This window comes from Pseudomonas sp. PD9R (assembly GCF_019200975.1).
Classification (GTDB): Bacteria; Pseudomonadota; Gammaproteobacteria; order Pseudomonadales; family Pseudomonadaceae; genus Aquipseudomonas.
In genome coordinates this window covers 748,674-863,429 of record NZ_JAHTMR010000001.1, presented here as the reverse complement: position 1 = coordinate 863,429, position 114,756 = coordinate 748,674, and the positions used below count along the sequence as shown (strand labels likewise).

102 protein-coding genes and 4 pseudogenes (2 of these 106 running past the window's edge) are annotated in these 114,756 nt (G+C 59.3%); 44 read left to right on the top strand and 62 right to left on the bottom strand.

Annotated elements, in window-relative coordinates; all coding sequences use genetic code 11:
• From KUF73_RS03940 to KUF73_RS03890, 11 genes and pseudogenes are all read right to left on the bottom strand, one after another.
• Positions 1-1,166, bottom strand: partial view of a DUF1302 domain-containing protein gene (locus tag KUF73_RS03940; protein ID WP_218436721.1) — the 5' portion only. The gene continues 667 nt to the left of window position 1, outside the view; 1,166 of the gene's 1,833 nt are visible here — the first part of the coding sequence; the start codon lies at positions 1,164-1,166; its stop codon lies off the left edge, out of view.
• 167 nt (positions 1,167-1,333) lie between these two features.
• Entirely contained in the window at positions 1,334-2,122 is a 789-nt protein-coding gene (locus KUF73_RS03935) for a crotonase/enoyl-CoA hydratase family protein (protein WP_218436720.1), read from the bottom strand.
• Positions 2,123-2,133: 11 nt separating this feature from the next.
• A pseudogene (locus KUF73_RS03930) lies at positions 2,134-2,850 on the bottom strand (acyl-CoA dehydrogenase family protein).
• A 310-nt stretch (positions 2,851-3,160) separates the two neighbouring features.
• Positions 3,161-4,318, bottom strand: coding sequence for an acyl-CoA dehydrogenase family protein (locus KUF73_RS03925; RefSeq protein ID WP_218436719.1), 1,158 nt, complete (start codon positions 4,316-4,318; stop codon positions 3,161-3,163).
• Complete coding sequence (locus KUF73_RS03920) at positions 4,315-5,523, bottom strand: lipid-transfer protein (protein ID WP_218436718.1); 1,209 nt, start codon at positions 5,521-5,523, stop codon at positions 4,315-4,317. Before KUF73_RS03920 ends, KUF73_RS03925 begins: the two co-directional genes overlap by 4 nt.
• A gap of 28 nt (positions 5,524-5,551) precedes the next feature.
• Entirely contained in the window at positions 5,552-6,691 is a 1,140-nt protein-coding gene (locus KUF73_RS03915; protein WP_218436717.1) for an acyl-CoA dehydrogenase family protein, read from the bottom strand.
• Positions 6,692-6,898: 207 nt separating this feature from the next.
• Entirely contained in the window at positions 6,899-8,422 is a 1,524-nt protein-coding gene (locus KUF73_RS03910) for a long-chain-fatty-acid--CoA ligase (protein WP_218436716.1), read from the bottom strand.
• Positions 8,413-8,856 carry a PaaI family thioesterase gene (locus tag KUF73_RS03905; RefSeq protein WP_218436715.1) on the bottom strand — a complete coding sequence of 148 codons (444 nt, stop codon included), beginning with the start codon at positions 8,854-8,856 and terminating at the stop codon, positions 8,413-8,415. Before KUF73_RS03905 ends, KUF73_RS03910 begins: the two co-directional genes overlap by 10 nt.
• Positions 8,856-10,445 (bottom strand): long-chain fatty acid--CoA ligase, encoded by a 1,590-nt coding sequence (locus KUF73_RS03900; RefSeq protein WP_256345382.1) that lies wholly within the window; start codon positions 10,443-10,445, stop codon positions 8,856-8,858. Before KUF73_RS03900 ends, KUF73_RS03905 begins: the two co-directional genes overlap by 1 nt.
• 21 nt (positions 10,446-10,466) lie before the next feature.
• On the bottom strand, positions 10,467-11,270 hold the full coding sequence (locus KUF73_RS03895) for an enoyl-CoA hydratase/isomerase family protein (protein ID WP_218436713.1): 804 nt from the start codon (positions 11,268-11,270) through the stop codon (positions 10,467-10,469).
• A 51-nt stretch (positions 11,271-11,321) separates the two neighbouring features.
• Complete coding sequence (locus tag KUF73_RS03890; protein ID WP_218436712.1) at positions 11,322-12,476, bottom strand: CaiB/BaiF CoA-transferase family protein; 1,155 nt, start codon at positions 12,474-12,476, stop codon at positions 11,322-11,324.
• 197 nt (positions 12,477-12,673) lie between these two features.
• Between KUF73_RS03890 and KUF73_RS03885 the strand changes: the two genes are divergently transcribed.
• The 10 genes from KUF73_RS03885 to KUF73_RS03840 all read left to right on the top strand — a co-directional run bounded on the left by KUF73_RS03885 (position 12,674) and on the right by KUF73_RS03840 (position 23,618).
• On the top strand, positions 12,674-15,502 hold the full coding sequence (locus KUF73_RS03885) for a LuxR C-terminal-related transcriptional regulator (protein WP_218436711.1): 2,829 nt from the start codon (positions 12,674-12,676) through the stop codon (positions 15,500-15,502).
• Positions 15,503-15,929: 427 nt separating this feature from the next.
• Positions 15,930-17,030, top strand: coding sequence for an acyl-CoA dehydrogenase family protein (locus tag KUF73_RS03880; protein WP_256345381.1), 1,101 nt, complete (start codon positions 15,930-15,932; stop codon positions 17,028-17,030).
• Between the two features lie 28 nt (positions 17,031-17,058).
• Positions 17,059-18,243, top strand: a complete 1,185-nt coding sequence (locus KUF73_RS03875) for a lipid-transfer protein (protein WP_218436709.1) — start codon at positions 17,059-17,061, stop codon at positions 18,241-18,243.
• A gap of 29 nt (positions 18,244-18,272) precedes the next feature.
• Entirely contained in the window at positions 18,273-18,713 is a 441-nt protein-coding gene (locus KUF73_RS03870) for a MaoC family dehydratase N-terminal domain-containing protein (protein WP_218436708.1), read from the top strand.
• Between the two features lie 14 nt (positions 18,714-18,727).
• Positions 18,728-19,144 (top strand): MaoC family dehydratase, encoded by a 417-nt coding sequence (locus KUF73_RS03865; RefSeq protein ID WP_218436707.1) that lies wholly within the window; start codon positions 18,728-18,730, stop codon positions 19,142-19,144.
• 30 nt (positions 19,145-19,174) lie between these two features.
• Positions 19,175-19,999, top strand: a complete 825-nt coding sequence (locus KUF73_RS03860) for an SDR family NAD(P)-dependent oxidoreductase (RefSeq protein WP_218436706.1) — start codon at positions 19,175-19,177, stop codon at positions 19,997-19,999.
• 138 nt (positions 20,000-20,137) lie between these two features.
• Complete coding sequence (locus KUF73_RS03855) at positions 20,138-20,785, top strand: TetR/AcrR family transcriptional regulator (protein WP_218436705.1); 648 nt, start codon at positions 20,138-20,140, stop codon at positions 20,783-20,785.
• Positions 20,782-21,414, top strand: a complete 633-nt coding sequence (locus KUF73_RS03850; RefSeq protein ID WP_218436704.1) for an SDR family NAD(P)-dependent oxidoreductase — start codon at positions 20,782-20,784, stop codon at positions 21,412-21,414. The genes KUF73_RS03855 and KUF73_RS03850 overlap by 4 nt, the downstream gene beginning before the upstream one ends.
• A gap of 228 nt (positions 21,415-21,642) precedes the next feature.
• Positions 21,643-23,229 (top strand): arylsulfatase, encoded by a 1,587-nt coding sequence (locus KUF73_RS03845; protein ID WP_218436703.1) that lies wholly within the window; start codon positions 21,643-21,645, stop codon positions 23,227-23,229.
• Positions 23,230-23,420: 191 nt separating this feature from the next.
• On the top strand, positions 23,421-23,618 hold the full coding sequence (locus tag KUF73_RS03840; RefSeq protein ID WP_218436702.1) for a type III polyketide synthase: 198 nt from the start codon (positions 23,421-23,423) through the stop codon (positions 23,616-23,618).
• Positions 23,619-23,769: 151 nt separating this feature from the next.
• On the opposite strand, the gene KUF73_RS03835 is transcribed toward KUF73_RS03840, so the two are convergent.
• The 4 genes from KUF73_RS03835 to KUF73_RS03820 form a co-directional block, all read right to left on the bottom strand.
• On the bottom strand, positions 23,770-24,633 hold the full coding sequence (locus KUF73_RS03835; protein WP_218436701.1) for an NmrA family NAD(P)-binding protein: 864 nt from the start codon (positions 24,631-24,633) through the stop codon (positions 23,770-23,772).
• Between the two features lie 35 nt (positions 24,634-24,668).
• Positions 24,669-25,208 (bottom strand): carbonic anhydrase, encoded by a 540-nt coding sequence (locus KUF73_RS03830; protein WP_218436700.1) that lies wholly within the window; start codon positions 25,206-25,208, stop codon positions 24,669-24,671.
• A gap of 32 nt (positions 25,209-25,240) precedes the next feature.
• Complete coding sequence (locus tag KUF73_RS03825; RefSeq protein WP_218436699.1) at positions 25,241-25,984, bottom strand: SDR family NAD(P)-dependent oxidoreductase; 744 nt, start codon at positions 25,982-25,984, stop codon at positions 25,241-25,243.
• A gap of 73 nt (positions 25,985-26,057) precedes the next feature.
• Entirely contained in the window at positions 26,058-26,936 is an 879-nt protein-coding gene (locus tag KUF73_RS03820) for an NmrA family NAD(P)-binding protein (RefSeq protein ID WP_218436698.1), read from the bottom strand.
• 214 nt (positions 26,937-27,150) lie between these two features.
• Between KUF73_RS03820 and KUF73_RS03815 the strand changes: the two genes are divergently transcribed.
• The gene (locus KUF73_RS03815) at positions 27,151-28,077 is read left to right on the top strand and encodes a LysR family transcriptional regulator (protein WP_218436697.1); all 927 of its coding nucleotides are present in this window, start codon (positions 27,151-27,153) and stop codon (positions 28,075-28,077) included.
• Between the two features lie 28 nt (positions 28,078-28,105).
• Here the strand turns inward: KUF73_RS03815 and KUF73_RS03810 are convergent, their stop codons facing one another.
• Together KUF73_RS03810 and KUF73_RS03805 are read right to left on the bottom strand one after the other, a co-directional pair.
• On the bottom strand, positions 28,106-29,155 hold the full coding sequence (locus KUF73_RS03810) for a nitronate monooxygenase family protein (protein WP_218436696.1): 1,050 nt from the start codon (positions 29,153-29,155) through the stop codon (positions 28,106-28,108).
• 66 nt (positions 29,156-29,221) lie between these two features.
• Complete coding sequence (locus tag KUF73_RS03805; protein ID WP_218436695.1) at positions 29,222-29,893, bottom strand: MOSC domain-containing protein; 672 nt, start codon at positions 29,891-29,893, stop codon at positions 29,222-29,224.
• A 113-nt stretch (positions 29,894-30,006) separates the two neighbouring features.
• Between KUF73_RS03805 and KUF73_RS03800 the strand changes: the two genes are divergently transcribed.
• Entirely contained in the window at positions 30,007-30,924 is a 918-nt protein-coding gene (locus tag KUF73_RS03800; protein WP_218436694.1) for a LysR family transcriptional regulator, read from the top strand.
• A 79-nt stretch (positions 30,925-31,003) separates the two neighbouring features.
• Here the strand turns inward: KUF73_RS03800 and KUF73_RS03795 are convergent, their stop codons facing one another.
• From KUF73_RS03795 to KUF73_RS03775, 5 genes are all read right to left on the bottom strand, one after another.
• Complete coding sequence (locus KUF73_RS03795) at positions 31,004-31,969, bottom strand: nitronate monooxygenase family protein (protein WP_218436693.1); 966 nt, start codon at positions 31,967-31,969, stop codon at positions 31,004-31,006.
• 3 nt (positions 31,970-31,972) lie between these two features.
• Positions 31,973-32,527 (bottom strand): cytochrome b, encoded by a 555-nt coding sequence (locus KUF73_RS03790; RefSeq protein WP_218436692.1) that lies wholly within the window; start codon positions 32,525-32,527, stop codon positions 31,973-31,975.
• A 60-nt stretch (positions 32,528-32,587) separates the two neighbouring features.
• Positions 32,588-34,261: a cation/acetate symporter ActP gene (gene actP, locus KUF73_RS03785; protein WP_218436691.1), complete on the bottom strand. Its 1,674-nt coding sequence runs from the start codon at positions 34,259-34,261 to the stop codon at positions 32,588-32,590.
• Positions 34,258-34,572: a DUF485 domain-containing protein gene (locus KUF73_RS03780; protein WP_218436690.1), complete on the bottom strand. Its 315-nt coding sequence runs from the start codon at positions 34,570-34,572 to the stop codon at positions 34,258-34,260. Before KUF73_RS03780 ends, actP begins: the two co-directional genes overlap by 4 nt.
• Before the next feature lie 139 nt (positions 34,573-34,711).
• Positions 34,712-35,944, bottom strand: coding sequence for an MFS transporter (locus tag KUF73_RS03775; protein WP_218436689.1), 1,233 nt, complete (start codon positions 35,942-35,944; stop codon positions 34,712-34,714).
• A 251-nt stretch (positions 35,945-36,195) separates the two neighbouring features.
• Here KUF73_RS03775 and KUF73_RS03770 point away from each other — a divergent pair, with 251 nt between their 5' ends.
• Entirely contained in the window at positions 36,196-37,224 is a 1,029-nt protein-coding gene (locus KUF73_RS03770) for a D-cysteine desulfhydrase family protein (protein WP_218436688.1), read from the top strand.
• A 150-nt stretch (positions 37,225-37,374) separates the two neighbouring features.
• On the opposite strand, the gene KUF73_RS03765 is transcribed toward KUF73_RS03770, so the two are convergent.
• From KUF73_RS03765 to KUF73_RS03755, 3 genes are all read right to left on the bottom strand, one after another.
• Positions 37,375-37,836 (bottom strand): hypothetical protein, encoded by a 462-nt coding sequence (locus KUF73_RS03765; RefSeq protein ID WP_218436687.1) that lies wholly within the window; start codon positions 37,834-37,836, stop codon positions 37,375-37,377.
• Positions 37,837-38,210: 374 nt separating this feature from the next.
• Positions 38,211-39,140, bottom strand: coding sequence for a LysR family transcriptional regulator (locus tag KUF73_RS03760; RefSeq protein WP_218436686.1), 930 nt, complete (start codon positions 39,138-39,140; stop codon positions 38,211-38,213).
• A 12-nt stretch (positions 39,141-39,152) separates the two neighbouring features.
• On the bottom strand, positions 39,153-40,490 hold the full coding sequence (locus KUF73_RS03755; protein ID WP_218436685.1) for an NAD(P)/FAD-dependent oxidoreductase: 1,338 nt from the start codon (positions 40,488-40,490) through the stop codon (positions 39,153-39,155).
• Between the two features lie 383 nt (positions 40,491-40,873).
• Here KUF73_RS03755 and KUF73_RS03750 point away from each other — a divergent pair, with 383 nt between their 5' ends.
• Positions 40,874-41,800, top strand: a complete 927-nt coding sequence (locus KUF73_RS03750) for a LysR family transcriptional regulator (RefSeq protein WP_218436684.1) — start codon at positions 40,874-40,876, stop codon at positions 41,798-41,800.
• 90 nt (positions 41,801-41,890) lie between these two features.
• Here KUF73_RS03750 and KUF73_RS03745 read toward each other — a convergent pair whose 3' ends face one another.
• From KUF73_RS03745 to KUF73_RS03725, 5 genes are all read right to left on the bottom strand, one after another.
• Positions 41,891-44,281 carry an RND family transporter gene (locus tag KUF73_RS03745; RefSeq protein WP_218436683.1) on the bottom strand — a complete coding sequence of 797 codons (2,391 nt, stop codon included), beginning with the start codon at positions 44,279-44,281 and terminating at the stop codon, positions 41,891-41,893.
• Complete coding sequence (locus tag KUF73_RS03740) at positions 44,278-45,396, bottom strand: YCF48-related protein (RefSeq protein ID WP_218436682.1); 1,119 nt, start codon at positions 45,394-45,396, stop codon at positions 44,278-44,280. Before KUF73_RS03740 ends, KUF73_RS03745 begins: the two co-directional genes overlap by 4 nt.
• Positions 45,397-45,449: 53 nt before the next feature.
• Complete coding sequence (locus KUF73_RS03735; protein ID WP_218436681.1) at positions 45,450-46,799, bottom strand: DUF1329 domain-containing protein; 1,350 nt, start codon at positions 46,797-46,799, stop codon at positions 45,450-45,452.
• 18 nt (positions 46,800-46,817) lie between these two features.
• Positions 46,818-48,455, bottom strand: a complete 1,638-nt coding sequence (locus KUF73_RS03730; RefSeq protein WP_218436680.1) for a DUF1302 domain-containing protein — start codon at positions 48,453-48,455, stop codon at positions 46,818-46,820.
• Positions 48,456-48,649: 194 nt separating this feature from the next.
• Positions 48,650-49,861, bottom strand: a complete 1,212-nt coding sequence (locus KUF73_RS03725) for an NAD(P)/FAD-dependent oxidoreductase (protein ID WP_218436679.1) — start codon at positions 49,859-49,861, stop codon at positions 48,650-48,652.
• Positions 49,862-50,220: 359 nt separating this feature from the next.
• Here KUF73_RS03725 and wrbA point away from each other — a divergent pair, with 359 nt between their 5' ends.
• The gene (gene wrbA / locus KUF73_RS03720) at positions 50,221-50,844 is read left to right on the top strand and encodes an NAD(P)H:quinone oxidoreductase (protein WP_218436678.1); all 624 of its coding nucleotides are present in this window, start codon (positions 50,221-50,223) and stop codon (positions 50,842-50,844) included.
• A 165-nt stretch (positions 50,845-51,009) separates the two neighbouring features.
• Here the strand turns inward: wrbA and KUF73_RS03715 are convergent, their stop codons facing one another.
• The 7 genes from KUF73_RS03715 to KUF73_RS03685 all read right to left on the bottom strand — a co-directional run bounded on the left by KUF73_RS03715 (position 51,010) and on the right by KUF73_RS03685 (position 61,283).
• A complete protein-coding gene (locus KUF73_RS03715) occupies positions 51,010-53,211 on the bottom strand; it encodes an OsmC domain/YcaO domain-containing protein (protein ID WP_218436677.1) in 2,202 nt (733 codons plus the stop codon).
• A 155-nt stretch (positions 53,212-53,366) separates the two neighbouring features.
• Complete coding sequence (locus KUF73_RS03710) at positions 53,367-53,750, bottom strand: VOC family protein (protein ID WP_218436676.1); 384 nt, start codon at positions 53,748-53,750, stop codon at positions 53,367-53,369.
• A gap of 182 nt (positions 53,751-53,932) precedes the next feature.
• A complete protein-coding gene (locus tag KUF73_RS03705; RefSeq protein ID WP_218436675.1) occupies positions 53,933-54,859 on the bottom strand; it encodes a Gfo/Idh/MocA family protein in 927 nt (308 codons plus the stop codon).
• A gap of 152 nt (positions 54,860-55,011) precedes the next feature.
• On the bottom strand, positions 55,012-56,430 hold the full coding sequence (locus tag KUF73_RS03700) for an efflux transporter outer membrane subunit (protein ID WP_218436674.1): 1,419 nt from the start codon (positions 56,428-56,430) through the stop codon (positions 55,012-55,014).
• Entirely contained in the window at positions 56,427-59,606 is a 3,180-nt protein-coding gene (locus KUF73_RS03695; RefSeq protein ID WP_218436673.1) for an efflux RND transporter permease subunit, read from the bottom strand. Before KUF73_RS03695 ends, KUF73_RS03700 begins: the two co-directional genes overlap by 4 nt.
• 12 nt (positions 59,607-59,618) lie before the next feature.
• Positions 59,619-60,863 carry a multidrug efflux RND transporter periplasmic adaptor subunit MexE gene (gene mexE / locus KUF73_RS03690; RefSeq protein ID WP_218436672.1) on the bottom strand — a complete coding sequence of 415 codons (1,245 nt, stop codon included), beginning with the start codon at positions 60,861-60,863 and terminating at the stop codon, positions 59,619-59,621.
• A gap of 141 nt (positions 60,864-61,004) precedes the next feature.
• Entirely contained in the window at positions 61,005-61,283 is a 279-nt protein-coding gene (locus KUF73_RS03685) for a LysR family transcriptional regulator (RefSeq protein ID WP_218436671.1), read from the bottom strand.
• 114 nt (positions 61,284-61,397) lie between these two features.
• Between KUF73_RS03685 and KUF73_RS03680 the strand changes: the two genes are divergently transcribed.
• A complete protein-coding gene (locus KUF73_RS03680) occupies positions 61,398-61,949 on the top strand; it encodes a TetR/AcrR family transcriptional regulator (protein ID WP_218436670.1) in 552 nt (183 codons plus the stop codon).
• A gap of 75 nt (positions 61,950-62,024) precedes the next feature.
• Here KUF73_RS03680 and KUF73_RS31605 read toward each other — a convergent pair.
• The 4 genes and pseudogenes from KUF73_RS31605 to KUF73_RS03665 all read right to left on the bottom strand — a co-directional run.
• Positions 62,025-62,561, bottom strand: a pseudogene (locus KUF73_RS31605) (methyl-accepting chemotaxis protein); the annotation flags it as partial.
• A gap of 324 nt (positions 62,562-62,885) precedes the next feature.
• Positions 62,886-63,779: pseudogene (locus KUF73_RS31600) on the bottom strand (cache domain-containing protein); the annotation flags it as partial.
• A 610-nt stretch (positions 63,780-64,389) separates the two neighbouring features.
• A complete protein-coding gene (locus KUF73_RS03670) occupies positions 64,390-64,728 on the bottom strand; it encodes a hypothetical protein (protein WP_218436668.1) in 339 nt (112 codons plus the stop codon).
• 226 nt (positions 64,729-64,954) lie between these two features.
• The gene (locus KUF73_RS03665; RefSeq protein ID WP_218436667.1) at positions 64,955-65,494 is read right to left on the bottom strand and encodes a helix-turn-helix domain-containing protein; all 540 of its coding nucleotides are present in this window, start codon (positions 65,492-65,494) and stop codon (positions 64,955-64,957) included.
• A gap of 99 nt (positions 65,495-65,593) precedes the next feature.
• Between KUF73_RS03665 and KUF73_RS03660 the strand changes: the two genes are divergently transcribed.
• Both KUF73_RS03660 and KUF73_RS03655 read left to right on the top strand, forming a co-directional pair.
• Positions 65,594-66,217: an isochorismatase family cysteine hydrolase gene (locus tag KUF73_RS03660; RefSeq protein WP_218436666.1), complete on the top strand. Its 624-nt coding sequence runs from the start codon at positions 65,594-65,596 to the stop codon at positions 66,215-66,217.
• Between the two features lie 10 nt (positions 66,218-66,227).
• Positions 66,228-67,793 carry an aldehyde dehydrogenase (NADP(+)) gene (locus KUF73_RS03655; protein WP_218436665.1) on the top strand — a complete coding sequence of 522 codons (1,566 nt, stop codon included), beginning with the start codon at positions 66,228-66,230 and terminating at the stop codon, positions 67,791-67,793.
• A 30-nt stretch (positions 67,794-67,823) separates the two neighbouring features.
• On the opposite strand, the gene KUF73_RS03650 is transcribed toward KUF73_RS03655, so the two are convergent.
• The 4 genes from KUF73_RS03650 to KUF73_RS03635 form a co-directional block, all read right to left on the bottom strand.
• On the bottom strand, positions 67,824-68,891 hold the full coding sequence (locus KUF73_RS03650) for a GGDEF domain-containing protein (protein WP_218436664.1): 1,068 nt from the start codon (positions 68,889-68,891) through the stop codon (positions 67,824-67,826).
• Between the two features lie 81 nt (positions 68,892-68,972).
• Complete coding sequence (locus tag KUF73_RS03645; protein ID WP_218436663.1) at positions 68,973-69,878, bottom strand: hypothetical protein; 906 nt, start codon at positions 69,876-69,878, stop codon at positions 68,973-68,975.
• A 142-nt stretch (positions 69,879-70,020) separates the two neighbouring features.
• Positions 70,021-70,218 (bottom strand): YbdD/YjiX family protein, encoded by a 198-nt coding sequence (locus tag KUF73_RS03640; protein ID WP_034150399.1) that lies wholly within the window; start codon positions 70,216-70,218, stop codon positions 70,021-70,023.
• Between the two features lie 2 nt (positions 70,219-70,220).
• On the bottom strand, positions 70,221-72,278 hold the full coding sequence (locus KUF73_RS03635) for a carbon starvation CstA family protein (protein ID WP_218436662.1): 2,058 nt from the start codon (positions 72,276-72,278) through the stop codon (positions 70,221-70,223).
• A gap of 319 nt (positions 72,279-72,597) precedes the next feature.
• On the opposite strand from KUF73_RS03635, the gene KUF73_RS03630 reads away from it, so the two are divergent.
• The 3 genes from KUF73_RS03630 (at position 72,598) to KUF73_RS03620 (ending at position 75,262) form a co-directional block, all read left to right on the top strand.
• A complete protein-coding gene (locus KUF73_RS03630; RefSeq protein ID WP_218436661.1) occupies positions 72,598-73,959 on the top strand; it encodes a cache domain-containing protein in 1,362 nt (453 codons plus the stop codon).
• A 31-nt stretch (positions 73,960-73,990) separates the two neighbouring features.
• A complete protein-coding gene (locus KUF73_RS03625; RefSeq protein WP_218436660.1) occupies positions 73,991-74,623 on the top strand; it encodes a response regulator transcription factor in 633 nt (210 codons plus the stop codon).
• Positions 74,624-74,860: 237 nt separating this feature from the next.
• Positions 74,861-75,262 carry a hypothetical protein gene (locus KUF73_RS03620; protein ID WP_218436659.1) on the top strand — a complete coding sequence of 134 codons (402 nt, stop codon included), beginning with the start codon at positions 74,861-74,863 and terminating at the stop codon, positions 75,260-75,262.
• Between the two features lie 178 nt (positions 75,263-75,440).
• Here KUF73_RS03620 and KUF73_RS03615 read toward each other — a convergent pair whose 3' ends face one another.
• From KUF73_RS03615 to KUF73_RS03595, 5 genes are all read right to left on the bottom strand, one after another.
• Complete coding sequence (locus tag KUF73_RS03615) at positions 75,441-76,460, bottom strand: ABC transporter substrate-binding protein (RefSeq protein ID WP_218436658.1); 1,020 nt, start codon at positions 76,458-76,460, stop codon at positions 75,441-75,443.
• Between the two features lie 100 nt (positions 76,461-76,560).
• Positions 76,561-76,776 carry a molybdopterin-binding protein gene (locus KUF73_RS03610; protein ID WP_007904463.1) on the bottom strand — a complete coding sequence of 72 codons (216 nt, stop codon included), beginning with the start codon at positions 76,774-76,776 and terminating at the stop codon, positions 76,561-76,563.
• A 360-nt stretch (positions 76,777-77,136) separates the two neighbouring features.
• A complete protein-coding gene (locus KUF73_RS03605; protein WP_218436657.1) occupies positions 77,137-78,483 on the bottom strand; it encodes a glutamine synthetase family protein in 1,347 nt (448 codons plus the stop codon).
• 22 nt (positions 78,484-78,505) lie between these two features.
• Positions 78,506-79,060, bottom strand: coding sequence for an XRE family transcriptional regulator (locus KUF73_RS03600; RefSeq protein ID WP_218436656.1), 555 nt, complete (start codon positions 79,058-79,060; stop codon positions 78,506-78,508).
• A 15-nt stretch (positions 79,061-79,075) separates the two neighbouring features.
• The gene (locus KUF73_RS03595) at positions 79,076-80,365 is read right to left on the bottom strand and encodes an FAD-binding oxidoreductase (RefSeq protein WP_218436655.1); all 1,290 of its coding nucleotides are present in this window, start codon (positions 80,363-80,365) and stop codon (positions 79,076-79,078) included.
• 308 nt (positions 80,366-80,673) lie between these two features.
• On the opposite strand from KUF73_RS03595, the gene KUF73_RS03590 reads away from it, so the two are divergent.
• The 3 genes from KUF73_RS03590 (at position 80,674) to KUF73_RS03580 (ending at position 83,859) form a co-directional block, all read left to right on the top strand.
• On the top strand, positions 80,674-82,050 hold the full coding sequence (locus tag KUF73_RS03590; RefSeq protein WP_218436654.1) for a pyridoxal-phosphate dependent enzyme: 1,377 nt from the start codon (positions 80,674-80,676) through the stop codon (positions 82,048-82,050).
• A complete protein-coding gene (locus KUF73_RS03585; protein WP_218436653.1) occupies positions 82,047-83,225 on the top strand; it encodes a PLP-dependent aspartate aminotransferase family protein in 1,179 nt (392 codons plus the stop codon). The genes KUF73_RS03590 and KUF73_RS03585 overlap by 4 nt, the downstream gene beginning before the upstream one ends.
• Positions 83,226-83,364: 139 nt before the next feature.
• Positions 83,365-83,859 (top strand): PaaI family thioesterase, encoded by a 495-nt coding sequence (locus tag KUF73_RS03580; RefSeq protein ID WP_218436652.1) that lies wholly within the window; start codon positions 83,365-83,367, stop codon positions 83,857-83,859.
• Positions 83,860-84,358: 499 nt separating this feature from the next.
• On the opposite strand, the gene mqo is transcribed toward KUF73_RS03580, so the two are convergent.
• Entirely contained in the window at positions 84,359-86,005 is a 1,647-nt protein-coding gene (gene mqo, locus KUF73_RS03575) for a malate dehydrogenase (quinone) (RefSeq protein WP_218436651.1), read from the bottom strand.
• Positions 86,006-86,481: 476 nt separating this feature from the next.
• Here mqo and ilvD point away from each other — a divergent pair, with 476 nt between their 5' ends.
• Complete coding sequence (gene ilvD / locus KUF73_RS03570) at positions 86,482-88,164, top strand: dihydroxy-acid dehydratase (RefSeq protein ID WP_218436650.1); 1,683 nt, start codon at positions 86,482-86,484, stop codon at positions 88,162-88,164.
• Between the two features lie 80 nt (positions 88,165-88,244).
• Here ilvD and KUF73_RS31595 read toward each other — a convergent pair whose 3' ends face one another.
• On the bottom strand, positions 88,245-88,970 hold the full coding sequence (locus KUF73_RS31595; protein WP_371135402.1) for a methyl-accepting chemotaxis protein: 726 nt from the start codon (positions 88,968-88,970) through the stop codon (positions 88,245-88,247).
• Positions 88,971-89,102: 132 nt separating this feature from the next.
• A pseudogene (locus tag KUF73_RS31590) lies at positions 89,103-89,858 on the bottom strand (MCP four helix bundle domain-containing protein); the annotation flags it as partial.
• Positions 89,859-90,075: 217 nt separating this feature from the next.
• On the opposite strand from KUF73_RS31590, the gene KUF73_RS03560 reads away from it, so the two are divergent.
• Positions 90,076-90,507, top strand: a complete 432-nt coding sequence (locus KUF73_RS03560; RefSeq protein WP_218436648.1) for a nuclear transport factor 2 family protein — start codon at positions 90,076-90,078, stop codon at positions 90,505-90,507.
• Between the two features lie 110 nt (positions 90,508-90,617).
• On the opposite strand, the gene nirD is transcribed toward KUF73_RS03560, so the two are convergent.
• Positions 90,618-90,995, bottom strand: coding sequence for a nitrite reductase small subunit NirD (gene nirD / locus KUF73_RS03555; RefSeq protein WP_218436647.1), 378 nt, complete (start codon positions 90,993-90,995; stop codon positions 90,618-90,620).
• Positions 90,995-93,556, bottom strand: coding sequence for a nitrite reductase large subunit NirB (nirB, locus tag KUF73_RS03550; protein WP_218436646.1), 2,562 nt, complete (start codon positions 93,554-93,556; stop codon positions 90,995-90,997). The genes nirD and nirB overlap by 1 nt, the downstream gene beginning before the upstream one ends.
• A 784-nt stretch (positions 93,557-94,340) precedes the next feature.
• On the opposite strand from nirB, the gene KUF73_RS03545 reads away from it, so the two are divergent.
• From KUF73_RS03545 to msrA, 4 genes are all read left to right on the top strand, one after another.
• Positions 94,341-94,700, top strand: coding sequence for a DUF6124 family protein (locus KUF73_RS03545; protein WP_218436645.1), 360 nt, complete (start codon positions 94,341-94,343; stop codon positions 94,698-94,700).
• A gap of 293 nt (positions 94,701-94,993) precedes the next feature.
• On the top strand, positions 94,994-95,599 hold the full coding sequence (locus KUF73_RS03540) for an SCO family protein (RefSeq protein ID WP_218436644.1): 606 nt from the start codon (positions 94,994-94,996) through the stop codon (positions 95,597-95,599).
• Complete coding sequence (locus KUF73_RS03535) at positions 95,599-96,102, top strand: copper chaperone PCu(A)C (RefSeq protein WP_218436643.1); 504 nt, start codon at positions 95,599-95,601, stop codon at positions 96,100-96,102. The genes KUF73_RS03540 and KUF73_RS03535 overlap by 1 nt, the downstream gene beginning before the upstream one ends.
• 51 nt (positions 96,103-96,153) lie before the next feature.
• Entirely contained in the window at positions 96,154-96,663 is a 510-nt protein-coding gene (msrA, locus tag KUF73_RS03530; protein WP_218436642.1) for a peptide-methionine (S)-S-oxide reductase MsrA, read from the top strand.
• 117 nt (positions 96,664-96,780) lie between these two features.
• On the opposite strand, the gene KUF73_RS03525 is transcribed toward msrA, so the two are convergent.
• Complete coding sequence (locus KUF73_RS03525) at positions 96,781-97,191, bottom strand: DUF1801 domain-containing protein (protein ID WP_218436641.1); 411 nt, start codon at positions 97,189-97,191, stop codon at positions 96,781-96,783.
• Positions 97,192-97,398: 207 nt separating this feature from the next.
• On the opposite strand from KUF73_RS03525, the gene KUF73_RS03520 reads away from it, so the two are divergent.
• Both KUF73_RS03520 and KUF73_RS03515 read left to right on the top strand, forming a co-directional pair.
• Positions 97,399-98,079, top strand: a complete 681-nt coding sequence (locus KUF73_RS03520; RefSeq protein WP_218436640.1) for a DUF2238 domain-containing protein — start codon at positions 97,399-97,401, stop codon at positions 98,077-98,079.
• Positions 98,080-98,097: 18 nt separating this feature from the next.
• On the top strand, positions 98,098-98,265 hold the full coding sequence (locus KUF73_RS03515) for a hypothetical protein (RefSeq protein ID WP_218436639.1): 168 nt from the start codon (positions 98,098-98,100) through the stop codon (positions 98,263-98,265).
• A gap of 12 nt (positions 98,266-98,277) precedes the next feature.
• On the opposite strand, the gene KUF73_RS03510 is transcribed toward KUF73_RS03515, so the two are convergent.
• From KUF73_RS03510 to KUF73_RS03500, 3 genes are read right to left on the bottom strand one after another with little or no spacing between them, the layout of a single operon-like run.
• The gene (locus tag KUF73_RS03510; protein ID WP_218436638.1) at positions 98,278-99,399 is read right to left on the bottom strand and encodes a carboxylate-amine ligase; all 1,122 of its coding nucleotides are present in this window, start codon (positions 99,397-99,399) and stop codon (positions 98,278-98,280) included.
• A gap of 13 nt (positions 99,400-99,412) precedes the next feature.
• Positions 99,413-100,357, bottom strand: a complete 945-nt coding sequence (locus KUF73_RS03505; RefSeq protein ID WP_218436637.1) for a class I SAM-dependent methyltransferase — start codon at positions 100,355-100,357, stop codon at positions 99,413-99,415.
• A 15-nt stretch (positions 100,358-100,372) separates the two neighbouring features.
• Positions 100,373-101,752: an iron-containing redox enzyme family protein gene (locus tag KUF73_RS03500; protein WP_218436636.1), complete on the bottom strand. Its 1,380-nt coding sequence runs from the start codon at positions 101,750-101,752 to the stop codon at positions 100,373-100,375.
• A 238-nt stretch (positions 101,753-101,990) separates the two neighbouring features.
• Between KUF73_RS03500 and KUF73_RS03495 the strand changes: the two genes are divergently transcribed.
• The 10 genes from KUF73_RS03495 to KUF73_RS03450 all read left to right on the top strand — a co-directional run bounded on the left by KUF73_RS03495 (position 101,991) and on the right by KUF73_RS03450 (position 111,268).
• Positions 101,991-102,299: a hypothetical protein gene (locus KUF73_RS03495; RefSeq protein ID WP_218436635.1), complete on the top strand. Its 309-nt coding sequence runs from the start codon at positions 101,991-101,993 to the stop codon at positions 102,297-102,299.
• An 88-nt stretch (positions 102,300-102,387) separates the two neighbouring features.
• Entirely contained in the window at positions 102,388-102,864 is a 477-nt protein-coding gene (locus KUF73_RS03490) for a hemerythrin domain-containing protein (protein WP_218436634.1), read from the top strand.
• 135 nt (positions 102,865-102,999) lie between these two features.
• Positions 103,000-103,452, top strand: a complete 453-nt coding sequence (locus tag KUF73_RS03485; protein ID WP_218436633.1) for a hypothetical protein — start codon at positions 103,000-103,002, stop codon at positions 103,450-103,452.
• Between the two features lie 255 nt (positions 103,453-103,707).
• The gene (locus KUF73_RS03480) at positions 103,708-104,535 is read left to right on the top strand and encodes a response regulator transcription factor (protein ID WP_218436632.1); all 828 of its coding nucleotides are present in this window, start codon (positions 103,708-103,710) and stop codon (positions 104,533-104,535) included.
• 252 nt (positions 104,536-104,787) lie between these two features.
• On the top strand, positions 104,788-105,903 hold the full coding sequence (locus KUF73_RS03475; RefSeq protein WP_218436631.1) for an ABC transporter ATP-binding protein: 1,116 nt from the start codon (positions 104,788-104,790) through the stop codon (positions 105,901-105,903).
• Between the two features lie 39 nt (positions 105,904-105,942).
• Positions 105,943-107,085, top strand: a complete 1,143-nt coding sequence (locus tag KUF73_RS03470) for a PotD/PotF family extracellular solute-binding protein (RefSeq protein ID WP_218436630.1) — start codon at positions 105,943-105,945, stop codon at positions 107,083-107,085.
• Between the two features lie 31 nt (positions 107,086-107,116).
• Positions 107,117-108,034 carry an ABC transporter permease gene (locus tag KUF73_RS03465; protein WP_218436629.1) on the top strand — a complete coding sequence of 306 codons (918 nt, stop codon included), beginning with the start codon at positions 107,117-107,119 and terminating at the stop codon, positions 108,032-108,034.
• Between the two features lies 1 nt (position 108,035).
• Positions 108,036-108,863, top strand: a complete 828-nt coding sequence (locus KUF73_RS03460) for an ABC transporter permease (protein WP_218436628.1) — start codon at positions 108,036-108,038, stop codon at positions 108,861-108,863.
• A complete protein-coding gene (locus KUF73_RS03455; protein ID WP_218436627.1) occupies positions 108,856-110,328 on the top strand; it encodes an aldehyde dehydrogenase family protein in 1,473 nt (490 codons plus the stop codon). The genes KUF73_RS03460 and KUF73_RS03455 overlap by 8 nt, the downstream gene beginning before the upstream one ends.
• 172 nt (positions 110,329-110,500) lie before the next feature.
• Entirely contained in the window at positions 110,501-111,268 is a 768-nt protein-coding gene (locus tag KUF73_RS03450) for a metallophosphoesterase (protein WP_218436626.1), read from the top strand.
• 132 nt (positions 111,269-111,400) lie between these two features.
• Here KUF73_RS03450 and KUF73_RS03445 read toward each other — a convergent pair whose 3' ends face one another.
• The 3 genes from KUF73_RS03445 to KUF73_RS03435 are packed head-to-tail and all read right to left on the bottom strand — an operon-like array spanning position 111,401 to position 113,500.
• Positions 111,401-111,880, bottom strand: a complete 480-nt coding sequence (locus KUF73_RS03445) for a VOC family protein (RefSeq protein ID WP_218436625.1) — start codon at positions 111,878-111,880, stop codon at positions 111,401-111,403.
• Positions 111,881-111,939: 59 nt separating this feature from the next.
• Positions 111,940-112,563, bottom strand: coding sequence for a dihydrofolate reductase family protein (locus tag KUF73_RS03440; protein ID WP_218436624.1), 624 nt, complete (start codon positions 112,561-112,563; stop codon positions 111,940-111,942).
• Positions 112,564-112,591: 28 nt separating this feature from the next.
• Entirely contained in the window at positions 112,592-113,500 is a 909-nt protein-coding gene (locus KUF73_RS03435; RefSeq protein ID WP_218436623.1) for a LysR substrate-binding domain-containing protein, read from the bottom strand.
• Positions 113,501-113,786: 286 nt separating this feature from the next.
• Between KUF73_RS03435 and KUF73_RS03430 the strand changes: the two genes are divergently transcribed.
• Positions 113,787-114,455: a type 1 glutamine amidotransferase domain-containing protein gene (locus KUF73_RS03430; RefSeq protein WP_218436622.1), complete on the top strand. Its 669-nt coding sequence runs from the start codon at positions 113,787-113,789 to the stop codon at positions 114,453-114,455.
• 115 nt (positions 114,456-114,570) lie between these two features.
• Positions 114,571-114,756, top strand: the 5' portion of a protein-coding gene (locus KUF73_RS03425) for a DUF1330 domain-containing protein (RefSeq protein WP_218436621.1). The gene runs 114 nt beyond the window's last position; 186 of the gene's 300 nt are visible here — the first part of the coding sequence; its start codon is at positions 114,571-114,573; the stop codon falls past the right edge of the window.

Here is a 114,756-nt window from a genome sequence, read left to right as displayed (position 1 = left end):
ATGTTCGGCCGGTAGCTGACTTCGCCACCCAGCGATACGCCCTCGACGTTGGTCTGGAAGCTCAGGCCGTACAGGCGAATATCTTCCGGATAGTCGATGAAGTAACGGGTGCTGCGCGCCGAGGTCACACCGCCTGCCGCACTGGTCATCTGATTGATGCTCAAGTACGGATTGCGGCTGTGGTAGTTCATTGCGTAGGCGCCGAACTCGGTGTCGTTGGCTTCCGGGACATACCAGCGCAACGCCAGGCCGTATTGCCCGCTGTTGCGCGCATCGTTGTCCTTCAAGCGCGGAATGTAGGCATCGTCGGTGCCCGCCGCGATGGCAGCCAAACCACCGGTGTTCTTGGCCACACCCGGCGGCAAGTCGAGACCGGCGATTACCAGGCGGTCATTACAGCCTTGGGGTACGCCGTCACTGCCGAAGAACGTACCGCAGTTATCGACCACCGATTTATCCCACTGCAACTGATAGAACGCTTCAGCGGTAACGTTGTCGGCCAGCCCCTGCGACACGTAAAGCAGGTTGACCGGAATCAGCCCTTCCTTCACTTCCGCACCGGGCCGGCGCAATGCCGCTACGTCAATCGGGTTGATGCTGTTGATCGAGTTGCCGATAAACGTACTCTCGCCCCAGCTCACTACTTGTTTGCCGACCCGTACGTTGCCGACCTGATCGCCGAGGGTGTAGTTGTGGTAGACGAAGCTGTCGAGGAACATTGCCCCGGACGACTTGGCGGCGCGGTCACGCCCCGAGTCATCGATGTCGTAGAACGGACGGCTCTCGTCCATCAACTCGAAGTCATACCAATACTTTCCGCGCACAAACGCGCCGCTGTCGCCGTACTTCAGCTCCAGGTCATGCACGCCCTTGAAGATCTTCGAGAAGGTTTCACCCTTCTTGAAATTCAGGCGGTTGTCGTCGGTGGTCCGGGAGGCAGATTCACCACCGGCTACACCCTGACTATTGAAGTTGGAAATGAACTGCTTGTCCGGGTTGGCCGCCGACCAACTGGCACCGATCGACAGCGATGAATCGAACGAGCCTTGAATCTCCCCGATATTGAAATCAACAGCGTGAGCCTGATTGCTCGCGCAGGTGGCAATCATTACAGCTACGGCCAGCAGACTTGGCTGGAAGACTCCGCGCATTGTTGTTTTTGTCATGCGGTTTCTCCGGTTAAGGATGACGTGGTGAGCGCCCATGCTAGCGAGGCGCCCGTGTTGTCCTCACACCCGATCGGGTGATTTGGATGAAGTGTTTCCGTGTGATTTTCCAGCGGCGTAACGGCCCGGTTTGAGATGCGCTCAGCGGGCGTTACGCTCGGTGACACTTACCCGGTAAACGTGGCTGGGCGTTTCTCGATAAACGCCGAAACGGCTTCGCGGTGATCGGCGGTCTGGTGCGCCATCACCTGGAAACTGGCGGACATTTCCAGCAGCGTGTCGAGTCGTGTGTGCAAGGCTTCACGCAATAACCGTTTGGCCAGCCGCACCGCGTGTGGCGGGTTGGCCGCAATCGCGGTCGCGAGTTCGCGGGCGCTGTCCAGCAGTTGTTCGGCCGGTACTACACGGGACACCAGGTTCCATTCCGCCGCCTGGCGGGCATCGATCATTTGCCCGGTCAGCGTCAGTTCAGTGGCGCGTGACAGGCCAATAATGCGAGGCAACAACCACGCACCACCGTCGCCGGGAATAATCCCCAGCTTGACGAAGCTCTCGGCGAACTTCGCCTGCTCGGACGCCACGCGGATGTCACACATGCAGGCCAAATCCAGACCTGCGCCAATGGCTGCGCCATTCACCGCTGCAATCACCGGCACTTCCAGATTGAACAGCGCCAGCGGTAAACGCTGAATACCGGTGCGGTATTCCTGACGCAATTCCATCCCCGACATCTGCGCGTAGCGGTCCATATCGCGAACGTTGCCGCCAGAGCAAAATGCGCTGCCGGCACCGGTGATGATCACCGCGCGAACACTGCTGTCGCGTTCGATCCGTTCGATGGCTTCGAGGAACTCGGGAACGGCGCTATTGCCGGTCAGCGGATTACGGCGTTCGGGATCGTTCATCGTCAGGGTGACGACATGACCTTCTTGTTCGTATTTCAGAAAGTTGCTCATGGGTCTAGTCCTTAAGCGGTTTGCGACGAGATAACGTGGCGCACGAATTCACAAGCGGTCGCATTCGGCTGCGCCAGAAATGCCTGGCCGACGATGCCGTTCCACCAGGTTTCCGAGCCTTCGCTGACGCGCCACTCGTGCAGACGTCGGGTGAGCAGTTGCAAGTCCAGCTCTTCAGTCACGCCGATGGCACCGAACAGCGCATGGGCGATGGCCGTCACCTGCGGCACCGCCATGCTGGTGCGCGCCTTGGCGATGGCCGCCTGGATCAACGAAGGGACCGGCTGATCGCCGGAAAAAGCCACTTCAGCGGCCATTCGCGAAGCGGCTACCTGCTCCGCCATGACGCTGAGCTGGTGCTAAACCGCCTGGAATTTGCCGATGGCCTTGCCGAACTGGACCCGGTCATTGCAGTACTCAAGCGTTGTGTCGAGAACCTGCTCCATGGCCCCGGCAATGGCCGCCGCGTGGATTGCGGCGCTGAACAGTCGAACTTCTTCGCCGTTGTCGCCCAATACGGTGCCGACGGTTTCCCGCGACCAATACAACGTGGCGCACTGACTGGCGTGAACACCACTGGGCTCACGCCGTGCCTGACTGCAATCGAGCAACAGCAACTCGCCATCCAGGTTCACCAGTGCGAAGTCCGCCAACAGGCCGTAAGCCATGCGCGGCGTGCACAACACACCATCGGCCTCTCGAAAAGCTGTGCCGGCCAGAGTCAGCATGCCGGCCGGTGGCAATTGCGGGCAGTCGCGCATCAACGCGCGGGCGGCGATGCTCTGGGCTGCCGGAACTGGCAATGCATGACGCCCGAACGCAAGAAAAATCGGGAACAGCGCCGACAGCATCAACCCCGCGCCATCGGCCACTTCCGGCGTCAACAACTCCAGAAACCCGCCCTCCTCCAGCGCATTCCACAGCGCCGTTGCGCCGTCGCCGCTTTCAACCGCGCGAACCAGCGTCGGCGTGCACAAGTCAGTCAGTATTTTTTCAATCGCTTCAGTGAACATGTCGATGTGTCCTATTCGATGTGCATCAACGCAGGCCGAGGCCGCGGGCGATCATGCCGCGCAGGATTTCCCGGGTGCCGCCGCGCAACGAGAAGGTTGGTGCGACCTGGTTCAGGTAAGCGACGGTGCGGTACAACGCCTCATCGACCGGAGCATTCGGGTCAGCGCTGATCACCGCCGCAATCGCCGCCGGGATCGACTGTTCGAATTCGGTGCCGATGTCCTTGACCAATGCTGCCTCCACCACCGGGCTTTCGCCCCGTGCAAGCAACGCCGTCAGCGCCAGCGAAAGGTTGCGCAGGCTGGTCAGTTGCGTAAGGAAACTGCCGAGCAACGAAGTCTCGGCGGCGCTGGCACCCGTGCGGCGCAAGGTGTTGGCCCATAGATCAAGCAGCACCACGCTGGAGTAGAAACGCTCCGGCCCGCTGCGCTCGAAGGCCAGTTCGGCATTGACCTGTTTCCAGCCGCTGCCCTCCTCGCCCACCAATGCGTCTTCGTCGAGCAATACATCGTCGAACGCCACTTCAGAGAAGTGCGCGTCGCCGGCGAGGTCGACGATGGGACGCACGCTGATACCCGGTTGCTTGAGGTCGATGATGAATTGCGACAGACCGTTGTGGCGGTCCTCGGGCGAACCGCTGGTGCGCACCAGGGCAATCATGTAGTCGGCGTGATGCGCGTTGGTGGTCCAGATTTTGCGCCCGCTCAAGCGCCAGCCACCTTCGCAGCGGGTGGCGCGACTGCGCACGCTGGCCAGGTCGGAGCCGGAGTTCGGTTCGCTCATGCCGATACAGAAAAACGCTTTGCCAGCGCAGATACGCGGGAGGTAGAAATCTTTCTGCGCATCGCTGCCGAACTTCAGGATCAACGGCCCGCTCTGGCGATCGGCGATCCAGTGCGCCGCCACCGGGGCACCAGCAGACAGCAGCTCTTCGACCAGGACAAAGCGACTGAACGCATCCAGCCCGGCACCACCGTAGGCGGCGGGCAAGGTCAAGCCGACCCAGCCACGACCGGCCAGCTTGCGGCTGAATTCAGCATCGAAGCCGGTCCAGCTGCGCGCCCGCACATCGGCCGAGACGGCTGGCAGGTGCGCTGCCAGAAAGCCTTTGACCTCTGCGCGAAACGCCTCCGCGTGTGCGGGTAACGCGGTCAAACGGAAGGCGTCGAGCAAGCTGCTCACTGGCCACCCCCGCTGACTTTTCCGTACAGCGTCACCACACAGGCACCGCCCAGACCGAGGTTATGCGCCATCGCCAGGCGTGCCCCTGCAACCTGACGCTGCTCGGCTTTGCCACGCAGTTGCTGGGTCAGCTCGTAGCACTGCGCCAGACCGGTGGCACCCAGCGGATGCCCCTTGGACAGCAGGCCGCCAGACGGGTTAACCACGATTTGGCCGCCGTAGGTGTTGTCGCCGTCCATCACGAATTTTTCCGCGCCACCCTCGGGGCAGAAACCCAGCGATTCGTAGCAGATCACTTCGTTCTGAGCGAAGCAGTCGTGCAGCTCGCACACGTCGATATCTTTCGGGCCAACACCGGCCTTCTCGTAGACCTGACTCACGGCCGCGTGGGTCATGTGCGTGCCGACCCAATCGAGCAGCGACGGCTTTTCGAAATTGAATGACTCAGGGGTGTCGGTGGTCATCGCTTGGGCGACGATTTCCACGTCGCGGCGCAGGCCATGTTTCCTGGCAAAACGCTCGGACACCAGGATTGCCGCCGCGCCGCCGCAGGTCGGCGGGCAGGCCATCAGACGGGTCAACACACCTGGCAGAATCACCGGGTCGTTCATCACGTCTTCGACACTGAGCACCTTGCGAAACAGTGCCAGCGGGTTGTTGGCAGCATGACGGCTGGCCTTCGCGCGCACAGCGGCGAAGGTTTCCATTTTTGTGCCGTATTTGTGCATGTACTCACGCCCGGCACCGCCAAAGGTCCGGATGGCTTGCGGCATGCCATCCAGATCGGCGGTCAGGCCACGCAGGATCGGCAGGAAGCGTTCACGGGTGGGCGGCCGGTCGTCCCAATGGGATTTCAGCGCCCCGGCCTGCATCTGTTCGAAGCCGACCGCCAGCACGCAATCGGCGGAACCAGACTCGATGGCCTTGCGCGCCAGGTACAGCGCGGTGGAACCGGTGGAGCAATTGTTGTTGACGTTGACCACTGGAATCCCGGTCATGCCGACTTCGTACAACACGGTCTGGCCGCAGGTGGAGTCGCCGTAGACGTACCCGGCGTAAGCCTCCTGAACCAGGTTGTAATCGATGCCTGCATCGGCCAGGGCGCGGCGCACCGCTTCGGCGCCCATCTGCACGTAGGTCGGGCTGTCGCTGGGCTTGCGGAACGGGATCATGCCGACGCCGGCAACCAATACTTTTTCGCTCATGGTGTCACCTGAAAATGAGAGGGAAGGATCACAACTGGCGCGCGATCAGTTCGCGCAGTACTTCGCTGGTGCCGCCGAAAACGCGGGTTACGCGCATGTCGACGAATGCGCGGGCAATCGGGTACTCGAGCATGTAGCCGTAGCCGCCGTGCAACTGCACCATGTCGTCGATGCACTTCCACAGCGTTTCGGTGGCGAACAATTTGGCGATCGCCGACTCCTGCACCGTCAGGCGACGACGCATGTGCTCGGCGATGTAGTGGTCGATTGTCAGGCGCACGGCGGTGGCCTGGGCCTTGATGTCGGCAAGTTTGAATTTGGTGTTCTGGAAGTCCCAAACGGTCTGGTTGAAGGCCTTGCGGTCCTTCACGTACTCGACGGTCTGCTCCAGCAGGCGCTCAAGTTTGGCGGCGCAGTACAGTGCGATGACCAGGCGCTCTTGCGGCAGCTCTTCCATCAAATGCATGAAGCCTTTGTTTTCTTCGCCCAGCAGGTTGCCCACCGGCACGCGCACGTCGTCGAAGAACAGCTCTGCGGTATCGGCAGCGGCCTGGCCAACCTTGTCGAGCTTCTTGCCGCGACGGAAACCTTCGCGGTTGCATTCGACCATGATCAGACTGCAACCCTTGGCCCCGGCGCTTGGGTCGGTCTTGCACACCACCACGACCATGTCGCAGGTCAGGCCGTTGCTGATGAAGGTCTTGCTGCCGTTGATCACCCACTCGTCACCGTCACGCACGGCGGTGGTGCGGATCGCCTTCAGGTCGGAGCCGGTGCCGGGCTCGGTCATCGCCACGGCCAATACGGTTTCACCGGTGCAGATTTTCGGCAGCCATTGTTGCTTTTGCTCTTCGGTGCCCAGTCGCACGATGTACGGCGCGACGATGTCCGAATGCACGCCCAGGCTCCAGCCCGAAACACCTGCCCGGTACAGCTCTTCGATCAACACAGCCGAGTGACCGAAGTCACCGCCGCCACCGCCGTACTCGGTGGGCACGGTGAGGCACAGCAGGTTGTGACGACCAGCCTTGAGCCAGGTTTCCCGGTCAACCTGCCCGGCCTCGTCCCACTGCGCCTGCTTGGGCAGGCATTCACGCTCGAAGAAACGCCGCGCGGTTTCGCGCAGCATTTCGTGGTCTTCACGGTAGACGGTACGGTTGATGTGCATCGGGATCTCCAGTGGATTGCCAGGCAGGCGTGCGCCTGGTTCGTGGGATCAATGTATTGAGGTGGGGGGGGTATTGAAGCCACCCGGATCGGGTAGCGTTTGAAGCGCAGGTCGAATCGAATCGCTTCCCTGCAGGAGCTGCCGCAGGCTGCGATCTTTTGATGTTGTTTTTACGATCAAGATCAAAAGATCGCAGCTCCTAAAGGTTTACTTTCGGAGTTCGCGCTTGAGGACTTTGCCGGCAGCGGAAAGCGGTAAAGCGTCACGGAATTCGATGCTTTTCGGGCACTTGTAGCCGGCAATGAATTCGCGGCAGTACAGGCGCAATTGCTCTGCATCGACCTCGGCGCCGGGCTTGCACACCACCACGGCATGCACCGCTTCGCCCCATCGCTCATGGGGGATGCCGATCACCGCCGCCAGTGCTACTGCCGGGTGTCGCGCAAGGGCGTTTTCGACTTCGGCCGAGTAAACATTTTCCCCACCGGTGACGATCATGTCCTTCAGACGATCGACGATGAACAGGTAACCCTGCTCGTCCATGTACGCTCCATCACCGGTGTACAACCAGCCATCGCGCAGCGCTTTGGCGGTTTCCTCGGGTTTGTTCCAGTAACCCTGCATGATGTTCGGCCCACGCACGATGATCTCGCCCACCGTACCGCGCGGCACTTCCTGGCCTTGCGGGTCGACAATCTTCACGTTGACCCCCAGCCCGCCACGACCTACAGAGCGCGACAAACCGCTTTTGCGTGCTTCTGGCGTGTGGTTCCACGGTAGATTGCTCGACACCACAGGGCAGGCTTCGGTCAGCCCGTAGGAATGAGAAAGCTCCAGGTCGGGAAGCCGCGCCAGCACTTGTTCGACCATCTCACCAGCGCTGGGCGATGCGCCGTAGGTCAGGCGTTTCAGGCTGCGCAGGTCATGCCTTTCAAAGTCCGGATCGGCCAACAGCGCGAGAATCATGGTCGGCACCAACAGCGTTTCGGTGATCCGCTCACGCTCGATCACCTGCAACACGGCTTGCGCGTCGAAACCGGAGACCACCACATGGCTTTCACCGGCCATGAACTGGATCAGCGCGCGGGCCATGCCAGCCACGTGGAACAGCGGTGCAACGTGCAGCAGCCGGCCGTCACGGATCGGCGGCATATCGACCATGCGCGGCATGCACGCCGACCACAGGTTCAAATGCGATTGCATGACACCCTTGGGAAAACCGGTGGTGCCGCCGGTGTACATGACGCAGGCCAGATCATCACCGCCACGACCCGCATCCTCGACCGGTACAGCCTGGGCGATCAGCTGTTCGTAATCGAGCATGCCCACCGGTGTTTGGTCCTCGCCGGCATAGATAAATCGTGGCGCATGGCGGGCCGTCTCGCGGATACCTTCGGCGAGCGAGGCGAAGTGTTCATCGACAATCAGAATATCGGTCGTGCAGTCGTCCAGCGAATAGACGATCTCCGGCACACTCCAGCGAATGTTGACTGGATTGAGCACGCCACCGCCCCACCAGACACCCATGATGTATTCCAGGTAACGGTCGGAGTTGAGGGCCAACATGCCGACCCGGTCACCGACTTCCATGCCCATGTTTTGTAGGGCACCCGCCAGACGAGCGACGCGTTCGCCGAACTGACGATAACTCTGGCGGCGCTCACCGAAGATCGTCGCCAGGTGATCCGGGTTCTGTTGCAGCGTGCGTTGCAGGCATTGAGTCATGTACATGGCGTCGCTCCTTTCCACCAGGTGAAGACACCGTTGGCCCGCAATACCAGGCGCTCGCCGACCTTCAACAGGCAGCTGGCGTTGATGAAAGATCCGCCGGTCTTGAGCACTTCCACATGCGCTTCGAGCCAGTCGCCTTCACGCACGGGGCCGAGGTAATCGACGTTCAAATTGATGGTGATCGCCGGTACCTGGGACACTGAAAGACGTCGCAGCACTACACCGAACGCACTATCGGCCACCGTGGCGAGAAACCCGCCATGGGCGATGCGTACATAGTTGAGATGATGCGGTTGGAGACGTACCGCAAGGATCGGCAGTTCTTCATGGACATAAAAATCACCGCAATTACGCAGGAAACCCGAGCGTTTCTCCAGGGCCAAAAAACCCTCGGGAATCGCCGCCTGCACCGCGTCGCTGTTCACTGCCGCCATCAGCTGACACCCCGATCCTTGCCCACCCAGTACGGCTCGCGCAGATCACGCTTGAGCACCTTGCCGGCGCCAGACAGCGGCAACGCGGCGCGGAACTCGACGCTTTTCGGGGTTTTGTAGCCAGCGATCTGGCGCCGGCAGTGCTCGATAATCTCTGCGCCAACGGCTTGGCTTTCAGGTTTGAGCACAATCACCGCGTGCACCGCTTCGCCCCATTGCTGGCAGGGAATGCCGATCACCGCGCAGGCCGCCACCGCCGGGTGACTGGCGATGGCGCTTTCGACTTCGCCGGAGTAAACGTTCTCGCCACCACTGACGATCATGTCCTTGAAACGGTCGACGATGTACAGGTAGCCGTCGTCGTCCATGTAGGCGCCATCGCCAGTGTGCATCCAGCCACCGCGAAGGGCCTGGGCGGTTTCTTCAGGTTTGTTCCAGTAACCAAGCATGATGTTTGGACCACGGACCAGCACTTCACCGACCGTACCGCGGGGTACTTCGTTGTCATGTTCGTCGACGATACGCAAGGTCACGCCCAGACCCGGGCGCCCTGCCGAACGCAGGCGGCCATTGGTGATGCCCTCGGCGCTGTGGTTTTGCGGGCCGTTGGCGGTAAGCGGCGGCGCGGCTTCGGTCATGCCGTAACCCTGGGTGAACTCGACGTTCGGCAAGGCTTTCAGGGCGAGATCCAGCAACGGCACGGCAATTGGCGAAGCCCCGTAGGTCAGGCTGCGCAAGCTGCCGAGATCATGGCTGGCGAAACCCGGATGCATGATCAGCGCTTGCAGCATGGTCGGTACGATCAGGATGTCGGTGATGCGCTCGCGTTCAATCGTTTGCATCACGTCCAGCACATCGAAGGCCGGAACGAAAATACTTGGCAAGCCGAGCAGCGAGATCAGGATCACCCGCGACAACGCCGCGAGATGGAACATCGGCGCGATGTGCAGGGTCAGCGCATCCGCCGGCACCGGCACATCGGCCGCACGGGCGACGGCCGCCGACCACAGGTTCATGTGCGACTGCATCACCCCCTTGGGCCGGCCCGTAGTGCCGCCGGTGTACATGATGCTGGCAAGGTCGTCACCACCACGGAAGGCATCGTCGACCGGCTCGGCGTCACGGATCAACTGCTCATAAGACAACATGCCCTCGGGAGCCGGGCCGTCGCCGACGTGGATCAGCAGTGGTCGTACTTTCGCCGAACTGGCGATGCCTTCGGCCATCGGCAAGAACGTGTCGTCGATCATCAGGATGCGGGTCTCGCAGTCATCCAGCGAGTAGACGATTTCCGGCACGCTCCAGCGAATGTTGACCGGATTGACCACACCACCGCCCCACCAGGTCGCCAGGTAATATTCGAGAAACCTGTCCGAGTTCAAACCCAGCAACCCAACGCGGTCACCGGTCTGCATGCCCAGGCGCTGCAAGGCGCCGGCGAGACGCGCTACCCGGTCGGCCAACTGCGTATAGGTGTGGCGCCGTTCGCGAAAGACCGTCGCCAGGGCGTGAGGTCGTTGCTGCAATACACGGTGCAGTCCTTGGGTCAGATACATGGGGCTTTCCTGTGAATTATTGTTGTCAGGCAGAGGCGAAGGTGTGGCGCGACGTCAGGCGCCGGTGTATTTGGGCAGGCGCTTCTCGGCAATCGCCATGCGCCCTTCGGCGTGATCCTTGCTGTCGCGCAGCAATCCCCATAGAAGATGGGCCTGGGTAACGAAATCCCGGGGTGTCAGGTGGGCGGTCTGCACCGCCAGGCGCTTGATCGACTGCACTGCCAGCGGGCCGTTGGCAGCAATACGCTCCGCGAGATTCAGGGCTGCCGACAGGAGCCGGTCCTGCGGCAAGAGGTCGATGATCAGGCCGATATGCAAGGCTTCCTGCGCGCTGATCGGTTCTCCCGTCAGGGCTATTTTCATGGCGTGGGCTGCTGGAACGGCGCGCAGCAGGTATTGCACGCCACCGGCGGCCGGGATGCTCGCATCGCGCACTTCAGGCAAACCGAATGTGGCGCTGACCGAAGCGATACGCAGGTCGCATTGCAACGCCAGTTCCAGGCCACCCCCCAGGCAAGCGCCATTGACGGCGGCGATGACGGGCTTCCAGATCTCCAGATCGCTTAGGTCGAACAGCCGTGTATAGCCGCCCTCCTCGGCTTCGGTTTCGCGGCTTTTCATGGACCCGGCGACGAAGCCGCAGGCTGGCAGCAACGACTCCTTGGGGCTTGCGCCACAGCAAAACGCCCGTTCACCGGCGCCGGTGAGCACAATAACCCGCACCTGCTCGTCATCCTGGCAAGCCACCAGCGTCTTGCGCAGGTGCATCAGGTCGCTGACGTTCAGCGCATTGTTCGACGGTTGCGCATCGAGCGTGATGAGTGCCACGTGATCGATGATCTTGAACTGAATGGCCATGGGCTAACTCCTGCGCTGCGCAATTTTTATGTTGTTTTTAGGGGGTAGCGATCAGGCGTTGAAACCCAGGCCCAATTCACGCAGGCGCTCGATGGCCAGGCTGTCAAAGCCCCAGTCGTGCAGTGCGTCGTGGCCATGTTCGCCGCGCTGAGGCGCCGGTCGCGGTTGCGCGGAAGGTGTGCCGAGGAAACGCGGGGCCGGAACCGGCTGAACGACGCCGTCGACCTCGATGAAACTGCCACGCGCACGGCTGTGGGGATGCTCGGCGGCTTCGGCGAAACCCAAAACCGGCACGACACAGGCGTCGCTGCTGGCGAAGGCGTCAGCCCATTGCTCACGGGTACGGCTGAGAAAGGCCGCCGTAAAGGCTTCACGCAGGCGCGGCCAGCCGGATCGATCGTGTTGAAGGGGAAGATCCGAATTGACCAGTCCGAGGATTTCCAGCATTTCGCCGTAAAAACGCGATTCAATCGGCCCGATCGACATGTGCTGCCCATCGAGGGTTTCATAGGTGTCGTACCACGGTGCGCCGCCATCCAGCAGGTTGCTGCCGCGCTGTTCATTCCAGTGGCCACCGGCCAACAGCCCCCAGATCACCGAACCCAACTGCGCCGCGCCCTCGGCCATGGCGGCGTCAACCACTTGACCGGCTCCGCCACGCTGTACGTTCACCAGCGCCGCCAGCACGCCCATCGCCAGCAACATGCCGCCACCGCCGTAATCGCCCACCAGATTCAGCGGTGGCACTGGCCGACCACCCGCCGGGCCGATACCGGACAGCACGCCCGACAAGGCGATGTAATTGAGGTCATGGCCAGCGCGTTCGGCCATCGGCCCGGTCTGGCCCCAGCCGGTCATTCGGGCGTAGACCAAACGCGGATTGCGCGCCAGGGCCACGTCAGGCCCAAGGCCCAGGCGCTCCATGGTGCCGGGGCGAAAGCCTTCGATCAGGATGTCGGCACGCTCGATCAGTTCCAGCGCGGCGGCAACACTTTCCGGGCGTTTCAGATCGAGAGTGACCGAGCGCCGATTGCGCCCGGTGATGTCGGCACGCTTGCCCTCGAACTTCGGGCCGAGGTCGCTCGCTGCCACCGGGCGGTCGATCCGCACCACGTCGGCGCCCATGTCCGCCAGCAGCATCGTGCCAAAAGGCGCCGGGCCGATTGCCTCAAACTCCACCACTCGAATGCCGCTCAGTACACCCATTACCGCCGCTCCATTGTTCTGACGGAGCGCCAGGCAGCACCCCTATTTTGTGCGGTCCAGTTAATCAAGCCCTTAACCTGCGACCACCACCCACATCGGGTGGCGGATGCCAAACACCCAGCCATGACTTGCCGTCCGTGCGTTACACTCGATTGGATTCAATGCACTCCCATAACAAAAAAGATTCGGACAGCCCCATGGACAAACCCCGCAAGTCCAAAACACCGGACACGCCCGCCAGTCAGGCCCTAAATCCGACTCAGTCGCCGATTGTCAGTACCAAACTGATCCCGCCACGCAGTGCCGGGCGCCTGATTTCCCGCGAACGGTTGCAGGACCAGATGCTCAAGGCACGCCGCCAGCGCTGCATTGTGCTCAAGGGCCCGGCAGGCTGCGGCAAGACCTCGACGCTGATCGCCTGGCGACAGGCGCTTTTACCACTGGGTTTCGATGTGGCCTGGTTGACACTGTCTGCCGACGACAACGAACTGACGCGATTTCTCGACTACTTGCTGGCCAGCCTCGGCCAGATCGACCCGAACATCGTCCACGAAGCGACCCAGCTGGAAGGTCGGGGTATCGACAGTGAAGCGGTGGAACGCGCGGTCATCACCCTGGTGCGCAGCATTGCCAGCCGTTCCCGCGAACTGGTGCTGGTACTCGACGACTTGCACCACCTGACCGACGTGGGCATTCATCAGGCCCTGCAATGGCTGATCGATTACGCACCGCCCAACCTGCACCTGGCGCTGGTATCACGCAGTGCCGTGCCATTGTCCCTGGCGCGCTTGCGCAGTCAGGACCTGGTGCTGGAGCTGAACTTGCGCGATCTGCGCTTTACGCCGGTTGAGTCCGAAGCGTTTCTCAAGGCGCAGTTGGGCGATATCGATGCCCTCGATGCCAGGCAGATGCATGAACTGACGGACGGCTGGGTGGCCGGGCTGCAGTTGCTGGCGGTCAGCCGCAAAAAAAATCGTCCGGCCCCGGCCGCAGGTACCGCGTCGGTGCAGACGCAGGTACGGGACGATCAGGCTTTCGCCCGTTTTTTCGAGGTCGAGGTGCTGTCCCATCTGTCGCCGACGGATCTGGATCTGATGCTGCTCATGGCCGTCTGCAACCGCTTTTGCGCTTCGTTATGCGCCGCGCTGACCGGCAATCCGGATGCGGTCGGCAGGGCCAACGCGCTGTTGACGCGTCTGGAACGGGACAACCTGTTCCTGATCCCGGTGGACAACGCCGAACGTGAAACCTGGTATCGCCTGCACCCGCTGTTACGCGAAACGCTGCTCAAGTATTTCGATTCGCGCAGCACGGCCGAACAACAGGTGGTGCACGCACGGGCGTGGGCCTGGTTCCGCGACCACAACCATCTGGATGAGGCGGTTCATCACGCCGTGATGGCCGGCGATCCTGATTCGGCCGCCGACCTGGTTGAGCAGCACGCCGAAGCGCTGTATGCCCATGGCGACCTGCGCATGTTGATCGAATTGGTTCGACTGCTGCCGGTCGAGCAAGTACAGGCACGGGTCAAACTGCGCATCCTCAAGGCCCGGATGCAACTCTATGCGCGGGACTTCACGGCCTGCGCCACCAGTCTCGATCAACTGTTCGACGACGTCCCCGAGAGTGACGTCCATGATCGTTTCATGATCGCACTGCTGCGTGCGTCTCTGGCGCTGCAACGCGATGACACTGATGCGGCGATGAGCGTTCTGCCACAACTGCTCAACCCGCCGCCAGGCAGCAACAGCGTTGCCATAGGCTCATGCGCCAATATCCTGTCCTGGCTGTACATGCACCGTGGCGAATATGAAAAGGCCCGTCAGGTGCAACTCGATCGTCCTGCGCTGCTGATCAATGGCGAACCTCTCCTGGGAACAACGGCCGGCAGTCTTCAAGGGCGCTGCATGATCGGCTTGAGCCACGCCCTCGAAGGCCAGATGAAACAGGCCGAAAGGGTGTACCGCGACGTGCTGCACGAAGCCACTCACTGCGGCAAGGCCGGGACCGACGCGACGTACCTTTCCGCGGCCCTGTTGGGTGAGGTGCTGTACGAAACCAACGAGGTCGACGCGGCGTTCAAATTGCTGTCGGACTGGATCGATATTCTGGAGAGGATCTCGATCCCGGATTCAGTGCTGCGCGTTCTGCAGGTGCTGTGGAATGTGCAATGGCTGGCGGGCAACCACCAGGAGGCACTGGCGTTTGTCGAACGGCTTGACGAGTACGCGATCAAACTTGGCCTTGATCGCCTGCAAGCCTATTGCCTGACCTGGCAGGTCTGGTGGCTATTGATGCTCGGTGAGACGACAAAGGCGCAAGCCAAACTGGCGCGTCTGGAAACCATCGACGCTCGCCACCCGGATGCCGGGCAAAGTGCGCTCAAGGAAATCTACATCCTGACCGAGAATGCGCGAGCGCGTTTACAACTGTTCCAGGGTGATCTGGACGGCGCTTTGAAGCGCATTGAACAACTGATCGAAACCTGTGAACGGCACCGCCGCCAACTCGGCACCGTGCGGCTGCTGGTAGTGAGTGCGGTGATCGAAACTCAGCGCGGCAATACGGACGCTGCGCGTGAACATGTCATGGAAGCGCTGCGACGCGGGCAACGCTTCGGCTTGTTACGCACGTTGCTCGACGCCCACCCCGACGCGATGGCGCTGATCGCAGACATCGCCAGCAAAACAGACCTGGACCCGGTTCTGGCGTTCTACGTCGAGCGCCTGCAGGCAGCCCGCATCACAGCACCCGTCGTGCAAAAGGACAAACCTTCCCCGGCCTCGACGGGCAAACCGCTCGCCGCCGGCATGGAGCCGTTGAGCGAACGTGAAATCGAAGTCGTGCGCTTGCTCGCCCAAGCCCTGCCCAACAAGAAAATCGCCCGAGCCCTGGGACTTTCCCCGGAAACCGTAAAATGGCACCTGAGCCATATCTACAGCAAACTCGGCGTCAGCAGCCGCGATGAAGCGGTGGCGCGAGTGCGTGATCTTGAATCCCGGGATGATGCCGACACCCGCCCATAAAACCCCAGGTTCGCTCCCACAATTCGATCAGGGTTCATCCGCCAGATCGCGTCAGTCGGTAATGGCAAGATCAACAGATCGCAGCCTGCGGCAGCTCCTACATAGACCCGCATTGTCCATGTAGGAGCTGCCGCAGGCTGCGATCTGTTGATCTTGATCGTGCTATTGATCTTCTTGTCCCTTCGAGGGCGTGCCGAGCCCTCGCGAGCAGGCTCGCCCCTACAGGGATTGCATCACTTCAATCAGCGATTTTTGCCCGTGCCACCCGCCTCGGGTGGCGTTCCGGCCATGCCCACAGGCCTATCGTAACCCTCAGTTCAAAGGCGCAACTCGCGCCTTGTGTCAGCGCCGTGTCCCCGCCGGCCCTGCGATCATTGAGGAGACTTGCGTGCATATCGCCCGAACCGTTTTTCGCGACGACCATGAAATGTTTCGCACCACCGTGCGCCGTTTTTTCGAACGTGAATGTCTGCCGCGCCAGGCTGCCTGGGATAAAGCTGGCCAGGTCGACCGCGAAACCTGGCTCAAGGCCGGCCGCGAAGGCTTGCTCGGCATCACCCTGCCCACCGAATACGGCGGTGGCGGTGGCGATTTCGGTCACTGCGCGGTGTTCAACGAAGAGTTCGCCCGGGCTGGCGTAAGCGGTGCCTATTTCGGCATGCACTCTGACGTCATTGCCCCTTACATCAACCGTTGCGGCAATGACGAACAGAAGCAAAAGTGGCTGCCAGGCATCTGCTCCGGCGAGATCATCCTGGCCATCGCCATGACCGAACCCGGCACCGGCAGCGACCTCAAGGCCGTACGCACCAGCGCTGTACGCGATGGTGACGAGTATGTGATCAACGGCAGCAAGACCTTCATCAGCAACGGCCTGACCGCCGACCTGGTGATCGTCGTCTGCAAGACCGACCCGGCCGCCGGCGCCAAAGGCATCAGCCTGATCGCCGTGGAAGCCAACCGCGCCGGCTTCAAGCACGGGCGCAAACTGGACAAGGTCGGCCAGCATGCGCAGGACACCGCCGAGCTGTTCTTCGACAACGTCCGTGTGCCGGTCGGCAACCGACTCGGCGAGGAAGGCCTGGGCTTCACCTACCTGATGGGTGAACTGCCGCAGGAACGCTTTTCCATCGCGGTGTCCGCCGCCGCCAAACTGGAACGCCTGCTGGAACAAACCATCGAGTACGTGAAGGACCGCAAAGCCTTCAACCAGACCGTGTGGGATTTCCAGAACAGCAAATTCAAGCTCGCCGACATCAAGGCCCAGGCCAGCGCCATGCGCGTGATGGTCGATTACTACCTGGGCGAGCACATGCGCCGACGCCTGACCCTCGAAGAAGCGGCAATCGCCAAGCTCTACACCACCGAAACCCTGTGGAAATGCATCGACGACATGGTCCAGCTGCACGGCGGCTACGGCTACATGATGGAGTACCCGATCGCCCGCGCCTTCGTCGACATGCGCGTCAATCGCATCTACGGCGGTACCAGTGAAGTCATGCGCGAAATGATCGCGCGCAAGCTCTGACCCTCAAAAACAAAAAAGGAAAAATACGATGAGCAATAAAGTGTTCGTTGCTGGCGTCGGCATGATCCAGTTCAAAAAACCGGGGACCAACGAGCCCTACGACGTCATGGGTGAACAGGCGATTCGCCAGGCCCTGGCCGATAGCGGGCTGCGCTTCAGCGACATTCAGCAGGCCTACGCCGGTTACGTTTATGGCGATTCAACCTGCGGCCAGAAAGCCCTGTACCGCGTGGGCATGACCGGCATTCCGTTGATCAACGTCAACAACAACTGCGCGACCGGTTCCAGCGCGCTGTTCCTCGCGCGTCAGGCCGTACAAAGCGGCGTGGTTGATTGCGCCCTGGCCTTTGGCTTCGAACAGATGAACCCCGGCGCACTGAAATCCGCCTGGAGCGACCGCGCACCGGCCACCGAGCGCGCCCTGGAGCTGGCCAACGAACTGATCGGCATGCCTGATTTGCCTAATGCCATCCGCCAGTTCGGCGGCGCTGGCTACGCGCACATGCAAAAGTACGGCACCCAACTGGAAACCTTCGCCAAGATCCGCGCCAAGGCCAGTCGTCATGCGGCCAACAACCCGTTGGCGGTGTTCCGCAACGTGGTCAACGTCGAAGAAGTCATGGCCGCGCCGATGTTGTGGGAAGGCGTGATGACCCGCCTGATGGCCTGCCCGCCGACCTGCGGCGCCGCCGCCACCATCGTGGTCTCTGAAGCCTTCGCGAAAAAACATGGCCTGCGCACGGATGTGCTGATCGCCGGCCAGGCGCTGACCACTGACCTGCCAAGTACCTACGACGCCAAGGACATGATCCGCGTAGTCGGTTTCGACATGACGCGCATGGCGGCAGATATCGCTTACAACCAGGCTGGCATTGGCCCGAAAGACATCGACGTGATCGAGCTACACGACTGCTTCGCGCAGAACGAACTGCTGACCTACGAAGGTCTGGGCTTGTGCGCCGAGGGCGCCGCTGAGCAACTGGTCAACGATGGCGACAACACCTACGGCGGCAAATGGGTGACCAACCCGTCCGGTGGCCTGCTCTCCAAAGGCCACCCGTTGGGTGCTACCGGTCTGGCCCAGTGCTACGAGCTGACCCACCAATTGCGCGGCACCGCCGAACAGCGCCAAGTGCAGAACGCGCGAATCGCAGTGCAGCACAACCTCGGCCTGGGCGGCGCCTGCGTGGTGACCGTGTTCCAGAAAAACTGACACGGCCGGCAATCACAGGAGCCATTCAGATGATCGACAAGAAGCATATTGGCAAACAGTTGCCCACCTTCCTCGCCACCGCCGAAGCCGGGCAACTGCGCTTCTTTGCCAAGGCCATCGGGGAAACCAATCCGGTTTATTTCAACGAGCAAGCGGCGCGTGACGCCGGTTATCCGGGCCTGCCGCTGCCGCTGACCTTTCTGTTCTCGCTGGAATTCCAGATCCCGTCGAACGCCTGGCGAGACGAGTTGGGCATCGTCCCTGCGCGCGTCCTGCACGGTGAAGAGTCGTTCCGTTACCACCGCATGGCTTATGCCGGTGACACCTTGCGCTTCGATGTGCGCATCGCCGACATCTACGACAAAAAAGGCGGTGCACTGGAATTTGTGGTGCGCGAAACCCGAGTCACCAATCAGCACGGTGAGCACGTCGCGGACCTGCGCAGCGTGCTTGTACAGCGCAATAGCTGAAGCGGAGAACACTGATGAACGCCATAAGCCTGGAAAAAATCAACGTCGGCGACACCTTGCCAACCCTGGCCCTGCCGCCGATCAACCGCACCACCCTGGCGCTGTTCGCCGGCGCGTCGGGTGATCACAACGCCATTCACATCGACACCGATTACGCACGCAAGGCCGGTATGACCGATGTGTTTGCCCACGGCATGTTGTCGATGGCCTATCTCGGCCGCCTGCTGACCCAGTGGGTCGATCAGCGTCAGTTGCGCGAGTTCGGTGTGCGCTTTCTGGGCATCACGCACCTGGGCCATCAGATCACCTGCAGCGGCACCGTCGTCGACCGTTTCGAGTTCGAGGGCGAACAACGCATCAAGGTCGAAGTGCGCACCACCAACCAATACGGCGAGACCAAGATTGTTGGTGACGCCGTGATCGCTCTGTAAACAAACCCAATAATTGAGGAGCAACACTCCATGGCAAAACTCGAAGGCAAAGTCGCACTGGTCACCGGTTCCGGTCGCGGCATCGGCCAGCAGATCGCCCTGAAACTGGCAAGCGAAGGCGCGCGCATCGTGATCAACGACCTTGACGCCGACCCGGCCCACGAGACCGCAGAACTGATTCGCAAGATGGGTGGCGAAGCCGCCGTGTGCCACGGCAACGTCAGCGCCCCGGACTTCGGTGACCGCTACATCAAGACCGCGATGGACAACTTTGGCGGCATCGACATCATCGTCAACAATGCTGGTTACACCTGGGATGACGTGATCCAGAAGATGACTGATGAGCAGTGGTACGCGATTCTCGACTGCCACATGACCGCACCGTTCCGCATCCTGCGTGCGGCTTACCCGATCATCAAGGCACAGGCCCAGGCCGATGCCGCAGCAGAGCGCGAAGTGTTCCGCAAAGTGGTCAACATCTCGTCGGTTTCGGCCCTGAAGGGCAACGCCGGGCAGATGAACTACTCGTCGGCCAAGGCCGGTGTGCTCGGCATGACCCGTGCGTTGGCGCGTGAATGGGGCCGGTTCAAGGTCAACGTCAACGCCGTGGCGTTCGGTTTCATCGAAACCCGCATGACCAGCGCCGACGCCCATGCTGGCGCCACCGTACAAATCGAAGGCCGTGACATCCGTGTCGGCATCAGCCCGGAAGCGGCCAAGTCGTTTGCCCAGCGCAACCCATTGGGTCGCCCGGGCACCGTGAAAGAAGCAGCGGACGCCGTGTACCTGTTCTGCTCGCCGGAATCGAACTACATCACCGCGCAAACCATCGCTGTCGCCGGCGACCTGCAATAAGCGAATTGTAGGAGCGAGCTTGCTCCGGGCGGCGTTCCGACGAGTAACTTGAGGACGTCGCGTTAAACCAGAAAGCACGCGTCATCGTTGACGTCCAACGCGAGCGAGCTCGCTCCTACAGGACCGCAGGATCACACCATGAACATGACTGAAATCAACATCCGCCTGGCCGCCATCAAACTGATCTCGCGGAACGGCTATGGAGCAATGAGCCTTCGCCAACTCGCGGCTGAAGCAGGTATCAACGCTTCGACGCTGTACATCTATTACAAAAGCAAAAACGAACTGCTGCTGGAACTGATTCTGGAATACTTTCAGGGCTTGTCTCGGGAATGGGCACGTTGCCGGCCAAAGAAAAATTCCACTGCCGATGTGAAACTGCTCGCCTTCATTGCTTGCCACGTGCGCTATCACCTGGAGCATCAGGACGAATCGCGGCTTGGCAATCTGGAATTCAGAAGTCTGGATAACGACGACCTGGAGTTGGTTCGTCAGGCTCGTCGCCTCTATCTGAAAGCCTTGCAGGAACTGCTCGAGCAAGGCGTCAAGGAGGGTTCGCTCAGTTGCGCCGAACCCAAACTGATGGCGCGCACACTGTTCAATATGCTCACCCACGCCTGTGTCTGGTACAGGGCCGACGGTCGCTGGGGTGTCGATGACCTCATCCGGCACTACTCGGATCTGGTGCTGAAAATGCTCGGTGCCGTGCCCATTCCAGCGACTCGGGTGCCCGTCCCGCGAACCGTCATAACCCGCCGCAGTGCACCGATGGAGATTCGTCCATGAGCGACCTCATGCAGCCCTTTTCCATGGCCGGCAAGACGGTTCTGGTGGCCGATGCCGCCACGCGGCTAGGCGCGCATTTTGCCCGCCTGATCAGCGGGGCGGGCGCGCGCGTAGCCCTCGGCGCGCAGCATCCATCGCAATTGGAGCAATTGGCCGCTGACCTGCGCTGGGACGGTGGCGAAGTCATGATTGTCAGCCTCGACAGCGCCCGGCGACCGAGCATCGAAGCCGCGCTGGAAGCCGTGCAGACGCACTTCGGCAGCGTCGACGTGTTGATCAACAACAGCGCCGAGCGTGAGCACATCGCCCTCAACAATCACATTGTCCATTGCACCAGCCTGCACATGATCAGGGCCGAGCGCGGTGGCAGCATCGTCAACATCGATCCGCCCCCGCGCCCCATTGTCGAGGCAAACCCTTGCCTGCGGCCCAACAGCAGCCTGATCCGGATGAGCCGTGCCATGGCCCAGTCACTGACGCCGCATCGTATTCGCGTCAACGTCATCGCCGCCGGCCGAGGCAAAGGTGCAGGCCTGCAAGAGCTCAACGGGCCTTTGTTGTTGCTGGCCAGCGGCGCGGGCGCCAGCGTGACCGGCGCGGTGTTGCATATCGACAGCCCTGGAATCTGAACTTTCGACATCACTGTAGTAGCTGCCGAAGGCTGCGATCTTTTGATCTTGCTCTTGATCTTTTGCGGCCGTGAAGAAAGAACAAGATCAAAAGATCGCAGCCTTCGGCAGTTCCTACAGGTAATGCGTGATTCTGCCACCTGATACGGGTGGTGGTTTGTCGTTGACGAGGCTTGAACATCGGCGCTGGTCGCTCTTCGCGACGCCCGTCAACAAGGAGCCAGTCAGATGACTCGCATTATAAAGTGGCTGCCGAAACTCGCCCTGGCGGCGACTACGGTCATGGCGCTTTCGGCAACCGCCGGGGCCGCCGAAAAACCCAACATTCTGGTGATCTTCGGCGATGACATCGGCCAAACCAACATCAGCGCCTATTCCATGGGCGTGGTCGGCTACAAGACGCCAAACATCGACCGCATTGCCCATGAGGGCATGCTTTTCACCGACTACTACGCGGAGAACAGTTGCACCGCCGGGCGTTCCTCGTTCATCACCGGTCAGTCGCCACTGCGCACCGGCCTGACCAAGGTCGGCGTACCAGGCGCCCCCATCGGCATTCAGAAGCGTGACATCACCATCGCCCAGGCACTCAAGTCCCAGGGTTACGCCACCGGCCAATTCGGCAAGAACCACTTGGGCGACAAGGATGAATACCTGCCAACCAACCATGGTTTCGACGAGTTCTTTGGCAACCTGTACCACCTCAATGCCGAAGAAGAACCCGAGCGCCCATACTGGCCCAAGGATGACCCGGACTTTGTCAAATCCAGGACGCCGCGCGGGGTGATCCATAGCTACGCCGATGGCAAGATCGAAGACACCGGCGCGCTGACCACCAAGCGCATGGAAACCATCGACGATGAAACCACGGCGGCCGCCCAATCCTTTATCGAGAAACAGGCCAAGGCCGACAAACCGTTCTTCGTCTGGATGAACACCACGCGCATGCACGTGTTCACCCACGTGCGCGATTCGATGAAGGGTCAGAGCGGTATGCCCGGCAACGAATATGCGGACGGCATGCTCGAACACGACGCCGACGTCGGCAAACTGCTGCAAACCCTCGACGACCTGAAAGTTGCCGACAACACCATCGTTGTCTACACCACCGACAACGGCCCGAACCAGTTCTCCTGGCCGGACGCGGCAACCACGCCGTTCCGTAACGAGAAAAATTCCAACTGGGAAGGCGCCTACCGTGTGCCGGCGATTGTTCGCTGGCCGGGCAAGATCAAGGCAGGTGAAGTGTCCAACGAGATGTTCTCGGGCATGGATTGGTTCCCGACGTTGCTGGCTGCCGCAGGTGACACCGGAGTCAAGGACAAACTTCTTAAAGGCTGGGCACCGACGTCGGGCGGCACTAACTTCAAGGTGCACCTGGACGGCTACAACCAGCTGCCGTACCTGACCGGGCATCAACCTAAAGGTGAACGTCGCGAGTTCTACTACTTCAACGACGACGGCGTGCTGGTTTCCATGCGTTTCGATAACTGGAAAGTGGTGTTCGCCGAGCAACGCGAGCCCGGTGGTTTTGCGGTGTGGAGCAGCCCATTCGTGCCGCTGCGAGTGCCGAAACTGTTCAACTTGCGAATGGACCCGTATGAGCGGGCAGACATCGTGTCTGACCAATATAACGACTGGCTCGTGAAAAACTCTTACCTGCTGGCAGCAGGCGTGGCCAAGGCTGCGAGATTCCTGCAGACCTTCATCGAATATCCACCTAGCCAGAAACCGGCCAGCTTCAGCATCGACCAGATCCGCGCGGCGGTAGATGCGAAAATCGAAGAGAAAAACAAAGCCCAGGCCAAACCGTAACAGGTGGTCGTCGCCTGCTTTGCAGTGGGCGACGGCTTTCGTTTGCGGCCCTACGGCTCCAGTTTCGCGGACTGTTTCCATGGCGAATGCTTGTCTGTCATAAATTGTCTCAGTTCCCTTAAATGAAAGGATTGAATTAGTCACTGCCTGGCGTTATTGATGACTTCTAATCAAATACAAGGAAGTCCGCCATGTCAGGCACAAATCACAACGCCCAAAGCGTTCATCAACCCCTCAACTCCAATGCCGGTAAACGCCTTGTCGCGGTTTCCTCGGAAATTGAATTGATTGCAGCGCGAGGCCCTAGCCCGTCAGATTTGTATCATCAGGAAGAATTCAACAATTATTCGAAATATGCCGAGCCGGCCCGAGCGGCAAATCGTAAGTGATCCACCCGCAACACACATGCGTTCCGTGTCCGAACGCAGGCCCATTGCAAGGACCGTACTGGCCTCTCGTTCCTCACCCGCGCCACGAAAAAAAGCCCTGATTATTCAGGGCTTTTTTGTGTCCGGCTGTTGACCGCGCCGCGTATGACGGTTACGCCAACAGCTGCCGATGCTGCTCGATGAACTGCGCTGGCGTCAGCAGCGCCTGACCGATGATGGCGGTGCCGGTGCTGTCGAGACCTTCCAGGCGTTTCTCGCGCTGGTCGATTTTCACTGCATTGAAGTGCACGGCGAACGCAGGATCGGAGTCCACGCCGAGCTGTTTGACGAAATCTTCGACGGACACTTGCTCATAACGCACTTCCTTGCCGAGGGTCTCGCTCAACAGGCCGGCCAGTTCCAGGTGGCTGTATTCGATCGGACCGTGCAACGGGTAAGCCTGGCCGCCATGGCCTTCCGGCTTGATCAGGATGTTGGCGACGATCAGCGCAATGTCACTGGCGGCAAGCGGCGCAAAGCGGCTATCGGCGTCAAACGGCGTAAGGTAACGACCCTCACGAATAAACGGCGCGATATAGAGCATCCACTGCGCGAAGAACGTCACCCGCAGGTGCGTAGCGGGAATGCCGGCCCAAGTGAAAATTTGCTCGGACATCCAGTGATTTAGCGTCGCCCGGCTACGAGCGTCGGGTCGCGACTGTTTGTGCGACATGTTGACGATGTGCTTCACGCCCTGCTCTCTGGCCGCCTGAGCGAACAGTGCCGCCGCTTCCACCAGGCCATCGCTCAGCGGATAGCAGAAGTAAGCACCGTCGACGCCTTCCATGGCCGGACGCAGCGATTTCAAATCCAGCAGGTTACCCACGCAGATCTCGGCCCCCAGGTCCTTCAGTTGCTGCGAACGCGCGTCTTCGCGACGAACCAACGCCTTCACCCGATGACCCTGTTCGAGCAAATATTTCACTGTGGGGGTGCCTGTATCGCCGGTCGAACCTGTAATTAAAAAGGTTTTCATTGCTTATCTCCAGTATCAAAAAACGAAGGTTGGAATTACTCGGTTCTCAGCAGGCCCGCAGGCACTACCGTATCGATTCGGCCGGTGGCCACGTCGTAGACCAGGCCTGTCACCGTGAAACCGCCGGGCAGGTTCGGATTGGCTTTCAACGCAGCTACATCAATCGCCACCGCTTTGTAGGGGTCATCGATTTCAAGCCGCGCCAGTTCTTCGGTGGCCACGCCCATGTGTTTTGCCAGCAAGTCAGGGGCGTGATGGAAGCAACCGGAAATGCCGCAATCGGTGTGGTGCAGGAGGATCAGGTTCCAGCCCTCGCCGACCTCCGAGCCGCCGACACGCGAAACCGTACGCAGGATGGCCATGGTTTCCAGCAGCGCCGGGTTGACCCGGCCACCGACGTTGCGGATGACCGCCGCTTCACCTGGAGCGAGCTGGAGCACATCCATGGGATCGACGCGGGGGTCGACGCAGCCAATAATCATGGTTTTTTGCGATGGAATGATCTTCAGGTCAGCAGAGAAGCCGTTGTCTGCGAACTGCGAATTACGTTGGGTCAGGGTCTGGAGAAAGTCCATAAATCACCTCAATCGTGTAAGGAGTCTGGAGGTCAACCGCGCTGCGGCAACCGGGTCGACATCATTGCCTGGAGCTTCTGCGGGTCAGCGGTGTAGGCCTGGTGAATGCTGCGTGTCTGGGCGCCGGCGATGACTTCATCGTTGGTCCCGACTTCGATTGCATCCAGTGCGTCGGTGACAACTTCAACCGGGCTGAGGCGGGGTTCCGGCAGCTTGGCGCCCATGTCTGTTTCGGTTTGCACCGCGAGAACGCCGACGACTTGTGTGCCCTGCCCACCCAACTCGGCGCGCAGACTGCGGGTCAGCGACAAGCCGGCCGCTTTGGACGCCGAGTAGGTCGCGGCCATCGGCAGACTGACCAGCGACAACATCGACAGCATGTTCAGGACCGCACCTCCGGACTTCGCCAATACCGGGGCAAAGGCGCGGGTCAGCGCTAGCGGGCCGAAGTAGTTCACCTCCATTTCCAGGCGCGCGTCTTCCATGTCCGGGGCCGAGATGGCGCCGTCGAACGCGGCATAACCGGCGTTGTTGATCAGCAGCGTGACATCGCTGGCAACGCTGGCCGCAGCGGCCACCTGATCGAGGTCAGTCACGTCGAGCGGCAGTGGCACCAGGCGACGGTCGCCGGACTTGAGCAGCTCAGACAACGATGCGGTATCGCGGGCGGCAACGTAGATCTTGGCGACGCCGCGCTTGAGCAGTTCTTCGACGAACGTGCGGCCGATACCGCGATTGGCACCGGTTACGAGGGCGATGGAGTTTTCGATTTTCATGCTGTGTTCCTCAATAAATAGAAAATTCAGGTGCGGACGCCGACTCGCTGTACACGAGCCGACGCCATCAAGGTCATTTGCCGTTGAGCGTGTCGGCATGCAGGCGGGCAAATTCGCCAACCGTCATCGAGCGGCGACCGGTGAGTGTTTCCACGTTGTTGTCAGCGCCAGACATGCGGCCGTTGTGGTAGTCCAGCATCGCGCCGCCAAGGTGTTGGACGACGTATTCCGGGACGCCCATTTCAGCGATGGACTGGGTGTACTCCTCAATCGGCAAGTCCTGGAAAACGATCTTGCGGCCCAACGCTTCGGAGAGTTCCGCAGCCATTTGTTCGTGATCCATTTCAACCGGCCCGGAGAGCGCAATGGTGGTGCCGATGTGGCCTTGCGGATCTTTCAGCAATGCCGCGATGGCCCGGCCCTGGTCGTCAGCAGCAATCGGCGAGTGACGACCCTTGCCCACCGGCATGCGCAACACACCGTTCTGCAGGAAAGGCAGCTGCCACGGATAGAGCAGCCATTCCAGGAAGTAAGTAGGACGCAGATGGATCACCGGCAGACCGGACCAGTTGAGAATCTCTTCAGCGATGTAAGTGTCGCGGCAAGAATCACTGCTGGATTCACGATTGGCCGAACGTTGCGAGAGGTTGATCACCGTCTTTACACCGGTCTCCCTGGCAGCCTGGGCGAAATTCACGGTGGCGTTGATCAGCCCCGGTTTCACCGGCCAGACCAGGTAGGCTGCCTCGACACCTTGCATGGCGTCACGCACGCTGTTGACGTCGAGCAAGTCGCCGACAACCACTTCGGCGCCCAGCGCTTTCAGTGCATCCGAGCGAGCATCCAGTTGATGGACCATGGCGCGGACGTCGAGGCCCAGTGCGATGGATTCACGAACTGCGGCGCGACCTGTGTCACCCGTGGCACCCGTAATCAAAATTTTCTTGGACATGAGATAGATCCTGAAGATTGGTAGTTGAGTTTCACGGCGTGAACCCTGCCGCTTATCCGTTCGGGGAAGCGCTGTGCTTCGTCGCCGATGGACCCACTATCCCTTCCTGCCGAAACGTCCGGTAGCGGTCGATTTCGGCTAACATCTATCTCAATCCAGCATCAATTGACGCTCAAGCGGCGCGCAGCAATGGCGTGTCCGCACAGGAAACAACATGCCTTTGAAAGACATCCTCAGCCTGAGGCTGTACACCCGCGTGGCGCACCTGGGCAGTTTTTCGGCAGCGGCACGTGAAAGCGGGCTGACGCAGTCCCAGGTATCGCGGATGATCGCCGAGCTTGAAGCAGGCCTGGGTGCGCGGCTGCTGTCACGTACCACCCGCGCAGTAGTCCCGACCGAGGCAGGGCTGGAGTTTCTGGCGCGCATGGAGCCAATTCTCGCGGCCATCGACGATGCCGAGAACAGCGTGCGTGAAACCGGGGAGTTGCGCGGGTTGCTGCGTATTGGCATGCCTTCGACCATGGGCATTCGCGTGGTCATCCCCAGGCTGGCCGCGTTTACCGAGCGTCACCCGCTGCTGCACCTCGAACTGATGCTCGAAGACAAGTGGCAAGACATGGTCAAGGAAGCGGTGGATGTCGGTATCCGCGTGGGCAATCTGCCGGATCTGTCCGGTACTGCCAGGCTGATTGGCACGATGCAGCGGGTGATTGTGGCGTCACCGGATTACCTTGCGCGCCACGGAAAGCCCGGCCTTCCAGCCGACCTGGAAAAGCATCGCATCGTGGGTGGCCCGGCAGGCGCGCATACCTCTTCCTGGCAATTCGAACATGCCGGAAAAACGCTGTCCGTCGACCTTAATCCACAGTTCTCGACCAACGACACCGCAGGTGCGCTGGCCGCCGCGTCAGGAGGCTTGGGCATCGTCTCAACGACGTCCTGGGCGTGTCGACTGGAGTTGGAGAGCGGGTCTTTGGTGCAACTGCTCCCCGATTGGAAAATGGCCGACCTGCCCGTGCATGCCTACTTCCCCATGGGCCGCACGACGCGTATGGCGGCGCGCGCGTTTGCCGACTTCCTTGCCACAGTACTGGGCAGCGATCCCGAGCATTTTGAACCGCCCGAAAAAAACGCCCGGTGAACTGAGCTGCGTTTCGTCGCGCATTGACTCAGGACTTCATCTCCAAAGCCAACACATTCACCAATGCCGCCGCTGGCAACTCGCGGGCCAGTGGCGCGCCCTGCCCGGCCCACTGCACGGCGAAATCGGTGTTGGCCTTGGCTCCCGCCGCCATGTTCAGGGCTTTGTTGGCGTCGTAGGCAATGGGATAGTCCGGCAACGCCGGGGCATTCGCTGCAAGGCTCGTGAAGTTGCGATTGACCATGCCCCGGGCAGGACGGCCGGAAATGGCGCTGGTGACTTTGGTCTGGTGTGCACGCGGACCTTTCAGGGCCTCTCGATAAGCGGCGCTGGCAGAAGACTCGGGGCAAAGAATGAACGCCGTGCCCAACTGCGCGGCACTGGCGCCCAGTTGCATCACGGCCTTGATGCCCGCGCCATCCATGATGCCGCCCGCTGCAATCACCGGAAGTCGGCATGCATCGGCCAACACTCGCACCAAGGCAAAAGTACCCATCTCGCTGTCCTGACTCGGATCGAACACCCCGCGATGCCCCCCGGCTTCGTAACCTTGCGCCACCAGCGCATGCACACCGGCGTGTTCCGCCATTTTCGCCTCCGCGAGGCTGGTAACGGAGCACAGCAGGACGACGCCGGCGTCCTTGAGTGCGTCGATAGCCGATTGCGCCGGCAAACCGAAATGGAAGCTGACCACTGCCGGTTTTTCTTCAAGCAGCATCTGCAGCATGTCCGCGTCTTCGACGAACGAGGTGTAGATCTCTCGCAGCGAAGTGGGAGCAGCGGCGTTGAATTCGGCAAAAAACGGTGCCAGGAAATTCAACCACTGCGATTCGCGCACGCTGTCTTGTACCGCCGGCTGGTGGCTGAAAACATTCACATTAAATGGTTTGTCGGTCAGCGCAGCGGTCTCGAGCAGCATGGCCCGCGCCTGCTCGACGTTACTTGCACCGATCCCGATGGAACCTAACCCGCCGGCATTGGACACCGCTGCCGCGAGCTTGGGCGTGGAGACGCCCACCATCGGTGATTGAATGATCGGCACTTCGATGTTCAAAAGAGACAGCAGACGATTGGACATGGCAACACCTTAATGTCAGAAGTGAAAGGAACCGCGAACTGTGGGAGCAAGCTCGCTCCCACAGGTTTAAGTCTTGATAGCCCCGTTCAGCCACTTCGCCCGCTCGGACAAACGCCGCTTCCAGTCTTCAGCCAAGCCACGAGTTGCCGCCAGCACTAGCAGGTCCTCGATCAACGGCCGATGCGACAGCTGCACCCGCCAGAACTGGTCAATGGAAAAGCGCTCGGTGTGCCGTTCCAGCAGTTCGATCCGGTCCCCTGCTTCGATAGAACCCGGCCGAAGGACACGGTAATACCAACCGGTGATGCGCTCTCTGGCGACAAACATCGACAGGTGCTCGGCGTCAAAACGGTGATTGATCTTCCAGCACGGGCTGCGCGGCTGGGAAACCTGCAACACACTGCTGCCGATCTGGAACTCGTCACCGATGTGCACATTGCATTCGCAGAGCCCGACCGCGGAAATATTCTCCCCAAGGCTGCCCGCCACCAGTTCCGGGGCGCAATGGGCAAAGGCTTGAACCAGGCGCTCGTAATTTTGCGCCGCGTATTGATGGACGGCTTTCTCCGGTCCGCCATGCACCCGCGTATCGCCGTGCTGGTCACCGACAATCCCGTACAGCTCCACGCGCGCCGGGCCGCTAAGCCGCTGCTTGAAGATGCCCGTACGCTGCCCTTCGGGCTTTAACACCCCCAGGCCGCCTGCAAAGACATGGTCGATTTTCGAAGTCAGCGTCATCGTAAAACTGCGCTCATCATCCCGTTTTGATTACTTTACTAATCGTCCAAGAAGGCCGTAAAGTGATCATTAATCATGTCAACAATCACTTTTTATGATGGATGGGGACGATCATGGAAATGCGCCAATTGAAGATTTTCTGCGCCGTGGCCGAGTTGGGCAGTTTCACCGCCGCGGCGTTGCAGGTGAATACGGTGCAGTCCAACGTCACCATGCGCGTGAAAGAGCTGGAAGCTGAACTCAATCGAGAGCTGTTCATCCGCAAGAAATCCGGCGTTGTGCTCACTTCGGCAGGCGAAACTTTTCTCGGTTACGCGCGGCGCATCCTGCAACTGACCGACGAAAGCCGTAGCGCGTTGATGGACACCGGCAGTCCGACCGGGTTGCTGCGGCTGGGCTCGATGGAAACCACCGCCGCCATCCGTTTGCCGCAGGTGCTGACCAAGTACCGCGAGCAATTTCCCGAGGTGCAGTTGTCACTGCTGACCGGGACCACGGTCGAGCTGATCAAGGCCATTGAAACGCACCGACTCGACGGCGCCTTCGTCGGTGGCTTCCACCAGAATTCGGCGTTGAGCCAGGAAGAAGTGTTTTCAGAAGAACTGGTGCTGGTTAGCAGCAACCAGTTCGATTCGCTGCCAGCGCTGATGGAAAAAATGCCCCAGCAAACCGTGCTGGTATTTCGCACTGGCTGCTTCTATCGCTCGACCCTGGAAAACTGGTTTTATCAGGTCGGACTGGTCCCCAACCAGATCATGGAACTGGGCACTCTCGACGGCATCCTGTCGTGTGTCGCCGCCGGCATGGGTGTGACCCTGCTGCCCAAGGCGATTGCAGAGAATTGCAGCGTGCGCCATGCGATCCGCTGGCACACGTTACCGCCGCAGTTCGCCAACGTCTCCACGGTGTTCATCCGACGCACCGACTCGATGATCACCTCGGCCATGAGCGCGTTCATAGGCTTGGCACAACAGCAGATTGCCCGGCCCGTGAGCCCCATACAGGATTTGCATCCAACGCGGCCAATGTAGGAGCTGGCGAAGCCTGCGATCTTTTGACTTTAAGCAATCAAGATCAAAAGATCGCAGCCTGCGGCAGCTGCTACAGGGATTATGCGGGCAGCGCAGACTGTGATTTTCTGGTCGCACTGAAGCCGCGTGCGAGTTCCTCCACCCGATGTGCAGCCGGAACCACGCTGTGGATCTTGCCCACACCCTGCCCCGCATACAGCGACAGCTTTTCCGCCATGCGCGGTTTGTCGATCGCTCGAGCACCACCGCCGATCAAACGCAGCAGGTTCCACTTGTCCCGATTGGGAATCACCCGATGCGGTGTGCCATAGGTCCAGCCGAACGAGTAGCCGGTGCGGTATTCGGTATCGTCCGTCGTCGCGTCGACAATCTTTTGCTTGTACAGCGGATGGGCATTCGATTCATCAGTGGCAATGAATGCCGTGCCCACCACCACTCCCGACGCACCGAGCGACATCAGCGCCCGCACATCATCACCGTTGACCACGCCGCCAGCCGCAAGCACCGGTCGGCCTTCGCAGACAGCCAAAATCGACGTCAGCAATGGCATGATGCCGATGGTGCCGCGATTCAGGTGCCCTCCACTTTCACTGCCTTGCGCGATGATGATGTCGGCGCCCTGGGCGATGGCGATGTGAGCCAGCTCCACCGATCCCGCTTGCACCATGACCAGCATCCCGGCGTCCTTCGCCCGGGGAATCATGTCGGCAGCATATTTCTCTGCGTAGAACAGCGACAGCAGTTTGGGCTTTTCCTTGAGGATCACCTGGAACTGCGCTTCGAAGACATCCGGGCCGCCAAACTGCGGCACCAGGTTCACACCAAACGGTTGGTCGGTGAGCGCCCGCGTTTCGTGTATCCATCGGCGCAAGGTCAAGGGCGGCAAACGCAGGCCGCCGATCACGCCCATCCCCCCGGCGTTGGCCACCGCGCCGACCAATTGTGGCCCGGAAATGGCCGCCATGCCGCCGAGAAAAATCGGGTACTTCACGCCGCAAAGCCGAGTAATGGTGTTACCGGGACAATCGAATTTGGCTTCGTTCATGACTCACAGCTCCACATGTTTTCCAAGCATTCGCTTGAGCGTGTTGTTCTTCAGGAGAAAGTGATTTTTGACCGCGCCGAAAATATGCAGCGCGAGCCCGGCGAGGAACGCCGAGGCACCGATGTTGAACAGCACATCGACGACATGCTTCAAGGTGTCGTTGACGGGCAGCAACGTTGGAATCGACAACCCGCCGGGTAGCCCGACCTCAATACCGGCAGCCGATCGTGAAGCCCACACCGCGATGGGCAGCAACACCATCGCCAGGGCCAGTGATACCGCCACCGAACGGCTGATGATCACTTCGATGGGGTTGGGTGTGCCCACCGGCAGAGGATGGTAGGACGTGATCCTCGCCCAAAACCGGTAGATGGAAACCAGGAACAGCATCAGGCCCAACAGGTTTTGCACCTGGCCGAAATCCATTTGCTGTGCTTCGCTGGACGCGTGGCCGATCATCACCTGCGAGGCGAAAATCGCCAGCAGCAAGAACGCCACGATCCAGTGCAGAGCGACAGTGATGGGTGAAAACCCCAGGCCATTGTCTCGTAGTTGCATGGCTGACTCCTTTTGCGAAATGCGCAAATCAGGAAAGAGAAGTGAGGGCAGCGCACTGCCTCAGTGGCTGACTGCCTGCGAAGCGCCGAGTCCGGTCCGGGCGCGGATCACCTGATCGTCGAAACGCTCGCGCTCAAGCCTTGCCGAGTTGCTGCGGTCGGTGACGGAGCCCAGCCAGGTGAAGAAGAACGCCACGTTCATCGAGAGGATAGCCGGGTAGTCGTACGGGAAAATCGCATCGGCATTGCCCAGCACCTTGACCCACACGGCGGGCGACAGAATCACCAGGCCGACCGCACTGATCAGACCAGCAACACCGCCCATCAAAGCGCCGCGGGTCGTCAGGCCTTTCCAGTACATCGACAGCACCAGGATCGGGAAATTGACCGAGGCGGCCACGCCGAACGTCAGCGCCACCAGAAACGCGATGTTCTGATCCTTGAACAAGATCCCCAGCACCACCGCGACGATACCGATACCCACCGAAGCGATCCGCGATACGCGGCGTTCATCTTTGGCATCCGCGCGCCCCTTTCTCACCACCATCACATACAGGTCATGGGAGATTGCTGACGTGCCGGCCATGGTCAACCCGGACACCACCGCCAGAATCGTCGCGAAGGCGACGGCCGAAATGAAGCCGAGCAGCAGATCCCCACCAACGGCTTTGGCCAGGTGCATCACCGGCATGTTGCCGCCGCCGATCAGCTTTCCGCCGAGAATTCCGGATTCGTAGAAAGCCGGGTCTTGGCCGACGATTACGATGGCGGCCAGGCCCAACACCGCCACGATCAGGTAGAAAAAGCCGATGAAACCGGTGGCGACGAACACCGATTTGCGTGCCTGCTTCGCATCCGGAACAGTGAAAAAGCGCATCAGGATGTGCGGCAATCCGGCGGTGCCGAACACCAGCCCCAGCGACAGCGAGATGAGCGACAGCGGATCGGCCACCAGTTTGCTCGGCAGCAAAATCCGCTCGCCATCGTGATGCGCGGCCACGGCTTTCTCGAACAGCAAATCGAAGGAAAAACCGAACTTGCTCAATGCCAGAAACGCCAGCAAGGTGCCGCCCAACAACAGCAGCCCGGCCTTGATGATCTGCACCCAAGTGGTGGCGACCATGCCGCCAAAGGTGACGTAGACCGCCATCAACAAGCCGACCGCAATCACCGCATAGTTATAAGGCAGGCCGAACAGCAGCTGAATCAACTGCCCTGCCCCCACCATCTGCACCACCAGATAAAAGCACACCACCGTCAACGAGCCGAAGGCTGTCATCGTGCGGATGCGGTCTTGATCGAGGCGGAAAGAGGCGATATCGGAAATGGTGATGCGCCCCAGATTGCGGATACGCTCGGCAAACAGGAACAGCAACAACGGCCACGCCACAAAGAAGCTGATTGAGTACAGCACCCCGTCGAAGCCGTTGAAGAAAATCATGCTGGTGACGCCCAACAGCGCCGCCGCTGACATGTAGTCCCCCGCCAGTGCCAGACCGTTCTGAAAACCGGTGATACCGCCGCCAGCGTTATAGAAATCGTCCATGGATTTGGTTTTGGAAGCGGCCCAGTAGGTGATCCCCAGGGTCGTCACGACGAAAACCAGAAACATGCCGATGGCGGTGATGTTGATCGGTTGTTTTTCGACGTTCTGCAACACGTCGGCGGCCATGGCGCGAGCAGCGAATACACAGAGCAGCACAGGCAGGATGAGGTTTCGCAAAAGGCGTTTCATACGATGGCTCCTGCGCGGATTTGCGCGGTGAGTTCATCGAACTCGCCGTTGGCACGCAGGATGTAGAGCCCGGTAAACAACCAGGCGCCGACGATAAACACCGCGCCCAGTGGCCAACCGATATTGATGATGCTGGTCGCGGAAAAGTTCGTCGCTAAAAGATGGGGTGCGAATGCGGCGACGAGGATGAACGAGAAGTACGGGACAAGGGTTGCGGCGGTCAGGCAGGCAACGAATTTTCGCTGCCGTGAGACCAAATCCTTGTAACGCGGGTGATTGCGAATTCTGGCTGATTCGGATGCATGGTTCACGATGACTCCGTGGAGCAGTGGGTGCGTTATTGTTGTTCCACAGCCTCAGATTCGAAGATTCGATCTGCCACCGGCGGTGGTGTATTTGCACCCTCAACCTATGCCCGGCACATCATCATGTAAAATGATCAATAGTGATTCAATTGATCGCTTTTGATGAACCAACAAAATAGCGATTTCTGGCCCAGCCGTTAATCCCGGCACACAGCACCAATAGCGCACCCGTCACCAGAAATACATGCTGTAAGCCAAAATGCGCGCCGATCTGACCACCGATCAATGGCCCGATGACCTGCCCGGAAAACTGCGCCGATTGCAGGTAGCCCAGGATTTTGCCGGTGTTGTGCTCCTCCACCGAATGCCGGATCAGCTTGGCAATCGCCGGCAACAATCCGGCGATGGTCATGCCCATCACGCCGCGTAAAACTGCCAGTTGCCACCAGTGCGTGACAAACGCCTGCGGCACCATGACCAGGCCCGTTAACACCAGGCAGCCGATGATGACGTTCCAACTGCCGATTCGGTCGGCAAGTGCCCCGAGTTTGGCAGCGGTCAATATGCTGCCCAGTGCCGAACAGGCCATCACCACACCGGCGATCCGCGCCTGCCCATCCAGTGCAACGCCAAGGTGTCCGATATAAACGGTAATGATCGGCTCGATGGACATGTTCGCCAGCAGCACCATCATCGCGGTCAACAGCAGCGCGGCAATGATCGGCCAGCGGGAAGAGTCGCCGTGGGCCGGTGTGTTTTTGTGCCGCCGTGCCCCGTCCACCGCACGGTCGAAATCCTCACGAATGAGCACGATGGTGGTGATCGCTGCCACCGCGATCATCGCGCCACCGACGAAAAAAGTGCCGCGGATACCGACCAGCTCAGGCAGGAATCCGCCCACCAGCGGCCCGATCAGGTTGCCGGACAATGCGCCCGTAGACAGCACACCCAAGGCCCATCCGGCTTTCTCCTTCGGCACCTGGGAACCGATCATGACGATGGAAGCCGAGGCGTAGCCACCGATCAGGCCGGCGATCAGTCGCAGGACCACCAGATCGGTCACGTCTCGCGCCAGGCCGATCATCGACATCACAATGGCCATGCCGATGGCGGCTCGGACCAGCATCGGCTTGCGGCCAAACCGATCGGCCAGTCGCCCCCAGAGAGGCGCCGTAATCGCTGTCCCGAAAAACGTCGCGCCGAATGCCACCGCCGACCATTGCACCACTGCGGCCTGCGAAGTCACGCCCAGTTGCTGGACATAGAGCGGAAGGAACGGCAACAACATGCTCAGGCTGACTAGCGTGGTGAATGAACCAAAAACACAAACGGCCAAGTTGCGGCGCCAATATAAATGATTGCGGTCGGCGTAATTCACGAAGGGCTGCTCCGGTGTCGTACTGGATTGAAAGGACTCAGTCAGGCGGACACTACGCGCGCGTTAGCATCTTAAAAAGCGAATTAAAATGATCTGATCTATCTGCATGAGTGATAGCCAGTGCAGGCTTGGGCTGTAGCGCTAATTACATGGTGTATCAACTGAAATGCCTGGTGATGCCTATATCTTCATACCGAGCCTTTCTACAGTGACAGACCAACTCCCTTCTTCAACCTCACGAGCGAACCTGCATGCCACATGACCTGAGCCTCCTCGATACCGCGCTCGCGGCCTACCCCCGGGCGGCGCTGCTGGAAGGCCCTACACCGATTCAGAAACTGTCGCGTTTGAGTCAACTGCCCGAAATGAATGGCTGCAACCTCTACGTCAAGCGCGATGACCTGACTGGTCTCGGCGGCGGTGGAAACAAGCTGCGCAAGCTGGAGCTTCTGCTGGGCGAGGCACTCGCCGAAGGTGCCGACACGCTGGTGACTTGGGGCGGCTTTCAATCCAATCACGCTCGACTGACCGCCGCCGTCGCGGCACGCCACGGCCTGGCTTGCGAACTGATACTGACCCCGTCGGCCGTGCGTACCGATGATGATTTCTGCCATAACGGCAACGTCTTGCTGGATGCACTTTTTGGCGCGACGATCCATCGCCTCCAGCGCGGGGTCACGCCTGATAGCTACGCCGCCGAATTGGTCGAGAGGCTCAAGCATCAGGGCAAAACCCCCTTTGTCATGCCATTGGGCGGTTCAAGCCCTCGGGGCAGTCTGGGCTACGCCGCTTGCGCGGCCGAGGTTTTGCGCCAGGCAGATGATCTCAAGGTGCATTTTGACCGGATCATCGTTCCCAATGGCAGTGCCGGGACCCATTCCGGACTGCTTGCGGGCGTGACCCTGGCCCGGTCATCGACGAAAATCGTCGGCTACTCGGTACTGGCTACCGAAGAACAGGCAACGGCCACGACGCTGGAAAAAACCCGGCAGACGTTGCAGCTGCTCGCCCCCTCTTCTTCGCTGGCCGAAAGCGCGGTCCAGGTGGATGGCAGTCAGCGCGGCGAGGCTTACGGCGCGCCGACCGATGCCATGCTGGAGGCGGTGCGGCTGCTGGCTTCCCGTGAAGGACTGCTCACCGATCCCGTCTATGGGGGCAAGGCATTCGCCGGATTGCTGGCTGCCGTTCGCGCAGGCAAATACCCGTCGGGAAGCAATCTGTTGTTTGTGATGACCGGTGGCATCCCCGGGATTTTCGCTTACCGTAACGCCTTCGACTGATCGGTTTTTTCGCGGTAAAAATCAAAAGATCGCAGCCTTCGGCAGCTCCTACATCGCAATATGCAGGAGCTGCCGAAGGCTGCGATCTTTTGGTCTTCATAAAAAAATCCCCGGGTGCGACCCCGGGGAAGTGGGTACAGCGCAGAACGATCAACCTTGGGCTTTGCTCATTTTGGTGAACAGCTCGGTCGGTACTTTTTTGCCGTTGGAGGTGTACTGGTTGGTGCGGAACTTGTAGACCTCGCCTTCGGAAAGGAAACCGTCGTTGTTGGTGTCCATCGCCTTGAATTCTTCGCCGCCCTGTGGAGCAACGGTCAGCAGTTCTTTCAGCGAAACACGGCCGTCGTGATCGGTGTCGGTACGTGCGAACGAGGCATCGCCGCACTTGCCTTCACCGCATTTGCCTTCACCGGCCTTGGTCGCTTTGGCGCTGGCTTCGCTGGCACCACACTTGCCTTCGCCACATTTGCCTTCGCCGGTTTTTTCAGCGGAAGCGAGTTGGTAGCCCTGAGGCAGTGCTTCAGCGGCGAACGCGGACGAAGCGAGGTTCATGCTGCCGGCCAGTGCAACAACGATCAGGCCAATGCGGGATTTGTTCGACATACGGGACATGGTTATTACTCCGGATACAGTGTGCGGCCAGGCCGCTAGGGTCATGCCACAAGGGCGATAAGCCGTGGTGCGAGTGCGTTTGCTTTCTCGCTAAGGCAGGGCTATTTGACTGCAACCGTGTATCCCGGATGTATCCGTATCGAGGGGCATTTGTAAGCCAGTCTGCGTATCACGGGTTCGGATACACAGCGATACACATGGCCCGATACCTGTAGGAGCTGGCGATCTTTTAACCGCTTCGAATACGCCAACGGATCAAGATCAAAAGATCGCAGCCTGCGGCAGCTCCTACCGGGAAGTTGGATCCGGTCAATGTAGGAGCTGGCGCAGCCTGCGATCTTTTGATCTTCGCGGCGCGCTCAAACACACGCGAATCACACTACCCAGCCACGTTCCAGCAACGGCCTGTCCCAATCGGGCTCGTCGCTGAATTTTTCAACCAGGAACTCAATCAACGTGCGGACTTTCAGTGCTCGTCGCTGCGTCGCCGGGAACACCGCCGATAAGTTGAAGGAGGAAACGCCGTACTGCGGAAGCACCGGGATTAATCGCCCTGCCAGCAGATCATCGCTGGCCACCAGCGTCGGCAGGCAGACAATACATACACCGGTGGAGGCGTAATCGCGCAACAGATGCACCGAGTTAGAACGCACATGGCCCGGAAGGCTCAACTCAATCTGCTCGCCAGCGTGGGTGAAGACCCAGCGATTACGCGATGGATAACCCGCGTACAAGGCAATTTTGTGCTGCTGAAGTTCGTTTGGATGCTTCGGCACACCGAATCTGGAAGCGTATTCCGGTGACATGCAGAATATTCGGCGCACTGGAAACAACTTGCGCTCGATCATGGTCTCGGCCATGGGCGGAAACATCTGAAACGCCACGTCGAAACCTTCTTCGATGAGATCCACGACGCGATCGTTGACCACCACATCTATTTCAATGTCCGGGTAGAGCTGGTTGAACTCGGCCAGGATTCTGCCGAAGTGACCGATGGCAAACCCGGGCAGCATCTGGATCCGCAGCTTACCCGTGGGTTTGGAGCGCAGTTCGCGCATGTGATCGGTCAGCGAGTTGAAATTCGCGACCATGTCCGAGCACTCCTTGTAGTAAGTCTCGCCTACCTCGGACAGCCGGACATGCCGGGTACTGCGGTGGAACAGTGGCGCATTGATGAGCTGCTCCAGCTGTTGAATACGATGGGTAATCACTGAGCGCGTGACCCCTAATTGCAAAGCGGCCTTCGCAAAATTGCAGGTTTCGGCAACCCTCACGAAAGCTTCGACACTCAGTAAACGATCCATAGCCAATCCCGTTCATTCGATCGAGGTGTCTCGATGAAGCCTCTTGTGGGCAGACTTGATGGTCTGCAATGCAGCCGAGGCGCAATCTGACATTGATTTGGCAGCGACATTCACAAGCCGTTTTGCCATGCCCGTGACCAGACGGATGCGCGACGTCAGTGAGCGGGAACGTCGGCCATTAAGTTTGTCGAACTGAAGTAGAAACTCACGCATGACGTCACGATCCGAGCCAACCCGTTTAAACATTGCAAGGTCGCGGGTCCGTTGAATCCAGCCGCTTTCTTTCATCCAGGTGAAATAAGCGGTGGATCTTGTGGAGGTGAAGGCCTGGAAGGTTTGTCTGCGGCTGACGGCGTATTCATCAAGGACGCTCAGCGCTCCGTTTTCCTTGATCACGTTGATCAGTGCTCCGCCGAGATGCACCGCTTCCAGTACGCCGCCAGACATTGCGAGACCGCCCATTGGGTTGGTCACGTGAGCGGCATCGCCTGCCAGCAAAACTCGCCCGCGACGAAACTCTGTGACACAACGCTGGCTCACTTGATACGGGGCGAAATGCTCGACTCGATATTGGTCAGGCGTTGGTGCGCCGGGAAGCAGTCGCGTCAGCCGTTCGGGCATCCGCTGACGAATCTGCGCATCCGATAACGACGAACTTTCCTCATAACAGACACGCCACAAGCCGCTCTGATCGAGCTGCACGACGAAAGCCCAATCCACCGGATCGTGAATGAAATTGGCGCGAGAGTACCCATGCAAGATGAAGTCATAGAACACATCCAAAGCGACCATTCGCTCCGGCCAATGGCTTCCGCCCAGCTCAAGGCCGATCTGCTCACGCACCGTACTCTGTGCCCCATCGGCCGCCGCAACCCACGGCGACCGTAGCCACGTTTGTCCACCAGGACTGCTTGTCCGCAGAGTCACGTAGCAATCGTCCTGCTCGACTGCTTCGACCCGATGGTTCCATCGAATCTCGACATTGGGCAATGCGCGCAGATGCTCCACCAGGATGCTCGACACATGGTTTTGCCCAAGCAACAGCGCGTACGGGTATTGGGTGTCTTCGGCCAGCACGTCCCAGTGCATCTTCGCAATGAGTGAACCGTCGCCACGACGATAGGCGACGTCGGGACACATGACTGCGCGTTTGCGAATATCGTCGAGCAGGCCCAACTGATCCAGCCCGGCAAGGGTCGTCGGCAAAAAAGCGACTGCACGCGACGACGGTGAGACACCTGAACCCGCTTCGAGCACCACTACGCGTACACCTGCCTGGCCCAGCTTCAATGCAGTGAGAAGCCCCACACTTCCGCCCCCGACGACAACCACCCCATCTACCGTTTCCATGTGTGCCCTTCTATCGAAATCCGCATGCAGGGCCTGCCACTTGAGTGTTAGATGAGTAGTCAGGCGACTGATCCCAGCCTAACCAGACTGATTTAACGAGGCAATGCGGCGGCGGTTTGCCAATCGCGAACACACCGATTGCATTTTCAGCGCGTAGCGGCCAGGGAAAATAGACACCGCATCGTTCGGTTTCGGCGATCGGTGCGTTTGCGATTCGGCAACCATGACCACGTTGTTTTATGCAATTGTGCTGCTCATGCTGGAGCGGGCAGACGATACACTGCGACGCCCAAGCGGCAAGATCGCGGCTCGCGCAGGTACAGGCACCGAGCACATGCTGGATAGCCAAACCGCTAGAAAAATAAAAAGACAGAGGTGCCGGGATGGATATTTATCTGAGTATTGAAGCATTCGTACGCGCCGCAGAAGCGGGCAACTTTGCCAACGCCGCGAGACAGATCGGTGTGGCCAAATCCGTGATCACAACGCGCGTACAGCAACTGGAAGAACACTTGGGCGTGTCACTCTTCCATCGCTCCAGCCGGGCCGTAAAGCTGTCCGAGGTCGGCGCCTCTTATTACTCGGACTGCCACAGTCTGATCGATCAAATGCAAGCCCTCTCTCAAAGGTCGCGCGATTCGTCCACGGCTGTAACGGGCGTCCTGCGCATTGCCGCTTTAAACGGCTTCGCCCTGCAACATCTGCCCGGTGTCATCGAAACCTTCAGGAAGAGCCACCCCAGCGTCGACTTTGATATTTTCGCCAACGACCAGGTCGTGGATCCCGTGCAGGAAGGCTACGACATCGTGTTGCAGATCTTTCCACCGGCTTCTGAATCACTGATCGAGCGAAAGCTGTTTTTGATGCGCGGTGTGTTTGTCGCCACACCTGAATACCTTGCAGGCAGGCCGCCGATTTTGAGCCCGGATGACCTTTGTCTCCATGACTTCGCGTGCTACCGCTATTACCCGTGGCGTCGCTGGTCGTTGAACAATGACTCGCAGCACAATGAGGTCACGCTGGTGCCCGCGCTTCGCTCCAACAGCGTGCATCTGGTCCAGGAATTTGCACGCAGGGGGATGGGCATTGCCTATCTGCCAACGATGGTCGCCTGTGATGATCTGCTGGAGGGGCGGCTTGTTCGAATTCTTCCCAGCTTCGAAACGGATACGCCGCATTTTTCTGCTGTGTACCCGACGTCTCATCGAGGCACGGCCAAAGTCAAACTGTTCCTGGACTTGCTGTCGGCCACGTTTGACATGGAGCCGGAATGGGATCGGCGGCTCGGTCTGACGCAAGAAAACAGCTGACCCGAACGGGCAGGTCAACTGCAATCCCCCTTCCCCGCACGTCACAGCCGCCAACCGGTCGGTGACGCTCATCGCAAGCGCAGGCCCTCACTAGACAACCGCTGCCGCCATCTTGCCCGGCCGAAACAGGAAGTACGCCAATGCCGGCAGAAGAATCAATGCGCCAAGCATGTTCCACACAAACATGAACGCCAGCAGGATGCCCATGTCAGCTTGAAACTTGATCGGCGAGAAGTACCAGGTCGCCACGGCGATCCCCAGTGTCGCCCCTGTCAACACGACGATTTTCCCAGTGAAAACCAGTGCCCGGTAATACGCCTCGGACAGGCTTGCGCCCTCGCGCAGATAACGCAGCATCACAGTCATGATGTATAACGCGTAGTCCACGCCGATGCCGACCCCTAAGGCAATGACCGGCAATGTCGCGACTTTGACGCCGATGTTCAGCCAGACCATCAAGGCTTCGCACAACACCGACGTCAGCATCAACGGAACGACTGCGCAAACCACTGCCCGCCATGAGCGGAATGTCACGAGGCTGATGATAATCACCGCTGCGTAAACCAGAAACAGCATCTTGCGATTGGCTTCCTTGACCACGATGTTGGTGGCCGCTTCGATGCCTGCGTTACCGGCTGCATTGAGGAAACGATAGTCTGCGGAATTGTTGCGTCTGGCGAAGTCTTCAACGGCATTGACGACACCACTCAAGGTATCGGCCTTGTGGTCACGCAGGTAGACGTAAACGCTCAAAAGATCGCAGTTCTGGTTGAACATCTCACGGGGCGCGCGAGTGATGATGGCGTTGAGCATGTCCTGGTTGCGCGGGATTTCGTACCACTTCAGGCTGCCTTCGTTCATGCCGGTCGCAGCCGTTTTCGCCAAACCTGCCAGGGACTTGGTGCCCTCTACACCCGGCACCCGGGATAATTCGAACGCCAGACGATCAACGGTGCGCACCGTGTCATACAAAGCGCAGGCAAACTGCGGGGTCTTGACCATCACCACGTACACGTCACTGCTCGCCGAATAGTGGCCGACCATGAAGGCGTTATCGCGGTTGTACTGCGAATCGGCGCGCAACTCCGGCGCACCGGGATTAGTGTCACCGATCTTCAATTGCGTGCTGTAGCCCACGCCGACCAAGGCGAGGACGGCGGCCCCCAACAGTGCAAAACCAGCCCAGCGTCGCTGGGTGAAATGGTCAAGAAAGGCCCAGGCAGGATGCTTGACGTGATTGACATCGATGACCTCTGCCACCGCAGCAGCCGCCGCTCTTCGGGCAGCACTTTCGCTCACACCGATAAACGACAACAGCACCGGAAGCAGCATCAGGTTGGTGACGATCAGAATCATCACGCCGATGCTGGCACAAATCGCCAGGTCCTTGATGACCGGGATGTCGATCACCATCAACACTGCAAAGCCGACGACATCACACACCAGTGCCGACAGACCGACCAGAAACAAACGACGGAATGTCAGTTGCGCGGCCGTCAGGCGGTCCACGCCTCGACCGATGTCCTGGGTAATGCCATTCATTTTTTGCGCGCCATGGCTCAAGCCAACGGCGAACACCAGAAAAGGCACCAGCACCAGATAAGGATCAAGGACGAACCCCAGACTGGCCAGGGCACCCAGCAGCCATACCACCGCGACCAACGAACAGCTCAGCACCACCAGCGCACTGCGTATACAGCGGGTGTACCAGAAAAGAACCGCCAGACAAATGGCTGCCGCCACCAGGAAGAACACCATCACCTGGCGCATACCGGCAATCAGGTCGCCCACCAACTTGGCAAACCCGGTGATGTGAATGTCGATCCCCGCCGAACTGTAAGTCGCGCGCAGCGTTTCCAGACGCTGCGACAAGGCTTGATAGTCGATGGGTGGCGCCCCGCTCGCCCGTTGTTCCTGCAGCGGAACGAGGATGATGCTGGACTTGTAATCATCGGCCACCAACTGACCTATTTCACCCGATCGCTCGACGTTTTGCCGCACCTGCGCCAGGCTCTGCGCCGAGCCGTCGTAGTTATCCGGGATCACCGGGCCACCGTCCAGTCCGTCTTCGGTCACGGCGGTCCAGCGCATGGCGGGCGTCCACAACGACTTCATGTAAGGCCGATCCACTGCCGGCAGCAAGAACAGCTCATCGGTGATTTTCTTCACCGCTTCGAGATATTCAGCGTCGAATATAGTGCCCTTCCGTGCTTCCACGGCAATACGCAAGGTGTTGCCGGCACCGGCCAGTTGCGAGCGATTTTCCAGGTAATTGAGGATATAGGGATGCCCGCTGGGGAGCATTTTTTCAAACGCGGCATTGAGCTCCAGACCGGTGGCCTTGTAGCCGAACCAGCAGGTCGCCAACAGGCACAACAGCACGAATAGCGAACGCTGGCCAAACAGCAGACGTTCCACCCATGATCCGCGCTGCGCGATGAGCTCGGCGTCATCGGTGGCAAAAACATGATGTGCGTTCATTGGGCATTCTCTTCGGTGAGGACCATCGGATTCAGGCGTTTGATACCGCGTGCGCCAGTCAATACCAGTGCACCGTCAGCCGCTTGCGTCACATCGGTGATGGCCGAGCCATCCAGTCCGGCAGCCTGCAAGGCCTGAAAATGTCGCCCCTGATCGCGACTGTGCAGTACCCGCCCGCCCTCGCTGACTACCACCAGGCTGCCATCGGCGAGCCGTTTTCCCGCCGTCAGATTGCTGTGTTCACTGGTCTCGATCGACTGCCATTGGCTGCCTTCTTCCAGGCGATACGCATTGCCCTTGAGGCCGAAAACAAGCGCTTGCCCGGACGCCACCGGTACCGCGCCAAACCAGGTGCCGTGATAAGGACTTTGCACCCGAGAAAATGGCTGCCCCAACGCGGAGCCTCGCAGGAGCGTTCCCTGCTCACCCGCAATCATCACGCCCCGCGAATCGCCAAGGACCGAGTACAGATGCAAGCCGCCGGGGTTATCCAGTTCATTCCCCACCGAGCGCCAATGGACGCCTGCATCATCGGTCAACATTGCCAGTCCGTACGCGCCCACCACCAAACCGTGTTGCGGGTCGGCGAAATACACCCCGAGAAAAGGTTTATCCGCGCCGTCAGCCACTAACTGCTGAGCCGCGTTCAAGCGTCTTTGCCCGGCCTGAGGATCGCTGGCCGACTGCGCTTGCGCACCTTGCAGTTCAAGCTGGGCGGCTAACTTGCCATCCAGTTGTTTGCGCCAGGTTTCGCCACCATCGGAGCTGTGCACGATCACGCCGCCATGCCCCACCGCCCATCCATCGGCGGCATCAATAAAGCTCACCGCCGTCAGGGCCACGCTGCTGGGAACCGCATGCGACTGGCGCCAACTCACGGCGTTGTCGTCGGACAAAAGCACGATGCCCTGCTCACCCACCGCCACCAGTCGATCGCCGGCCCGAGTAACCGCCAGCAGCACCGCGTGTTCCGCGCGTTGATTCAGAGTCGCCGGGGTGTCCAGCAGATCCAGCGAAGCGCTCTGCGCGACAGCCGGAACGGTGACCCCAAGCACACCACCCAGCCAGATCGCGCGCAGCAGCCGGCGCCCGTCATGAAAATTCAGATAGGTCATTGCACGATTCCTGTTAATGATCGGCCCGAACGGCGGGCCGACTCCAGCGTTTGTCAGCGCACGCCTTCGGCGGCGACTGCGTCACCGGTGAAATAGGACTCGGGTTTGAGTGGCACGACCCTGAAGTTCTCGCCATTGAAGGCTTGAACATTGCTCACGGTTCCCGCTTGCAAGTTGAACACCGCCACAGGCTTGACCAGTACCGCAGGCACCGATGGCACCACGAACGGCAGCACCTGCGAAGTCCGCCAGAGCTTGCCTTCGGCGTCATAGCCGTCGAGCAAGGTCAGCAGCCAGGTGTCTTCGTCAAAATAGAAAGTGCGCTTGGGCACCGCATGACGCTTGCCGCTGGCCACGGTTGCCTCTACTACCCAAGTGCGATGCAGCTCCCAGCGCAGCGTGTCGGGGTTCAGATGGTGCGGCGCAAAAGCTTTGTCCAGCGGGGCCGTGACTTGTCCGTTGGTGTTGTAGGGAATGTAGGTTTCCTTCTTGCCGACGATTTTCCAGTCATAGCGATCCGGCATGCCGAAGAAGCCTTGCACTTCATCGAAGTAATTGGCGCCGGAAGCGACGAAATCCGGGGTGTCATAAGCCACTGTCGGCGCGCGTCTTACCCGCCGCTGTCCAACCAGATATTGCCAGGCCTGCCGGGACTGCTGCGGGTCGACGCTGTCGCGTATCACCAGTGTTTCCCCGGCCTTGAAGGGTGGCGCCGTGGTGCTGAAACGCTGCAGGAAATACTCCTTGGACCAGGTCAGTACCGAACCTTTCTGGTAGTAGTACGGGTATTGAAACGTGTTGTCGTTTCGGGTCGCCAGGGTCTGACCACCGTCACTGGTCAGCACCACGTTCTTGAAGCCGAATTCCACCGATTCCGGCTCGACCCGCAACAGGAAATTCCAGATCACTTCCTGCCCGCTCTTGGGAACCGGGAACGGAATGCCACCAAAACAGCCCTCCACCGATTGGCCGTTTTGCGTGAGTTTGCAATTCACCGCGTTGAGCGCAGTGTTCTTGTAGACGTAGTCCGGGGCGGACGCCGTGCGCCGCGTCGGGTACACGTCCATACGGAAACTGTCAGGGTATTTCTGCAGCAGTGTGCGGGTGCCTTCCGACAGCTTGTCGGAGTACTTGGCCATGTTGGCCGCAGTGATTTTCAGCAGCGGTTTGTCCGCGCTGAACAGATCGCCAGGAATACTGCTGCTGCCAGTGGCGGCCACTTGTTTGGTGCCACCGTTCCAGGCCGGGATGCTGGCATCGGCATTGGCGGCTTTGTCACCGCCCAAAGGGGTGAGCGTTGTGCCCAGGGTGGCCGCTTCCTGCGGGCTGACGGCAGCCGACACCGGTAGCGCACCGATCAGGCTGGTGAGGAAAGTGAAGCCAAGGAGTGTCTTGTTTATCATTGTTGTATTCCTTTCGGGCTAGAACGTGCGCTGGAGGGAAATGGCAACGAAATCGCGGTCGGCATAGACCTGATCGCCCGAGAGCGCGCCGTTCGAATCGACGACGCCACCGGCACTGCCGTAGTAGTGGGTGACGGTGATGCCGCCGCGCCAGGTTTTGCGGTAGTCGAATTGCAGGCCCAGGCTCATGTCTCCGCCGCCCTCGGGCGAGAAGCCGGTGCCCAGCACGGCGGTGTTGCCGCTGATGCCATAGCCGATGCCGAGCGGCACGGTCATGTCCACGCCAGGGAACACCTGGAAATACTCCGGGGTGAACAACATGCGCAGGGAGCTGGCGTTGCGGGTGACGTTGGGGTCCAGTTGATCGCGGTTTTTGTCGACGCTGGTGATTCGGTTGTAAGCCACCTCGCCGAGCAGGGTCGCGCCGTCCCACAAACCACTGTTGGCCAGCACCGAGATGGCCGACACCTGGGCATGGAAAGTATTGCCCACCGGGTAGAGCGGATTGTGGTCACCGTCGCCTGTTCCGGTGAAATCGACCACAACGTTGCCGGTGGCAGCCAGCGGGGTATTGCGCCGAATCGAGGTTTCGGCAGCGACGTTGGTTTCGCCGATCAACGTGCTGACACTGGCGCCGAAGGTCCTGATGTCTTCGCCATAGACCAACGCGTAATCACCCTCCCCGGGCCTCAGGTAGAACTGTGGAAACTTGTCGTGATATCGCGCGGCGTACAGGCCGTATTCGAACTCGCCGGACTTGATCTTGACCTGCATACCGAACTGCCCGGAGTTGCGCGCATCGATGTCCTTGCCTCGCCTCAAGAACACGCCAGGCCCCAGAATGAACGACTCACCGCCCTCGTCGAGAAAGTCGGCGTAGCTGAAATAGCTACCCGCCGCTGGCAGCCGGGCCTGTTCCCATCGGTACTGATAATACGCACCCAGGGTCACGTTCTGATTGACCAGCAACGTGCCGCCTATCTGGCCAATCGGGCGAATGATTTCCTTGAACGTGGAACTCGGCACCGAGAGCAATTTGTTGATATCAACGGGGGATTGCGCCACCGCGATGCCATTGCCACCGAAGAACAGGCTCTCACCGTAAACCTGGCTATAGCGCCCGCCCCGCAGCGACAGCGACATGGCTCCCAGGTCGAATTTGCCGTAGCCGAAGGCGTCCAGCAGTTCGCCATCACGGCCCTGAAAGTCGCGCGTGTCGGTGGTGAATTGATCATTGCGCACGGACAAGCTGTTAACGGTATCGGTGTGGTTGTCGTTGCCCCGGTTATAGACATCGTCATACCAGGCCGCACCACTGACCCGAACCCCGTATCGACGCTGATAACTCATGTCCAGTTCCGACAGCAGGTCCAGCCGATCGGAAATAAGCCCCCGGTTGAAGTTATTGTCGCCGTCATCAAGGTTGGGGTTATAGGTCGGGCGAACGGCGTCATCTTGATTGTTGAGCCGCCAGGCCGCGCTGTATTTAACGGTATTGTCAAAGGCAATCGCGTAATCGGGGTTACCCGTATCAAGCGCAAACGCCTCCACGTCGGGTACACCTTGTAATCCCAGCAATGCAGCTGCCATGGCTAACTGCAAGTGGTGCACCGACGGCCTTATCGGTGCAAGGCTAAAGCTCGTTTTCGCTTTCATATGATGAACCCTATTTATTTTTATTATTTCGGGACACATGACGCGCTTTCATTTAGTTGAAAGTCGCGCGCAGGACTACGTCTTTTGTTCGAACGATCATTAAGTCCTTTTAAAGAGTTGCGTATGACAGGTTATAAACACGAGGATGCAGCCCAAGAGCGTTTCAGCTCTCAGGCTTCTTGCATTCGGTTAGTTCAAGCGGCGAGCAGTTTTCTTTCTATTACTCTTCGACCATTGAGCTTTTCGAAATCAAGTAGAAACTGGCGCATGACCGAGCGATCAGTACCCGCATGTTCAAACATGGCAACGTCACGAGCACGCTGGCCTGGATCACTTTCCTTCATCCAGGTGAAGTTGGCCGTTGCGGTTGGCGAGGTGAACTCCAGGAATACTTTGCGGCGGTCGATCGAGTATTCATCCAGGGTCTTGGTCGACGCACCATTCTTGATCACGGCGATCAATGCTTCGGCCAAATGCTCGGCATCCAGCACACCACCGGACAGTCCGAGGCCACCCATCGGGTTGGTGGCGTGGGCGGCATCGCCGGCCAGAATTACCCGCCCACGGCGAAACTCGGCGGCACAGCGCTGGTGAACGCGGTACGGGTTGAGGTGATCGACACGGTACTGGTCTGGTGTCGGTGCGCCCGGCAGCAACCGTTTGAATCGTTCGGGCAGGCGCTGACGGACCTCGGCATCCGACAACGACGCGTCTTCGCCATAACAAACACGCCACAGGCCGGTTTTGTCGAGTTGCACAACCACCGCCCAATCGACCGGGTCGTGAACGAAGTTGGCGCGTGAATAGCCATGCAGCGAGAAGTCATAGAAGACGTTGGTGGCGACCAGTCGCTCAGCCCAGGTATTGCCGTCGAACGTCAGACCGACCTTCTGGCGAACCGTGCTCCGTGCGCCATCGGTGGCCGCGAGCCAACGGGCTCGCAGGCGCGACGTACCGCCGGGGCTGCTGGTCTGGATGGTCACGTAGGCGTCATCCTGGTCAACTTCCTCGACCCGATGATTCCAGCGAATCTCGACATTGGGCAACTCCCGCAGGTGCTGGGCAATGATGTTGGACACGTGGTTTTGCCCTAGCAACAGCATGTACGGGTATTGCGTATCCTGGGCCAGGACGCTCCAGTCCATCTTTGCGATCAGCTCGCCGTTGCCATGCCGATAGGCGAAGTCCGGGCACCACACCGCGCGCTTGCGAATGTCGTCGAGCAAACCAAAACGATCCAGAGCAGCGGCGGTCGGGGGCATATACGCGACGGCGCGCGGCGATGGGGAAACGCCTGATTCAGCTTCAAGCACCACGACTCGAATACCGGCCTTGCCGAGTTTCAATGCGGTCAGAAGTCCCACCGGACCTCCGCCAACTACAACCACTCCATCTAGCGTTTCCATTTTATTTTTCCTATCGAAAACCGCTTGCAGGGAAGACCCGCCACTCGGAAGTTGAACCAAGATTGGCCAGGCGACTAAATCCAGCGTAACCACCCCGACTTAGCCAGGCAATTGCAAAGCTGTTTGCCAATGGCGAACTTGACGATCGCAATTTTTAACGTTTGGTTTTACCAATCAGGTCGTTTGCAAATCCGGAACCTTAATCCCGTTGTGTTGTTTTGCGCCGCTGCTCATGCTGCAACAAGCAAACGCTATTGACGGTTGTTATTCATTCATCCAACCGATATGTGTAAGCGTTTGAAACAGGCTTAACTCGGACAGTTATATAAGCCGCAAAGAAATCAAATCAGGAAACCGACATGCCAACAAAAATTCAGATCGTTTTCTACAGCTCTTATGGCCACATCTACAAGATGGCCGAAGCCATAGCTGCCGGCGCGCGCGAAGTCGGTGATGTAGAAGTCACCCTATTGCAAGTTCCGGAACTCATGCCTGAGGAAGTCCTGGTCAAAAGCGGCATCAAGGGTTACCGCGCCGCCTTCGGCAGTATTCCGTACGCAACCCCGGAAGTTCTGGCTGAAGCCGATGCGATCATCTTTGGTACGCCGACACGCTTTGGCAACATGTGTTCGCAGATGCGCAACTTCCTCGATCAAACCGGCGGCCTGTGGATGTCAGGTGGGTTGATCGGCAAAGTCGGCAGCGTGTTCACCAGCACCGCCTCGCAACATGGCGGCCAGGAAACCACCATCACCAGTTTCCACACCACCCTCCTTCACCACGGCATGGTCATCGTCGGCGTTCCCTACTCCGAGCAAGGCCTGGTCAACATGACCGAAATCTCGGGCGGTTCACCGTACGGCGCCTCGACGCTGGCCGGCGCCGATGGCTCGCGCCAGCCAAGCGAAAATGAACTGCAAATCGCCAGGTTCCAGGGCAAGCATGTGGCGACTATCGCCAAGCGTCTGGCCAACAATAAGTAAAACCCACAAAGCATCTTTCGCCCCCACGCGGTTGCATGCGTTGAAAAAAATACCCCCCTCGAAGAGCGATCTTTCAGGGGGGTATTTTTTCTGTCAGTGCTTCGCAATTACGGAGCATGCCGACCCCATGTGGGAGCGGGTCTGCTCGGGAAAGCGGCAGAGCTATTAGCTGGATGCCGTCACATTGGCCCGCGCCGTGTGCAACTTTTTGTAGCTGTCGATCAGCCGCAGGTGTCGATCGAGCCCTTCCAGTTTCATGCTCGTAGGCGTCAGGCCGAAGAAGCGCACGCTGCCGTCAACCGACCCAATCGCCGCGTCCATCCGCTCGTTGCCGAACATCCGGCGGAAATTGACTTCGTAGTCTTCCAGCTCCAGGTCCTCGTCCAACTGCATTTCCAGCACCACATTCACGGCCTGGTAAAACAACCCGCGTTCCACCGTGTTGTCGTTGTACTGCAAGAACATTTCTACCCGTTCCTTCGCCTCATCAAACTTCTGCAAGGCGAGGTAGATCAACAGCTTCAACTCCAGAATCGTCAACTGACCCCACGCGGTGTTGTCGTCGAACTCGATGCCGATCAGGCTGGTGATGTCGGTGTAGTCGTCCAGTTCGCTTTCTTCCAGACGTTTGACCAGCGCCTTGAGGCCGGCCTTGTCCAGGCTGTGCAGGTTCAGAATGTCTTCACGGAAAAACAGCGCTTTGTTGGTGTTGTCCCAGATCAAATCGTCTACCGGATAAATTTCCGAATAATCCGGCACCAAAATGCGGCAGGCCGGTGCACCTAAATGCTCGTACACAGCCATGTACGCTTCTTTGCCCATATTTTCGAGAATGCCGAACAGGGTCGCAGCTTCCTCGGTGTTGGAGTTTTCACCCTGGCCGGAGAAATCCCACTCGACAAACTCGTAGTCGGATTTGGCGCAGAAAAAGCGCCACGACACCACGCCGCTGGAATCGATGAAGTGCTCAACGAAGTTGTTCGGCTCCGTCACCGCGTGGCCTTCGAAGGTCGGTTGCGGCAAGTCGTTCAAGCCTTCAAAACTGCGGCCCTGCAGCAATTCCGTCAGGCTGCGCTCCAGCGCCACCTCAAGGCTTGGGTGCGCGCCGAACGAGGCGAACACACCGCCGGTACGCGGGTTCATCAAGGTCACGCACATCACCGGGAACTCGCCGCCCAGCGACGCATCCTTGACCAGCACCGGGAAGCCCTGCTCTTCCAGCGCCTGGATACCGGCCAGGATGCCGGGATACTTAGCCAGCACGTCTTGAGGTACATCTGGCAGGGCCATTTCGCCTTCGATGATTTCGCGTTTTACCGCACGTTCGAAGATCTCCGACAGGCATTGCACCTGCGCTTCGGCCAGCGTATTGCCGGCACTCATGCCGTTGCTGAGGTACAGGTTTTCGATCAGGTTGGACGGGAAGTACACCACTTCGCCGTCCGACTGGCGCACATAGGGCAGCGAACAGATGCCGCGCTCTTCATTGCCGGAATTGGTATCGAACAGATGCGAGCCACGCAACTCGCCATCGCGGTTGTAAATCCGCAGGCAGTACTCATCGAGAATCTCGGCTGGAAGTTCGTCTTTACGCCCAGGCTGGAACCAGCGCTCGTTGGGGTAATGCACAAACGCCGCGTTGGCGATTTCTTCGCCCCAGAACTGATCGTTGTAGAAGAAATTGCAGTTCAGTCGCTCGATAAACTCGCCCAATGCCGACGCCAACGCGCCTTCTTTGGTCGCGCCTTTACCGTTGGTAAAACACATCGGCGAGTGCGCATCGCGAATATGCAGCGACCACACGTTGGGCACGATATTGCGCCACGACGCAATTTCAATCTTCATGCCCAGCCCGGCCATGATGCCGGACATGTTGGCGATGGTTTGCTCCAGTGGCAGATCCTTGCCCGCAATATAGGTGCCCGCTCCTGACCCCGAGGCCGGCATCAATAACGCCTGCGCATCGGCATCCAGGTTCTCCACTTCCTCGATCACAAACTCAGGGCCGGCCTGCACCACCTTCTTCACCGTGCAGCGGTCGATGGAACGCAGAATGCCCTGGCGATCCTTGTCGGAGATATCCGCCGGCAACTCGACCTGAATCTTGAAAATCTGGTTGTAGCGGTTTTCCGGGTCAACAATGTTGTTCTGAGAGAGCCGGATATTTTCGGTAGGGATACTGCGGGTATCACAGTACAACTTTACAAAGTAAGCCGCGCACAAGGCCGACGAAGCCAGAAAGTAATCGAACGGACCCGGTGCAGAGCCATCGCCCTTATAGCGAATAGGCTGATCGGCCACCACCGTGAAGTCATCGAACTTGGCTTCAAGTCGAAGGTTGTCGAGAAAATTGACCTTGATTTCCATGCGGGAGTACCAGAATAACGAGCCGAATAATTGGCCGCTATTATCCGGCTTTTCAGCCGGAAGTCTTGTACCACGCGCCAGGCTGTAGATTTTTGCGCTTTGAGGCGCATGCGCTGCCCTCGATGCCTTGCCACCAAGGGCCGCGCGAGCGCAATTTAATCCGCTTTGAAGCAATAGGCCGCCAGTTTGTTACCGTCCAGATCCCGGGCATAGGCCGCGTAAGCGTTCGGTGCCCAGCCTCTTGGCCCTGGAAGGCCTTCACACGTACCGCCAGCGGCCAATGCGGCGGCATGAAAAGCGTCGATTGCGGCACGTGTCGGCGCTTCGAAACTGACCGTTACGCCATTGCCGACACTGGCAGGTGCACCGTCAGCCGGTTTCAGAACAAAGAAGGACGGTGAGTCTTCGCCCCATATAGAGCCGTTGTCCGCGAGATCGGCGATACGTTTATGGCCAAGTTCGCCCAGTACGTCGTCGTAGAAACGGCGGGCGTTATCCAAGTCGTTGGTGCCGACTGTTACGTGGGTAAATGCACTCATTTTTATCGCTCTCTTTGGTAGAAACGGGAACCATCAGGCCGAGAATGACGCGCAATGCTGCGTCGGTGTTTCGGCCAAGAATGTGCCCCGTCCCTGCGAAAGAACAGTGATGTATCTGCATTAATCCCATGTGACGCACGCATAGAAAACAGCAGCGATCGCTGCCGTTTATCGAGCGGCTGTTAATCGTAGAACGGCTCAACCGACGCCCGGCTGCCGACGAAAAAGCTGTCGGCAACCAACCGTAGCGGCTGGAGGTCCAGGTCACTGGTTTTGGCGCTAATGAGCTGTTGAAAATGTCGGTACACCGCCGCGTACTCGCCCTCCTTCGATACCGCTTGGCGTACGCCATCAATGCTCAACAGCGCGCCACCGTTATCCAGGCGCAGGGTGCCTTCGGTGCAGCGAATTTCGATGCTCCAGAGTTCATCATGACCGTGGTCGAAATCGAATTCCGCGCGAACATCGAGGTGGCGCGCGTCAGACATTTTGATCGAAGCGGCAATCGGCGACTGGCAGTTGCTGGGGACTCGCAGTTCGGCAGACTCGACAAACAGCGGCAGCGCCAGCAGATGGGTTGCAATCGACAAGGCATTGATGCCGGGATCGAAGACGCCCAGGCCACCCGGCTGCCAGATCCATGCCTGGCCTGGGTGCCACTTGCGCACGTCTTCCTTCCAGTCAATCTGTACGCTTTGCAGGGTGCGGGTAGCGAGCCAGTCCCGGGCGGCTTCGATACCTGGCGCGTAACGTGAATGCCAGGCGAACAAACCGCTGACGCCTTGCTTAGCGGCCTGATCCACCAACGCCATTGCTTCACCCAAGGTGGCGCACGGCGGCTTTTCGACCAGCACGTGTTTGCCAGCGGCCAGCGCTTGTTGCACCAGCGCAAACCGTCCTTGCGGCGGTGTACAAAACGCAATCGCATCGACGTGAGGGCCCTTTTCGAGCAATTCGCTCAGGGACCGAAAGTTCTCTACCCCGGCGCAGGGCTGCCCTTGCGTTGCGACAGACACCAACTCAAACGCGGGGTTGGCGTTGATAGCTGGAACGTGTTGATCCTGGGCAATCTTGCCGTAGCCCACCAGACCGAGACGGATCGGTTGCATCAATGACTCCTGTTTTTTTTCTTGTCTTGGGAAGCGAGTCGGCAAGATTACGTTTGTATCGCGTGGAAGTCATCGGGTTGCTTCAAACCTCGGCTGACCGACCGAAATACCAACGACCCTTTCCACACCGGGCACCAGATTTAACCCTGGCGTCAGTTCTTTGCCACAACCTTGTTGCCGCCGCTGTCCCACCCGCCTCCCAGCGCTTTATAGATCGCGACGATGCCCCGGTATTGATCAGTTTCACCCTGGGCCTGAGCATCCTCGGCATTCAAGCGCTCACGCTCCGCATCGAGCAACACCAGATAATCGACCGACCCTTCCTTGTACTGGATAGCTGCAAGACTTGCCGCCGCACGGCTGGATTCACTTTGCTTGATCAACGACAGCAGTCGCTGTTGGCGTTTGCCGTAGTCACTGAAGGCGTTTTCCGATTCTTCCAGCGCCAGCAACACCTGCTGTTCATAGGTGGCCAAGGCGCCTTCGGCTTCGGCGTTCGCGCCACGGATGCGTGCGCGCACGCTGCCCAAATCAAAAGCGGCCCAGGTGATGCTCGGGCCCAGACTCCAGGCCCTGGCAGCGCTGGAACCGATCTGCGAACCGCGCCCGGCGGTAAAGCCAAGGAACCCGCTGAGGCTGACCCGAGGAAACAGGTCTGCGGTGGCGACGCCAACATCTGCCGTGGCCGATGCCAAGCGGCGTTCGGCAGCGAGAATGTCGGGCCGACGATGCAACAGCTCGCCCGGATCACCGACCGGCAACGCCTTGGCGATAGCCGGCAGGTCCGCCGGGTTCAACGCCACGCTCAATTGCTCGGGACGTTCACCCAGCAAGGTCGCGATGCGGTTTTTCTCCCGGACCTGCTCAGCTTGCAGTTGCGGCACGCTCGCCTCGACAGCGGCCAGGCGCGCGTCAGCCCGCATGACGTCGAGTTCATTACCAACACCGGCATCACGCAAACTAACCGTCACGCTGCGCGAATCGTTTTGATTCTTCAGGTTGGCCAGGGCGATTTTTTCCCGCAACTGCGCACCGCGCAACTGGCCATAGGCGTCCACCAGTTCGGCGATCATGGTCACGCGCAACTGAAAGAGATCCGCCGCTGCCGCGTCTTCCCGGGCGTCGCTCGATTCGAGCTCACGCTGAATACGCCCGAACATGTCGATTTCCCAGGCCATGTCCAGCCCCAGATCGTAGCGCTCGGTGTTGACCCGACTCTCGGTCAGCCCCGGAACCTGAGAACGACCTTGCTGGCTGCTGACACGACTGGTGACCACCGGCAGATTGTCATTGCTGATGTCATCGCGAATCGCCCGGGCTGCCTTCCAGCGAGCAAACGCGACGCGCAGATTGCGGTTGCCTTCCAGGGATTTGCTCACCAACTGGTTGAGCGTAGGATCGTCGAATTGTTGCCACCACACCGTTTCAAAGCGCGACTGATCGTAGTTGGCCGCCTTCGCATAGACGATGTCAGCCGGCGCCGTATCGGGGGTTTTGTAATCCGGTCCGACCGTGCATGCGGCCAGCGCGCTGACAAGAAGACTGGGTAAAAAGAACTTCAGAGCATTCACGGTTGCACCTCCAGGTTCAGAGCGTTGGCTTGCTTACGCGCATGCTTGCGCTCGATGTAGCGGCGAATCAGAACGAAGAACACCGGCGTCAACAGCAGGCCGAAAAAGGTCACGCCGAGCATCCCGGAAAACACCGCAACGCCCATGGCGCGACGCATTTCCGAACCGGCGCCGGTGGACGTCACCAGTGGAATCACGCCCATGATGAAAGCGAATGAGGTCATCAGGATCGGCCGCAGACGCATGCGGCACGCGTCCAGTACGGCGTCCAGCGGTGACAGGCCCTGGTCCTGTTTGTCCTTGGCGAACTCGACAATAAGGATCGCGTTTTTACAGGCCAGGCCCACCAGCACGATCAGACCGATCTGGGTGAAGATGTTGTTGTCGCCCTTGGAAATGATCACCCCGGCAATGGCCGACAGCAGGGTCATCGGTACGATCAGGATCACCGCCAGCGGCAGGCTCCAGCTCTCGTACAACGCCGCTAATACCAGGAAGGCCAGCAGCACGCAGAGCGGGAACACCAGCAGCGCCGTGTTACCCGACAGGATCTGTTGGTAGGTCAGGTCGGTCCATTCGTAGGTCATGCCGTTGGGCAGTTCTTCTTTCAGCAGTTTTGCAATTGCTGCCTCGGCCTGGCCCGAGCTGTAGCCGGGGGCCGCGCTGCCGTTGATTTCTGCGGTGATGAAGCCGTTGTAGTGCGAGACCCGGTCCGGGCCGGAGGTCGGGCTGACCTTGACGAAAGTGGCCAGCGGGATCATCTCGCCGTGGTCATTGCGCACCTTCAACTGACCGATCTGCTCCGGCTCCTGGCGGAACTGTTGCTCGGCCTGCACATTGACCTGATAGGTCCGGCCAAAACGGTTGAAGTCGTTGGCGTAGAGCGAGCCCAGATAAACCTGCAAGGTGTCGAAGATGTCGTTGATCGCTACGCCGTGGGTCTTGGCCTTTTCCCGGTCAATGGCGGCTTCGACCTGCGGCACGTTGACGGTGTAGCTGGTGAACAGATTGGCCAGTTCCGGAACACTACGACTCTTGGTGATGATGTTCATCGTCTCTTTGTACAGCTCGTCATACCCCAGGTTGCTGCGGTCTTCAATCTGCAGGCGGAAGCCGCCAATGGTGCCCAAACCTTGCACCGGCGGTGGCGGGAACACGGCGATGTAGGCGTCCTGAATGCCACCGAACTTGGCATTCAACGAAGCGGAAATTGCCTTGGCGGACAGGCTCGGATCTGTGCGCTCATCAAAGGGACGCAAGCCGATAAACGCGATGCCGGCGTTGGGGCTGTTGGTGAAGCCGTTGATCGACAGACCGGGAAACGCCACGGCGCTGTCAAAGCCCGGTTCATTCATCGCAATGGTGCTCATGCGGCGAATCACCGATTCGGTGCGATCCAGGCTGGCCGCGTCCGGCAGTTGCGCGAAGGTCACCAGGTACTTCTTGTCCTGGGTCGGCACAAAACCGGTCGGCGTGGTGCTGAAGCCCATGTAGGTCATCGCGATCAAACCGGCGTAAATCAGTAACGCCACGCTGCTGCCACGGATGATTTTGGCCACGGCAACCACATAGCCATGGCTGGCCTTTTCGAACAGCCGGTTGAAGGGTTTGAATAGCCAACCGCCGAGCAAGCGGTCCAGCACTTTGGAGAAACGGTCCTTCGGCACGCCATGGGCCTTGAGCAACACCGCCGCCAAGGCAGGTGACAGGGTCAGGGAGTTGAAGGCCGAGATCACCGTCGAGATGGCGATGGTCAGGGCGAACTGCTTATAGAACTGCCCGGTGAGACCGGAAATAAAGGCTGCCGGCACGAACACCGCACACAGCACCAACGCCGTGGCGATGATCGGCCCGGTCACTTCGCCCATGGCTTTCTTGGTGGCCTCGACCGGTTCAAGCCCGGATTCGATGTTGCGTTCGACGTTCTCCACCACCACGATTGCATCGTCGACCACGATGCCGATGGCCAGCACCAAGCCGAACAACGACAGCGCGTTGAGTGAGAACCCGAGCAGGTGCATCACGGCAAACGTACCGATCAGCGACACCGGCACTGCAACCAAAGGAATGATCGACGCACGCCAGGTTTGCAGAAACAGGATCACCACCAAAACCACCAGCACCAGCGCTTCAAACAGCGTGTGAACCACCGCTTCAATCGAGCTGCGCACGAAAATGGTCGGGTCGTAGACGATCTCGTAGTCCATACCTTCCGGGAAGCTTTTCTTCAGCTCAGCCATCTTCGCCCGCACCTGGTCGGAGATGTCGATCGCGTTGGAACCGGGCCGCTGGAAGATCGGCATGGCCACCGCTTCCTGGTTGTTGAGCAAGGCACGCAAGGCGTACTGGTTGGAACCCAACTCAATCCGGGCAATATCCTTGAGGCGGGTGATCTCGCCATTCGGACCGCTGCGCACGATCACGTTTTCGAATTCTTCCTCGCTGACCAGACGTCCTTGGGAGTTGATCGACATCTGGAAACTGGTGGCGTTAGGTGCCGGCGGAGAGCCCAGTTGGCCGGCGGCGACCTGGCGGTTTTGCTCGCGCACGGCGTTGACCACATCGGTGGCGGTCAGGTTGCGTGACGCGGTTTTCTCCGGGTCGAGCCAGATACGCAATGAGTAATCGCCGATGCCGAACATCTTCACATCACCGATACCGTCCAGACGGGACAGTTCGTCCTTGACGTTGAGGATCGCGTAATTGGACAGATAGAGCATGTCGTAGCGCTTGTCCGGCGACACCAGGTGCACCAGCAGGGTCAACTCAGGCGAGGCCTTGTCGACAGTGATGCCGATGCGCGTCACTTCTTCCGGCAGCTTGGGCTCGGTGCGGGTCACACGGTTTTGCACCTGAACCTGAGCGTTGTCCAGATCGGTGCCCAGGGCAAACGTCACGGTCAACGTCAGTCGGCCATCGGCGGTCGACTGCGAGGACATGTACAGCATGTTCTCGACGCCGGTGATCGCTTGCTCCAATGGCGCCGCTACGGTTTCGCCGATGACCTTGGGGTTGGCCCCCGGATAGTTGGCGTGAACCACCACGGTCGGCGGCACGACTTCGGGGTATTCACTGATCGGCAACTGGAACAGCGAGATGGCGCCGGCGATCAGGATCAACAGTGACAGCACCGCTGCGAAGATCGGTCGCGTGATAAAGAACTGAGAGAATTTCATGTCGGTGTTCCTTTATCCGCGAGGACTGACAACCGCATCCGTCTTCACCAGGGCCGGTGATTTGACGGATGCAGGATGATTGGCGGCCTCGATGGCCTGACGTTGGCGGGTCAGCGTGGCGATGGTTTCCGGATCGGCCATGGGCGCATCTTCGGGCGAGACCACGGACCCCGGACGGACCCGTTGCAGGCCGTTGATGACGATGCGGTCCTCTTTCTGCAAGCCGCTGCGCACGATGCGCAGGCCTTCGAGTTTTGGTCCCAGATCAACGCTGCGGTACACGGCCTTGTTGTCCTGATCGACCACCAGTACAAACTTCTTGCCCAAGTCAGTGCCCACCGCCTCGTCCTTGATCAGCAAGCCCGAATAGGCTGCGCTGCCTACTAATTTCAATCGGGCATACAAACCGGGGGTGTATTCGCCCTTGCTGTTATCGAACACGGCGCGGCCACGGATGGTGCCGGTTTTCGGGTTGACCTGGTTGTCGACGAAGTTCATCTGCCCGAGGTGACTGTTGCCCTCCTCGTTGGACAGGCCCATGTAGACCGGCGTGGTTTGACCGCGTTGGCCTTGGCGGGCGAGTTGGCTGTACTTGAGGAATACACGTTCGTCGGCATCGAAATAGGCGTAGACCTTGTCGGTGGAGACCACGCTGGTAAGCGCCGAGGTATCGGCGGTCACGATGTTGCCAGCGGTGATTTCGGCACGGCTGACGCGGCCGGAAATGGGCGCGGTGACGCGGGTGAAGCTGAGGTTCAGGCGTGCCAGATCGAGCTGCGCCTGAATGGCATCAACCCCGGCCTTGGCCTCTTGTGCGGTGGTATTGCGGGTGTCGGCCAGTTCTGCGGAAATCGCGTTGCTACTCAGCAGGCGCTGGCCGCGCTGAGCTTCGTTGCCGGTGCGAACCAATGCGGCGCGCGCCTGTTGCAGTTGGGCTTCGATGCGATGCACTTCGTGTTCAAACGGACGTGGGTCAATCTGAAACAGCAAATCGCCCTTCTTCACCAGCGCACCATCGGCAAACGCCACCAGATCAATCTGGCCCGACACACGTGGACGAACCTCGACGGTTTCCGGTGCCTCCAACCGGGCGGTGACCTCATCCCACTCGGTAATGGGCTGCTCGATAACCTTGGCCACGGTGACGTGCGGCGCTCCCGGTGCACTGGCGACGCTCGGCGCACGATCACACGCTGCAAGCATCGTGAGCGCCAACACGGCTAAGGGATAACGCAAAGGTTTGAGTGACTGTTCCATGGGTAGTGTCCGCCAGACGGTTATGGGATTTGCGGATTCTCGGCCTCGCGCGAGGCTGCGACGAATTGAACGGGGTGAACTTGGGTATTACTATTAATGATGCTTGTCATGTATAAGGACAAAAAAAATGATTGGCCCTGCTCAGGCGTCACCATGAGCAATCGCATGACGTACTGAGTCCAGCGCCGGGCCCAGGATCTGCGCGACCAACAAGGCGCGAGGCGTAGGCTCCATGGCCCGGCCTGTGCGCTGGAACAAGGGGTCATTGAACAGGCAGCGCAAGCGCCCGAGTGCATTGCTGACTGCCGGTTGGCCCAGCGCCAGTTTCTGTGCCGCACGGGAGACGTTGCGCTCTTGTATCAGGGCTTCGAACACCACCAACAGGTTCAGATCGATGTTTCGCAGATCATTTCGTTTCATGGCTTGGGCCCGCTTGGAGGCATTTGCGCAAACAATATATGACGACTATCATAATTACTAGCCTCTCGGCGACGACTTGCAATGGCAAGGCGCACCTGGACACAGGAGCAGCTCATGAAAGTCACGAAAGACAAGGCCGCTGCGAACAAAGAAGCGCTTCTCACCGCCGCGTCCCGGCTGTATCGGCAAAAAGGCATCGACGGGATTGGAATCGGCGAGCTGTCACGCTCGGTAGGGCTTACTCACGGCGGGTTCTACGGGCAGTTCCCTGGCGGTAAGGAGCAGCTGGCTTCGGAGGCCGTGACCAAGACGTTCGAGACCAACATTCGAGACTGGCAGGCCGCCAGATCGATTGCCGAACTGGTCGAGGGTTATCTGACCCAGAAACACCTCGACAACTGGACCGAGGGCTGCCCGATTCCTGCGCTGGCGGCTGATGTCGCTCGTACCCGCGGCACCGTCAGCCAGTCCTTCACCCAGGGCGTTGAGCGATTGATCGAGATTCTGATGTCACTGGTGGAAGGCGAAACCCAGGACGAAAAACATCAGGAAGCCCTGCGGGTCATCGCCTCGATAGCCGGGGCCATGCTCATCGCCAGGGCGTTGGACAATCCACAACTGTCGAAGGCATTTTTGCAGTCGGTGATTGATACCTGGCAGCCCTGATTTTCCCGAGGAACGATGGAGTTTTGGTGTTGTGGGAGCGAGCAGGCTCGCTCCCAAAAGGGCCAGCGCGGTATCTCAATCGCGGAACTGAGTCAGTTGCTGGCTCAATGAACCCGCTTGGTCGCGCAGTTGCAGCGACTGTTCAAGCAGGCTGCGGATTGCGTGATCGTTCTGCTCGGAGATGCGGCTGACGCCCTGGATGGCCACGGACAATTGCTCGCCGGTTGCCGCTTGGCTTTGGGTCTGGCGCGCCACTTCGCTGATGCGCGTCAGAATGTCCTGGGCATGCTGGCGAATCTGATCGACGCCTTGCGCTGAAGTGGTCAGTTGCACCACGCCCTGACGCACCGCTTCTCCGACCTGCTGGACGTTGGCCACGGTGTTGCGGACGTCCGAGCCAATCGCCCCGATCATCTCGCCGATTTCACCGGTCGAACGGCTGGTGCGCTCCGCCAGTTGGCGCACTTCATCAGCCACCACCGCAAAACCACGGCCCTGCTCCCCTGCCCGCGCCGCCTCAATCGCCGCGTTGAGGGCCAACAGGTTGGTCTGATCAGCGATGCTGCGAATCACCGCGATGATCCCGGCGATTTGCTGCGACCGTTTCTCCAGATCACCCACCGCACCTGCCACCACGTCCATGGTCTGGTCGATATGGGTAATGCCGGCCAAGGTCTCGCTCATGTCCCCGGAGATGTTCTTGGTCAGCGCTTCAGTGTTACGCGCCAGTTGTTCAACGTCTTCGGCCTGCTGAGACATCTCGGTCACCGAATGCGCCAGCGCGGTAACGCCACTGGCCATTTCCTCGGTTGCGGTGTGCTGCGAAGTCGCTCGTTCGGCCACAGCCTGCGTGGTATCGCCGAGGTGGTTGGAGATCTGCATCAGTGTGGTGCTGCTGTGACGAATCGAGCCCACCAGATCGCCCAGACGCTGGATGAACTGGTTGAACGCCCCGGCCAGTTTGCCGGTTTCATCGCCGCTGCGTTGTTCGAAACGCAGGCCCAGCTCGCCGCCCCAGGCTTGAATACCGACAGTGAGCCCCGACAGCGGACGAATCTGCCACGCCAGCAAATGCCACAGCACAATGGCCAACACCAGCAGCGCCACCAAACCGATAACGACGGCGGTATAGAGGAAATGATTGATCCCGGCCATGGCTTCGTCCAAGGGATAGGCGACCATCAATGCCCAATTGTTCGGTGCCTTGCCGATGTGCACCGGTTGCAACACATAGCCCCAACCGTCGTGCTGGAAACTGTAAGGCTGGCCAGCCTTGATGGCGTCTTTGGCGGCCGCCGACAACTCATCGGCCGGTTTGCTCAAGCGCTTGGCATCAGGATGGCTGGCGTATAAGCCGTCGCTGGAAATCAGCGCGCCATAACCCTTGAAGGCATCGATGGTCGAGAGTTGATGGTTAATGCTTTCGAGCGGGATATCGACCCCCGCCACGCCCATGGCTTTGCCACCCTGCAACAACGGCACCATGATCGACACCAGCATCACTTGCTGGCCGCTGCCAACGCTGTAGGCATAGGGTTCAGAGGCCCAGGGCTGGCGTGTATGCAGCGGTCGATAGTAATACTGGTTGTCGGCGTTTTCCGGCACGTAACCGCTCAACACCTCAGACTTCACCGTGCCACTCGCTCGGTTCCAATACGTCAGGTAACGGCCCGTCGCATCGTGATTCGCCTGGTTGGCAAACTCACTGTCCTTGCCGTCGAAGGCATTCGCTTCCCAATACTGCCCAAGGCCCAACAGCTTCGGATTGGCCTCGAACAATTGACGCGTCAGGGCATCGGCAGTCTTGCGGTCAACGTGTTGTTGCTGCATCGCCGTGGCGACACTGGCCAGCGATTCGGCCACGGTAAAACCGACACCGAGTTCGGTTTCCACTTCCTTGGCATTGGCTTTGACGATGGTATCGACCAGGGAAAAAGTCTCTTTGACGGACGAACCGTAGGCGATGTAGGCAATGGAACCCAGAAGCAGCGCCATGACGACGAAGGTTCCGATCAGCGCCGTCCAGAACAGCTTGAAATGCAGAGAGCGATTAGGCATGAGCAGTCTCAAATGAGCGATACGTCAGCCAGCACAGTCTGTGCAAAGGTATGAGTGCAGCAGCCCTGCTGGCAGTTTTTTATAGTTGATATTATTCCGCCACTATATCGAGGCGCACGACCCTGATGCAACCTAAATGAACACTTGATCAGCAAGGAATTTAAACAGAAAGGAGAGGACGAGAATCGCCATCAAACACGCTGGCTTGAGCGTGTCGACGTTAGGGAGAAAAGCTGAATGCAGGGATGCCCAGCTGTTAAAACGCTAGGCCCGTGGGAGCTAGCTTGCTCGCGAAAGCGGTCTGTCAGTCAATTCAAATGCTGAATGTGCCGGCCCCTTCGCGAACAGGCTCACTCCCACAGGGATCGGGCGTCCTGAGCGCTCAAAGGCATTCCTGCGCGGCGCGTTCGAGGGGGGAAGGTCCGAACGTCGATGCCAGCAGCGCACGCTCGTACAGGAAGATCTTACCGCCAGTGTTTGCTTTGTAAGCCTCAAGTACGTCGTTAGCGGCAACTTTGCTTGAAACGACAATTCGATAGCTGCGCTGGGTTTCCGAAACCGTCGCAGTCAGCGCATCGTGCTGCAGTTTTGGCAAGACACAGTTCGCGTAATCCGCAGGCGCTTTTGTCGTTTGCAACGTAAGCGTCGGGGCATTGGGCGAAGAAGCACAACCCGATAACAGCAAGGAGGCGACAAGCGCTTGCCGAGTAAAAATCTTCATCACGCGGGATCCCTGGAAAGCGTTTCGATGCACGCGATTTTCCGTGTTTTCCGCGACTAATAGAACTTGTGATCGGTGATGGTCACTATTACCCGAACAAATAGTAATAACCGCCCCAATTTCATGTAGGAACTGCCGAAGGCTGCGATCTTTTGATCTTGACCTTAAAAAACGACGTCAAAAGATCGCAGCCTTCGGCAGCGCCTACACGATCGTGTGCCGTCAGTTACGACAGAGGCTTTTCGACTGCTGAAACCGGGTCCGCCCCGCGATTGCCCTTGAACGCATCACGCCGCGTCTGTCGCTCCAAGGCATAGGCTGCACTCTGCTCGCTGATCAGTTCTTCGCGACGCAAAAGCTCACCACAATGCGCGCAAAGTGGCCCCAGCCCGGCGGATTGTCGGCAGGTCTTGTGGGTGTAGCGAACGGCCAATTCCTCCCCCTCCGACTTGCACCAGGTTTCACCCCAGGCACGCAGCGCCAGAACCACCGAGTAAAACGCCTCGCCTTTTTCGCTGAGGTGGTACTCGTAGCGCAGCGGTCGTTCGTTGTAGGCACGGCGCATGACCAGCCCGTCGGCCTCCAGGCTTTTCAGGCGTGCCGCGACCATTTGCGGGGTTCCTCCCGTCTGCGCCTGGATCTCGTCGAACCGATGGCTGCGCATGAACAATTCCCTCAGCACCAACACCGTCCATCGGTCGCCGACGACCGCCTCGGCCCGTGAAATCGGGCACAAGGTTTCAGGAACACTATTCTTTACCGCCATACGGGCTTGCCTCATTCATAGTAACTATGATTATCATATCAACACAATGCCAGGGCAAGTCCTTGGCAAAGAACAACCTGAATACCTGGAGAATCCGTCATGTCGAACGCTGCCTACCCTCTTGATCGTACTGCCTATCTGTTGGTCGACCCTTACAACGATTTTCTGTCCGCAGGCGGCAAGGTTTACCCCTTGATCGAGCCTATCGCCGAGCAAGTCGGCCTGCTCGACAACCTGCGCGCGCTCGATCGCACGATCCGATCCCTCGACATTCCAGTGGTTATCGTACCGCACCGTCGTTGGCAACAAGGCGACTACGAAAACTGGGATCACCCAAGCCCTTCCCAGTGCAAGATCCAGCACATGCATCACTTCGCCCGCGGCGAATGGGGCGGCGAATGGCACCCGGATTTCGCACCGAAGGACGGCGATATCATCGCTTCTGAACATTGGGGCTCGAGCGGCTTTGCCAACACCGACCTGGATTTGCGCCTGAAACAAAAGGGCATCACCCACGTAATCATCGTCGGTCTGCTGGCCAACACCTGCATCGAGGCCACCGCCCGTTACGCTCAGGAACTGGGCTACCACGTCACCCTGGTGCGCGACGCAACCGCCGCTTTCAAGCCGGAAATGATGCACGCCGCCCACGAACTGAATGGCCCGACATTCGCCCACTCGATTGTGACGACGAACCAACTCATCGCCACTCTGACGCAGTGAGGGAGCCAACATGAAACTGACTGGAAACCTGCTGATCGGTGCCAACGAAGTCCCTGCTACCGAAGGGACCATGAAGGCGCTCAACCCCGCCACCAACCAGCTGATCGAACCGGATTTCGCCTTGGGCGGCGTCGCCGATGTAGACAGGGCGGCGAACCTCGCCGACGAGGCGTTTGACCAATACAGCCACACCTCGCTGGCCCAGCGTTCGGCGTTCCTCGAACGTATTGCCGATAACCTCGATGCCGTAACCCCGGAGCTGGCTGCACGGGCCGCACTGGAAACAGGGCTGCCTGAGGCGCAGCTTCAAGGCGAAGCGGCGAAGGCCGCCACCCAGTTCCGTCAGTTCGCCGCTGTGGTGCGAAAGGGTCGCTTCCTGCAAGTGGCCATCGACCCGGCGCAGCCTGATCGTCAGCCGCGCCCGCGCATGGACCATCGATTGCAAAAAATCGCCATCGGCCCGGTGGCCATTTTTGGTGCGAGCAACTTCCCCATCAGTTACTCAGTGGCCGGTGGTGATACTGCGTCGGCGCTGGCGGCGGGTGCAACAGTCATCGTCAAGGCGCATAACGCCCATCCAGGCGCGTCGGAAATCCAGGCTCGGGCCATCCGCCAAGCGGTGCAAGACAGCGGTTTGCCTGAAGGCGTGTTTTCGATGGTGCGTGGCGGTGGCAATGCCATCGGTGAAGCCCTGGTCGATCATCCATTGATCAAGGCCGTGACTTTCACCGGCTCGGAACAAGGCGGCATGGCGCTTTATCGCCGTGCGCAATTGCGGCCTGAACCGATTCCGGTATTCACCGAAATGACCAGCATCAACCCGACATTCATCCTGCCCCACGCGCTAGCCACGCGGGGCGAGCAGATCGGCGATGGTTTTGTCGAACGCATGTTGGTCAACGTCGGCCAAGCCTGCCTCAAACCGGCGATCCTGATTGCCATTGACGGGTCTGGTTTTGAAGCGTTGCGCGCCGCGATGGCCAAACGCGTAGCCGCAGCACCGGCGCGTCCGATGCTGACACCGGGCATTCATGCGTCTTACACCCGCGGGCTCGATGACCTGCAAAATGCCGGGGCAAAACTTGTTGTTGAGGGTTCGGCCGCCAACGGGGATGTGGATGGCCAATCAGCCTTGCTTGAAGTTGATGGCCAGCACTTCCTCACCGAGACAGCACTGGCGCATGAAGTATTCGGTCCTGCGGCGCTGCTGGTGAAGGTCAGGGATGAGGCAGAAATGCTCGCGGTCGCCCGCTCTCTGCGCGGCCAGCTCAGCGCTACCCTGCACCTTGAACAAAGTGATTTTGAACTGGCCCAGCGCTTGCTGCCGATTTTGGAAAGGCGCACCGGGCGCATCGTGGTCAACGCCTTTGCCCATCCTCAGGAAGTCTCGTTCGCCACGATTCATGGCGGACCGTTTCCGGCGTCATCGGACAGCCGCTTCACTTCGGTGGGCATGACCTCGATCGAACGGTTCCTGCGCCCGGTTTCCTATCAGGGCTTTCCGGATGCGCTGCTTCCCGAAGCACTGCGAGAGATCAATCCACTCGGCGTGCCGCGCAGCGTGGACGGTCAGTAAGCGCCAAAAACTGCCCGGCATTGAAGCAATTTACAGCGCCAATGCCGGGTCTTTTTGCATCGCATGCACCTGATTACGGCCATTGCGCTTGGCCTCGTACAACCCGTCATCGGCGCGGGTCAGCAGGCTTTCCAGATTGTCACCCGGTTCAGCGAAGGCAACACCGAAGGACGCGGTGATGGTGTCCAGCACGGTGTCGGTGCCACGTGCCTTGATCCGCAATGACTGGACTTTCAGCCGCAGTTGCTCGGCAAAGGCACGGGCACTGTTGAGGTCGGCGCACTCTTCGAGCACCACGCAGAATTCCTCACCGCCGTAGCGCGCCGCAAAAGCTTTGGCTGGAAGCGCGCCGCGCAATACCTGACCAACATGCTGAAGCACCCGGTCGCCCAGCGGATGGCCGTACTGATCATTGAATTGCTTGAAGTGGTCGATATCCAGCATGACCAGCGCCACGCCATTGGAAGTCTTGCTTAACGCCTGCTCCAGCAAGCGGGTGAAGGCCGACCGGTTGAGCAGCTCGGTCAGGCCGTCCAGGGTCGCGGCCAGTTGCGCACGTTCGAGTTTGTCCCGCAGGCTTTTGATCTCGGTTTGCGCGGACTGCAACTGGGTGAGGAAGTGCTCCTGCTGACTCTGCATCAAGCGGGTGCTCTGCTGCAGCTCACTCAAGATACCCGGCAGACGATCGCTGACCGGCTCATCGAACATCTCCAGGCACTGCCCTAGACGGTTCTGAAAGTTGAGGCTGCCCTTTACGCTGCGTGAAACATCGCGTTCCATGCCATCCACCAGACTGATGACCTGTTGCTGCTCCGCGCGGACATCGGCCAGTTCGTCACGAATAATGTATTCGCGAAACAGCTTGGTCGCGGATTCAGGCGGGCAACCGTCGAAGTCCCTGACCACCCGATCCAGGTGTCGATTGAGCTCCGGATCCTGGCCTTTGCTGTAGGTGTACCAGAGCGCGTAATGCACAGGATTGGGCGGAATATTGTGGCGAACCATCAGGGGTACGGCTTGCTTGAGCAACGCCGCCGCTTCGCGGGAGTCTTCCGGATACAACGCTAGAACATTCGCACGCGATTCTGATTGGCTCATAGCATCACTGTGGTTGTTTATCATTGGCATTCTGGCAGTCCGTGGAGCATACCGATACGCCCGACAAACGGCTATCCAAAACTAGCAGCTTTCTGGCCGTCGATAGGGTTCGATAAACCCAAAACCCAGAATCTCGTTCAGGCGTTTGCCATCGCTCATCCGGCGAAACAAACCTGGTGTCATCCACGGCGCATGACCATCGACGTTGAACGCGCCCAATCCACCCGGCAGGTCATTGATCAAAATGGATCGGGTTTCGAAGGAAATACGCGTCAGCCCGGTGCTGTTGCCGACGCCGGCATGGGCATGCGCCCCGGAAAAGGCAATCAAACTGCCTGGCTCGATCTCAACGGCCACGCCCCGTTCCGGCTCAATCGCTTCCAACAGATGCGGGATCGCCTCATCGGCATCCACTGCATTACGACCGTCCCGATGCGAGCGCTGCAGGATCGCGCGCATGTCGAAATCGACGCTGGAATTAAGCAACGCCCGCTGCCAAAGATCCGGATACAAGGCAAAGGTCCGCCCTGCCGTGATCGGATAGATCGGCGCCCACCAGTTGGTCTGCGCATAGATATTCGAACCCCAGGTATCGCGGTGAAAGGCGATGGTGGCCGTGGTCCGGGCCCGCGGTGCGACCTGTTGCGGCTCGCGGTGTGGCTGAAAGCGCAGGTGTAAGCGATCGCACGCCAGGTCATCCACGGCAATCCCCAGGCTTTCGATGATAGCCTGCCAACGCTGTCGGGCCTCGGCAGAACTGGCGAAGGCGTTCTGACATTGGGAAAAACGGTTGGCCTGCTCGCTGTGACTCAAGTGGCGATGGATCTCTTGCGGTGCCCAGGGATGCAGCGCGTCTTCCACAAACGCACGGGTGAACTCCACCAGCGCTGACACCGGCGGCAAATCAGTCAAGTGAAGGACCTCGCCGGCGTAGATCTGGTCATGCAACCGGCGAACGCTGCCCGGTGTTTTCAACGAGCTGTACATGACCTGATGTTCCGTGAGGATCTGCGTGTAACTGTAGAGGTACACCGATTGCAGCAGAAAGCGCCAGTTGCAACGAAAAACAGCGGCGCAGTTCTACGCCCAATAAAAAACCCGGCTATTTCAGCCGGGTTTTTTTATTCACTCAACAACACTTCGGCCCAGCCTTGCTGCCGTAACGGGCTTCCTGGCGTTCGCGGAAGAACGCCTCGTAGTCCATCAGCGGTTTGTCCGGGTGTTTGGTTTGCATGTGCTCGACGTAATTGTCGTAGTCGGGCATGCCTACCATCAGGCGCGCGGCCTGACCGAGGTATTTACCGAGACGACTCAGGTCATTGAACATGTTCAGGCCTCTGGCAATGCCTGGAATGGCGCTTCTTTATCCGTGCGTTCCTTGGTGCCCCACGCCGCGACACCGACCTTGAGCGCAAAGAACAGGATGCTGAACACCACGAACAGGAACAGCGCGGTCAACGTAGCGTTGGTGTAGGCGTTGTAGATCACGTGCTGCATCTGCTCAATGCTCTTGGCTGGGGCCAGCACCTGACCGTTGGCCAGTGCATCGCTGTACTTCTTGGCCAGGGCCAGGAAACCGATGGCCGGGTTGGCATCGAACAGCTTGATGAAGCCTGCGGTAACGGTGCAGATCAACAGCCAAATGGCTGGCAGCATGGTCACCCACACATAGCGTTGACGTTTCATTTTGATCAGTACAACGGTCGCCAACATCAGCGCGATACCGGCCAGCATCTGGTTGGAGATACCGAACAGCGGCCACAAGGTGTTGATGCCACCCAATGGATCAATCACGCCCTGGTACAGCAAGTAACCCCACATCGCCACGCAACCAGCAGTCGCGATCAGGTTGGCAGGCCAGGAATCCGTACGGCGCAACGCTGGGACGAACGAGCCAAGCAAGTCTTGCAGCATGAACCGGCCGGCACGTGTGCCGGCGTCCACAGCAGTGAGGATGAACAACGCTTCGAACAGGATCGCGAAGTGGTACCAGAACGCCATGGTGTTTTCACCCGGCAGGACGTGATGCAGGATCTGCGCGATACCGACCGCCAGGGTCGGCGCACCGCCGGCTCGGGCCAGGATGGTGGTTTCGCCGATGTCATGGGCCACGGCTTGCAGGGCTTCCGGAGTAATCGCAAAGCCCCAGCTGCTGACGGTTTGAGCAACGGAAACAGCATCAGCGCCGACCACGGCTGCCGGGCTGTTCATGGCGAAATACACGCCCGGATCGATGACCGACGCAGCAACCATGGCCATGATTGCCACGAACGATTCCATCAGCATGCCGCCGTAACCGATGTAGCGGGCATGACCTTCACTGGCCAACAGCTTTGGTGTGGTGCCGGAAGCGATCAGTGCGTGGAAACCGGACACCGCGCCGCAGGCGATGGTGATGAACAGGAACGGGAACAGACCGCCCTTCCACACCGGCCCCGTGCCGTCGATGAATTGGGTGAGGGCCGGCATTTTCAGCTCGGGCATGGTGATCAGGATGCCAATCGCCAGGGCGACGATGGTGCCGATCTTCAGGAAGGTCGACAGGTAGTCACGCGGCGCCAGGATCAGCCACACCGGCAATACCGCGGCGACGAAACCGTAGCCGATCAGCATCCAGGTGATCTGGATCCCAGTGAACGTAAAGGCCTTGGCCCAGACCGGATCAGCAGCAATCTGCCCGCCCAGCCAGATCGAACCCAGCAACAACAGCACACCCACGACGGAGATTTCCCCGATGCGGCCCGGGCGGATGTAGCGCATGTAAATGCCCATGAACATCGCGATCGGGATGGTCGCCATCACCGTGAACATGCCCCACGGGCTATCCGCCAGAGCTTTGACCACGATCAGCGCCAGCACCGCGAGGATGATGATCATGATCAGGAAGCAACCGAACAGCGCGATGGTGCCGGGGATGCGGCCCATTTCTTCGCGAACCATGTCACCCAGTGAACGACCGTTGCGGCGGGTGGACATGAACAGGACCATGAAGTCCTGAACCGCACCGGCCAGCACGACGCCGGCGATCAGCCACAGCGTACCGGGCAGGTAGCCCATCTGCGCCGCCAGTACCGGACCGACCAAAGGCCCCGCGCCGGCGATCGCCGCGAAGTGGTGGCCAAACAGTACGTGTTTGTTGGTCGGTACGTAGTCCAGACCATCGTTGTTGAGCACAGCGGGAGTGGCACGATTGGGGTCGAGTTCCATCACTTTATTGGCGATGAACAGGCTGTAGTAGCGGTAGGCAACCAGGTAGATAGCGACTGCGGCGACTACGATCCAGAGGGCGTTGATCGCTTCGCCGCGGCGCAGGGCCACGACACTCAGCGCAAAAGCTCCAAGGACGGCCACGGCAAACCAGGCGAGGTGTTTAGCCAGACGGGGCATAGAGGGTCTCCTGCCGACAGCCAGTGACTGCGGCGGTAATTTTTATAATTGTGTCCGCTGTGCGGAGCTGGCCCAATATCCCCGCATGCTGTCCACAAATAAATCCGCGTTACTACGTACGAGGTTTCTACGTAGTTCTACGTAGATGAGTCCGCTCTCGCGGTTGGCCCACGAAATTCACCAGCGACACGCCCCCTGTAGGAGCTGCCCTGCGCATTCAGTTGCGATCTGCGGCCGCCGGTCATTCCGTCCAGCAGCGCTACTGGCCGGGCGTATCTTTGGCATATGATGCCGGGCCTTGGCGCGGGCAGGAGTCCACATGCAGCTCAAACACAAAATCGTCGCGCTCGGAATTCTGCCGCTGGTGCTGGCTATTGCCGTCATCTGCGCGCTGGTGATTTCCCTCAACCGTCAGCTGGGTGATCAACAGGCGCAGTTGATCGAAGACAGCATTCTGGCGAGCAAGCGCGCGGAACTGAAAAACTACGTGGAGATGGCGCAAAGCCTGATCGCCCCGCTGTACGACGACGGCCACGGTGACGCGCACGCCCAGCAGCAAGTGCTCGAAGAACTGCGCAAGCTCAGCTTTGGCATCAACGGTTACTTCTTCGTCTACGACAATCAGGGCCGTAGCCTGATGCACGCTCGGCAGTCGGAGCTGGTGGGCAAATACCTGTGGGACATGAAAGACCCGCACGGTCTGCCAGTGATCCAGGCATTACTGAAAAGCGCGCAGTCCGGGGAGGGTTTCCAACGCTACGCCTGGAACAAACCTTCTTCCGGCCAGGTCACCGACAAGCTCGCCTATGTGGTGATGCTCGATCGCTGGGGCTGGATGCTCGGCACCGGCATTTACCTCGAAGACGTTGAGCGCGCCACCCAACAAGCCCGCGCCGAAGTCGCCATGGGCATCCGCAAAACCATGATGGCGATTGCCGTGGTCGCCTTGGTGGCGGTGTTGTTTGTGTTTGCCACCGGCATGACCCTGAACGTCAGCGAGCATCGTTTGGCGGACAAAAAACTGCAGCGCCTGACTCAGCGGATCGTCAGCCTGCAGGAGGAAGAACGGTCACGGGTGTCCCGCGAGTTGCATGACGGCATCAGCCAGGTGCTGGTGTCGATCAAGTTTCAATTCGAGTTGGCCAGCCACGTGCTGGAGAACGGGCAAGACAAGGGCCTGGGCATTTTAAGAGACGCTACCGAGCGCCTGGGCGAAGCGATTGGCGAGGTGCGCAGCCTTTCCCATGACCTGCGTTCGTCACTGCTCGATACGCTGGGTTTGCCGGCGGCGATTGGCCAACTGGCGGCGGAATTCGAACAACGCAGCGGGCTTTCGGTGACCTACGACGACAATGAATTCGACTGTCACTTGGTCGATGGCGCAGCGGTTTCGCTGTTCCGTATCGTGCAGGAAGGCCTGACCAACATCGAACGCCATGCCCAGGCCAGGAACGTTTGCATTACCCTGCACGGTTCTGAAGACAACGTACGGCTGACGGTGGTCGATGACGGCATCGGTTTCAATGTCACCCAGGTAGAACGTCGGCATGCCGGCATTGGCCTGCGTAATATCCGCGAACGCGTCGAACATTTTGGCGGCCGCTTTGACCTGATCTCGATGCCGGGAAGAAGTGAGCTGGACGTTCTGCTGCCGATGAAACCAGCCGGCAGCAAACGCTGACTGCGCCTAAACAACAAGAGTGATTGCCCCGATGAACCTGCCCTCCCCGATCCGCGTCGCCCTGGTTGACGATCACTCGCTGGTCCGCGACGGCATCAAGGCTTTGCTGTCTGTCATGGCCCCCCTGGAAGTGGTGGGCGAAGCCGAAAGTGGTGCCGAGGCGATCGAGATGGTCGGGCGCTGTCATCCGGATCTGCTGCTGGTCGACATCAGCTTGCGGGACATGAATGGCCTTGAGCTGACCCGGGTGCTGCGCAGCCAATACCCATCGCTCAAGGTGCTGGTGCTGAGCATGTACGATAACTATGAGTACGTGAGTGAATCGGTGCGTTCCGGTGCCAGCGGCTACGTGCTGAAGAACGCGCCGTCACGGGAGATCATCGCGGCGATTGAGGCCATTACCAGCGGCGGAACGTTCTATAGCGCTGAAATCGCCCAACGGTTGGTTGCCGATAAAAGCACCGACAACGAGCTGACACCTCGCGAGAGCCAGGTGCTGTACAAAATGGCCCAAGGGCTGAACAACAAGGAAATGGCCCGGGAATTGGACATCAGCGTGCGCACCGTAGAAACCCATCGGCTGAGCATCCGCCGCAAACTCAACATCGACAAACCGGCGGCACTGGTCAAATACGCGATTGATCACGGGATCATCTCCCGCTAAAAAAACCACATCACCCCCTGTAGGAGCAGAGCTTGCTCGCGATGGCGTCGCATCAGCTGACATCAATGCTGAATATAACGACCTCTTCGCGAGCAAGCTTTGCTCCTACAAAAAGCAGCTCAGCGCGCAACCATTGACTACGTCAATAGTCACCATCAACTCAATGAAGTTCTCTTAAAAATTGTGCGGCGTAACATCAGCTCCATACCAACCAATAACACCCCGGAGCACACGATCATGAAACGCCAGACCATCCTCAGCATCGCTTTCTCGATCTTCGCAGTGAACGCTTTCGCCGCTACCTCTGCTCAGCCTGTCGTCGCTGAAGGCGGCTCGGATCGTCTGATTGAAAGTCGCGTAGCTGAAGGTGGTTCGGATCGCCTGATCCAGAATCGTGTGGCCGAAGGTGGCTCCGACCGCCTGATCGAAAACCGCGTCGCTGCCGATGGTTCCGACCGTCTGCAAGGCAACACCGTCGCCGCCGATGGCTCGGACCGTCTGCAAGGCAACACCGTTGCCGCCGATGGCTCGGACCGTCTGCAAGGCAACACCGTCGCCGCCGATGGCTCGGACCGTCTGCAAGGCAACACCGTCGCCGCCGATGGCTCGGACCGTCTGCAAGGCAACACCGTTGCCTGATCAAACAGCTTCACCGCAACACCCACAAAAAACCCGGCCTGATCAGCCGGGTTTTTTCATGCCTGCGAATATTGGTTACGGGTGACTTGAGATCAAGAGATCGCAGCCTTCGGCAGCTCCTACATGTGGTCCCCTGTAGGAGCTGCCGAAGGCTGCGATCTTTTGATCTGCTGCCTGATCAGCTACCCGCCCCCGCATGCGCCTCTTCAAAAAAGTAATCCTTCCAGCTATCCGCCTTGTTCTTCAACACGCCCAACGCCTGCAATTTCTCGGCATAGACCGCCGTGCGCTGCGGCGCAATCGTGAAGTCGATTTCAGGATCGTTGACGATTTTCTCAACCAGCGGCAACGGCAATTTCGATTGCTCCACCCGAATATACGTCTGGGCCGCAGCGGACTTGTCGGCCTTGATGATTTTCTCGGCCTCGGCCAGTGCGTCGTAAAAAGCCTTATAGGTTTTCGGGTTTTCGTCGTGGAATTTTTCAGTGGTGTACAACACGTTAAACGTGGCCTGACCACCCAGCACATCGTAAGAACTCAGCACCTTGTGCACGTTGGCACTTTGCAGCTCCTGATACTGGAACGGTGGGCTGGAGAAATGCGAACTGATCTCAGAACCCCCGGCAATCAGTGCCGCCGTTGCGTCCGGGTGGGCCAGGCTGATCGAGATGTCGTCGAATTTCTTGTAATGCTCATCGCCAAACTGCTTGGCCGTTTCGATCTGCAATGTGCGCGACTGGAACCCGACGCCCGCCGACGGCACCGCGATGCGATCTTTTTCGGTGAAGTCCTTCAGGCTCTTCACATTCGGGTTATTGGTCAGCAAATAGTTGGGCATCGAGCCCAATGACGCGATGGCCTTGACGTTCTGTTTGCCCTTGGTCCGGTCCCAAATGGTCAACATCGGCGGTACGCCCGCCGACACCACGTCCAGCGCACCGGCCAACAGCGCCTCGTTCATTGCCGTGGCACCGGAAATGCTGTTCCAGTCGACCGTGATATCGAGGCCCTGCTCCTTGCCATGCTTCTCGATAAGCTGCTGATCGCGCACCACATCCAGAATCAGGTAACCAATGCCAAATTGCTGGGCAATGCTGATTTTGCCTTCGGCCTGAGCTGCCGGACTGAGCAACGCACCTGCCGCCGCCACAGAGGCTGCCAATAGGGTCAACGCTGAATGCTTGAAGCGAGTAGCCATGAAAACCTCGTAGTAAGTGGAGGGAAAATGCGCGCCGGACGCCACGCTTTTGCAGGCGCACGGCCTGCGAGTAGGCCGTGCGCTTGCAAGGCGATTTTTCTCAGAGCTTGGCAATCGAGACTTCGGTGGACTTCACGAAGGCGATCACTTCACTCCCCACTTTCAATTCGAGGTCGCGTACCGATCGGGTGGTAATCACTGAGGTGACAATTCCGGAGGCCGTTTGCACGTCGATTTCGGAAACCACTTCGCCTTCCAGAATTTCCTTGATGACGCCCTTGAACTGGTTACGAACGTTGATGGCTTTGATAGTCATGTCGAGGCTTCCTGTCTGATGTCGAGCATCCACATGGATGTCAGGCCCCCAAAGTGCACCGCCGGAACAAACATTAAAAGGAATATATAATTATCTATTTATATCTTTAAGGAATATAAGGGATTCTGTCGCTGCCGCCTGACAGCCGCCCTGAGGCCAAATTTCAGGCAAAAAAAATCCCAGGCAGCTGATGGACGCCTGGGATTTAAAAATGCATAAACCGTGGTGGTGAACGCGGCGCGGATATTACGGAATATTTCGCCGTGTAACAAGATATTTTAATTAACCGCACGGTTACTATGTTTTCTAAGCCTCTAAATATCCTGATGATTTTTAAGGTTACCGTCGAATCGACCTTAGCTACAGGAACCAGCGGTACTCTCGCGCACTGATGTCGTGCAGGAAGGCCAAGTGGTCCTGGCGCTTGTTCTCGCAATACACATCGACAAATTCTGCACCCAGGCCCTCGCGCAGGTGCGGATTACCTTGCAGCGACTGCACAGCCTCCAGCATTTCCAGCGGGAAATCGATGCCGCTACTGCGGTCTTCATTGAGTGAAGCAATGGGTTCGCGACGGGCCTCCAGACCTTGCTCCAACCCCACCAGAATCGCCGCGAGTACCAGATAAGGATTGGCATCCGCGCCCGCCAGGCGATGTTCGACCCGCAGGTTTTTCGCGTCCGACTCTGGCACGCGCAAGCACGCGTCACGATCCTCAAAACCCCAACTGGCGCGCGAAGCGACGTTCACCGTGCCGCTCAGACGGCGCAATGCGTTGTGATTCGGAGCAAAGATCGGCATGCAATGCGGCAGCACGTCCAGGCAACCGGCCACGGCGTGACGCAGCGCTTGTTGGTCATTCGCCGCCAGCAGATTGTTGCCGGCCTCGTCGTACAGACTCACATGCACATGCATGCCGCTGCCGGGGTGCTGCAAATAGGGCTTGGCCATGAAACTGGCGCGATAGTTGTGCTTGAGCGCCACGCCGCGCGTGCTGCGGCAAAATAGCGCTGCCCAATCGGCGGCACGCAGGCCATCGTCGAGGTGCCCGAAATTGATTTCAAACTGGCCTGGGCCCAGCTCAGCGGTAATGACCGTGGCATCGATGCCCTGCTCCCGCGCCGTCTCGACCATTTCATCGAGGACCGGGGCAAATCGTGACAGGCGCTCGATGTGCATGTTCGGTTGATCGTCGGCGTCCCCGGTCAACTCATCACGGGGGAACTGCGGCAAGCCGTCCTTCAACCGACTGTCGAACAGATAAAACTCCAGCTCGAACGCCACCACTGGAAAAATACCTTTGCGGCCAAGTCGCTGGAGGACCTGCGCCAACACTTCGCGGGGTTCGAAGACAATCGGTTTTTCAGTGCCGTCCGACGTGATCAGCATCTGACCCAACGGTTGTTTCTCCCAATTGACGATTTTCAGCGTGCCGGGCACCAAGCGCCGCAGAGCATCCGGATCGCCGTCGTTGAAACAGTAATCGCCAATCTTGAACAACCCACCTTGCGTGCCAAGCAGTACGCAGTTTTGCGGCAACTTGAGGGCACTGCCGGCAGCGACTTTTTCGAGCATCTCGATCGGGTAGCGCTTACCGTAAAAATGCCCCGGGATATCCAGGGAAATCAGGTCGACGTAGCGCACATCGGGATAGCGCTGTCGAAACGTTCGCACCTCGGCCAGCAGATCAGAGCACACAGCATCCATCGTTTTGTTCCTTGTTGTTTTATCAGGTGTAGACCCAGAGAACCCGGGTGAGCTGATCCGAGAGGTTGCCGTAGCGGCAATGGGCATGACTGGCCAGCTGAAAACTGTCGCCGATGCGCAAGGTCACCGGCTCGTCATCATCCAGCCACAGCGTCAACTCGCCTTCCAGGACATAGCCGCCCTGCTCGGAGCTGTCTTTCATGTGTCGGTCACCACTGCTGGCGCCGGGTTCCAGCTGACTTTCCAGCATGGAAAAAGACGCACGCATCTTGGGCGAAACCATGATGTCGGTGATGCCGTCGGCGTAGTACAGCGTGCGACGCTCATCTGGCCGGGTCACCCAGGACAATGCCTTGGGCTTGGGCAGGCTGTAGAAATAGGTGGTCGGCACGCCGAGGGTCTCGCTGATGGCGGTCAGGTCCGCCACGGTCGGACGAGAAAGCCCGCGCTCGACCTGCGACAGAAACCCCACCGAGCGACCGATTTTGTCCGCCAGTTCCTTGAGCGTGTACTTTTTGTGTTTGCGCAGGTCCTGGATGAGGATTGCCAGCGCCGAAATCTCTTCTTGCATGTCCATCTAAAGGCTTCCGTTTCAAATGCTGTCGCGCAGCCGATACCAGGCTTTGCCGATGGCTTCCAGTGGAGCGGCCATGTATTTGCCGCCAGGAAAGCTGCCGTTATTCAAACCCTGGTACAGCGCCAATTCGTCCGGCTGACCGAATATCGCATCGCTGACCGCCCGTGCTGCGGCCAGCGTCGGCAGTACGCCGTGCCCGGAGTAACCTTGCAGCCAGTACAGGTCACCGCGTCGACCGATGTCCGGCGTACGCTTGAGGGTCAGGTCGATGTGGCCACCCCAGGCGAATTCCAGTTCGACGCCTTTCAATTGAGGGAACACCCGTTCCAGAAAAGGCCGGGTAGCGCCGGCGATGTCTTTCGGCATGCCCCCGAGGTACGTGCAGCCGCCGCCGAACAACAGGCGGTTATCCGGCGTGCGTCGGAAATAATCGAGCACAAACTGGTTGTCGGTGACGCACACATTGCTCGGCAATAGCGCAGTCGCCTGTGCCTGGGACAGCGGCGCGGTGGCCACCTGATAGGTGCCGACCGGCAAGACGCAACTCGACAGCTGCGGGTCTAGCTGATCCAGGTAGGCGTTACAGGCCAGCACCAGCACATCGGCGCGAACCTGACCGTGCTCAGTGGTCACGACGTAGCGGCCGCCCTCCTCGCGATAATCCAGTGCCTTGCTTTGTTCGTGAATCACACCACCGGCCTGTTCGATTGCGGCGGCCAGGCCTAGCGCCAGCTTCAGCGGGTTCAAGTGCCCGCCTTCGGGGTCAAACAGACCCGCCTGATAACGCTCGCTGGCGACCCACTCCGGCAACTGCTCCCGCGTAATGAACTGCAAACCATCGTGGCCCCATTTGTGGCTGGCCTCGTGTTGCCATTCGGTCAGCAGGCTCACCCGACGCGGCATTACCGAGGTCCAGAGGTGACCGGCGCGGTAGTCGCAATCAAAACCGTGGCGCCCAGGCAAATCGCGCAACTCCCGCGCCGCCCAGCGCATGCCGTCCCACAATCGTCGTGCACGCTCATAGCCCAGCGCTGCTTCCAGCGGCGGCATGTCGCAGGACCAGCCGAGAATCGCTTGACCGCCGTTACGCCCCGAAGCAGCCCAAGCAACGCGACTGGCTTCCAGCAATGTCACACGCTTGCCGGCCAAGGCCAGACGCAAAGCGGTGTGCAAGCCACTGAAGCCGGCACCGATGATCAACACTTCGGTGTCTTGTTCACCCTTCAGGGCCGATCGATTGACCAGACGATCGGCGCAGGTGTGGGCGTAATAGCTGGCGACGTGCTGGGTGGACTGCTGAAACATACCGGCTCCGTGAAATTTTATAGTTTTAATTTCATGAAAAAATACACGGTAAATTTCACAAGGGCAATGGTGAAGTGTGGTGGTGTACGAGAAACAGGGGCCGATCCATTTCTGATGCCCGAGCCCCAGAGAACAGCGCGGCCAACAATCAGAGGAGTGACGCCCACGGGGTAACCGGCCAGCCGTGCACGGTTGCGGGTGGCGCAATCCCGGCCTATGGTCCATGCGAGGCATTACCTGTGACTGGCGCGATCACTCTGCGCCGGTTTCTGTCTATCCAGTGAGGATTCCCGCAGCGAGGTGACAACATGCCCAACGACTCCCGCCCTGCCGTACTCGAACTCATCGGCAATACGCCGCTGGTGCGTGTCAGCCGTTTCGATACCGGCCCATGCACTCTGTTTCTCAAGCTTGAATCGCAGAACCCCGGTGGTTCGATCAAGGATCGCATCGGCCTGGCGATGATCGACGCTGCCGAACGCGATGGCCGCCTGAAACCCGGTGGCACCATCGTTGAAGCCACTGCCGGCAACACCGGCCTGGGCCTAGCCCTGGTCGGCCGCGCCAAGGGCTATCGGGTGGTGCTGGTGGTGCCGGACAAGATGTCCACCGAGAAAGTCCTGCACCTCAAGGCGATGGGCGCCGAGGTGCACATCACCCGCTCCGATGTCGGCAAGGGCCATCCCGAGTATTACCAGGACGTTGCTGCCCGACTGGCGCGAGACATTCCCGATGCCTTTTTCGCCGACCAATTCAACAATCCGGCCAACCCGTTGGCCCACGAGTGCAGCACCGCACCTGAAATCTGGGCACAGACCCAACATGATGTGGACGCCATTGTCGTCGGTGTCGGCTCCGCCGGCACGCTGACCGGGCTAACCCGTTTCTTCAGCCGTGTGCAGCCAGACCTGGTCATGGTGCTGGCCGATCCGGTCGGCTCGGTGATGGCCGAATACAGCCGCAGCGGCACCTTGCCGACGCCGGGTTCCTGGGCGGTGGAAGGCATTGGCGAAGACTTCATTCCATCGATTTGCGACCTGTCCAGTGTGCGTCACGCCTATTCGATCAGCGACGAGGAAAGCTTCGACCATGCCCGCCAGTTACTGCGCGCCGAAGGTATTCTCGGCGGTTCGTCGACCGGCACCTTGCTGGCGGCAGCCCTGCGTTACTGCCGCGAACAAACCGAGCCGAAACGTGTGGTCAGCTTCGTCTGCGACACCGGCACCCGCTACCTGTCGAAGGTCTACAACGACCAATGGATGTCCGATCAGGGTTTGCTGGCGAGCAAGCGTTACGGCGACCTGCGCGACCTGATCGCGCGACGTTTCGAAGATGGCCGGGTAATCAGCGTCGGCCCCGACGACACCCTGCTCACCGCATTCCAACGCATGCGCCTGGCGGACGTCTCGCAGTTGCCGGTGCTGGTGGGCGGCCAGCAGTTGATCGGCGTCATCGACGAATCCGACATCCTGCTGCGTGTGCACCAGGACGCTTCGCACTTCCGTTTGACCGTGACCAATGCAATGACCGACAAACTGCAAACCCTGCCTCCCGACGCCAGCCTGGCTGAGTTGCAGGCAGAACTTGACCGAGGGCTGGTGGCGATTATCAAAGACGCCTCGGGCTTCCATGGCCTGATTACCCGGTTCGACATGCTTAATCACTTACGGAGATCCCTTGCATGAGTCAGCACGATAAAAACGCCGCCCCCCGCGGTTTCGCCACTCGGGTGATTCACGCCGGGCAAGCGCCGGACCCTTCCACCGGGGCTCTGATGCCACCGATATATGCCAACTCCACCTATCTGCAAGAAAGCCCCGGCGTGCACAAGGGCCTCGATTACGGGCGTTCGCACAACCCGACACGCTGGGCCCTGGAACGCTGCGTGGCGGATCTGGAAGGCGGCACTCAAGCGTTCGCCTTCGCTTCCGGGCTGGCGACAATTTCCACCGTGCTTGAACTGCTCGACGCCGGTTCGCACATCGTCTCGGGCAACGATTTGTACGGCGGCACTTTCCGCCTGTTTGACAAGGTCCGCCAACGCAGCGCCGGACATCGCTTCAGCTTCGTCGACCTGACGGATCTGTCGGCCTTCGAAGCCGCACTGCAAGTCGACACGAAAATGGTCATGGTCGAGACGCCAAGCAACCCCTTGCTGCGCCTGTCCGACCTTGCCGCCATCGCACGCATCTGCCGTGCTCGCGGGATCATCTGCGTGGCCGACAACACCTTTGCCAGCCCGTGGATTCAGCGTCCACTGGAGCTGGGTTTCGACATCGTGTTGCACTCGACCACCAAGTACCTCAACGGCCACTCCGACGTGATCGGCGGCATCGCGGTGGTTGGGCAAAACGCCGAACTGGCCGAGCGCCTGGGCTTCCTGCAAAACGCGGTCGGTGCCATCGCCGGGCCGTTCGACGCCTTTCTCACCCTGCGCGGCGTGAAAACCCTGGCGCTGCGCATGGAGCGTCATTGCAGCAACGCGCTGGAGTTGGCGCAATGGCTGGAGCGTCAGCCGCAGGTGTCGCGAGTTTACTATCCAGGCCTGCCATCGCACCCGCAGCACGAACTGGCTCGGCAACAGATGCGCGGTTTCGGCGGGATGATCTCCGTGGACCTGAACACCGACCTGGCGGGTTCCAGACGTTTTCTGGAAAACGTGCAGATTTTCGCCCTGGCCGAAAGTTTGGGCGGCGTGGAAAGCCTGATCGAACACCCGGCAATCATGACCCACGCCACCATCCCCGCCGACACCCGCGCACAATTGGGGATCGGCGATGCGCTGGTGCGGTTGTCAGTGGGGGTCGAAGATGTCGAAGATCTGCGGGCGGATCTGGCCCAAGCATTGGCACGGATTTAAAACACCTGTACCTGCACTTGTACCTGCAGGAGCTGTCGAAGGCTGCGATCTTTCGATCTTGTTTGTAAACAACAAAATCAAAAGATCGCAGCCTTCGGCAGCTCACATGATCGCATTGTCACGACCGGATACCCCGAACATGTCCAATTTCGACACCTCTCTGCAAGACACCGCCGCGCCCGAAGGCGTTTGCTACGGCTGCGGCAGCAGCAATCCGCACGGGTTGCACATCAAGAGTTACTGGCATGAAGACGGCGTGCACGTCATGGCTGAACACGTGCCTGATGCACAGTATTGCGGCTGGCCAGACCTGGTGTACGGCGGCTTGATCGCGATGCTGGTGGACTGCCATTCAAACTGGACGGCAATGGCGTACCACTACCGAAACGAGCAGCGCGAGGTCGCCAGCCTGCCTCGGATCAATTGCGTCACGGGGCATCTCGGCATCAAGTTCATCAAACCGACACCCATGGGCGTTGCACTGACGTTACGTGCAAAAGTGGAAGGCGATGTCGGACGCAAAACGCGCGTCATCTGCGAGGTCTACGCCGGGGATGTGTTGACGGCTGTCGGTGATTCCCTATTTGTGCGGGTCGATGCCGAGCAACTGGCTGACGCTGCGCATGGCAGATAAGTGATCATGAAATGCCAGGCGCAATGATCCTGTGCCAGGGCCAGCCTCGCCAGTACCGACATACAGGCCGATACACGTCCCGGTCAATGTCATGTTCGTCGTCCCTTTGAAATCGGTCTGATCCGGGGGACAGCCAGTACCTCACGTCGGTGAAATCGTCGCCAACACGCCGATCAAGATCGTCAGCACCAGAAAACCACCCAGAAAAATCGCCATCTTGCCCATAAGGCCTCCTACATGTTGAATGTGCGGTATGCCGTTATTGTGAGCTGCAATCTGAGTGCATAACAGACGCAGAAAGCGCATGAAAATACGGATCAGATGATTGGATTGCGCCTGTGTAGGAGCTGTCGAGTGCAACGAGGCTGCGATCTTTTGATCCTGCCCTTAAAAGATCGCAGCCTCGTTGCACTCGGCAGCTCCTACAGAAAGCCCAACAAAAAGCCCGCTGACCGTTACCGGTTCAGCGGGCTTTTATCTGCGGATCGGCTAATCGGATTTACAGCGCCATATCAGCCGAAGCATTAGGTTTCGGCGCTTTAGGCACCTCAGCCGGAGCAGCGGGCGAAGCAGCCACCTGACCTATCACCGGTGGCGCGGGCAGTTCCAGCACCTTGGCGGTGTAGGCCCATTCCTCGGCAACCTTCTCAGGGTTGTTGTTCAACTGGGTGCCATAGCTCGGCACGATCTGGTGCAGCTTTTCCTGCCACTCAGGGGTCGCGACCTTGTCCTTGAAGACCTTCTGCAGCACGGTCAGCATGATCGGTGCAGCGGTCGACGCGCCTGGGGATGCACCCAGCAGGCCGGCGATGGTGCCGTCTGCGGAAGCAACGATTTCGGTGCCCAGCTTCAACACGCCGCCAGCGGCTTCATCACGCTTGATGATCTGCACGCGCTGGCCCGCTTGCCACAGGCGCCAGTCTTCGGCCTTGGCGTTCGGGAAGTACTCTTTCAGCGCGTTGAGGCGGTCTTCATCCGACAGCATCAGTTGACCGGCCAGGTACTCGACCAGCGGGTATTCCTTGATGCCGACCTTGGTCATTGGCCACACGTTATGCGTGGTCGTGGTGCTCAGCAGGTCCAGGTACGAGCCTTCTTTCAGGAACTTGGTGCTGAAAGTCGCGAATGGGCCAAACAGGATGACGCGCTTGCCGTCCAGCACACGGGTGTCCAGGTGCGGAACCGACATCGGCGGTGCACCCACCGAAGCTTTGCCGTAGGCCTTGGCCAAGTGCTGCTCGGCGATGGCCGGGTTATCCGTCACGAGGAACGATCCACCCACCGGGAAGCCTGCGTATTCCTTGGCTTCAGGAATGCCGGACTTCTGCAGCAAGTGCAATGCACCACCACCGGCACCGATGAACACGAACTTGGCGTCGGTTTCAGTCTTGGTGCCGTCTTTCAGGTTTTTGTAGCTTACACGCCAGCTGCCGTCTGCGTTCTTGGTGATGTCCTGTACTTCGCTGGACAGCTTCAGGTCGAATTTCGGCGTGGTTTGCAGGTGGGCAACGAACTGACGGGTGATTTCGCCGAAGTTCATGTCGGTGCCGAGCGGGCTCCAGGTGGCCGCGATTTTCTGGTTCGGGTCGCGCCCTTCCATCATCAGCGGCACCCACTTCTTGATTACAGCCGGGTCTTCGGAGTACTGCATGCCGGCGAACAGCGGGCTCGCTTGCAGGGCTTCGTAGCGCTTCTTCAGGAACTTGATGTTGTCATCGCCCCACACAAAGCTCATGTGCGGCGTGGAGTTGATGAACGAACGCGGGTTCTTCAGCACGCCTTGCTGAACCTGCCAGGCCCAGAACTGACGGGAGATCTGGAATGCTTCGTTGATTTCAACGGCTTTCGGGATCGAGACTTTGCCGTTCTCGTCTTCCGGGGTGTAGTTCAGTTCGGCCAGGGCCGAGTGACCGGTGCCGGCGTTGTTCCAGCCGTTGGAGCTTTCCAGGGCGACGCCGTCGAGACGCTCGACCATTTCCATCGACAGGCCTGGTTCCAGCTCATTGAGCCAGACACCGAGCGTTGCGCTCATGATGCCGCCGCCAATCAACAGCACGTCGACTTTCTTGGCTTCTTCGGCCTGGGCTGTCGTGATCCCCAACGACAAGGCCAGCCCCAGCAGGGCCGTGTTCACTTTTTTAAACATCTGTAGCACCTAATGATAAAACGCCATCCGCCCCTTCATCCCCATGCGCGCAGCCCCACGTTTAACGGCAGGTCAAGGGTTGCGGCACATCAGAATTGCAGGGTGGGCACACAAGGCCGACTGACTGCATCGACCCCAGTTATATGTCCCTTCTGAACTGACTTCTTATCTTTTTTGGCTTCAGCTACTTGAGCGACAGTGATTCCGTTCGCCCGTCTCAAGGACAGGAAAACTGAATAGGTCAAACCAAGTTGGGGCGAAGAATATCACGACAAGGTAAACCCGCGCGTCTGTTCCCGACTGCTTAGTCCGGTTGGCTATTTAAGATCAAAAGATCGCAGCCTTCGGCAGCTCCTACATTGACCTCTGTAGGAGCTGCCGAAGGCTGCGATCTTTTGATCTGTTCGCGAGCCGGCCCGCGTTGGGAAGGCAACTATACTCATTGGGCTTTTTCCGCTGAGGCTTGAGGTGTTGTCATGGGTGACAAAGACGATTTGCGCAAGTATTCCTCCCAAGTGATCGACGGTGTGGAAGCCGCGCCTGCGCGGGCCATGCTGCGTGCGGTGGGCTTCACCGACGAAGATTTCAAGAAACCGCAGATCGGCATCGCCTCGACCTGGGCGATGGTCACGCCCTGCAACATGCACATCGACAAACTGGCAATCGAAGCCGAAAAAGGCGCGAATGCCGCCGGCGCCAAAGGCGTTATTTTCAACACCATTACCATCTCCGACGGCATCGCCAACGGCACCGAAGGCATGAAGTATTCACTGGTGTCCCGCGAAGTGATCGCCGACTCGATTGAAGTGGTGGTCGGCTGCGAAGGCTTCGACGGTTTGGTGACCGTGGGCGGTTGCGACAAGAACATGCCGGGGTGCCTGATTGGCATGGCGCGGTTGAATCGCCCGTCGATCTTTGTCTATGGCGGCACCATCCGACCCGGTGCCGGCCACACCGACATCATTTCCGTGTTCGAGGCCGTGGGTCAGCATGCGCGCGGGGACATCAGCGAAATCCAGGTCAAGCAGATCGAGGAAGTGGCGATTCCCGGCCCCGGTTCATGTGGCGGCATGTACACCGCCAATACCATGGCCTCGGCCATTGAGGCGCTGGGCATGAGCCTGCCCGGTTCCAGCTCGCAGGAAGCGGTCGGCAGCGACAAGGCCTCGGACAGTTTCCGTGCTGGTCAGCAGGTCATGGAACTGCTCAAGCTCGACCTCAAACCCCGCGACATCATGACCCGCAAGGCTTTCGAAAACGCGATACGCGTGGTCATCGCCCTCGCCGGCTCGACCAATGCCGTGCTGCATTTGCTGGCCATGGCCAACGCAGTGGATGTCGAGTTGACCCTGGATGACTTTGTCGAGCTGGGCAAGATCTCACCGGTGGTCGCCGATCTGCGCCCCAGCGGCAAATACATGATGAGCGAACTGGTGGCCATCGGCGGCATTCAGCCGTTGATGAAGCGCATGCTGGCGGCCGGCATGCTGCACGGCGATGTGCTGACCGTCACCGGTAAAACCCTCGCCGAAAACCTCGAAAACGTCCCTGACTATCCGGACGGTCAGGACGTGATCCTGCCGTTCGACCAGCCGATCAAAAAGGATTCGCACCTGGTGATACTGCACGGCAACCTTTCGCCCACCGGCGCGGTGGCCAAGATCACAGGCAAGGAAGGTCTGCGCTTTGAAGGCACGGCCAGGGTTTACCACGGTGAAGAAGGCGCGCTGGCCGGCATCCTCAACGGCGAAGTGCAGCCCGGCGAAGTGATCGTGATCCGCTACGAAGGTCCCAGGGGCGGACCGGGCATGCGCGAAATGCTTTCGCCGACTTCGGCGGTAATGGGCAAAGGCCTGGGCAAGGAGGTTGCGCTGATTACCGATGGACGTTTTTCCGGTGGCTCACACGGTTTCGTCGTGGGGCACATTACGCCTGAGGCCTTTGACGGCGGGCCGATTGCGCTGATCGAAAACGGTGACAAGATCACCATCGATGCTCAGACCCGACAGATCACTGTGGATGTGTCCGATGCCGTACTGGCCGAGCGCAAGAGCCGCTGGGTGCGGCCAGAATCCAAGTACAAACGCGGCGTGTTGGCCAAGTATGCGAAGACCGTGTCCAGTGCATCCGAGGGTGCGGTGACGGATAAATATCTTTAGATCAAGAGATCGCAGCCTTCGGCAGCTCCTACAGAGTTCAATGCAGGAGCTGCCGGAGGCTGCGATTTTTTCAGCTCACCTCAAAGCCGGAACCGATCCACCGATTTGGAAAGTTCACCTGCCAGACTCGACAACTCATCAGTCGTGGAAGCCGTCTGCCCGATCACCTTGCTGTTGCCCTCGGACATCCCCGCTATCATCTCCACCTGATGGGCGATTTCGTTGCTGGCCAGGCTCTGCTCGCCGATGGTACGGGTGATGTCGTTGACCAGTTGCGTGGTGTTCAGCGTCGCTTCGAGGATTTCGCGGATGGCGCGTTCGACGTCGGCGGTCACGGCCATGCCTTTGTCGACCTGGGCCACGCCCGCCTCCATGCTGGTCACGGCCTCGCGGGTGCTTTGCTGGATGCGCGAAACCATGTTGGCGATTTCCTGGGTCGAGGCGCTGGTGCGCCCTGCCAGGCTGCGGACCTCGTCGGCCACCACGGCAAAACCCCGGCCCTGTTCGCCGGCGCGTGCGGCCTCGATGGCGGCGTTCAGCGCCAGCAGGTTGGTTTGGTCGGCAATGCCCTTGATCACCTGAATGATGTTGAAAATCCCTTCGGACTCCTTGTCCAGCGTACGGATCACCTGCGCCGACTGCTGCGCCGAGCGGGCAATGCCGTCCATGTCATTGACCACCTGATGAATCACCCGGCCGCCATCCTTGGCCAGCGATTCGGCCTGATTGGCCATGTTCAGCGCCCGCTCGGCATGCCGGGTGATTTCCTCGATGCTCGCGGTCATTTCACTGGCAGCGGCGGCCATGGTGCTGGCGGCGGCACTTTGTTGCTGGCTGCTGCCGGCCACCTCGTGACAGCCGTTGCTCAGGCGTGTGCTCATGCCGCTGACGCCGTGGGCATTGCTGCGCACCACTTCGATCATGCCGCGCAGATCACGTTGCATGGTCGACAGGCTGCGGATCAAGGTACTGGCTTCGTCATTGCCTTTGGGCTCGACAATCGGTTCGCTCAGGTTGCCGTGGGCGATGCTGTCGGCGATGCGACTGGCCGTCTGCAACGGCCCCATGATGCTCAGGATCACCCAACGCCCCTGGACCAGCAGCAACAACAAACTGGCAATGAGCACGGCCCCAAGGGCGAAATCGGCGTTGCTGATGGCTTGGCGGGTGCCTTGGCTGGTTTGCTGGGTGTTGCTTTCAATCAGTTCGCTGAGGGCAGCCATCTGGTCTTCCAGTTGGCTGAAGGCGCTGTTGAAATTACCCAGTTCTTTTTGCGCCGCGTCAGGGTTTTCCAGCGCCAGGCCCACAATGCGCTCGGCGGCGCTGATGTAGGTGTCGAGACTCGGCTTGATCTTGTTCAGCCCCGCCTTGATCGTGTCGTTGACCGGCAACTTGAGGTTGTCACCGAGCACTTCACGAAAATGCGCAGTGTGCTCATCGATGGAACTGCGCACCTCGACTTTGCTGCTGGTGCTTTTGCCCAGGCCCACGAGCATGGCGGACAGCACATCGGCACGCAGCGCGTCGTGCATCATGTCGGCTTCGAGGTGATTGCGCAGCGCGGTCATGCTGACGTCGTTGTCCTGCACCGCTTCCGCCATTTGGGCGTTACCCAGATAACTCACCAGGCTCATGATCAGAGCGGTGAGCAAGCCAGTCCCGATCAACAGCAGCAAACGTAATTTAATGGACACTCTGTGGTTCCTCTTTTCGCTTTGTCGGTTGGCCTGGGCCCCAATGGCTAAAGAGGTTGTCGGCTGACTCAAGCCGTTATTGAAAGCCCGCCCTCACCTATTACGCTTTTTTCGACCTGCGGTAGCGGTCGCCTTCTTTCGCCCCCTGTGCGCTGACTTCCATTTCAGAAGAATTCTGTTAGGTTGTACGACGACCTACAACAACAAGGAAACACCCATGAAAAAAGTCAAAGTGCTGATCGGTTTTCTCTGCCTGTTCAGCGGTTACGTTGCGGCCGCCGCTTCCTCGAGTGACAAGGATGTAGCGCAAGCCGTCGATCATCTGACCGACGCGATGCTGCACAAGAACATCTCGCAACTTCAGGCGCTGACCGCCGAGAACCTCACCTACGGGCATTCCAGCGGCAAGATCCAGGACAAGAAAGAATTCATCGCCGACATCGAAACCGGCAAAAGCGCGTTCAAAACCCTGGAAATGCAGAACCAGACCATCACCGTTTCCGGTGACGTCGCGCTGGTCCGCCACCACTTTTCAGCCCAGGCGTTGAAGGGCACTGAAGTGGTGCCAACGGAAATCGAGAACTTCCAGATTTGGCAAAAACAGCACGGTAAATGGCTACTGGTAGGACGACAGGCGTACCGCTTCTGATGTAGTGCCTGTAGGAGCTGCCGCAGGCTGCGATCTTTTGATCTTGCTCTTAAAAAGCAACGTCAAAAGATCGCAGCCTTCGGCAGCTCCTACATAGCGTTTCACTGACTTCAGGCCACTCCGACTTCCACCACCCCGTCGTTCAGCCGCACCGGCCATACGCGCAAACGCTGTTGCGGGTACTCCAGGCAGCTGCCGTCTTCAAGACGAAAGTGCTGCTTATAGATCGGCGAGGCCACCACCACATCGCCCTTGATGTTGCCGACCAGGCCACGACCGATGACATTGGCCCCCGATTGCGGGTCATGGTTGTCGATGGCGTAAAGGGTCTTGCCCTCTGCGCTCGGCAGGTAGAACAGCGCCACTTGCGCACCGTCCAGCCACACCACGACACCGGAATCGTGCACCAGATCCTGCTGGCTGCACACCGATTGCCAGACTTCGAAATGCTCAAAAGCATCAACGCGTTGGGTATTGGACAGGTTCATCAGACAGTCTCCTCGGCGACAGGGATCAAGTTGAGTTCGGCGGCCATGATCGGGCGCCGTTGGCCGCGTTCCTGAACAAAGTGGATGTCCGGGTCCGGGCGTTTATCGTTGACGAAGGTGCGGAAGCGCTTGAGTTTTTCAGGGTCCTTGAGGGCGTTGGCCCACTCGCACTCATAGCGATCGACCACCAGTTGCATTTGCGACTCCAACTCGGCACCGAGGCCTAGGCTGTCGTGAATGATCACGTCTTTGAGGTAGTCCAGGCCGCCCTCCAGGCTTTCACGCCATACCGAGGTGCGCTGCAATTTGTCGGCGGTGCGGATGTAGAACATCAGGAAGCGGTCGATGTAGCGGATCAGGGTCGCGTCATCGAGGTCGGTGGCGAACAATTCGGCATGACGCGGACGCATGCCACCGTTGCCGGCGATGTAGAGGTTCCAGCCTTTCTCGGTCGCGATCACGCCCACGTCTTTGCTTTGCGCTTCGGCGCACTCACGGGTGCAACCGGACACCGCGAACTTGAGCTTGTGCGGCGCACGCAGGCCCTTGTAGCGCTCTTCGATGCTCAGCGCCATTTGCATGCTGTCCTGCACGCCGAAGCGGCACCAAGTGCTGCCGACGCACGACTTCACTGTGCGGGTCGATTTGCCATAGCCATGCCCGGTTTCGAAGCCTGCCTCGACCAAGTCTGTCCAGATGTCGGGCAACTGGTGCAAATGGGCACCGAACAGGTCGACGCGCGCACCGCCGGTGATCTTGGTGTAGAGGTCATATTTCTTGGCGATGAGGCCAATCGCAATGAGTTTGTCCGCCGTGATTTCGCCCGCCGCAATCCGCGGGATCACCGAGTAGGTGCCGTTTTTCTGCATGTTGGCCATGAAGGTGTCGTTGGTGTCCTGCAACGGCACCAGCGACGGGTCCATGATCGGCTGGTTCCAGCATGAAGCGAGGATCGAACCCACCGCGGGTTTGCACACATCGCAACCGGTGTGGCCACGGCCATGTTTGGCCAGCAGTTCTTCGAAGGTGATCACCCCTTCCACCCGAACTAGCGCATACAACTCCTGACGGGTATAGGCGAAGTGTTCACACAGACTTTTATCGACGCTGACGCCACGGGCAATCAGCTCATGCTCGAACACTTGCTTGAGCAAACCGGCACAACCGCCGCAACCGGTGCAGGCCTTGGTCTGCGACTTGAGCTGGCCGAGGTCGGTGCAGCCGCCGTCGATGGCCGAGCAAATCGCGCCTTTGGTCACGTTGTGGCACGAACAGACCGTTGCCGTTTCCGGCAACGCGCCCGGGCCTAGCGTTGGAGCGCCTTCGGAGGATGGCAGGATCAGCGCGGCCGGTTCCGACGGTAAGGCAATGGCGTTCTGCATGTACTGCAGCAGCGTGTCGTAATAGCTGTTGTCACCGATCAATACGGCACCGAGCACCTGCTTGCCGGAGGCGTCCACCACCAGTCGTCGATAGCTGGCGGTGGTTTCGTCGATGAACTGATAACTACGAGCGCCCGGCGTGTTGGCGTGGGCATCGCCGATGGAGCCGACGTCAACGCCCAGCAGCTTGAGCTTGGTCGACATGTCGGCACCCTGGAACGGCTCGGCGGCGTCTTCGCACAAACGGGCCGCGACGCTGCGCGCCATCTGGTAGCCGGGGGCAACCAGACCGAACAGGCTGCCGTTCCACGAAGCGCATTCACCGATGGCGTAGATGTTCGGGTCGCAACTCACGCAGGTGTCGTCGATTACCACGCCACCACGCGGGCCAATGTCCAGCGCGCATTGGCGGGCCAGCGCATCTTGCGCACGGATGCCGGCAGAGAACACCACCAGATCGGTTTCGAGGAATTCATCGTTGGCAAAATTCATCCGGTAGCGGTACTGCTCGCCAGCGCTGATCGATTGCGTGGCGCGAGACAAGTGCACGCCGACGCCAAGGCGTTCGATCTGCGCCTTGAGCGCCAGACCTCCGAAATCGTCCAGTTGCACCGGCATCAACCGTGGCGCGAATTCCACCACATGCGCTTCAAGCCCCAGGCTCTTCAATGCATTCGCGGCTTCCAGCCCCAGCAAGCCACCGCCAACCACCACGCCGCGCCGCGCGTTGGCGGCTGCGGCGCGAATGCCATCGAGGTCTTCCAGGGTGCGATACACCAGGCGCGAATCGCCTTCGGCGCCTTCAATCGGCGGCACAAACGGGTACGAGCCGGTGGCCAGGATCAATGTGTCGTAAGGGGTGCAGCCTTGCGAGGTAATCACTTGACGGCGCTCGCGATCGATTTCCAGCACCGGCACACCCAAATGCAATGTAACGCCGGGCGTTTGGTACAAGGACGCATCACTCAGGGCCAGCGATTCGGCATCACGGCCGGAGAAATACTCGGACAGATGCACACGGTCGTAGGCGCGCATCGGTTCTTCGCTGAAGACATGCAGCCGATAACGGTCAAGCGCGCCGCGCTCGATCAATTGCTCGACGCAATGATGCCCGACCATGCCATTGCCGATCACGACCAGTGTTTGCTGCTTGCTCAAAGTGGCTACATTGGAATTCATAGGTCACACCTGCCAATCACGGTTCAAAAAGCAAAAAAAAACGCCTGAAACCTTACGGTTCCAGGCGTCTTTGCCTGTTCTTTTGCGGTGTTGAAACCAGACGGCTATGCCTGATCCACCGATGTAGCCCACGACCTGTGCGGCCAGTCGATCGTCGTTGACCGAGAGGGCTGCCCTTCTTTGTCAGAGGGGCTTGGTGGGGTTAATGCAGTGTTTGTGCCAGTCGAGCGCAGGAACATTCCACTGCACTGGAAATTCGAGGGATGAGCCCTTGCCGGCAAAGCCTTTGGCGAAGTCAGTGGGTTTGTCAGCAGTTGATGATGCAGGTGGGAATGGACCAGGAAACCGCTTCGCACTGGTGCACAGTGGCGGGCACCGCGCATTAAAAGTGCGCGCAAAAACCTGTGGGAGCGAGCTTGCTCGCTCCCACAGGGTTTGGGGGTGCTTGTTTAAAAGGCTTGTAGGTTACTTCCAGAAAGCCACACGACCTTGCGCCGTTGCCTACGGGTAAGCCAGAATCCGCCGGCTTGTGCGCCTTGGGGCCCGTCGGTAACTTGATTCGCGTCACTGACTCCCAGTGATCGGGTTTAGTAGCCCGGAGAAGTAACATCGGTTGCACAAGCATCTTTTGGTCAGGGGTTCACCTGCACTTAATGGTAGCTGTGCGCATGGCGTCTTCGGGCGCGCCGGTTTGTTGCTTTCCCGGTCTACTAACTTGCGCACAGCTGCCACCCTTCGTTTAGTAGCGAAATGGTTGCGGCCTTACCTAGTGAGTAAAGCAACTATGTTCAAAGTTACGCCCAATCCGCCGGTCCCCGATCCGGCATCCCCGTACGAAGCCGATTCAAACAAACTCAACGAAGCCGCCGAACGCGCCCTCGATTTCCACTTCCCGTCGTCTGCCGACATCAAAGCCACGCCGCGCACGCCCAGCACGCTGTTTACCGTAGACCCGCAGGTTACGAGCGAAACCCTGATGGTTTATCTGGTGGAGACGCTGGCCTCGGTCGATGTGATGGTCCATCAATTGGTGGATCATCTGGAAGGTGGTGACCGCAACGCCCTGCTGGGTATTTCCAACAGCATCATGCTGGCGGAAATCACCGCCAACCGGGTGCTGGATCAGATTGATCCGCCTGAGTAGGTGTTACAAAAAATCAAAAGATCGCAGCCTTCGGCAGCTCCTACAGGTGTACACCTGTAGGAGCTGCCGAAGGCTGCGATCTTTTGATCTGCTTGCCCGATGAGGTTCAAGACGGTATCTACATGGGGTTCGTGGCGAACTTGATAATGGCTCCCGCGACGTTTTGGCGCATGACCGGCGGGCGATCGATTAAGCGCGATTGGGCAACAGTTTGTTAACATCCCTGCGCTTTTTTTCGTCTGATCCATCTGCCACTGTGCACCCCCAGTCGCAACACAGGATGCTTTTTGCCCATGAGTACGTTGTATACCCGTCGCACGGTCCTGCGCGGCATGAGCCTGCTGAGCCTTGGTTTGCTCGCCGGCTGTGACAGCAGCAGCAAGCTGTCGTTCAAGTACGGCAAGGACCTGAGCGACAAGATCATGGGGCGTAACTTCAAGCTCAAAGATGCCCAGGGCGAAACCCGGATGCTTGGCAGCTACCGTGGCCTGATGCCGATGATCTTCTTCGGTTTCACCCAATGCCCGGCGGTCTGCCCGACAACGCTGGCCCGTGCCGCCCAGGCGAAGAAACTGATGGGCCGCGACGGCGATCGCCTGCAAGTGATCTTCATCACCCTGGACCCCGAGCGCGACACGCCAGAAATGCTCGACAAATACGTCAAAGCGTTCGATCCGAGCTTCGAAGCGCTGTACGGCACGCTGGAAGAAACCGCTGCCACCGCCAAGGAATTCGGCGTGTTCTATGAAAAAGTCCCGAGCGGTTCGACCTACACCCTCTCCCATACCGCCACCAGCTACGTGTTCGACTCCCGAGGCAATTTGCGCCTGGGCCTGTCCGCGTCCCTTACTGCAAAAGAGTGCGCAGAAGACCTGCTCACCGTCATGGAGGTCTGCTGATGACTTCGTTCTGCACAAAGCGTATTAAACAGCTAGCCTTGGGCCTTTCCCTGATCGGCATGGCTTGGCAGGTGTCCGCGCAAACTCAGGTGAACGACGCCTGGGTCCGTGCGACAGTGGCCGGCCAGCCTTCGTCCGGCGCCTTCATGACCTTGCAAGCCGACACCGACAGCAAACTGCTCAGCGTACAGTCGCCCGTCGCAAAGACGGTGCAAATTCACCAAATGACGATGAAAGATGATGTGATGCGCATGGGTGAGGTCGAGTCCGTGCCGCTGCCGGCCGGTAAACCGGTGAGCTTCGATCCAAACGGTTATCACATCATGCTGATGGACTTGAGCGGCCAAATTAAGGAAGGCAGCAAAGTGCCCCTGATTCTGGTCGTAGAAAATGCCAAGGGCGAGAAAGAAACCATCAAGGTCGAAGCCGAAGCCCGGGCGCTGGATGCTATGGATCACAGCAGCATGGACCACAGCAAAATGGATCACAGCAAGATGAATTGAGGGTCTGACGGCCTCGATCCAGAGGCCGTTCACTGATGGGAGGTGCGAAACATGACGACCAACACCGAAACCGCCATCCTCGCCGGTGGCTGCTTCTGGGGCATGCAAGATCTGATACGGCGCTATCCCGGTGTGCTGGCCACGCGGGTCGGCTATTCCGGCGGCGATGTGCCCAATGCGACTTACCGCAACCATGGCACCCACGCCGAAGCGATCGAAATCGTCTTCGACCCCGAGCAGATCAGCTATCGCCAGATTCTCGAATTCTTCTTCCAGATCCACGACCCGACCACCAAAAACCGTCAAGGCAACGACCTCGGGACCAGCTATCGCTCGGCGATCTACTATCTCGGCGATGAGCAGAAACGAGTGGCCGCAGACACCGTGGCCGACGCTGACGCTTCCGGTATCTGGCCCGGCAAGGTCGTGACTGAAATAGAGCCCGCCGGTCCGTTCTGGGAAGCCGAGCCTGAGCACCAGGACTACCTGGAACGCATTCCCAACGGCTACACCTGCCATTTCATCCGGCCCAACTGGACGCTACCGAAACGCGGACTATAACAATGCCCCTGTAGGAGCTGCCGCAGGCTGCGATCTTTTGATCTTGATCGAAAAAAACAAGATCAAAAGATCGCAGCCTGCGGCAGCTCCTACAGGGGGCGGTGTCGGTCACAAATCTTACTTGAGCTTTGACGTATTAAGCGCCACGGCCGCCCGAATCAACGCCTTCAGCGCCGTTTCATCAATCTCGTCACCCTCGCGAATATCAATTGCGCGGCGGGTGTTGCCGTCGAGGCTGGCATTGAACAAGCCTTTGGGATCATCCAGCGACGCGCCCTTGGCAAAGGTCATCTTCACCGCCGCCTTATAGGTTTCACCGGTGCAGATGATGCCGGCGTGGGACCACACAGGCACACCTCGCCACTTCAGCTCCTCGACTGCCTCGGGGTCAGCCTGCCTGACGAGCGCCCGCACCCGCGCGAGGGTTTCGCCACGCCAGTCACTCAGCTCATTGATTTTCGCGTCTATCAGCTCCGTCACAGAGCCTTCTTGCTCGATTTTCTGCGAGCCGGTCTTTTGCTTGTTCATGATGTCTGTCGACCTCTTTGCGCCGGACAGTGAGGTTAGTAGATCAAGCCGCCGATGCAATGTTCCGGACTGCACGACTGACGGTCGCGCCCTATGAGAGAGAAAAACCGCCCGGCAACGCTGAACGATGCGTCCCTTCCCAGGCTCTCAACAAGAAGACCTGGTCACCGGAGCGAGAACACTTCGACCGTGTTCTGAACCGCCCTTATGCAAATTAATCAATGGACTTCTGCGACGGCCACCCCCGCTCAGGCGGCGACTCTGTTGGCAATGGCGCTGGTTATAACGATCGCCTCCGGCATCGCACCCGTTGATCGCGTGGATTGGCTACTTGAGAACGCGGTTCCCGTCACCTTCCTGCTCACATTGACCGCAGCCTGGCGGCACTTGCGCCTGTCCTGGCCGGCTTATTTTGCAATTCTGGTGCTGATCGGCATCCACGGACTGGGCGCGCATTTCACCTACGCCAAAGTGCCCTACGACGAATGGTCGCGACACCTCACAGGCCATTCGCTAAACGCGGCGCTGGGCTTCAAACGCAACCAGTACGATCGCCTGGTGCATTTCAGCTACGGCCTGCTGATCCTGTTCCCGCTGCGGGAAATGCTCTGGCGCAAAGCGTCGTTACGCGGCGTGTGGCTAGCGGTGTTGGCGGCGAGCCTGGTGCTCGCCACCTCGTCGATATACGAACTGATTGAATGGATCGGAGGGGAATATCTGGGCGACGACCAGGCCAAAGCCTTTCTGGCGACCCAACAGGACCCATGGGACTCGCAGAAAGATGTAGCCCTGGCGTTTCTCGGTTCGCTCATCAGCCTGACGTTGCACGCCGTTATGACATCCGCAAAAATCTCGAACTCGCGCCATGCAACCTCCTCCAATGCATAGACACGGGAGGAAAGCGCCATGAACAACGAAGACCGTACAAATCCTGTCGAAGCAGATAACGACGGTGAGACCAAAGGCGTGGATGAAGTCATTACCCCGACTTCACCACAAACCCTTGAGCAAGAGGCCGAGGCGCTTCGGCGCAAGATCGCCGAGATAGAGCGCAAAGTCGCGGATGGCAATTGAGTACTACGAACTTCAATTGCGGCTCTCTTGAAGCAACTGATCAACCACTTGATGCATGCACCCTTGCGCGTCTGAACCTTGGGCGAGCGCCCGCGCATAACATGCCAACTGGCGGGAGGCACTGTTGCCGAAGTCCAACAGTGCCTCGGCTTGATCAAAAACCTGCGGTTCGCCGATGCACTTTGCGGTAGGCGCCAACAGCGATCGCGCCTGCTCAAGCCATTGACCGGCGCTGATCAAGCCGCTTTGAGCGTCGGTCACATAACGCCCCTGCACGCCGTGTCGCTTGGCCTGCCAACGGTTTTCCGCCAGCAGCCAGCGTGTTGTCGCCTCATAACGCGCGCCGGGGTCGGGTCGCGAAATCGCGAAGGCCACCATCACCCGAAACAAGCTTGCCAACAGCAGCGCGTCACTCAAGCGAGGGCAGGCATCTGTCATGCGTAGCTCAAGGGTTGGATAACGACTGGCAGGCCGTAACCCCCACCAGCCATTTCCCTCTTTTTCAATCGTGCCGATTTGCTGCAGCGTTTTCAGGTAACGCTGATATTCGCTTTCGTCGCCGAAAAATTCGGGAATGCCCATCCTTGGCCAGCCATCACAAACGACCTGGCGATAGCTCATGAAACCTGAGTCGGCGCCTTCCCAAAATGGCGACGAGCAACTGAGCATCAGCAACAGCGGCAGCCACGGGGCAACCTCGTTCATGACGGCAATCCGGTCGATCCCTTGAGGAATTTCGACGTGTACGTGCAGGCCGCACAGAACACTGCGTTGCGCCACCGATTGATATTCAAAAAACAGCTGATCAAAGTGCGGCAGCACCGTAGCGCGCTGATCCCGCCAGCGCGCCAGCGGGTGGCTGCCGGCGCAGAGCAGCCCCAGGCCATGTTTGGCCAGCATGCGGTTCAAACGTGAACGTACGCCGCCGAGAAATTCTGCGGCCTGCTCTGCCGTCGAAAACACCGGTGAGGCGACCTCGATTTGCCCCTGGAACATCTCGTAGGCAAAGCCCTGCTCCATGGCCTCGCGGCATTCGCGCAGCAGGTCGGCGCTGGGTTCAGCGAGCATCTGTCGTGTGCTCAGGTCCGTAAGGAAATATTCTTCCTCGATGCCAAATCGCGGTGCCGGGCTCATGGTGACCAACCTTTCAGCGCCGGCGGGTTACGGTCAGCGCCACAACCGCAATCCGTTCCGCGCGCTCGTAACCCGGCTTGAGCAATTCCTCGCCGAACACATCGGGGTCCAACTCACGATAGGTCCAGCCGAAGGTGTCACCGGTCAGCATGGGCAGGACGGATTCGAGAAACGGATCTTGTCCGGCCACCATCGCCACCCCGGTGTACAGCACCAGGCTGCCGGCCTTGTGCAGGCGTGGCAATGATTCGCGAACGATCCGCACTGACAGCGCTTCGCCCAACGCGCCGCCGCCATCACGATAGGCGCGGTGCTGGCTGTCATTCATATAGGGCGGATTGGCGATGATCAGATCGAACTGACCTTCAACGCTGTTGAGGACATCGCTGTGGTAAACCGTGACGTTGTTGACGCCGGCCAGTTCAGCATTCACGGCTGACAGTCGCAACGCCCGCGGATTGATGTCCACCGCCAGCACTTCGGCGTCATGTCGCGCCCTGGCGACCAAGAGCGCCCCGACGCCGGCACCGCAGCCGATATCTACCGCACGTCGCACCGGTTCGAAACACTGGCGCAAATGCGCTTCGATCAACTGGGCAAAGCGGTAGCTGTCGGGGCCGAAAAATACCGCGTCAGCCTGGGTGGTCGGGTATGCCGAATGGGCGAACAGCAATCCTTCAAGGCTTGACCAGCGCACCGCACTGCGCCAAGCCGAGCCGTCTCGCTCGACGACACCCGCCTGCTCCAGGCGCGCAAGTTCCTCGGTGGGAAAAAGCGTGTGATCGAACGGCATCGACCAACCGAATGCATCGCGCCTGTCCTTGGCCAACGGCGTCGCAAAACGCTGAAGAACGCGTTCGTGGGTCAGAGGGGTCGGCGTGACAAACCGGTAATCCTCGGCGAGCAAACGTCTGCCCAACGCTAGCAACGTCTGATCGGCAATTTGTTGAACGGACATAGATCACTCCTTGAATCAGCGCAAAGCGGCCCGCAATTCGATAAATCGCCGAGTGGCGTAGAGCCCGGCCGGGCGACAGTGCCGTTGTGCCGAGAGCCAAGGGATCAACGACTCAAGTTGTTGGCGCGGCGATTGGTTGCGCAGGGTGTTCTGCAACGCCATGACTTCCGGGTCGTTGGCCCAGCTGTCATCGGCGTATTCGCTGCTGTCGTGATGGCGACGTGGTGAGGGTGGCTTTTTCGGGTCTTGCCATTCACCGGCGATCCAGTCGTGCACCAGCTGTTTCTCGTACCCGCTGAACACGCCAAACATCGCCGCCGTGCTGCCCTCGATCAATTGCCAGAAGCGGCTTTCCTGCGGCGGGCGATGACGCTTGATCCAGCCCTTGTGCTGCATGGCTTGAAGAAAGTCTTCAATCTTCCCTGGAGTCGACAGCCACTCGTTGACGGTTTGCCCCTCAAGCCGGCAGTAATCGGAATGCATGTGCTGACCAAAACTGCGCTTGCGCTCCAGCATGGCGATCACTTCGCGCTGCAAATCGAAGCCCTCGATCACCGCCGTCGAGCCAATGCCCAAATCATTCAGGCGATAGCCCTGGGCGACGCGACGATAGAATTCCTCCGCGCCTTCTTCCACCGGCAGCAAGTCGAGTAGCGCTTGAACCGCCTTGCGCCCATGGCCGCTGCTGACGTTGTCGATGGTTACGTGCAGGGTGAAATAGTAAGGGTCGATGCCCAGCTCACGCAGTTCATAGGCTGTGATCAATAAATGCAGCGGCAGTTGTTCGTAACCCAGGTTGTAGCCGATCACCTCCGGCATGAAGTGGGTGCTGCAGCGTCCCAGTGCAAGTTGAATCGCACCTTGCACAAAGTGCTGGTCATCCAGTGCCTGCTGATCGTCAGCGTCATGTTCGGCCAACAATTGACGGTAGATCACCACGTGGTTCTGCCGTGGATCGCCCTTGCCGAGTTCTTCAAGATAGGTGGTCAGCAGGCCATCGAAACGATAGTCCTGCCAGTGCTCCACAACGCCCTCCAGCCAGGCGCCGTCGACCTCTTTGGTCGGTGCGACACGTTGCAGGAAATACAACGCATGGGCCTTGTTCTGAAAATATCGACGCCCTGCTCCCTGCCGTCGCTGCTCTATGTAATCGGCATAGTCGTGGGCCACGTCGGCGCAATGCTGTTGCGCCCACGACGACAATTGCGCCGGCTCTTCGGGCAGGTCGCAGGCGAGCCGTGCAGCACGATTGAGTTGTTCGCGCAGGAAGGTTTCGGCCCGAGGCCCGGCATCGCAAGCGTCGCTGTACAACAAGCCATAAAGCTCGCGGTACTGATCACAGGATGAATCCACAAGGGGTGAAGGATCGCCGGACAAAGGTTTGAAAACGGTCATCGGGTGTTTCTCCTGGGCTGTGCATTTCGACTGCCGCTGAAGTCAGGTAGCGCAAAAAAGAAACGCTCGCTCGTTGAACAGGAGATTTGAACGGACACAGAAAATTCAATCCGCTTGCAAAAGCCATAGACCGGTGGTGCGAGTCTGTATTGCTTGCGACCGCTCGTCCGTTGCGCTGCACTTTCCTTTTGGCCGGTTCTTCCAATGCGGTACATCCCCACTCGCAAGGAAGACGGAAATGAAGAACAACAAAATTGCAGCCCTGACACTCGCCGGCCTTCTCTCCACATGCTCGCTCTACGCATTGGCGGCAGAGAAAACCACCGAAGGCTCTGCCCTTCCGCCGGGCACCGCACAGCCACAAGGTAATGAATCAAACAGTGTCGGCACCGGCACTGACGGCGGAACTTCGACCAAAGGGATCGATGGCAAAACCGGCTCGATGTCCAACGGGGCCGATGCCGGCACCACCGATAATGGACCTGCCCCCGCTGGCGGCTCGAAAGGAGGCGGTGATGGTAAAGGAGGCAGCGGTACCGGAAGTTGATCACCAGTGATACCCGGCCCGGCCAACGCCGGGCTGATTCGTACTACACCGCAACCCGCAGTTTCCCGTGAAAGCAGAGGCAGACCCCATGAACGCTATCGACATCCTGAAAGCCGACCACGAACGCGTAAAAACCATCCTGACTCAACTGAATGACTCAACAGAACGGGCCGTTAAAAAACGCGCCGAGCTGGTGGGGAAACTGGAAATGGAAATCACCATTCACACCCGCCTCGAAGAGGAAATCCTCTACCCGGCTTATAAAGAGGCCGGTGGCAAGGAGCAGGAAAAAATGTATTACGAAGCCAAGGAAGAACATCGCACCGTCGACTCGCTGGTGCTCCCGGACCTGAAAACCACTGATCCATCCAGCATGGAATTTTCCGGACGTGCAAAAGTGGTCAAGGAACTGCTTGAGCATCACATTGAGGAGGAGGAAACAGAGATGTTTCCTGAGGCCAAAAAACTTTTAGGCAAGGCAAAACTGGATGAACTGGGCAAGCAAATGGAGATGATGAAAGCGTCTTATAAAAAAGAACTCAGCGCCGGGAACATGGCTGCCTGATGCCGTTTCGGTTCCGGCAAAAACGCGGTTGGCGCTGCTGTCATGCAAGTTGACCAGCGCCATTCCCCCAGATCGCGGCACATGAGCTATACCCTCTAATCACCCATTGCGGTTCTTCAAGATTGGAGGTTGGCAATGAAACTCAGAAACTCACTGACCATATTAATGATCACCACGAGCCTCTTCGGCTGCACGACGTCGTCAAACCATGGGGTGACCGTTCCCTTGGTGGCGACCCCGCACAATGCTGGCCAAATCGGTAACGTGGCGTTGGCAAGCTGGGACAAACAAACCGGCTTGAGTTTCTTCATCAGCGGCATTCCCAACGGAACCTCCCTCCCGTTGCGCGTCTACACCTTCATCAATAAAGGCAGCTGCCAGCAACCGGGGCCCGTCGCCTACGCAATGAATGATCAGACCAACACCGAGCGCGTTGCTTCAAGCGGCTGGAGTTTTTCACGAACCGCGCCAGTCGCAACCTCAATACTGCTTTCAGGTGGTTACTCCATCGTTGTGCGATCTGCGCCGGAGGATGGCAACGCCGATCTTTTTTGTGGGGATATAAAGGCAGGAGACTCGGCGAAGTAGCCTATATAGCGTTTGGATCGCTGCATCGTTCGACGGTTGACGCGACAACCACCTTGATAAACGCCGGAGCGGGCGCGTAGCGACCGGCGTGGAATTAATCAAGGCTGCTACCACTCTGTAGCACTCGGTAACACCCGGCTCTGTTGTGGTGCGTCTTTTCAGCGATCTGCCGTGCCCCGCCCTGCCCTATAAGGCCAACGCCGCCATGGCGTACTTTGTGCATCTAAACGCGATCTACTGCTGCTTGAAGTCGCCATGCGCCCCAAGGAATTGAAACTCTGGACCACCGGTGTCGCCCACCTGCTAGACCTGCCCGCCGGGCATGCGCGGCTGTCGGGTTTGAGTCACTGGTTGCGGCAGGTATGCCCGGTCGATCATTTCGTGCTCTTCGTCTATGAAGGCAACCACCGACCGTTGGCCCTGTTTGACACCTTCTCGGCGGACAAGCGCGCGGTGTATGTCGACGACTATCAGTGCGGCCCGTATTTGCTCGATCCGTTCTACCTGGCGTGCACTCGCGGGCAGGCGCCCGGTTTGTGGCGTTTGCGTCAATTCGCACCCGACCACTTTTACCTCGGCGAGTACTACCTGACCTACTACCAGCAAACCGGGCTGGCGGAAGAAGTGGCGTTTTTCGTCGACCTCGGCGGTGGTGCCATGGCGGTGCTGTCGCTGATGCGTTCCTCGGTCAGTTGCGCATTCAGCCGCGACGAAATGCAGTTGGTCGAGTGCGCGCAAGCGGTGGTCGAGCAGGTCATCAAGGAAGCCTGGCGCTTGCGTCAGGCCCAGCAACCACGCCCCGCGCAGGACCTGGACTTCAAGATCCGCGAAGCCTTCGATCATTTCGGCGCGCACATCCTCACCGGGCGCGAACAGGAGATTGTGCAGCTGCTATTACGCGGTCACTCCAGCGCCTCGGTCGCCGAACAATTGAGCATCAGCCCCGGCACGGTGAAGATTCACCGCAAGAACATCTACGCCAAGCTTGGTATTGGTAGCCAGTCGGAATTGCTGGGGTTGTTTATACGGGATTTGACTGAGGATCAGCTGCAAGAGGAGCGCGGTCGCGCCTTGAGTTTTTGACTGGGTGACGTCAAAGATCAAAAGATCGCAGCCTGCGGCAGCTCCTACATGGGATTTGGTCAGACCGCGATATTGGCGGCGTACGCGATCCATGTAGGAGCTGCCGCAGGCTGCGATCTTTTGATCTTGCTTTGGCTTTTGATTTTTCTGCATATGCCCCTCCTATCCCCCAAGGGATATATACGCCGCAAAACCCTCATTGCTAGTTTGGGCCCCGACGCACTGATTCATCACTGCAAGGGAGCCCGCCTCGTGAACGACAACCAGCCAAGCGATATCGAATTCTGCAATGTGGTCAAACGCTATGGCGAGGTGCAGGCCGTCAATGGTCTGAATTTCACCGTGCGGCGTGGCTCGTTCCATTCCTTTCTCGGCGGTTCGGGCTGCGGTAAAACCACCACCCTGCGCATGATCGCCGGCTTCGAACAGCCCACCAGCGGCGAAGTGCGCCTGGCCGGCAAAAGCGTGGCCGGGGTGCCCGCCTTCGAGCGGCCGGTGAACATGGTGTTCCAGCATTACGCGCTGTTCCCGCACCTGACCGTGGCACAGAACATCGCCTACGGCCTGCGCTATCGCACTCCGCGTCCGGACAAAAAACAGCAGCTGCGCATGGCCGATGAAGCCCTGGAAATGGTGCGTCTTAGCGGCTTCGGTCAGCGCAAGCCGAGCGAACTCTCGGGTGGCCAACAACAACGCGTGGCCCTGGCCCGAGCGCTGGTGAACAAGCCGACCGTGCTGCTACTCGACGAGCCGCTGGCGGCGCTGGACCGCAAGCTGCGCAAGGAGATGCAGTCGGAGTTGCTGCGTCTGCAACGGGAGGTCGGCATCACTTTCGTGTTGGTTACCCACGACCAGGAAGAAGCCCTGTCGATGAGCGACAGCATCAGCGTGATGCACAACGGTTCGATCATCCAGACCGCCACCCCGGAACAACTCTATGAAGCCCCGGCCAGCCGTTACGTGGCTGATTTCATCGGCGAGTCCAACTTGTTCAACGGCACCGTGCGCCATCTGAATGGCCGTTCGGTAGTGCTGCGCACTGCACAGGGACTGGAACTGACCAGCCCGCTGACGCCCACCGGCAAAGCCCTGAGCGCCAACGCCGAAGGTTGCATCGCGGTGCGCCCGGAGCTGATCAGCATCGCTGGCGCCAGCGTCGACATGGCCCGCGAAGTGACCCTTCCCGGTTGCGTCGAGGATCGCATTTACCTGGGTAATTCCACCGAATACCGCGTGCGCACCCAGGCCTTCGGCGTGGTCTGCGTGCGCGTGCCGCGTCAGCAGGATCACGGCGCCAATGCATTCGAACACGGCGCGGCAGTGCGCGTCGGCTGGGATCACGCCAATGGCCTGGCCATGGCGTTGTAAGTCATCGATTCGTTTCATCAACCGGATGGGGAGCGTGCTATGGACCAGAAGACTTTTATAAAAACCCTGCGCAGCTGGCAGAACGGCTCGATCAGTCGCCGCGAATTCCTTGGCCGCACTGGCCTTGGGCTCGCCGCCGCAGTGGTCGCCACCAATATGCCCGGCCTGCTGACATCAACGGCTGAAGCTGCCGAGCAGACCAAGCTGGGCGATCGCCTGTCCCTGGCGACCTGGCCGAATTACCACAGCCAGGAAAATCTCGACGCATTTGCCAAGACCACTGGTGCCCGCGTCTCCATGAGTGTGTTCGGTTCCAACGAAGAAATGCTCGCCAAGTTGCAGGCCGGCGGCAGTGGCTGGGATGTGCTGGTGCCGACGAACTACACCATCAGCACCTACGTCGGCCTGGGCCTGATCGAACCGCTGGACCTGTCGCGCATTCCCAATTTTGATCCATCGGCGTTCCAGCAGAAATTCATGGCCCAGGGCACGGTCGACGGCAAGGTTTACGCGGTGCCGAAAAACTGGGGCACCACCGGCATGCTCTACGACACCGGCAAACTGAAGAACGGTCCCACCAGCTGGAAAGAGTTCTGGGCCGCCGCTCAAGGCCCGGCCAGCGGCCGGACGATGGTCCATGACTATCAGTTGACCGCCATCGGCAATGCCCTGAAAAGCTTCGGCTACAGCTTCAACTCCCTCGACCCGAAAGAGCTGGCCGATGCTGAAAAACTGCTGATCGAGGTCAAGCCGCACCTTTTCGCCATCAACTCGGATATCCAGCCGTCGATGCGCAGCGGCGATGCCTGGCTGGCGATGTCCTGGACCGGCGACGCCTCGCAGTTGCACCGCGATAACGCGCAGATGCAGTTCGAACTGGGCAAGGAAGGTGGAGAACTGTGGAGCGACTTCTTCGCCATCCCGAAAAACTCCGAGCACAAGGACGCGGCCTACGCCTTCATCAACTACCTGCTCGACCCCCAGCACAACAAGCTTGAAGTGCTGAGCCACGGCTACCCGAGCGGTGACAAACGCGTCGACGCCCTGCTGCCGGTAGCAATGCTCGACGATCCGATCATGTACCCGGCCGCCGAAGCCCTCAGCCCACTGGAGTTCGGTGCGGCAGCGACGCTCACCAGCCCGGCACGCGCCGAACTGATGGCCCGCTTCAAATCCGCCTGACCGCCTGACCATGGCTAACGAGGAGTCCCCCATGAATGCCGCCGCCCACCCGCAAATGGTGCAGCCGGGCAGTGCCCTGTCCGCCGAGGTTCGCCAACGGCGCAGCCTCGGCCGACGGATCACCCTGCTGATGCTCTTGCCTTCGACCCTGTGGTTCCTGCTGCTGTTATTGATGCCGCTGGTGATCATCCTGGTCTTCAGTTTTGGCGAGCGCAGCGCCGTGGGCGGTTACGCCGGAGGCTTCACGCTGGCCAATTACCTGAACCTCGGTTCGCGGGCGGCGGCGTTCGGCAACACGCTGGTGTTGGCACCATTGGGCACCTTGGTGTGCCTGGTGGCGGCCTACCCGCTGGCGTACTTCCTCGCGGTCAAGGTCAGCAAGAACCGCTCGTTGTTGCTGACGCTGGTGATTGTGCCGTTCTGGACCAGTTTCCTGATCCGCACCTATGCGTGGATTTTCATCCTCAGCGGCAAGGGCATCCCGGCGTTGTTAGCCAGCCTGGGCCTTGAGGATGTGCGGCTGATCAACACGCCGTGGGCGGTGCTGATCGGCATCGTCTACGGCTACCTGCCGCTGATGGTGTTCCCGATTTACGTCAGCCTGGAAAAACTCGACAAGCGCCTGCTCGAAGCCTCGGCCGATCTCGGCGCCAGCGCCTTCGAAAGTTTCCGGCGGATCACCCTGCCGCTGTCCGCACCGGGGATCATCACCGGGGTGATGCTGGTGTTTATCCTGCTGATGGGCGAGTTCCTGATCCCGGCCATTCTCGGTGGCGGCAAGGTGTTCTTTGTCGGCAACGCGCTGGTCGACCTGTTCCTGCAATCGCGCAACTGGCCGTTCGGCAGTGCGCTGGCAATGACCCTCGTAGCCATGATGCTGCTGATCATCGGCCTGTATTTGAAGCTTGTGGCGCGCTACGGCGGCCGCCCTGCCGACGGAGGCCTGTGACATGTGGCTGCGCAGCTATTCAACCTCGCTGTACCTGTTTCTCTACGCGCCGATTGCCCTGATCGTGCTGTTCAGCTTCAACGCCGGGCGCAGTGGCCTGGCGTTCGAATGTTGTTCGGTGCAATGGTTTGGCCGCGCCTTTGGCAACCCGTTCATCATGGAAGCGCTGGGGCATAGCGCCTTTATTGCCTTCTGCTCGGCGGTGCTCGCCACGTTGTTCGGCACCCTCGCTGTGTTCGGTCTGCAACGCGCCGGACGCAAGGTGCGTCTGCTGTTCGATGCCCTGACCTACTGCGCGATCATCGTGCCAGGGATTGTCATCGGCATCTCGACGCTGATCGCATTCATCAGCCTGTTCGACTTGATCAACCCGCTACTGGCGAGCTGGTTGCCGAGCGTTCCACGCTTGAATATGGGGTTCTTTACCGTGATCGCCGCGCACTCGCTGTTTACCATGGCGCTGGTTATGGTGATCGTGCGCAGCCGCGTCGACTCGCTGGACAAGGCCTTGCTCGAGGCTTCCGCCGATCTCTACGCGCCGCCGATGCAGACGTTCTGGCGGGTTACCCTGCCGCAGATCAGCCCCGCGATCATGGCCGGGTTCCTACTGGCGTTCACCTTCAGCTTCGACGACTTCATCATCGCCTTCTTCGTCGCCGGTTCGGAGACGACGCTACCGATCTACATTTTTTCGTCCATCCGCCGTGGTGTGACACCGGAGATCAACGCGATCTCGACCGTGATTATCTGCGTGTCACTGGCACTGCTGTTCACTTCCCGCTCTCTGCAAAACCGCCATACCGGCGTCCAGGAGTCGCACCATGCATGATCAGCTATACATCAACGGCGAGTGGGTCAGCCCGGATCTGGGCGGTTATCTGGAAGTCATTGACCCGGCTACCGAGCAGGCTTTCCAGCGGGTGGCGGCGGGCACTGAAGAAGACGTCGATCATGCTGTGCGCGCGGCCCGGCGCGCCTTTGACAATGGCTGGGGCCAAACCAGCGGCGCCGAGCGCGCGCAATGGCTGGAGGCACTGGCCGATGAACTGGAAAGTGGCCAACAAGCGCTGGCGGAACTGGAAGTGCGCGACAACGGCAAACCGTTGCCCGAAGCGCAGTGGGACATCGGCGATGCGATTGGCTGTTTTCGCTATTACGCCGGGCTGGCCCGAGAACTCGATCAGCAACAGGACCAGCCACTGGCATTGCCGGACGAGCGTTTTCGTTGCCGCATTCGCCATGAACCGATTGGCGTCGCCGGGCAAATCATCCCGTGGAACTACCCGCTGCTGATGGCGGCCTGGAAAGTCGCGCCGGCCCTGGCTGCCGGGGCCACGATGGTGTTGAAACCGTCGGAACTGACACCGTTGACCGCGCTGGAACTGGCCGCCGCTGCCGACCGCATCGGCCTGCCCGCCGGTGTGTTGAATGTGATCACCGGGCTGGGTGCCGACGCTGGCAGTCCACTGACCGAGCACCCCGGCGTGGATAAACTCGCCTTCACCGGCAGCGTACCGACCGGGGCGAAAATCATGTCGGCGGCGGCCCGCGACATCAAGAACATCAGCCTTGAACTGGGCGGAAAATCCGCGTTCATCGTATTCGACGACGCCGATGTCGAAGCCGCCGTGGAGTGGATTCTGTTCGGGATTTTCTGGAATCAGGGCCAGGTGTGCAGCGCCACCTCACGCTTGCTGGTGCAGGAAAGCATCGCCCCGCGACTGATCGAACGCCTGGTCGAGGAAACCCGCAAAATCATCATCGGCCCCGGCATGGAGCCCGGTGTTCTGCTCGGGCCGTTGGTCAGCCAAAGCCAGTACGACAAGGTGCTCGGTTTCATCGACCAAGGCCTCGCCAGCGGTGCCCGCTTGCTCACCGGAGGCCGGCGACCGACGCATCTGCAAGAGGGTTACTTCATAGAACCTGCGATCTTCGACGAGCCGGGACACAGCAGCATTCTCTGGCGCGAAGAAGTGTTCGGCCCGGTGCTGTGCATCAAGCGTTTCAAGACTGAAGAGCAAGCGGTGCAAATGGCCAACGCCAGCCGCTTCGGCCTCGCCGCTGCGGTGATGAGCGCTGACTTGCACCGTACCACCCGCGTTGCCAACCAGTTGCGCGCCGGGATTGTCTGGGTCAATTGCTCACAACCGACCTTCGTCGAAGCGCCGTGGGGCGGCATGAAACACAGCGGGATTGGCCGCGAACTGGGGCAATGGGGGTTGCACAATTATCTGGAGGTCAAGCAAGTGACCGAGTACGTGAGTGACCAGCCGTGGGGTTGGTATTTGAAATAAGTGGCCGAGTATCCGTCGCCGTGTTCAAGGAGTACCGCGACGGATGTCCTTTAACCAATGGCCGATTCAAGCGGCTTCATGCAAACGTCGAGAGGGCGTCAGGAGGCTTGTGACTGAGGGTTACCAACGCGTAAGTTGAATGGGCTGCCATTCAAAAAACAGGAGTTGACCGATGCGTATCGCCTTGCTGTCCGACATCCACCTATCCGTCAACGCGTTACCATTCCCCGACGTGGAGGCCGATGTCGTGGTCCTCGCTGGCGACATCTCTCGCCCGGCTGCCGCCATCGAGTGGGCCAAATCCTGCCCTGCTCCGATCGTGTACGTGGCAGGCAATCACGAGTTTTATGGCAGCGACTTGATCTCCACTTACGAGCAGTTGAACAGGTTGTCGGAAGGCACGCAGATCCATGTTCTGGAACGCTCGGAGTATCTGCACAATGGCGTGCGTTTTCTGGGTTGCACCCTGTGGTCCGACTATCGTCTTTTTGATTCTGCGCAAGCTCGGGAACAAGGGATTGATCTGGCCACCCAGCTCATTCGTGATTTCTCCCGCATTAAAATCTCGCCCGATTTTGATGACCTGTTCAGTCCGGCAGTGTCGCAAATGATCTTTCTACAGACAGTCGCCTGGCTCGAAGACTGTTTCAGCAAAGACAGCACCACGCCTACCGTGGTGATTTCCCATTTCGCGCCAACGCGCTTGAGCATCGGCCCGCTTTTCCGGCGCTCGCCGATCAACGCGAGTTTTGTCTCGGACCTCGAAGAGCGGATCAAAGCCTGGCAACCGGCGCTTTGGCTACACGGCCATACCCACGGGAGTTTTGACTACCGGGTTGGCAGCACCCGCGTCCTTTGCAACGCCCGGGGCTACGCAAAGGACGGCATCAATGAAAACTCCGATTTTGATGGCGCGTACGTGATTGAACTGGATGTCTGAGGCCTGAAACAGACAGCAGCCTCAGATCAGCGGTTCCACGGTATCCAACAGTTCAACATCTTCCGGCCGTGCCGAACGGGCACGGAGACGGATCACCAGCAGCACGCAGTCGACACAACTTGCAAGCATCGGCTACCCCCTGAGCGCCGCTTCGATCGCCGCGATGTCGATTTTCCCCATTGTCATCATCGCGTCGAATGCCCGCTTGGCCGCTGCTTGATCGAGGTTGGTAATCGCGTCCGTCAGAACGCGGGGGGAGATTTGCCACGACACTCCCCACTTGTCCCTGCACCAGCCGCAGACATTTGCCTCCCCACCGTTGCCGACAATGGCGTTCCACAAACGGTCTGTCTCGGCCTGATCGTCGGTCGCGACCTGGAACGAGAAAGCCTCGTTATGTTTGACCCCCGCCCCGGCGTTCAGCCCGAGACAAGGGATGCCCATTACCGTGAACTCGACCGTCAAGACATCGCCCTGCTTGCCTGCCGGATAATCGCCAGGCGCGTGATGAACGGCCACTACCGCACTGTCCGGGAACGTCGCGGCATAGAACCTCGCAGCGTCCAGAGCGTCGCCGTCATACCACAGGCAAATCGTGTTTTTGCTGAGCATTTTATTCTCCAGAATGGGACTGACACGCCAATTCCAGCTGCCCGGCCAGGCAGCTTTTCCTACTCGACGTCTTCAAACGTTCCCGTGCGCACATCACCGCTGCGCACGTAATGGCTGATCAGCACACCGCCAGGCGTGCTGATCGAGGTCGCCAACGTAAAGGCGTTGGCTTGCGCGTTGTCTCCAAACAAGCGCTTGCCGTGCCCCAGTACGACGGGAAAAATCATCAACCGAAGCTCGTCCACCAACCCCGCTGCAAGCAGTTGGCGCACCATGTCGCCGCTGCCCTGAGTCAACAGCTGAGCGCCGTCCTGCTGCTTGAGCGCGCGTATGGCGTCAACGAAGTCTCCTTGCAACCCATGACTGTTCTGCCAATCAAGGGTATCGCGGTGATGAGTGGCCACGTGCTTGGGCACGCTGTTGAACAGGTCAGCGATGAAGTTGTGTGAATCGGCCCGGATGCGCGGCCAATACGCCGCGAAGATGTCATAAGTGCGACGGCCCAGCAGCAGCTCGAACGGCTGCGAGAACAATTCCCGTATGACCTGACCGGAAGCTTCGTCGGCGTAGGGCACTATCCAGCCACCATGGCGGAAACCGCCGCTGGTATCTTCTTCAGGCCCGCCAGGGGCCTGGATAACGCCATCCAGACTGATGAACGCGGCAACGATAAGTTTGCGCATGTTTATCTCCTGATTCCTGCTCAAAAAATCAAGGTTTCCCAGACAACTCAGCTGCCGTTTCAACCAGCAGCTGCCGAAACCATTGGTGCGCTGGATCGTTGCGATAACGAACGTGCCAGGCGATCTCCACCGGAAAGGTGCCAAGATCGACGGGCGGCTGCAGCACTTTGAACCGTGGGTCCTTGGCGATCTGGTTGCAAATCAGCCGAGGCAGTGTCGCGCAGTAATCGGTCACTGCGATGATTTCCGGGACCGCGAGGAAATGAGTCACTGAAATCGCCAGCTCGCGCCGCAAGCCCTGGCGCTCAAGCGTTTGAAAAAGTCCCACCCTTAAACGACCCGGAGGCAGCACATTGACGTGCCGCAGTTGTTCATATTGCTCGCGCGACAGGCTGTCACCGATATCAGGATGGTCGATGCGCACGACACACGCCAGGCCATCGTCCATCAAGTGCTGAACAATCAAATTATCGGGCGGATCGACGATGCGCCCTAGCGCCATGTCAGTGGTTCCCGAGATCACGCCAATTTCAGCCAGGTCATTGCCGAATGAGCTCAGGGACACTTTTATCCCGGGTGCCTGCTCACGAAGCCTGGCGATGACGACCGGCATAAGCACGATCTCGACATAGCTGTTGGGCGCGATGTTGAACTGTCGGGTTGAGGTTGCAGGATCAAAGTGCTGCCGCCCGATGATGACTTCATCGAGCCTGGCCAACGTCTCGGCAATAGCGGGCGCGATCTCCTCGGCAAATTGAGTGGGCTTGATGCCGTAGCGCTCACGGATAAACAGAGGATCGCGGAGCGTGTCACGCAGGCGATTGAGCGAGTTCGACAATGCAGGCTGCGTAATGCCCAGTCGTACGGCGGCCCGCGTAACGCTGCGCTCCTCCATAAGGGCAATAAAAACCGGCAAGAGATTGAGGTCGTATCGCATGTCTCATAACGCCTTGTGAATATCTAAAATCAGATAAGTAAATTTCTCGAATATCTGGACATCGGGCAAAGTTATCCCATCCAAAGGGATCCGCCAAATCCAAAGCGTCCAGTTCAATCGAGGAAACCTGCATGACCACTCCAACACTGTTGACCGGTGATGTTGCGCGCGATCCGGGCTCTGCTCAATCGTTGACTCTGGCTCGCTCCTTGGCGCTCTTCGCCTGAAACCGAATCACCGTTCGCCCCCCTCAAATCCGTATTTCTAAATCATCAAGGAGTTACCCATGAGCATCAAACACGTACTGTTTATCCTGACCAACACAGCCGAAATCGGCCCGAACCACCGCCCTACCGGGTACTTCTTCCCTGAAGTCGCCCACCCGTACGAAGTGTTCGCCGAAGCCGGCGTGGCGGTCGAATACGCCTCTCCACTGGGCGGTACGCCACCGGAGGACGGCTACGATGAAAGCGATCCTGCGCAGCTCGCGTTCCGTCACAGCGCTGCGATCCGCCGCATGGCGAACAGCCGCAAGTTGTCGGAAGTGGATGTGCTCGACTACGACGCAATTTTCTTCCCGGGCGGCCTTGGCCCGATGGTGGATATCGCCAACGACCCGGACGTGAAAAACGCCGTCCAACGCGCCTGGAACGGCGGCAAGATCGTGGCAGCCGTCTGCCATGGCCCGGCTGCATTCCTTGGTGTGAAGCTGGAAGACGGCACTCCGCTGGTAAGCGGCCGCAAGCTGACCTCCTTCTCGAACGAAGAAGAATCCGGTTATGCCCAGGCTGACGTGCCGTTCAATCTGGAAGATGAGTTGCGCGCCGAGGGTGCCGAGTATTCGTCGGCAGATGTCTGGCAGGAAAAGGTCGTGGTCGACGGTCGCCTGCTGACCGGCCAGAACCCGGCGTCGGGTGGCCCGTTGGCTAAAGCGATCGTTGAAGCATTGCGCTGATATTCACCAGAAAAAGAGCCCGGCCAGATCACTGCAAGCTCGCAGTGATCGAACCGGGCTCGCAGCGTGGCGACATTCAGTACCCATTTTTTTCACATTCACTGAGGAATCCAACATGTCTGCTTATGTCATCTTCATCCGCGAAACCACTACCGACGACGCAGAAATGCAGCAATACGCGCAGAAAGCACCCGCCGCCCGTGCAGGCCACGACATCACCCGAGTGGCTTTCTATGGCGAGCTCGATGTACTGGAAGGCCCGGCGGCGGAAGGCGTTGCGATCCTGCGTTTTCCCGACATG

What these genes read in the sequence shown, in the direction of transcription:
- KUF73_RS03860 (WP_218436706.1), top strand. Translation starts at nt 19,175, where the DNA reads ATGGCAAAACTCGAAGGCAAAGTCGCACTGGTCACCGGTTCCGGTCGC.
- KUF73_RS03920 (WP_218436718.1), bottom strand. Translation starts at nt 5,523, where the DNA reads ATGAGCGAAAAAGTATTGGTTGCCGGCGTCGGCATGATCCCGTTCCGC.
- KUF73_RS03640 (WP_034150399.1), bottom strand. Translation starts at nt 70,218, where the DNA reads ATGTTCAATGACCTGAGTCGTCTCGGTAAATACCTCGGTCAGGCCGCG.
- KUF73_RS03865 (WP_218436707.1), top strand. Translation starts at nt 18,728, where the DNA reads ATGAACGCCATAAGCCTGGAAAAAATCAACGTCGGCGACACCTTGCCA.
- KUF73_RS03745 (WP_218436683.1), bottom strand. Translation starts at nt 44,281, where the DNA reads ATGAACGCACATCATGTTTTTGCCACCGATGACGCCGAGCTCATCGCG.
- KUF73_RS03835 (WP_218436701.1), bottom strand. Translation starts at nt 24,633, where the DNA reads ATGAAAACCTTTTTAATTACAGGTTCGACCGGCGATACAGGCACCCCC.
- KUF73_RS03765 (WP_218436687.1), bottom strand. Translation starts at nt 37,836, where the DNA reads ATGTCCCGTATGTCGAACAAATCCCGCATTGGCCTGATCGTTGTTGCA.
- KUF73_RS03800 (WP_218436694.1), top strand. Translation starts at nt 30,007, where the DNA reads ATGGAAATGCGCCAATTGAAGATTTTCTGCGCCGTGGCCGAGTTGGGC.
- KUF73_RS03850 (WP_218436704.1), top strand. Translation starts at nt 20,782, where the DNA reads ATGAGCGACCTCATGCAGCCCTTTTCCATGGCCGGCAAGACGGTTCTG.
- KUF73_RS03485 (WP_218436633.1), top strand. Translation starts at nt 103,000, where the DNA reads ATGAAACTCAGAAACTCACTGACCATATTAATGATCACCACGAGCCTC.
- KUF73_RS03645 (WP_218436663.1), bottom strand. Translation starts at nt 69,878, where the DNA reads ATGTACAGCTCGTTGAAAACACCGGGCAGCGTTCGCCGGTTGCATGAC.
- KUF73_RS03840 (WP_218436702.1), top strand. Translation starts at nt 23,421, where the DNA reads ATGTCAGGCACAAATCACAACGCCCAAAGCGTTCATCAACCCCTCAAC.
- msrA (WP_218436642.1), top strand. Translation starts at nt 96,154, where the DNA reads ATGACGACCAACACCGAAACCGCCATCCTCGCCGGTGGCTGCTTCTGG.
- KUF73_RS03685 (WP_218436671.1), bottom strand. Translation starts at nt 61,283, where the DNA reads ATGAAACGAAATGATCTGCGAAACATCGATCTGAACCTGTTGGTGGTG.
- KUF73_RS03845 (WP_218436703.1), top strand. Translation starts at nt 21,643, where the DNA reads ATGACTCGCATTATAAAGTGGCTGCCGAAACTCGCCCTGGCGGCGACT.
- KUF73_RS03870 (WP_218436708.1), top strand. Translation starts at nt 18,273, where the DNA reads ATGATCGACAAGAAGCATATTGGCAAACAGTTGCCCACCTTCCTCGCC.
- KUF73_RS03790 (WP_218436692.1), bottom strand. Translation starts at nt 32,527, where the DNA reads ATGCAACTACGAGACAATGGCCTGGGGTTTTCACCCATCACTGTCGCT.
- KUF73_RS03450 (WP_218436626.1), top strand. Translation starts at nt 110,501, where the DNA reads ATGCGTATCGCCTTGCTGTCCGACATCCACCTATCCGTCAACGCGTTA.
- KUF73_RS03500 (WP_218436636.1), bottom strand. Translation starts at nt 101,752, where the DNA reads ATGACCGTTTTCAAACCTTTGTCCGGCGATCCTTCACCCCTTGTGGAT.
- KUF73_RS03615 (WP_218436658.1), bottom strand. Translation starts at nt 76,460, where the DNA reads ATGGCTACTCGCTTCAAGCATTCAGCGTTGACCCTATTGGCAGCCTCT.
- KUF73_RS03620 (WP_218436659.1), top strand. Translation starts at nt 74,861, where the DNA reads ATGAAACGCCAGACCATCCTCAGCATCGCTTTCTCGATCTTCGCAGTG.
- KUF73_RS03505 (WP_218436637.1), bottom strand. Translation starts at nt 100,357, where the DNA reads ATGTCCGTTCAACAAATTGCCGATCAGACGTTGCTAGCGTTGGGCAGA.
- KUF73_RS03695 (WP_218436673.1), bottom strand. Translation starts at nt 59,606, where the DNA reads ATGAAATTCTCTCAGTTCTTTATCACGCGACCGATCTTCGCAGCGGTG.
- KUF73_RS03725 (WP_218436679.1), bottom strand. Translation starts at nt 49,861, where the DNA reads ATGGAAACGCTAGATGGAGTGGTTGTAGTTGGCGGAGGTCCGGTGGGA.
- KUF73_RS03580 (WP_218436652.1), top strand. Translation starts at nt 83,365, where the DNA reads ATGTCCAATTTCGACACCTCTCTGCAAGACACCGCCGCGCCCGAAGGC.
- KUF73_RS03820 (WP_218436698.1), bottom strand. Translation starts at nt 26,936, where the DNA reads ATGTCCAAGAAAATTTTGATTACGGGTGCCACGGGTGACACAGGTCGC.
- KUF73_RS03730 (WP_218436680.1), bottom strand. Translation starts at nt 48,455, where the DNA reads ATGAAAGCGAAAACGAGCTTTAGCCTTGCACCGATAAGGCCGTCGGTG.
- KUF73_RS03770 (WP_218436688.1), top strand. Translation starts at nt 36,196, where the DNA reads ATGCCACATGACCTGAGCCTCCTCGATACCGCGCTCGCGGCCTACCCC.
- KUF73_RS03630 (WP_218436661.1), top strand. Translation starts at nt 72,598, where the DNA reads ATGCAGCTCAAACACAAAATCGTCGCGCTCGGAATTCTGCCGCTGGTG.
- KUF73_RS03710 (WP_218436676.1), bottom strand. Translation starts at nt 53,750, where the DNA reads ATGAGTGCATTTACCCACGTAACAGTCGGCACCAACGACTTGGATAAC.
- KUF73_RS03680 (WP_218436670.1), top strand. Translation starts at nt 61,398, where the DNA reads ATGAAAGTCACGAAAGACAAGGCCGCTGCGAACAAAGAAGCGCTTCTC.
- KUF73_RS03600 (WP_218436656.1), bottom strand. Translation starts at nt 79,060, where the DNA reads ATGGACATGCAAGAAGAGATTTCGGCGCTGGCAATCCTCATCCAGGAC.
- KUF73_RS03545 (WP_218436645.1), top strand. Translation starts at nt 94,341, where the DNA reads ATGTTCAAAGTTACGCCCAATCCGCCGGTCCCCGATCCGGCATCCCCG.
- KUF73_RS03625 (WP_218436660.1), top strand. Translation starts at nt 73,991, where the DNA reads ATGAACCTGCCCTCCCCGATCCGCGTCGCCCTGGTTGACGATCACTCG.
- KUF73_RS03515 (WP_218436639.1), top strand. Translation starts at nt 98,098, where the DNA reads ATGAACAACGAAGACCGTACAAATCCTGTCGAAGCAGATAACGACGGT.
- KUF73_RS03510 (WP_218436638.1), bottom strand. Translation starts at nt 99,399, where the DNA reads ATGAGCCCGGCACCGCGATTTGGCATCGAGGAAGAATATTTCCTTACG.
- KUF73_RS03660 (WP_218436666.1), top strand. Translation starts at nt 65,594, where the DNA reads ATGTCGAACGCTGCCTACCCTCTTGATCGTACTGCCTATCTGTTGGTC.
- nirD (WP_218436647.1), bottom strand. Translation starts at nt 90,995, where the DNA reads ATGAACCTGTCCAATACCCAACGCGTTGATGCTTTTGAGCATTTCGAA.
- KUF73_RS03755 (WP_218436685.1), bottom strand. Translation starts at nt 40,490, where the DNA reads ATGGAAACGGTAGATGGGGTGGTTGTCGTCGGGGGCGGAAGTGTGGGG.
- mqo (WP_218436651.1), bottom strand. Translation starts at nt 86,005, where the DNA reads ATGTTTAAAAAAGTGAACACGGCCCTGCTGGGGCTGGCCTTGTCGTTG.
- KUF73_RS03520 (WP_218436640.1), top strand. Translation starts at nt 97,399, where the DNA reads ATGCAAATTAATCAATGGACTTCTGCGACGGCCACCCCCGCTCAGGCG.
- mexE (WP_218436672.1), bottom strand. Translation starts at nt 60,863, where the DNA reads ATGGAACAGTCACTCAAACCTTTGCGTTATCCCTTAGCCGTGTTGGCG.
- KUF73_RS03830 (WP_218436700.1), bottom strand. Translation starts at nt 25,208, where the DNA reads ATGGACTTTCTCCAGACCCTGACCCAACGTAATTCGCAGTTCGCAGAC.
- KUF73_RS03855 (WP_218436705.1), top strand. Translation starts at nt 20,138, where the DNA reads ATGAACATGACTGAAATCAACATCCGCCTGGCCGCCATCAAACTGATC.
- KUF73_RS03610 (WP_007904463.1), bottom strand. Translation starts at nt 76,776, where the DNA reads ATGACTATCAAAGCCATCAACGTTCGTAACCAGTTCAAGGGCGTCATC.
- nirB (WP_218436646.1), bottom strand. Translation starts at nt 93,556, where the DNA reads ATGAATTCCAATGTAGCCACTTTGAGCAAGCAGCAAACACTGGTCGTG.
- KUF73_RS03540 (WP_218436644.1), top strand. Translation starts at nt 94,994, where the DNA reads ATGAGTACGTTGTATACCCGTCGCACGGTCCTGCGCGGCATGAGCCTG.
- KUF73_RS03595 (WP_218436655.1), bottom strand. Translation starts at nt 80,365, where the DNA reads ATGTTTCAGCAGTCCACCCAGCACGTCGCCAGCTATTACGCCCACACC.
- KUF73_RS03905 (WP_218436715.1), bottom strand. Translation starts at nt 8,856, where the DNA reads ATGGCGGCAGTGAACAGCGACGCGGTGCAGGCGGCGATTCCCGAGGGT.
- KUF73_RS03465 (WP_218436629.1), top strand. Translation starts at nt 107,117, where the DNA reads ATGAATGCCGCCGCCCACCCGCAAATGGTGCAGCCGGGCAGTGCCCTG.
- KUF73_RS03440 (WP_218436624.1), bottom strand. Translation starts at nt 112,563, where the DNA reads ATGCGCAAACTTATCGTTGCCGCGTTCATCAGTCTGGATGGCGTTATC.
- KUF73_RS03525 (WP_218436641.1), bottom strand. Translation starts at nt 97,191, where the DNA reads ATGAACAAGCAAAAGACCGGCTCGCAGAAAATCGAGCAAGAAGGCTCT.
- KUF73_RS03665 (WP_218436667.1), bottom strand. Translation starts at nt 65,494, where the DNA reads ATGGCGGTAAAGAATAGTGTTCCTGAAACCTTGTGCCCGATTTCACGG.
- KUF73_RS03635 (WP_218436662.1), bottom strand. Translation starts at nt 72,278, where the DNA reads ATGCCCCGTCTGGCTAAACACCTCGCCTGGTTTGCCGTGGCCGTCCTT.
- KUF73_RS03810 (WP_218436696.1), bottom strand. Translation starts at nt 29,155, where the DNA reads ATGTCCAATCGTCTGCTGTCTCTTTTGAACATCGAAGTGCCGATCATT.
- KUF73_RS03455 (WP_218436627.1), top strand. Translation starts at nt 108,856, where the DNA reads ATGCATGATCAGCTATACATCAACGGCGAGTGGGTCAGCCCGGATCTG.
- KUF73_RS03895 (WP_218436713.1), bottom strand. Translation starts at nt 11,270, where the DNA reads ATGGCCATTCAGTTCAAGATCATCGATCACGTGGCACTCATCACGCTC.
- KUF73_RS03445 (WP_218436625.1), bottom strand. Translation starts at nt 111,880, where the DNA reads ATGCTCAGCAAAAACACGATTTGCCTGTGGTATGACGGCGACGCTCTG.
- KUF73_RS03585 (WP_218436653.1), top strand. Translation starts at nt 82,047, where the DNA reads ATGAGTCAGCACGATAAAAACGCCGCCCCCCGCGGTTTCGCCACTCGG.
- KUF73_RS03825 (WP_218436699.1), bottom strand. Translation starts at nt 25,984, where the DNA reads ATGAAAATCGAAAACTCCATCGCCCTCGTAACCGGTGCCAATCGCGGT.
- KUF73_RS03535 (WP_218436643.1), top strand. Translation starts at nt 95,599, where the DNA reads ATGACTTCGTTCTGCACAAAGCGTATTAAACAGCTAGCCTTGGGCCTT.
- actP (WP_218436691.1), bottom strand. Translation starts at nt 34,261, where the DNA reads ATGAAACGCCTTTTGCGAAACCTCATCCTGCCTGTGCTGCTCTGTGTA.
- KUF73_RS03705 (WP_218436675.1), bottom strand. Translation starts at nt 54,859, where the DNA reads ATGCAACCGATCCGTCTCGGTCTGGTGGGCTACGGCAAGATTGCCCAG.
- KUF73_RS03655 (WP_218436665.1), top strand. Translation starts at nt 66,228, where the DNA reads ATGAAACTGACTGGAAACCTGCTGATCGGTGCCAACGAAGTCCCTGCT.
- KUF73_RS03560 (WP_218436648.1), top strand. Translation starts at nt 90,076, where the DNA reads ATGAAAAAAGTCAAAGTGCTGATCGGTTTTCTCTGCCTGTTCAGCGGT.
- KUF73_RS03460 (WP_218436628.1), top strand. Translation starts at nt 108,036, where the DNA reads ATGTGGCTGCGCAGCTATTCAACCTCGCTGTACCTGTTTCTCTACGCG.
- KUF73_RS03430 (WP_218436622.1), top strand. Translation starts at nt 113,787, where the DNA reads ATGAGCATCAAACACGTACTGTTTATCCTGACCAACACAGCCGAAATC.
- KUF73_RS03605 (WP_218436657.1), bottom strand. Translation starts at nt 78,483, where the DNA reads ATGGATGCTGTGTGCTCTGATCTGCTGGCCGAGGTGCGAACGTTTCGA.
- KUF73_RS03740 (WP_218436682.1), bottom strand. Translation starts at nt 45,396, where the DNA reads ATGACCTATCTGAATTTTCATGACGGGCGCCGGCTGCTGCGCGCGATC.
- KUF73_RS03885 (WP_218436711.1), top strand. Translation starts at nt 12,674, where the DNA reads ATGGACAAACCCCGCAAGTCCAAAACACCGGACACGCCCGCCAGTCAG.
- KUF73_RS03495 (WP_218436635.1), top strand. Translation starts at nt 101,991, where the DNA reads ATGAAGAACAACAAAATTGCAGCCCTGACACTCGCCGGCCTTCTCTCC.
- KUF73_RS03890 (WP_218436712.1), bottom strand. Translation starts at nt 12,476, where the DNA reads ATGGGTGTACTGAGCGGCATTCGAGTGGTGGAGTTTGAGGCAATCGGC.
- KUF73_RS03760 (WP_218436686.1), bottom strand. Translation starts at nt 39,140, where the DNA reads ATGGATCGTTTACTGAGTGTCGAAGCTTTCGTGAGGGTTGCCGAAACC.
- KUF73_RS03805 (WP_218436695.1), bottom strand. Translation starts at nt 29,893, where the DNA reads ATGACGCTGACTTCGAAAATCGACCATGTCTTTGCAGGCGGCCTGGGG.
- KUF73_RS03880 (WP_256345381.1), top strand. Translation starts at nt 15,930, where the DNA reads ATGTTTCGCACCACCGTGCGCCGTTTTTTCGAACGTGAATGTCTGCCG.
- KUF73_RS03935 (WP_218436720.1), bottom strand. Translation starts at nt 2,122, where the DNA reads ATGAGCAACTTTCTGAAATACGAACAAGAAGGTCATGTCGTCACCCTG.
- KUF73_RS03875 (WP_218436709.1), top strand. Translation starts at nt 17,059, where the DNA reads ATGAGCAATAAAGTGTTCGTTGCTGGCGTCGGCATGATCCAGTTCAAA.
- KUF73_RS03750 (WP_218436684.1), top strand. Translation starts at nt 40,874, where the DNA reads ATGGATATTTATCTGAGTATTGAAGCATTCGTACGCGCCGCAGAAGCG.
- KUF73_RS03915 (WP_218436717.1), bottom strand. Translation starts at nt 6,691, where the DNA reads ATGCACATCAACCGTACCGTCTACCGTGAAGACCACGAAATGCTGCGC.
- KUF73_RS03490 (WP_218436634.1), top strand. Translation starts at nt 102,388, where the DNA reads ATGAACGCTATCGACATCCTGAAAGCCGACCACGAACGCGTAAAAACC.
- KUF73_RS31595 (WP_371135402.1), bottom strand. Translation starts at nt 88,970, where the DNA reads ATGGCCGCCGCTGCCAGTGAAATGACCGCGAGCATCGAGGAAATCACC.
- KUF73_RS03650 (WP_218436664.1), bottom strand. Translation starts at nt 68,891, where the DNA reads ATGAGCCAATCAGAATCGCGTGCGAATGTTCTAGCGTTGTATCCGGAA.
- KUF73_RS03715 (WP_218436677.1), bottom strand. Translation starts at nt 53,211, where the DNA reads ATGGAAATCAAGGTCAATTTTCTCGACAACCTTCGACTTGAAGCCAAG.
- KUF73_RS03480 (WP_218436632.1), top strand. Translation starts at nt 103,708, where the DNA reads ATGCGCCCCAAGGAATTGAAACTCTGGACCACCGGTGTCGCCCACCTG.
- KUF73_RS03910 (WP_218436716.1), bottom strand. Translation starts at nt 8,422, where the DNA reads ATGTACATGACTCAATGCCTGCAACGCACGCTGCAACAGAACCCGGAT.
- KUF73_RS03815 (WP_218436697.1), top strand. Translation starts at nt 27,151, where the DNA reads ATGCCTTTGAAAGACATCCTCAGCCTGAGGCTGTACACCCGCGTGGCG.
- ilvD (WP_218436650.1), top strand. Translation starts at nt 86,482, where the DNA reads ATGGGTGACAAAGACGATTTGCGCAAGTATTCCTCCCAAGTGATCGAC.
- KUF73_RS03435 (WP_218436623.1), bottom strand. Translation starts at nt 113,500, where the DNA reads ATGCGATACGACCTCAATCTCTTGCCGGTTTTTATTGCCCTTATGGAG.
- KUF73_RS03470 (WP_218436630.1), top strand. Translation starts at nt 105,943, where the DNA reads ATGGACCAGAAGACTTTTATAAAAACCCTGCGCAGCTGGCAGAACGGC.
- KUF73_RS03735 (WP_218436681.1), bottom strand. Translation starts at nt 46,799, where the DNA reads ATGATAAACAAGACACTCCTTGGCTTCACTTTCCTCACCAGCCTGATC.
- wrbA (WP_218436678.1), top strand. Translation starts at nt 50,221, where the DNA reads ATGCCAACAAAAATTCAGATCGTTTTCTACAGCTCTTATGGCCACATC.
- KUF73_RS03795 (WP_218436693.1), bottom strand. Translation starts at nt 31,969, where the DNA reads ATGAACGAAGCCAAATTCGATTGTCCCGGTAACACCATTACTCGGCTT.
- KUF73_RS03670 (WP_218436668.1), bottom strand. Translation starts at nt 64,728, where the DNA reads ATGAAGATTTTTACTCGGCAAGCGCTTGTCGCCTCCTTGCTGTTATCG.
- KUF73_RS03590 (WP_218436654.1), top strand. Translation starts at nt 80,674, where the DNA reads ATGCCCAACGACTCCCGCCCTGCCGTACTCGAACTCATCGGCAATACG.